General features: G+C 69.2%; 102 protein-coding genes, 1 tRNA gene and 1 pseudogene (2 of these 104 only partly in view). 60 read left to right on the top strand and 44 right to left on the bottom strand.

All coding sequences use genetic code 11. The features are described 5' to 3' along the window. The 3 genes in view from gyrB to H5398_RS13090 are tightly spaced (at most 50 nt apart) and all read left to right on the top strand, a layout consistent with a single transcriptional unit that may run on beyond the window. Nucleotides 1–1872, top strand: the 3' portion of a protein-coding gene (gene gyrB / locus H5398_RS13100) for a DNA topoisomerase (ATP-hydrolyzing) subunit B (RefSeq protein ID WP_182781881.1). It extends 126 nt beyond the left edge of the window; the window shows 1872 of its 1998 coding nt (coding positions 127–1998); the start codon falls outside the window, past its left edge; the stop codon is at nt 1870–1872. A 50-nt stretch (nt 1873–1922) separates the two neighbouring features. Continuing rightward, nucleotides 1923–4547: a DNA gyrase subunit A gene (gyrA, locus tag H5398_RS13095; RefSeq protein ID WP_182800302.1), complete on the top strand. Its 2625-nt coding sequence runs from the start codon at nt 1923–1925 to the stop codon at nt 4545–4547. Continuing rightward, nucleotides 4540–5400, top strand: coding sequence for a DUF3566 domain-containing protein (locus H5398_RS13090; RefSeq protein ID WP_182781133.1), 861 nt, complete (start codon nt 4540–4542; stop codon nt 5398–5400). Before gyrA ends, H5398_RS13090 begins: the two co-directional genes overlap by 8 nt. Nucleotides 5401–5428: 28 nt before the next feature. Here H5398_RS13090 and H5398_RS13085 read toward each other — a convergent pair whose 3' ends face one another. After that, nucleotides 5429–6250 carry a glycosyltransferase gene (locus H5398_RS13085; protein ID WP_370586125.1) on the bottom strand — a complete coding sequence of 274 codons (822 nt, stop codon included), beginning with the start codon at nt 6248–6250 and terminating at the stop codon, nt 5429–5431. Between the two features lie 352 nt (nt 6251–6602). On the opposite strand from H5398_RS13085, the gene H5398_RS13080 reads away from it, so the two are divergent. The 9 genes from H5398_RS13080 (at nt 6603) to H5398_RS13040 (ending at nt 14826) form a co-directional block, all read left to right on the top strand. After that, nucleotides 6603–8006 carry a ribulose-bisphosphate carboxylase gene (locus H5398_RS13080; RefSeq protein ID WP_182800301.1) on the top strand — a complete coding sequence of 468 codons (1404 nt, stop codon included), beginning with the start codon at nt 6603–6605 and terminating at the stop codon, nt 8004–8006. An 11-nt stretch (nt 8007–8017) separates the two neighbouring features. Next, on the top strand, nt 8018–9085 hold the full coding sequence (locus H5398_RS13075; RefSeq protein WP_182800300.1) for a class 1 fructose-1,6-bisphosphatase: 1068 nt from the start codon (nt 8018–8020) through the stop codon (nt 9083–9085). Nucleotides 9086–9097: 12 nt separating this feature from the next. Beyond that, nucleotides 9098–9988, top strand: coding sequence for a phosphoribulokinase (locus H5398_RS13070; protein ID WP_182800299.1), 891 nt, complete (start codon nt 9098–9100; stop codon nt 9986–9988). 58 nt (nt 9989–10046) lie between these two features. Further along, nucleotides 10047–10123, top strand: a tRNA-Ile gene (locus H5398_RS13065). Nucleotides 10124–10180: 57 nt separating this feature from the next. After that, nucleotides 10181–12055: a glycosyltransferase gene (locus tag H5398_RS13060; protein ID WP_182800298.1), complete on the top strand. Its 1875-nt coding sequence runs from the start codon at nt 10181–10183 to the stop codon at nt 12053–12055. After that, nucleotides 12030–13376 carry a glycosyltransferase gene (locus tag H5398_RS13055; protein ID WP_182800297.1) on the top strand — a complete coding sequence of 449 codons (1347 nt, stop codon included), beginning with the start codon at nt 12030–12032 and terminating at the stop codon, nt 13374–13376. The genes H5398_RS13060 and H5398_RS13055 overlap by 26 nt, the downstream gene beginning before the upstream one ends. Then, nucleotides 13373–13585 (top strand): solute carrier family 23 protein, encoded by a 213-nt coding sequence (locus H5398_RS13050; protein WP_220489434.1) that lies wholly within the window; start codon nt 13373–13375, stop codon nt 13583–13585. Before H5398_RS13055 ends, H5398_RS13050 begins: the two co-directional genes overlap by 4 nt. Nucleotides 13586–13621: 36 nt before the next feature. Next, entirely contained in the window at nt 13622–14437 is an 816-nt protein-coding gene (sul2, locus tag H5398_RS13045) for a sulfonamide-resistant dihydropteroate synthase Sul2 (RefSeq protein WP_001043260.1), read from the top strand. A gap of 86 nt (nt 14438–14523) precedes the next feature. Beyond that, complete coding sequence (locus tag H5398_RS13040) at nt 14524–14826, top strand: phosphoglucosamine mutase (protein ID WP_000251875.1); 303 nt, start codon at nt 14524–14526, stop codon at nt 14824–14826. Nucleotides 14827–15001: 175 nt separating this feature from the next. On the opposite strand, the pseudogene H5398_RS13030 reads toward H5398_RS13040, so the two are convergent. Next, nucleotides 15002–15169, bottom strand: a pseudogene (locus tag H5398_RS13030) (IS91 family transposase); the annotation flags it as partial. Nucleotides 15170–15202: 33 nt separating this feature from the next. On the opposite strand from H5398_RS13030, the gene H5398_RS13025 reads away from it, so the two are divergent. Beyond that, nucleotides 15203–15388, top strand: coding sequence for a hypothetical protein (locus H5398_RS13025; RefSeq protein ID WP_182800296.1), 186 nt, complete (start codon nt 15203–15205; stop codon nt 15386–15388). Nucleotides 15389–15627: 239 nt separating this feature from the next. Here the strand turns inward: H5398_RS13025 and H5398_RS13020 are convergent, their stop codons facing one another. The 4 genes from H5398_RS13020 to H5398_RS13005 all read right to left on the bottom strand — a co-directional run bounded on the left by H5398_RS13020 (nt 15628) and on the right by H5398_RS13005 (nt 18653). Next, the gene (locus tag H5398_RS13020) at nt 15628–15846 is read right to left on the bottom strand and encodes a DUF2892 domain-containing protein (RefSeq protein ID WP_182781159.1); all 219 of its coding nucleotides are present in this window, start codon (nt 15844–15846) and stop codon (nt 15628–15630) included. Between the two features lie 110 nt (nt 15847–15956). After that, nucleotides 15957–16844 carry an ABC transporter permease gene (locus tag H5398_RS13015; protein ID WP_182800295.1) on the bottom strand — a complete coding sequence of 296 codons (888 nt, stop codon included), beginning with the start codon at nt 16842–16844 and terminating at the stop codon, nt 15957–15959. After that, entirely contained in the window at nt 16816–17604 is a 789-nt protein-coding gene (locus tag H5398_RS13010) for an ABC transporter ATP-binding protein (protein ID WP_182781161.1), read from the bottom strand. The genes H5398_RS13015 and H5398_RS13010 overlap by 29 nt, the downstream gene beginning before the upstream one ends. Further along, nucleotides 17601–18653 (bottom strand): ABC transporter substrate-binding protein, encoded by a 1053-nt coding sequence (locus H5398_RS13005; RefSeq protein WP_182800294.1) that lies wholly within the window; start codon nt 18651–18653, stop codon nt 17601–17603. The genes H5398_RS13010 and H5398_RS13005 overlap by 4 nt, the downstream gene beginning before the upstream one ends. A 296-nt stretch (nt 18654–18949) precedes the next feature. Here H5398_RS13005 and H5398_RS13000 point away from each other — a divergent pair, with 296 nt between their 5' ends. From H5398_RS13000 to H5398_RS12975, 6 genes are all read left to right on the top strand, one after another. Next, nucleotides 18950–20554, top strand: a complete 1605-nt coding sequence (locus H5398_RS13000; RefSeq protein ID WP_370586124.1) for a peptide chain release factor 3 — start codon at nt 18950–18952, stop codon at nt 20552–20554. Between the two features lie 450 nt (nt 20555–21004). Beyond that, entirely contained in the window at nt 21005–21694 is a 690-nt protein-coding gene (locus tag H5398_RS12995) for a helix-turn-helix transcriptional regulator (protein ID WP_220489432.1), read from the top strand. Between the two features lie 10 nt (nt 21695–21704). Next, nucleotides 21705–22091, top strand: a complete 387-nt coding sequence (locus H5398_RS12990; RefSeq protein WP_010534680.1) for a VOC family protein — start codon at nt 21705–21707, stop codon at nt 22089–22091. Nucleotides 22092–22234: 143 nt separating this feature from the next. Further along, complete coding sequence (locus tag H5398_RS12985) at nt 22235–23221, top strand: IS481 family transposase (protein WP_087104232.1); 987 nt, start codon at nt 22235–22237, stop codon at nt 23219–23221. A gap of 419 nt (nt 23222–23640) precedes the next feature. Then, nucleotides 23641–24618: a DUF4349 domain-containing protein gene (locus H5398_RS12980; protein ID WP_182781166.1), complete on the top strand. Its 978-nt coding sequence runs from the start codon at nt 23641–23643 to the stop codon at nt 24616–24618. Between the two features lie 215 nt (nt 24619–24833). After that, nucleotides 24834–26063: an exonuclease domain-containing protein gene (locus H5398_RS12975; protein WP_182781167.1), complete on the top strand. Its 1230-nt coding sequence runs from the start codon at nt 24834–24836 to the stop codon at nt 26061–26063. Between the two features lie 58 nt (nt 26064–26121). On the opposite strand, the gene H5398_RS12970 is transcribed toward H5398_RS12975, so the two are convergent. Further along, on the bottom strand, nt 26122–26526 hold the full coding sequence (locus tag H5398_RS12970) for a DUF5997 family protein (protein WP_182800291.1): 405 nt from the start codon (nt 26524–26526) through the stop codon (nt 26122–26124). 35 nt (nt 26527–26561) lie between these two features. Here H5398_RS12970 and H5398_RS12965 point away from each other — a divergent pair, with 35 nt between their 5' ends. After that, the gene (locus H5398_RS12965) at nt 26562–27233 is read left to right on the top strand and encodes a LysR family transcriptional regulator substrate-binding protein (RefSeq protein WP_182800290.1); all 672 of its coding nucleotides are present in this window, start codon (nt 26562–26564) and stop codon (nt 27231–27233) included. Between the two features lie 20 nt (nt 27234–27253). Here H5398_RS12965 and H5398_RS12960 read toward each other — a convergent pair whose 3' ends face one another. Beyond that, nucleotides 27254–27496 carry a hypothetical protein gene (locus H5398_RS12960; protein ID WP_182800289.1) on the bottom strand — a complete coding sequence of 81 codons (243 nt, stop codon included), beginning with the start codon at nt 27494–27496 and terminating at the stop codon, nt 27254–27256. A 414-nt stretch (nt 27497–27910) separates the two neighbouring features. Between H5398_RS12960 and H5398_RS12955 the strand changes: the two genes are divergently transcribed. From H5398_RS12955 to H5398_RS12940, 4 genes are all read left to right on the top strand, one after another. Beyond that, complete coding sequence (locus tag H5398_RS12955; RefSeq protein ID WP_182781170.1) at nt 27911–29839, top strand: Hsp70 family protein; 1929 nt, start codon at nt 27911–27913, stop codon at nt 29837–29839. Next, entirely contained in the window at nt 29836–32253 is a 2418-nt protein-coding gene (locus H5398_RS17850) for a helix-turn-helix transcriptional regulator (protein WP_182800288.1), read from the top strand. Before H5398_RS12955 ends, H5398_RS17850 begins: the two co-directional genes overlap by 4 nt. 112 nt (nt 32254–32365) lie before the next feature. After that, the gene (locus H5398_RS12945; RefSeq protein ID WP_182800287.1) at nt 32366–33184 is read left to right on the top strand and encodes an IniB N-terminal domain-containing protein; all 819 of its coding nucleotides are present in this window, start codon (nt 32366–32368) and stop codon (nt 33182–33184) included. A gap of 11 nt (nt 33185–33195) precedes the next feature. Further along, on the top strand, nt 33196–33828 hold the full coding sequence (locus H5398_RS12940; protein ID WP_182781173.1) for a hypothetical protein: 633 nt from the start codon (nt 33196–33198) through the stop codon (nt 33826–33828). Here the strand turns inward: H5398_RS12940 and H5398_RS12935 are convergent. The 7 genes from H5398_RS12935 to H5398_RS12905 all read right to left on the bottom strand — a co-directional run bounded on the left by H5398_RS12935 (nt 33718) and on the right by H5398_RS12905 (nt 44523). Further along, a complete protein-coding gene (locus H5398_RS12935; RefSeq protein WP_182781174.1) occupies nt 33718–35280 on the bottom strand; it encodes a dynamin family protein in 1563 nt (520 codons plus the stop codon). The genes H5398_RS12940 and H5398_RS12935 overlap by 111 nt on opposite strands. Continuing rightward, nucleotides 35277–37148: a dynamin family protein gene (locus H5398_RS12930; protein ID WP_182800286.1), complete on the bottom strand. Its 1872-nt coding sequence runs from the start codon at nt 37146–37148 to the stop codon at nt 35277–35279. Before H5398_RS12930 ends, H5398_RS12935 begins: the two co-directional genes overlap by 4 nt. Before the next feature lie 121 nt (nt 37149–37269). After that, complete coding sequence (locus H5398_RS12925; protein WP_182800285.1) at nt 37270–38217, bottom strand: hypothetical protein; 948 nt, start codon at nt 38215–38217, stop codon at nt 37270–37272. A gap of 183 nt (nt 38218–38400) precedes the next feature. Continuing rightward, on the bottom strand, nt 38401–39543 hold the full coding sequence (locus tag H5398_RS12920) for a lycopene cyclase family protein (protein WP_182800284.1): 1143 nt from the start codon (nt 39541–39543) through the stop codon (nt 38401–38403). A gap of 125 nt (nt 39544–39668) precedes the next feature. Beyond that, nucleotides 39669–41552: a patatin-like phospholipase family protein gene (locus H5398_RS12915; protein ID WP_182800283.1), complete on the bottom strand. Its 1884-nt coding sequence runs from the start codon at nt 41550–41552 to the stop codon at nt 39669–39671. A gap of 2 nt (nt 41553–41554) precedes the next feature. Continuing rightward, on the bottom strand, nt 41555–42403 hold the full coding sequence (locus tag H5398_RS12910; protein ID WP_182781179.1) for a hypothetical protein: 849 nt from the start codon (nt 42401–42403) through the stop codon (nt 41555–41557). Next, on the bottom strand, nt 42403–44523 hold the full coding sequence (locus tag H5398_RS12905) for an AAA family ATPase (RefSeq protein ID WP_182800282.1): 2121 nt from the start codon (nt 44521–44523) through the stop codon (nt 42403–42405). Before H5398_RS12905 ends, H5398_RS12910 begins: the two co-directional genes overlap by 1 nt. Before the next feature lie 362 nt (nt 44524–44885). Here H5398_RS12905 and H5398_RS12900 point away from each other — a divergent pair, with 362 nt between their 5' ends. From H5398_RS12900 to H5398_RS12880, 5 genes are all read left to right on the top strand, one after another. Continuing rightward, a complete protein-coding gene (locus H5398_RS12900) occupies nt 44886–45542 on the top strand; it encodes an SDR family oxidoreductase (RefSeq protein WP_182800281.1) in 657 nt (218 codons plus the stop codon). 102 nt (nt 45543–45644) lie between these two features. Then, nucleotides 45645–46124, top strand: coding sequence for a hypothetical protein (locus tag H5398_RS12895; protein ID WP_182800280.1), 480 nt, complete (start codon nt 45645–45647; stop codon nt 46122–46124). A 116-nt stretch (nt 46125–46240) separates the two neighbouring features. Continuing rightward, nucleotides 46241–46672, top strand: coding sequence for a DUF309 domain-containing protein (locus H5398_RS12890; RefSeq protein ID WP_182800279.1), 432 nt, complete (start codon nt 46241–46243; stop codon nt 46670–46672). A 72-nt stretch (nt 46673–46744) separates the two neighbouring features. Beyond that, nucleotides 46745–48145: an FAD-binding oxidoreductase gene (locus H5398_RS12885; protein WP_370586123.1), complete on the top strand. Its 1401-nt coding sequence runs from the start codon at nt 46745–46747 to the stop codon at nt 48143–48145. Further along, entirely contained in the window at nt 48142–49425 is a 1284-nt protein-coding gene (locus H5398_RS12880; RefSeq protein WP_182800278.1) for a class I SAM-dependent methyltransferase, read from the top strand. Before H5398_RS12885 ends, H5398_RS12880 begins: the two co-directional genes overlap by 4 nt. A 48-nt stretch (nt 49426–49473) precedes the next feature. On the opposite strand, the gene H5398_RS12875 is transcribed toward H5398_RS12880, so the two are convergent. The 3 genes from H5398_RS12875 to H5398_RS12865 form a co-directional block, all read right to left on the bottom strand. Continuing rightward, a complete protein-coding gene (locus H5398_RS12875) occupies nt 49474–49935 on the bottom strand; it encodes a fibronectin type III domain-containing protein (protein WP_182800277.1) in 462 nt (153 codons plus the stop codon). A gap of 5 nt (nt 49936–49940) precedes the next feature. After that, on the bottom strand, nt 49941–50873 hold the full coding sequence (locus H5398_RS12870; RefSeq protein ID WP_182800276.1) for an N-acetylmuramoyl-L-alanine amidase: 933 nt from the start codon (nt 50871–50873) through the stop codon (nt 49941–49943). A 344-nt stretch (nt 50874–51217) separates the two neighbouring features. Then, the gene (locus H5398_RS12865; RefSeq protein ID WP_220489430.1) at nt 51218–52879 is read right to left on the bottom strand and encodes an NERD domain-containing protein; all 1662 of its coding nucleotides are present in this window, start codon (nt 52877–52879) and stop codon (nt 51218–51220) included. A gap of 93 nt (nt 52880–52972) precedes the next feature. Between H5398_RS12865 and H5398_RS12860 the strand changes: the two genes are divergently transcribed. Beyond that, nucleotides 52973–53881 carry a polysaccharide deacetylase family protein gene (locus tag H5398_RS12860; RefSeq protein ID WP_182800274.1) on the top strand — a complete coding sequence of 303 codons (909 nt, stop codon included), beginning with the start codon at nt 52973–52975 and terminating at the stop codon, nt 53879–53881. Between the two features lie 2 nt (nt 53882–53883). Here the strand turns inward: H5398_RS12860 and H5398_RS12855 are convergent, their stop codons facing one another. The 3 genes from H5398_RS12855 to H5398_RS12845 all read right to left on the bottom strand — a co-directional run bounded on the left by H5398_RS12855 (nt 53884) and on the right by H5398_RS12845 (nt 57886). Beyond that, the gene (locus tag H5398_RS12855; RefSeq protein ID WP_182800273.1) at nt 53884–55176 is read right to left on the bottom strand and encodes a Fic family protein; all 1293 of its coding nucleotides are present in this window, start codon (nt 55174–55176) and stop codon (nt 53884–53886) included. A 134-nt stretch (nt 55177–55310) separates the two neighbouring features. Continuing rightward, on the bottom strand, nt 55311–55925 hold the full coding sequence (locus H5398_RS12850) for a hypothetical protein (protein ID WP_182800272.1): 615 nt from the start codon (nt 55923–55925) through the stop codon (nt 55311–55313). Between the two features lie 404 nt (nt 55926–56329). Beyond that, on the bottom strand, nt 56330–57886 hold the full coding sequence (locus H5398_RS12845; RefSeq protein WP_182800271.1) for an endo-1,4-beta-xylanase: 1557 nt from the start codon (nt 57884–57886) through the stop codon (nt 56330–56332). Between the two features lie 356 nt (nt 57887–58242). On the opposite strand from H5398_RS12845, the gene H5398_RS12840 reads away from it, so the two are divergent. The 3 genes from H5398_RS12840 to H5398_RS12830 all read left to right on the top strand — a co-directional run bounded on the left by H5398_RS12840 (nt 58243) and on the right by H5398_RS12830 (nt 62274). Further along, complete coding sequence (locus H5398_RS12840) at nt 58243–59166, top strand: ankyrin repeat domain-containing protein (protein WP_182800270.1); 924 nt, start codon at nt 58243–58245, stop codon at nt 59164–59166. A 380-nt stretch (nt 59167–59546) separates the two neighbouring features. Further along, nucleotides 59547–60065 carry a thermonuclease family protein gene (locus H5398_RS12835; RefSeq protein WP_182800269.1) on the top strand — a complete coding sequence of 173 codons (519 nt, stop codon included), beginning with the start codon at nt 59547–59549 and terminating at the stop codon, nt 60063–60065. Between the two features lie 832 nt (nt 60066–60897). Continuing rightward, nucleotides 60898–62274 (top strand): hypothetical protein, encoded by a 1377-nt coding sequence (locus tag H5398_RS12830; RefSeq protein ID WP_182800268.1) that lies wholly within the window; start codon nt 60898–60900, stop codon nt 62272–62274. Between the two features lie 84 nt (nt 62275–62358). Here the strand turns inward: H5398_RS12830 and H5398_RS12825 are convergent, their stop codons facing one another. Both H5398_RS12825 and H5398_RS12820 read right to left on the bottom strand, forming a co-directional pair. After that, nucleotides 62359–62763, bottom strand: a complete 405-nt coding sequence (locus tag H5398_RS12825; RefSeq protein ID WP_182800267.1) for a hypothetical protein — start codon at nt 62761–62763, stop codon at nt 62359–62361. A gap of 418 nt (nt 62764–63181) precedes the next feature. Continuing rightward, complete coding sequence (locus tag H5398_RS12820) at nt 63182–65125, bottom strand: DUF262 domain-containing protein (protein WP_182800266.1); 1944 nt, start codon at nt 65123–65125, stop codon at nt 63182–63184. A 397-nt stretch (nt 65126–65522) separates the two neighbouring features. Here H5398_RS12820 and H5398_RS12815 point away from each other — a divergent pair, with 397 nt between their 5' ends. The 3 genes from H5398_RS12815 to H5398_RS12805 all read left to right on the top strand — a co-directional run bounded on the left by H5398_RS12815 (nt 65523) and on the right by H5398_RS12805 (nt 67275). After that, complete coding sequence (locus H5398_RS12815) at nt 65523–65849, top strand: helix-turn-helix transcriptional regulator (RefSeq protein ID WP_255443720.1); 327 nt, start codon at nt 65523–65525, stop codon at nt 65847–65849. Further along, nucleotides 65849–66664, top strand: coding sequence for an ImmA/IrrE family metallo-endopeptidase (locus H5398_RS12810; RefSeq protein ID WP_182800264.1), 816 nt, complete (start codon nt 65849–65851; stop codon nt 66662–66664). Before H5398_RS12815 ends, H5398_RS12810 begins: the two co-directional genes overlap by 1 nt. Before the next feature lie 86 nt (nt 66665–66750). Then, the gene (locus tag H5398_RS12805; protein WP_220489428.1) at nt 66751–67275 is read left to right on the top strand and encodes a hypothetical protein; all 525 of its coding nucleotides are present in this window, start codon (nt 66751–66753) and stop codon (nt 67273–67275) included. Between the two features lie 157 nt (nt 67276–67432). Here H5398_RS12805 and H5398_RS12800 read toward each other — a convergent pair whose 3' ends face one another. From H5398_RS12800 to H5398_RS12785, 4 genes are all read right to left on the bottom strand, one after another. Beyond that, nucleotides 67433–67663, bottom strand: coding sequence for a hypothetical protein (locus H5398_RS12800; protein WP_182800262.1), 231 nt, complete (start codon nt 67661–67663; stop codon nt 67433–67435). A 270-nt stretch (nt 67664–67933) separates the two neighbouring features. Beyond that, nucleotides 67934–68647, bottom strand: coding sequence for a hypothetical protein (locus tag H5398_RS12795; protein ID WP_182800261.1), 714 nt, complete (start codon nt 68645–68647; stop codon nt 67934–67936). A gap of 1 nt (nt 68648) precedes the next feature. Next, complete coding sequence (locus tag H5398_RS12790) at nt 68649–69002, bottom strand: PadR family transcriptional regulator (protein ID WP_182800260.1); 354 nt, start codon at nt 69000–69002, stop codon at nt 68649–68651. Between the two features lie 59 nt (nt 69003–69061). Continuing rightward, complete coding sequence (locus tag H5398_RS12785; protein ID WP_182800259.1) at nt 69062–69199, bottom strand: hypothetical protein; 138 nt, start codon at nt 69197–69199, stop codon at nt 69062–69064. A 405-nt stretch (nt 69200–69604) separates the two neighbouring features. On the opposite strand from H5398_RS12785, the gene H5398_RS12780 reads away from it, so the two are divergent. Next, entirely contained in the window at nt 69605–70456 is an 852-nt protein-coding gene (locus H5398_RS12780; protein ID WP_182800258.1) for a serine protein kinase RIO, read from the top strand. Nucleotides 70457–70630: 174 nt separating this feature from the next. Continuing rightward, complete coding sequence (locus tag H5398_RS12775; protein WP_182781214.1) at nt 70631–71137, top strand: helix-turn-helix domain-containing protein; 507 nt, start codon at nt 70631–70633, stop codon at nt 71135–71137. Nucleotides 71138–71173: 36 nt separating this feature from the next. Here H5398_RS12775 and tal read toward each other — a convergent pair whose 3' ends face one another. Beyond that, on the bottom strand, nt 71174–72247 hold the full coding sequence (gene tal / locus H5398_RS12770) for a transaldolase (protein WP_182800257.1): 1074 nt from the start codon (nt 72245–72247) through the stop codon (nt 71174–71176). Nucleotides 72248–72466: 219 nt separating this feature from the next. Between tal and H5398_RS12765 the strand changes: the two genes are divergently transcribed. Further along, the gene (locus H5398_RS12765) at nt 72467–73759 is read left to right on the top strand and encodes an ATP-binding protein (protein WP_182800256.1); all 1293 of its coding nucleotides are present in this window, start codon (nt 72467–72469) and stop codon (nt 73757–73759) included. Between the two features lie 78 nt (nt 73760–73837). Here H5398_RS12765 and H5398_RS12760 read toward each other — a convergent pair whose 3' ends face one another. Next, nucleotides 73838–79195, bottom strand: coding sequence for an AAA domain-containing protein (locus H5398_RS12760; protein ID WP_182800255.1), 5358 nt, complete (start codon nt 79193–79195; stop codon nt 73838–73840). 166 nt (nt 79196–79361) lie between these two features. On the opposite strand from H5398_RS12760, the gene H5398_RS12755 reads away from it, so the two are divergent. From H5398_RS12755 to H5398_RS12745, 3 genes are all read left to right on the top strand, one after another. After that, complete coding sequence (locus tag H5398_RS12755) at nt 79362–79628, top strand: type II toxin-antitoxin system Phd/YefM family antitoxin (RefSeq protein ID WP_182800254.1); 267 nt, start codon at nt 79362–79364, stop codon at nt 79626–79628. Continuing rightward, complete coding sequence (locus H5398_RS12750) at nt 79625–79900, top strand: type II toxin-antitoxin system RelE/ParE family toxin (protein WP_370586122.1); 276 nt, start codon at nt 79625–79627, stop codon at nt 79898–79900. Before H5398_RS12755 ends, H5398_RS12750 begins: the two co-directional genes overlap by 4 nt. A 101-nt stretch (nt 79901–80001) precedes the next feature. Then, the gene (locus tag H5398_RS12745) at nt 80002–80874 is read left to right on the top strand and encodes a DNA polymerase beta superfamily protein (protein ID WP_182800253.1); all 873 of its coding nucleotides are present in this window, start codon (nt 80002–80004) and stop codon (nt 80872–80874) included. 309 nt (nt 80875–81183) lie between these two features. On the opposite strand, the gene H5398_RS12740 is transcribed toward H5398_RS12745, so the two are convergent. The 5 genes from H5398_RS12740 to H5398_RS12720 all read right to left on the bottom strand — a co-directional run bounded on the left by H5398_RS12740 (nt 81184) and on the right by H5398_RS12720 (nt 88050). Continuing rightward, nucleotides 81184–83565 carry a DEAD/DEAH box helicase gene (locus tag H5398_RS12740; RefSeq protein WP_182800252.1) on the bottom strand — a complete coding sequence of 794 codons (2382 nt, stop codon included), beginning with the start codon at nt 83563–83565 and terminating at the stop codon, nt 81184–81186. Further along, nucleotides 83565–83990, bottom strand: a complete 426-nt coding sequence (locus tag H5398_RS12735) for a HepT-like ribonuclease domain-containing protein (RefSeq protein WP_182800251.1) — start codon at nt 83988–83990, stop codon at nt 83565–83567. The genes H5398_RS12740 and H5398_RS12735 overlap by 1 nt, the downstream gene beginning before the upstream one ends. Continuing rightward, the gene (locus tag H5398_RS12730; protein ID WP_182781222.1) at nt 83987–84457 is read right to left on the bottom strand and encodes a nucleotidyltransferase family protein; all 471 of its coding nucleotides are present in this window, start codon (nt 84455–84457) and stop codon (nt 83987–83989) included. Before H5398_RS12730 ends, H5398_RS12735 begins: the two co-directional genes overlap by 4 nt. 454 nt (nt 84458–84911) lie before the next feature. Continuing rightward, nucleotides 84912–85772: an NmrA family NAD(P)-binding protein gene (locus H5398_RS12725; protein WP_182800250.1), complete on the bottom strand. Its 861-nt coding sequence runs from the start codon at nt 85770–85772 to the stop codon at nt 84912–84914. Nucleotides 85773–85956: 184 nt separating this feature from the next. Next, the gene (locus H5398_RS12720; protein WP_182800249.1) at nt 85957–88050 is read right to left on the bottom strand and encodes a hypothetical protein; all 2094 of its coding nucleotides are present in this window, start codon (nt 88048–88050) and stop codon (nt 85957–85959) included. Between the two features lie 141 nt (nt 88051–88191). Between H5398_RS12720 and H5398_RS12715 the strand changes: the two genes are divergently transcribed. Then, on the top strand, nt 88192–88740 hold the full coding sequence (locus tag H5398_RS12715) for a DUF488 family protein (RefSeq protein ID WP_182781225.1): 549 nt from the start codon (nt 88192–88194) through the stop codon (nt 88738–88740). 331 nt (nt 88741–89071) lie between these two features. Here H5398_RS12715 and H5398_RS12710 read toward each other — a convergent pair whose 3' ends face one another. Further along, a complete protein-coding gene (locus tag H5398_RS12710; RefSeq protein WP_182800248.1) occupies nt 89072–90019 on the bottom strand; it encodes a LacI family DNA-binding transcriptional regulator in 948 nt (315 codons plus the stop codon). A 112-nt stretch (nt 90020–90131) separates the two neighbouring features. Between H5398_RS12710 and H5398_RS12705 the strand changes: the two genes are divergently transcribed. The 5 genes from H5398_RS12705 (at nt 90132) to H5398_RS12685 (ending at nt 95741) form a co-directional block, all read left to right on the top strand. Beyond that, entirely contained in the window at nt 90132–91724 is a 1593-nt protein-coding gene (locus H5398_RS12705) for an HAD family hydrolase (RefSeq protein WP_182800247.1), read from the top strand. Between the two features lie 19 nt (nt 91725–91743). Further along, nucleotides 91744–92703, top strand: coding sequence for a hypothetical protein (locus H5398_RS12700; RefSeq protein WP_220489426.1), 960 nt, complete (start codon nt 91744–91746; stop codon nt 92701–92703). After that, nucleotides 92700–94391 carry an ATP-binding cassette domain-containing protein gene (locus H5398_RS12695; protein WP_182800246.1) on the top strand — a complete coding sequence of 564 codons (1692 nt, stop codon included), beginning with the start codon at nt 92700–92702 and terminating at the stop codon, nt 94389–94391. Before H5398_RS12700 ends, H5398_RS12695 begins: the two co-directional genes overlap by 4 nt. A gap of 11 nt (nt 94392–94402) precedes the next feature. Next, the gene (locus tag H5398_RS12690) at nt 94403–95230 is read left to right on the top strand and encodes an energy-coupling factor transporter transmembrane protein EcfT (RefSeq protein ID WP_182800245.1); all 828 of its coding nucleotides are present in this window, start codon (nt 94403–94405) and stop codon (nt 95228–95230) included. A 124-nt stretch (nt 95231–95354) separates the two neighbouring features. Next, nucleotides 95355–95741 carry an HNH endonuclease gene (locus H5398_RS12685; protein ID WP_182800244.1) on the top strand — a complete coding sequence of 129 codons (387 nt, stop codon included), beginning with the start codon at nt 95355–95357 and terminating at the stop codon, nt 95739–95741. 31 nt (nt 95742–95772) lie between these two features. On the opposite strand, the gene H5398_RS12680 is transcribed toward H5398_RS12685, so the two are convergent. Then, the gene (locus H5398_RS12680) at nt 95773–95928 is read right to left on the bottom strand and encodes a hypothetical protein (protein WP_182781230.1); all 156 of its coding nucleotides are present in this window, start codon (nt 95926–95928) and stop codon (nt 95773–95775) included. 95 nt (nt 95929–96023) lie between these two features. Next, the gene (locus tag H5398_RS17845) at nt 96024–96806 is read right to left on the bottom strand and encodes an IclR family transcriptional regulator (RefSeq protein ID WP_182800243.1); all 783 of its coding nucleotides are present in this window, start codon (nt 96804–96806) and stop codon (nt 96024–96026) included. A gap of 413 nt (nt 96807–97219) precedes the next feature. On the opposite strand from H5398_RS17845, the gene H5398_RS12670 reads away from it, so the two are divergent. The 7 genes from H5398_RS12670 (at nt 97220) to H5398_RS12640 (ending at nt 103779) form a co-directional block, all read left to right on the top strand. Next, a complete protein-coding gene (locus H5398_RS12670; RefSeq protein WP_182781232.1) occupies nt 97220–98197 on the top strand; it encodes an ABC transporter permease in 978 nt (325 codons plus the stop codon). 49 nt (nt 98198–98246) lie between these two features. Continuing rightward, nucleotides 98247–99998, top strand: coding sequence for an ABC transporter substrate-binding protein (locus tag H5398_RS12665; RefSeq protein ID WP_182800242.1), 1752 nt, complete (start codon nt 98247–98249; stop codon nt 99996–99998). 67 nt (nt 99999–100065) lie between these two features. Continuing rightward, on the top strand, nt 100066–101079 hold the full coding sequence (locus H5398_RS12660) for an ABC transporter permease (protein ID WP_182800241.1): 1014 nt from the start codon (nt 100066–100068) through the stop codon (nt 101077–101079). Then, nucleotides 101079–102101: an ABC transporter ATP-binding protein gene (locus tag H5398_RS12655; protein ID WP_182800240.1), complete on the top strand. Its 1023-nt coding sequence runs from the start codon at nt 101079–101081 to the stop codon at nt 102099–102101. The genes H5398_RS12660 and H5398_RS12655 overlap by 1 nt, the downstream gene beginning before the upstream one ends. Before the next feature lie 9 nt (nt 102102–102110). Continuing rightward, the gene (locus H5398_RS12650; protein ID WP_182800239.1) at nt 102111–103091 is read left to right on the top strand and encodes an ABC transporter ATP-binding protein; all 981 of its coding nucleotides are present in this window, start codon (nt 102111–102113) and stop codon (nt 103089–103091) included. 47 nt (nt 103092–103138) lie between these two features. Next, on the top strand, nt 103139–103393 hold the full coding sequence (locus H5398_RS12645) for a type II toxin-antitoxin system VapB family antitoxin (protein ID WP_182800238.1): 255 nt from the start codon (nt 103139–103141) through the stop codon (nt 103391–103393). After that, a complete protein-coding gene (locus tag H5398_RS12640; RefSeq protein ID WP_182800237.1) occupies nt 103390–103779 on the top strand; it encodes a type II toxin-antitoxin system VapC family toxin in 390 nt (129 codons plus the stop codon). Before H5398_RS12645 ends, H5398_RS12640 begins: the two co-directional genes overlap by 4 nt. Nucleotides 103780–103851: 72 nt before the next feature. Here H5398_RS12640 and H5398_RS12635 read toward each other — a convergent pair whose 3' ends face one another. From H5398_RS12635 to H5398_RS12615, 5 genes are all read right to left on the bottom strand, one after another. Continuing rightward, a complete protein-coding gene (locus H5398_RS12635) occupies nt 103852–105612 on the bottom strand; it encodes a hypothetical protein (RefSeq protein WP_182800236.1) in 1761 nt (586 codons plus the stop codon). Continuing rightward, on the bottom strand, nt 105609–107276 hold the full coding sequence (locus H5398_RS12630; RefSeq protein WP_182800235.1) for a hypothetical protein: 1668 nt from the start codon (nt 107274–107276) through the stop codon (nt 105609–105611). The genes H5398_RS12635 and H5398_RS12630 overlap by 4 nt, the downstream gene beginning before the upstream one ends. Then, nucleotides 107276–107497, bottom strand: a complete 222-nt coding sequence (locus H5398_RS12625) for a hypothetical protein (protein WP_182781241.1) — start codon at nt 107495–107497, stop codon at nt 107276–107278. Before H5398_RS12625 ends, H5398_RS12630 begins: the two co-directional genes overlap by 1 nt. A gap of 23 nt (nt 107498–107520) precedes the next feature. Further along, on the bottom strand, nt 107521–108693 hold the full coding sequence (locus tag H5398_RS12620) for a serine/threonine-protein kinase (RefSeq protein WP_182800234.1): 1173 nt from the start codon (nt 108691–108693) through the stop codon (nt 107521–107523). A gap of 558 nt (nt 108694–109251) precedes the next feature. Next, nucleotides 109252–109653 carry a nuclear transport factor 2 family protein gene (locus H5398_RS12615; RefSeq protein WP_182800233.1) on the bottom strand — a complete coding sequence of 134 codons (402 nt, stop codon included), beginning with the start codon at nt 109651–109653 and terminating at the stop codon, nt 109252–109254. Nucleotides 109654–109741: 88 nt separating this feature from the next. Here H5398_RS12615 and H5398_RS12610 point away from each other — a divergent pair, with 88 nt between their 5' ends. Both H5398_RS12610 and H5398_RS12605 read left to right on the top strand, forming a co-directional pair. Then, entirely contained in the window at nt 109742–110110 is a 369-nt protein-coding gene (locus H5398_RS12610) for a helix-turn-helix domain-containing protein (protein ID WP_182781244.1), read from the top strand. Nucleotides 110111–110358: 248 nt separating this feature from the next. Further along, the gene (locus tag H5398_RS12605) at nt 110359–111078 is read left to right on the top strand and encodes a hemerythrin domain-containing protein (RefSeq protein ID WP_182800232.1); all 720 of its coding nucleotides are present in this window, start codon (nt 110359–110361) and stop codon (nt 111076–111078) included. 131 nt (nt 111079–111209) lie between these two features. On the opposite strand, the gene H5398_RS12600 is transcribed toward H5398_RS12605, so the two are convergent. Both H5398_RS12600 and H5398_RS12595 read right to left on the bottom strand, forming a co-directional pair. After that, the gene (locus H5398_RS12600) at nt 111210–111725 is read right to left on the bottom strand and encodes a DinB family protein (protein WP_182781247.1); all 516 of its coding nucleotides are present in this window, start codon (nt 111723–111725) and stop codon (nt 111210–111212) included. A 63-nt stretch (nt 111726–111788) separates the two neighbouring features. After that, nucleotides 111789–112295 carry a flavodoxin gene (locus H5398_RS12595; protein WP_182800231.1) on the bottom strand — a complete coding sequence of 169 codons (507 nt, stop codon included), beginning with the start codon at nt 112293–112295 and terminating at the stop codon, nt 111789–111791. 472 nt (nt 112296–112767) lie between these two features. Between H5398_RS12595 and H5398_RS12590 the strand changes: the two genes are divergently transcribed. The 3 genes in view from H5398_RS12590 to H5398_RS12580 are tightly spaced (at most 43 nt apart) and all read left to right on the top strand, a layout consistent with a single transcriptional unit that may run on beyond the window. Further along, nucleotides 112768–113547: an META domain-containing protein gene (locus H5398_RS12590; protein WP_182800230.1), complete on the top strand. Its 780-nt coding sequence runs from the start codon at nt 112768–112770 to the stop codon at nt 113545–113547. 43 nt (nt 113548–113590) lie between these two features. Further along, nucleotides 113591–115072 (top strand): M17 family metallopeptidase, encoded by a 1482-nt coding sequence (locus H5398_RS12585; RefSeq protein WP_182800229.1) that lies wholly within the window; start codon nt 113591–113593, stop codon nt 115070–115072. Between the two features lie 20 nt (nt 115073–115092). Next, nucleotides 115093–115343 carry the beginning of an AbgT family transporter gene (locus tag H5398_RS12580; RefSeq protein WP_182800228.1) on the top strand. Its footprint extends 1399 nt past the window's final position, so the window shows 251 of its 1650 coding nt (coding positions 1–251); its start codon is at nt 115093–115095; its stop codon lies off the right edge, out of view.

Raw genomic sequence — 115343 nt, 5'->3', positions numbered from 1 at the left:
GAGCGCGGGCTGCACCACCTTGTCTACGAGATTGTGGACAACTCTGTGGACGAGGCCCTCGCGGGCTACTGCGATTCCATCGACGTCGAGCTCCTGGACGACGGCGGGGTCCGGGTCAAGGACAACGGCCGCGGTATTCCCGTCAAGGAGCACCCGATCGAGAAGATCCCCACCGTCACGCTGGTGCTGACGGTGCTGCACGCCGGCGGCAAGTTCGGCGAGGGCGGCTACAAGGTCTCCGGCGGCCTTCACGGCGTGGGCTCCTCCGTCGTCAACGCGCTGTCGGACAAGCTGATCGTCGAGGTCACCCGAGACGGCTACCGCTGGCAGCAGACCTTCCACCTCGGCGTCCCGGTGACCGAGTTGGAGCGCCTGGAGGAGTCGGCCGAGACCGGCACCACCATCACGTTCTACGCCTCGAACGAGATCTTCGAGACCACCCGCTACAACTACGACACGCTCGCCACCCGCTTCCGCGAGATGGCCTTCCTCAACAAGGGCCTGCGCATCTCACTGATCGACCTGCGCGCGGACCGGCAGGTGGCCACCGGCGACGAGGGGGAGACCGACACCCCTTACGACGAATTCCAGTACGCCGACGGCCTCACCGACTACGTCAAGTACCTGTCCTCCGGCAAAGACGCCATCCACCCCACCGTGATCGCCGTCGAGGCGCACGCCCCGGACCAGGGCATGGGTGTGGAGATCGCGATGCAGTGGAACACGTCCTACACCAGCAGCGTCTACACGTTCGCCAACACCATCAACACGCACGAGGGCGGCACCCACGAGGAGGGCTTCCGTGCGGCGTTGACCAACACGGTCAACCGCTGGGGCGAATCCTGGGGGTTGATCAAGAAGCGCGAGGACCGCGTGGCCGGCGACGACATCCGCGAGGGCCTCACCGCCATCGTCTCGATCAAGGTGTCCGAGCCGCAGTTCGAGGGTCAGACCAAAACCAAGCTGGGCAACACCGAGGCCAAGTCGTTCGTGCAGCGCGTCCTCAACGACCGCCTGGGTGACTGGTTCGAGCGCAACCCGGCCGAGGGCAAGGACATCGTCCGCAAGTCGCAGTCCGCGGCCGCGGCCCGCATCGCCGCCCGCAAGGCGCGTGACATGGCCCGCTCCCGCAAGGGGCTGCTCGGCGGCTCGGGTCTGCCGGGCAAGCTGGTGGACTGCCAGTCCACGGACCCCAGCGAGTGCGAGCTGTTCATCGTCGAGGGCGACTCGGCCGGCGGTTCGGCCCGAGGCGGCCGCGACCCCCGCACCCAGGCCATCCTCCCCATCCGCGGCAAGATCCTCAACGTGGAGAAGGCCCGCATCGACCGCATCCTCGCCAACAAGGAGGTCGAGGCGATCATCAACGCCCTCGGCGCCGGCATGCAGGAGGACTTCAACCTGGACAAGCTGCGCTACCACAAGCTCGTCCTGATGGCGGACGCGGACGTCGACGGCGCCCACATCCGCACCCTGCTGCTCACGCTGCTGTTCCGGTTCATGCGGCCCCTCATCGAGGCCGGCCACGTGTACCTGGCCCAGCCGCCGCTGTTCAGGCTGCGGTGGACCAACGCCGCGCACGAACTGGCCTACGGCGACACCGAGCGCGACGGACTGCGGGAGAAGGGTCTGGCCGAGGGCAAGAAGCTGCCCCAGGTCAACCCCATCCAGCGCTACAAGGGCCTGGGTGAGATGAACGCAGATGATCTGTGGGACACCACGATGGATCCGGAGAAGCGGATCCTGCTGCAGGTCACCATCGAGGACGCGGCCATGGCGGATCAGATGTTCTCGATCCTGATGGGCGAGGACGTCGAGCAGCGCCGCACGTTCATCCAGCGCAACGCGCGCGACGTGCGCTTCCTCGATATCTGAGCAGCGCCACCCCCCCAGAGTTTGTGGATTTTCGGAAGGTTTGAGAACTGATGGCTGACGACGGCACCCTGACCCCCCCGGCATTCGGTCGGGTGGACCCCATCGACCTGCAGGTGGAGATCCAGCGCTCCTACCTGGACTACGCGATGAGCGTCATCGTCGGGCGCGCCCTGCCGGATGTGCGCGACGGGCTGAAGCCGGTCCACCGGCGCGTCCTGTACGCGATGTGGGACGGCGGCTACCGCCCGGACCGCGGCTGGAACAAGTGTTCCCGCGTGGTCGGCGAGGTCATGGGCCTGTATCACCCCCACGGTGACACGGCCATCTACGACACCCTCGTGCGCCTCGCGCAGCCGTGGGCGATGCGCCTGCCGCTGGTCACAGGGCAGGGCAACTTCGGCTCCCAGGGCAACGACAAGGCCGCGGCCATGCGGTACACCGAGTGCAAGCTGGCCAACCCCGCGGCCGAGATGGTGCGCGAGATCGAGCAGAACACCGTCGATTTCCGCCCCAACTACGACAACCGTGAGCAGGAGCCGGTGGTCCTGCCGGCCCGGTTCCCGAACCTGCTGGTCAACGGGTCCACCGGCATCGCCGTCGGCATGGCCACCAACATCCCCAGCCACAACCTGCGCGAGGTCAACGACGCCGTGCAGTGGGCGCTGGCGCACCCGCAGGCCACCCGCGAGGAACTCCTCGACGCGGCCATGCACCGCATTCAGGGCCCCGACTTCCCGGGCGGCGCCCTCATCGTCGGCCGCAGCGGGATCGAAGAGGCGTACCGCACCGGTCGCGGGTCGGTCACCATGCGCGCGGTGATCAACATGGAGGAGGACCCGAAGGGTCGCCAGCTGCTCGTCATCAACGAGCTGCCCTACATGTGCAACCCCGACGCGCTCGCCCAGCGGATCGCGGACCTGGTCAACGCCGGCAAGCTCACCGGCATCGCGGACATCCGCGACGACACCTCCGCCCGCACCGGCCAGCGCCTCGTCATCGTGCTCAAGCGCGACGCCCAGCCGCGCGTCGTGATGAACAACCTGTACAAGCACACGTCGCTGCAGGACACGTTCGGCTGCAACATGCTGGCCATCGTCGACGAGGTGCCCCGCACCCTGCGCCTGGACCAGTTCATCTCGCTGTGGATCAAGCACCAGCTCGAGGTCATCCGTCGCCGTACGCAGTACCAGCTCGACGACGCCGAGAAGCAGGCCCACATCTACCGCGGCCTGGTCAAGGCACTCGACGCCCTCGACGAGGTGATCGCGCTCATCCGTCGCTCCCCGAACACCGAGGAGGCCCGCGAGGGCCTCATGGACCTGCTGGACATCGACCAGCTGCAGGCCACCGCCATCCTGGACATGCAGCTGCGCCGTCTGGCCGCGCTCGAGCGGCAGAAGATCATCGACCACCTGCTGGTGCTGGAGGCGAAGATCCAGGACCTCAAGGACATCCTCGCCAACGAGGAGCGCCAGCGCGCCATCATCGCCACCGAGCTGCAGGAGATCGTGGACAAGTACGGCGACGATCGCCGCACCCGGATCGTCGCGGCGGACGGTGACTTCTCCGACGAGGACTTCATCCCCGACGAGGACGTGGTGGTCACCATCACCCACGGCGGCTACGCCAAGCGCACCCGCGCGGACCAGTACCGGGTGCAGAAGCGCGGCGGCAAGGGCGTGCGCGGGGCCACCCTCCGGGCCGACGACGAGGTGCAGCACCTCTTCATGACCACCAACCACCAGTGGTTGCTGTTCTTCACCAACTTCGGGCGCGTCTACCGCGCCAAGGCGTGGCAGCTGCCAGAGGCGGGCCGAGACGCGAAGGGCGGGCACGTGGCCGGCCTGCTCAGCTTCCTGCCCGAGGAGAAGATCGCGCAGGTGCTGGCCATCCGCGGCTACGAGGACGCCGAGTACCTGCTGCTGGCCACCAAGCACGGGCTGGTGAAGAAGACCGACCTCAAGACCTATGACTCGCCGCGGCAGGCCGGCGTGATCGCCATCAACTTCCGTGAGGAGACCGACGAGCTGATCGGCGCCTCCCTGGTGAGCGCCAGCGACGACGTGCTGCTGATCTCGCGCAAGGGTCAGGCGATCCGCTTCCAGGCCGACGATTCGCAGCTGCGGCCGATGGGCCGGGCCACCTCCGGCGTGACGGGCATGAAGTTCCGCTCCGGCGACGAGCTGCTGTCCATGGCGGTGCTCCGGGCAGATGACGACCTTGAGGGCCAGTTCGTGTTCACGGTGACCGACGGCGGGTTCGCGAAGCGCACCCCGGTGGACTCGTACCGGCAGCAGGGTCGCGGCGGGCTGGGCATCAAGGCGATGCGTCTCAACGAGGATCGCGGCTCGCTCGTGGGCGGCCTCATCGTGGGCGAGGCCGACGAGGTGCTGGCGATCAAGGTCTCCGGCCAGGTGACCCGCTCGGCGGTGGCCGATGTCCCTGTCAAGGGCAGAGACACCATGGGTGTGAAGTTCGTCGGCGTCAAGGGCGACGACTCGGTGGGGGCCATCGCGCTCTACCCCGAGTCCGAGGTTGAGCTGGAGGACGCCCCGGCAGACCAGGACGCGGAGTTGGACGAGGGTGCCGAGGACGCTGCAGAGAGTACGGTAGATGTCAGCACCGCCAGCCAGGCGGAGCAGGAGCCGAACAGCGAGGAGGGCGCCGATGAGTGAGAACTCGCCGCGCTGGCCATCCGCCTCCGGGGCCTCCGGCCTCGACTTCTCTCCGCACCGAGCGCCGTCGGACGCCCCGGCGCCCGTCAGTCCGGCGGTGCCGGTGATCAACGGTGACGGGCCGACGCATGCGTCCAGCGCCCCGTCGTCGGGCACGCCGGCGTCCCCGTCGTCCGGGCCGTCGTTCTCGCCCGCCCCCGTGAATGCCCCTTCGGAGCCGGCCTCGGCCGCCCCGCAGGCGGAGGCTGCAGACCAGACCCGCACCATTCCGGCAGTGGCCGGGCGTGCGGCCCGTGTCGCCCAGGAGTGGGCGGCGAAGGCGAAGGTCGCGGTGACGCCCAAGCCCGCGGCGGCCCCGGGCGAGGGGCCTGGTGTACCCGGTGGGTCCCCTGGCGCGGTGACCACCCCGTCGCGCGCCGCCACCTTCGTACCCGTGGCGAGCACTCTCCCCGCTGAGGCCGAGGCGCGGACCGCGCACCCGAGCCGTCGGACCCGGAAGGCGCGGCTGAGGCTGTCGCGGATCGACCCGTGGTCCGTGATGAAGACCACGTTCCTGTTCTCGATCGCCTTCGGCGTGATGATGGTGGTGGCCGCGTTCATGCTGTGGTCGGTGCTCGCAGGGTCCGGGGCCCTGGAGTCCGCCAACACGTTCATCAACACCCTCATCGGGGATCAGGACACGGCGTTCAACATTGGGGACTTCCTCAGCGCCTCGCGCGTGCTGGGGTTCGCGACGGTGGTGGCGGCGGTCGACGTCGTGATCATCACCGCGGTGGCCACGCTGTTCGCGTTCCTGTACAACCTTGCCGCCACGGTGATGGGCGGCCTGGAGATCACGCTCGCCGAGGACTGATCCCGCTCCCACCCCTGGCTCGTGATGGTCAGGGGGCGGGGATGCGGGCGATCAGCCGCTCGTAGACGGCGGTGCGGTCGAACTGCAGCGCGTGCCGGAGGGCACGGTCGGCCAGGTCGGCGCGCTCGGCGTCGGTCATCACCAGGACCGCGTGGTCGAGGGCCGCCGCGATGCCGTCGGGATCCTCCACGCCGATGAAGAGGGCGCAGTCGCCCACCGCCTCGCCGATCCCACCCGTGGTGGTGGTGATGACGGGCCCGCCTCCGGCGAGCATGCTCTCCACCAGCGCGATCCCGAACGTCTCGACGAACTCGGGGATGGGCTTGCTGGGCAGCACGAACGCCGCGCTCCCGGCCATCAGGTGGGACCTCTCGTCGTCGTCGACGTCGTTCAGGAACAGGATCCGGCCGGCCACCGGCGACCGGTCGGCCAGCTCGCGGAGCCGTGGCGCCTCCGGGCCGTTGCCGGCGATGACGAGACTGACCCGTTCGCTGGCGGCGCTGCGCCCGAAGCCCTCGATGAGATCGTCGACGCCCTTCGCCAGGCTGAGCCGCGAGAGGAACAGGACGTACCCCCCACGCGACAGGCCGCGGGCCACGAGCGCGTCGTCCGTGCCGTGCGGGTCCAGGTCTGTGAACTGGGCCGCGTTGATGGCCGGGTACGAGATCGCGACCTTGCGGCGACACTGCTCGGCAAAGTCGGTGCCGTGGTCGGCGTCCAGCAGGGCCGCCTCGCTGACGATCAGGTCGCGGGTGTACTCCGAGACCGCCACGCACAGGTCGTTGGCGAGATAGGTCGTGAGCAGGTGAGCGGCCGCGCCGTAGCGCCCGGACTCGATGCAGTTGCGCACCACGTTGGTGATGTCCGACGGCTCCTCACCAGCGCCTTTACGTGTTCACCCGAGCCCGCCATCATCCACCTCCCGCCGCTCGCTTCGCTGCCTTCGAGTCTACGGGCCGACACCGTCAGCGCGTGGCTCAACCCGCGGTGGCCGAGACGTCCGCCACGATCAGCGAAGTCCCGGTCGGACGGGCGCCGCAGTGCGAGCCGTCAGCAGGCGCCCCTGCGCATCTGTGCAGGTACGCAGGGCTGGCCCCGCACCAACGCACCGCCGTCGACGTACTACGCGATGTAGTGGCTTACCGTGAAGTACACCGCAGGCGGAAGCACCGAAGCTCGACCCGTTCCTTCGAGGAGTCACCGTGGACCAAACTGCCCGTTACGCCGATCTCAGCCTTCGCGAGGAAGACCTCATCGCGGGAGGACAGCACATCCTGTGCGCCTACACCATGAAGCCGAAGTCCGGCTCCTACCTCGAGGCAGCCGCGCATTTCGCCGCCGAGTCGTCGACGGGCACCAACGTCGAGGTGTCCACCACCGACGACTTCACCAAGGGCTTCGACGCCATCGTCTACCACGTCGACGAGGCCGCGGAGGAGATGCGGATCGCCTACCCGCTGGACCTGTTCGACCGCAACATCATCGACGGCCGGATGATGATGGTCTCGTTCCTCACCCTGACCATCGGCAACAACCAGGGCATGGGCGACATCGAGTACGCGAAGATGTACGACTTCTACGTGCCGCGCGCCGCGATCAACCTGTTCGACGGCCCGGCCATGGGCATCTCGGACCTCTGGCGGATCCTCGGCCGGCCGGTCACCGACGGCGGGTACATCGCCGGCACGATCATCAAGCCAAAGCTGGGCCTGCGCCCGGAACCGTTCGCGCGGGCCGCCTACGAGTTCTGGCTGGGCGGGGACTTCATCAAGAACGACGAGCCGCAGGGCAACCAGGTGTTCTCGCCCATGCGCACAACCATCCCGCTGGTCTACGACGCGATGAAGCGGGCGATGGACGAGACCGGCGAGGCGAAGCTGTTCAGCGCCAACATCACCGCCGACGACCACTCCGAGATGATCGCGCGCGGAGAGTTCATCCTCGAGGCCTTCGGCCCGGATGCCGACAAGGTGGCCTTCCTCGTCGACGGCTACGTCGGCGGCCCGAGCGCCGTGACGACGGCCCGCCGCTACTTCTCCAGGCAGTACCTCCACTACCACCGCGCAGGCCACGGGGCGGTCACCTCACCCAGCTCCAAGCGCGGCTACACCGCCTACGTGCTGGCCAAGATGGCCAGGCTGCAGGGCGCCTCGGGCATCCACGTCGGCACCATGGGCTACGGGAAGATGGAGGGCGCCCGCGACGACCGCGCCATCGCCTACATCTGCGAACGCGACGAGTACCAGGGCCCGGCCTACTTCCAGGAGTGGCACGGGATGCGCCCCACCACCCCGATCGTCTCCGGGGGCATGAACGCGCTGCGGCTGCCGGGCTTCTTCGCCAACCTCGGCCACGCCAACGTCATCAACACCGCGGGCGGCGGCGCCTACGGCCACCTCGACGGCGCCGCCGCGGGCGGAAGGTCGCTCCGGCAGGCGCACGAGTGCTGGGCGGCCGGCGCCGACCCCGTCGAGTGGGCCGTCGAGCATCGCGAGTTCGCGCGGGCCTTCGAGTCGTTCCCGGCCGACGCGGACCTCCTCTACCCCGGATGGCGCCAGGCTCTGGGCGTCGCCGGTGGACCCACCCCCTCCGTCGCCACCCCCTGAGGAAGACGGTCATGGCGCCGCGGACCTTGACCCAGTACCTCCTGGACCTCCACGACGAGCGCGACGATTCCCCGGCCCACGACTACGCCCACATTCTGAGCGCTGTGGCGGTGGCGGTGAAGCTCACCGCGGCCATGGTGAGCCGTGGCCGGTTGTCGCTCGGCGCGGTCGCTCACGAGGGCCAAGCGGATCACGCCCAGCTCCACCGGGGGCTGCGCCGGCTCGCCACCAGGATCCTGCTCGAGCAGGCCTCCGGCATTGAGCAGTTGGCCGCCGTATCGGTGGCCGGGGACCCGAGCATCCACCGGATCTCCGGCTCGCCCCGCGCCCGGTACCTCCTGGTCTTCGAGGCCCTGCACGGGTCGGTCAACCTGTGCGAGAACCAGACGGCGGGGCTGGCGTTTTCCATCCTGGAGCGCGCAGAGGTCGATGCGCCCTGCACCGAGGCCGATTTCCTGCAGCCGGGCTGCAGGCAGGTGGCAGCCGGGCTCGGGCTGTACGGTCCGAGCACGCGGCTGGTGCTGACGACGGGCCGGGGGGTGGACGGCTTCACCCTGGACCGCGACGTCGGCAACTTCGTGCTGACTGATCGGGGCATGACGATCCCGAGCCGGTCCGACAGCTTCGCCATCAACCCGTCGGAGGCCATGCACTGGCCGGCGTACACGAAGCGGTACGTCGACGAGTGCCTCCGGGGGGCCGACGGTCCGCGCGGGCGTGACTTCAAGATGCGGTGGAACGCGTCCGCCGTGATCGGGGCGTTCCGCATCCTCGTCCACGGCGGGATGTTCATGGCGCCCGACACCGGCCGTCGCGGCGCTCTCTGGGGGGTGCCGCTGATGCACAACGCGGCCCCGCTGGCGCTCCTGGCGGAGCAGGCGGGCGGCGCGGCCACCACCGGCGCCCAGCGGGTCCTCGACGTGGTCCCGACCTCCCTCACCCAGCGCCTGCCCGTCTACTTCGGCGCCGCCGACGAGGTGGCGCGCGTCGAGCGGTACTACCGCGAACACGAGCAGGGACTCGACGAAGGCTCGTCGTATCCGCTGTTCCACAGCCGCACCCTGTTCATCGAGCCTTAGGAGACGGAAGCCATGTCCGATCAGCATCCAGTCGTCGCCATCACCGGCTCCTCGGGGGCGGGCACCACCACCGTCACCGACACATTTGCGCAGATCTTCGCCCGGGAGTCCATCACGTCGTCGGTGATCCACGGCGACTCCTTCCACCGCTACGACCGGGCGGAGATGAAGGCGGTCTACGCCGCTGCCCTCGAGACCGGCGAGATCGCGCCCAGCCACTTCGGGCCGGAGGCGAACCTCTTCGTCGAGCTCGAGCAGCTCTTCGCTGAGTACGGCCGGACCGGGACCGGACGGGTGCGCCAGTACGTCCACGACGACGAGGAAGCGCGGATCTACGGGCGGCCACCAGGCACCTTCACCCCGTGGGAGGACCTCCCCGGCGGCACCGACCTCCTGTATTACGAGGGCCTGCATGGCGCGGTGCGCACCGACACCGTCGACGTCGCCCGGCACGTGGACCTGCGGATCGGGGTGGTGCCGATCATCAACCTCGAGTGGATCCAGAAGCTGCACCGGGACCGGAACACCCGCGGCTACTCGACGGAGGCGGTCACCGACACGATCCTCAACCGGATGCCCGACTACGTGCACTACATCTGCCCGCAGTTCTCCAACACGCACATCAACTTCCAGCGGGTGCCCGTGGTGGACACGTCCAACCCGTTCATCGCCGGCTGGATCCCGACGCTGGACGAGTCGATGGTGGTGATCCGCTTCGCGGACCCGCGTGGCATCGACTTCCCCTACCTGCTGTCGATGATCGACGGCTCATTCATGTCGCGGGCCAACAGCATCGTCGTGCCCGGCGGGAAGATGCACCTGGCCATGCAGCTGATCTTCACCCCGCTGATCTGGCGGCTGGTCGAGGCCAGTCGGAAGGCGAGGGCCCGCGCCATCAGCTGAGTCGGGGGTCTGTTTGCTGCCCCGGCGAGCGGTGCGCTAGAGTTACGCGTCGGTGAACGGGCCTATAGCTCAGACGGTTAGAGCGCTGCCCTGATAAGGCAGAGGTCACTGGTTCAAGTCCAGTTAGGCCCACCAACGGAGAAGCGTTCACCACGCTGGTCCCGAGGACGCGGCACCCGCTAGCGTGTGCGCATGAGTCCCCACGCGGGCAGCACCCTGGAAATCCTTGAGGCAGTCCGTCGCGCTCCCACGCTGCTCGCAGCGCTGGACCTCATGGATGCCCTCACCGCAGCCGCCCGCCTCGACGGGTCCGCAGCGGCCGAGCCCCTCCGGGATGCCATCGGGGCCGCTGGTGACGACCTCACCGCCATCGCCGCGGTGCACGCTGCCGCCGCAGGGGCAGCCACGGCCGCAGGCCTGCTGGTGCCGCTCCTCACCTCCCCATCGCCGCACCTGCGTGAGCACGCCGCCTGGGCCTTGTCCTGTGCGCCTCGGATACCCGAGGCCGTGCCCGCGCTCGAGGCCATGGCCGCCGTCGGCGGTTTCACCGGCACCCTCGCCGAGCTCACCCTCGAGGCGTGGGGCCTGACCCCCGATGACCCCGAGGATCTCGACGAACCGAGGCCCGTCGACGAGCGGCGCGGCCTCACCGTCGCCCAGCTCTACCTCCACGCCGACATCGACGGCACCCTCCTCCACGCCGGCCAGGGCGATACGGGCGGCATCGCCACGCTGCTCGTCCACCTCGGCGACGCGCTGCTCACCGAGGGAGCCGTCGATCGGGTGCTGACGTTGTCGCGGGGAAGTGCGGGCCGGGTGCAGATCCCCGCCGGCCTGGCCGGCCCCGGTCACCACTACCTGTCCGTGCCCCTACCGGGGCCGGTGCGGCATGCGCCCGACGCCTGGCCGCTGCGTGTCCCGGCCCGTCGCGGAATCCGGCGCCTCCTCCGATCGGCGGCCCGCGTCGACGTCCTGCATCTGAGGATGGCCGACGTCGGGTCGTGGGCAGCCGCCGAGGTCGCCCGCGAGCTCGGCATCCCGACCGTCCTCACCCTCGCGCCGGATCCCCACGCGCTGATCGCCGCCCGCGACGCGTCCGGGACCCTCGCCCGCGACACTTTCGGTGCCGCCGACCACGCCGAACACCTCGTGTTCCGCTTCCGGCTCCTGCGCAGCCTCGCCGCCCAGGCCGCGCACCTCGTCGTGTTCCCGCGCCCGGACCTGGCCCGTGACCTGCGCGACCTCCTTCACCTCGACCCGGACGACGCGCGCCGGGTCAGCACCGTGGCGGAGGGCATCGACATCGAGCCTCTCGAACGCGCCGCCCGCGAGGTGGCCGATGATCTGCGCGGCGACCCGGTCCCGGAGGCCACCGCGACCACGCTCGCAGCCCTCGACGCCCTCCTCGCCACCCTGCCACCCGAGCGCCGCGGCCTGCCGCTGGCGATCACCGTCGGGCGGCTGCACCGCGTCAAGGGCATGGCCACCCTGGTTCAGGCATGGGCGTCCGACCCGACCCTCGCGGGCCGGTGCAACCTCCTCGTCGTGGGCGGGGACCTGCAGACCCCCTCCGACGACGAGACCGAGCAACTGAGCCGGATCGACGCCGCGGTGCCACGTCCCGAGGGCCCGTCGCGAGGCCTCCTGCTCGCCGGACACCGGCCCAACGGCGTGGTCGCGGCGTGGCTCGCGGCGGTCAGGCTGGGCCGCCCCGGGCTCGCCGCGCCCGCCGGCGTCTACGTGTCGGCGAGCCTCAAGGAGGAGTTCGGCATCGCCATCCTTGAGGCGATGGCCTCAGGCCTCGTCGTGGTGGCGCCGCGCGACGGCGGCCCCGCCACCTACGTGGAGAACGGCGTCACCGGCCTGCTCGCCGACACCGGTTCGCCCGTCGCCCTCGGCGTGGCCCTGGCGTCCGCCCTCGACCTCGCCTCTGCGCCGGGCGCCGCCGAGCGCGCCGAGAAGGCCCGGGCCCTGGTCACCGACCAGTTCAGCATCCAGACGATGGCGTCCGCGCTCGCGGCGATCTACAGGGAGGTCACCCATGACACTGCTCGTCATCAGTCCTGATTACGCCTCGCACCTCTATCCGCTGGCCACCCTGGCGACGGCGTGGCAGGACGCCGGCGAGCGTGTCGTCGTCGCCACCGGGCCCGCCACCGACGCCATCGTGCGGAGGTTCGGGTTCGAGCGCGAGAACCTGCAGCTGGGTCGCGGCTCCAACCCGGGCGTGATCCGGGCCGAGGACCAGCCGCGCGGGGAGGACGATGCGCTGCGCGGCTTCTTCGACGCCACCCGCCGCGGCGCCGTCGAGACGCTCGCCTTCCAGGCGGCGGCCCGCGGTGACGACCTCCTGTGGGACCCGCTCACCGTCGCCAGAGAGGTGCAGCGCGTCGTGGACCGCGTGCGCCCCGACCAGGTGATCGTCGACCACCTGGCCTTCAGCGCGCGGCTGGCGCTCTCGAGCGCCGAAGTAAGGCACGGTGACGTCGTCCTCGGCCACCCCACGGCGCTGACCGTCGGCGACGAGGTGTACGGCTACCCGCCGGCCTGGCCGAGGGCCCTCCACCCCGACCCGACCGCGCTGGCCGAGCTCCGACGGCTGTGCGAGAGGGTCCGCGACCAGTTCACCGCCCAGTGGAACGAGGCCCTCGCCACCCTCGACCCGGGAGCCGTCGCCAGCGAGGACGCCTTCGCCGAGACCGGCGACGTGCTCCTCCTCAACTACCCCGGCGAGCTGCACCCGCCCGAGCGGACCGCCCTGCTGGGGCCGCACGCGTTCCTCGGCTCGGCCGTCCGCACCGAGGAACCCGACGCGGAGGTCGACGCCTGGCTCGCCTCCGATGACGCCCCGATCGCCTACGTCAGCCTCGGCAGTTTCCTGTCGGTGCGCGCCGATGTGCTGGCGCGGGTCGCGGAGGCGCTGCGCGGCCTCGACGTGCGGGTGGCCCTCGCGAACGGATCGACCCCCCGTGACGCGCTGGGCCCGATCCCGCCGTCCTGGCTGGTCCGCGAGGTGCTGCCCCAGGTGACGCTGCTCGCCCGCTCGGCGCTGGCGGTCTCGCACGGCGGCAACAACAGCGTCACCGAGGCCCTCACCGCGGGCGTCCCGCTGCTGCTGCTTCCGCTGTCGACGGACCAGTTCGCGGGTGCGGCGGCGCTGGAGCACGTGGGATTCGGTGAAGTGCTTGATCCCAACGGCGCCACCCCGGACGAGCTGCGCGCAGCGGCCGCCCGGCTGCTGTCGCTCGACCCGTCCGCCGCCGCCCGCCTGGCGGGGCTGGCCGACGACCTCATCGCCCGGCCCGGCGCGCTGCGGGCGCGGACGGTGCTGGCGGGGGACACCGAAGCCCGCGGCGCAGGAGCAACCGACACAGGAGGTCTCCGATGACCAGCACCACGGCCGTTCATCCCGTCGACGAGGTACCTCCGGTCCCGAAGCTGTTCACGCTCGGCCTACAGCATGTGCTGGTCATGTACGCCGGCGCGATCGCGGTGCCGCTGATCGTGGGCCGCGCGCTCCAGCTGTCCCCCTCCGAGGTGGCGTTCCTCATCTCCGCGGACCTGTTCGCGTCCCTTTCGACCCGAGCATCCGTATGAGACTCATGCTCGATTATTATTATTATAGAAGCCCCCATGAATAAATCGCTCATCATTTTCGGCATCGTCAACATAACCTCGGACAGTTTCTCCGATGGAGGCCGGTATCTGGCGCCAGACGCAGCCATTGCGCAGGCGCGTAAGCTGATGGCCGAGGGGGCAGATGTGATCGACCTCGGTCCGGCATCCAGCAATCCCGACGCCGCGCCTGTTTCGTCCGACACAGAAATCGCGCGTATCGCGCCGGTGCTGGACGCGCTCAAGGCAGATGGCATTCCCGTCTCGCTCGACAGTTATCAACCCGCGACGCAAGCCTATGCCTTGTCGCGTGGTGTGGCCTATCTCAATGATATTCGCGGTTTTCCAGACGCTGCGTTCTATCCGCAATTGGCGAAATCATCTGCCAAACTCGTCGTTATGCATTCGGTGCAAGACGGGCAGGCAGATCGGCGCGAGGCACCCGCTGGCGACATCATGGATCACATTGCGGCGTTCTTTGACGCGCGCATCGCGGCGCTGACGGGTGCCGGTATCAAACGCAACCGCCTTGTCCTTGATCCCGGCATGGGGTTTTTTCTGGGGGCTGCTCCCGAAACCTCGCTCTCGGTGCTGGCGCGGTTCGATGAATTGCGGCTGCGCTTCGATTTGCCGGTGCTTCTGTCTGTTTCGCGCAAATCCTTTCTGCGCGCGCTCACAGGCCGTGGTCCGGGGGATGTCGGGGCCGCGACACTCGCTGCAGAGCTTGCCGCCGCCGCAGGTGGAGCTGACTTCATCCGCACACACGAGCCGCGCCCCTTGCGCGACGGGCTGGCGGTATTGGCGGCGCTGAAAGAAACCGCAAGAATTCGTTAACTGCACATTCGGGATATTTCTCTATATTCGCGGTTCAGCAGGCATGTCCCCTTTGAGGGCGACCCGACGACAGGATAATCGACCTTATGGTGCGCAAATATTTCGGCACAGACGGTATTCGTGGCAAAGCCAACGAAGGCGCGATGACGGCGGAAACCGCCTTGCGCGTCGGCATGGCGGCTGGCCGTGTCTTTCGTCGCGGTGACCACCGCCATCGTGTCGTGATCGGCAAGGATACGCGCCTGTCGGGCTATATGCTTGAACCCGCGCTCACAGCCGGTTTCACCTCGATGGGCATGGACGTATTCCTTTTTGGCCCGCTGCCGACAACGTATAGGAAGAATAAACGCCCTTTTCACCCAAGTCCAACAGCTTTGGACCGCAGTTGACTCTTTCGACACCCCTGCGATGCAACCCAATCCGGCTGACGGGGAGCCAGCAACGCTGAAAATTTACCCTCCTCTTTCCCACTAGCGGCTCCTTTTCCGACAACCAGCACGGCGGATCCCTGCCGCGGCGCTGTGAACGCAGCATTTTGATTGGTATCGTTGGCCTTCAGGCTCGTCAGTCAAACAGACCCAGGAGCAGCTCAGCCGGTGGCGCCCGGCTTTCGGGTAACGCCCTGGTCCCGCTGGTTTCGGCTTTGTGCTTCAGGTGATCAAGGATCTGCTTGATCACTATAGGGTCTTCAATGCAGGCGATGACTTTCATGGCGCCGCCGCAGCCGCTGCACCCGGCGACCCCGGCTACAACGGGGGACGCTGGATGGTCCACGCCCTCAGGTTCCCGAACGGGTACGACGCGGTGATCGCGTCCTCTGACCTCGACGGCGACGGGGTGATCGACAGCGCGGCCGAGGTGGACATGGCGTTGATGGCCGGTGACGCCGTCGACGAGGGCGTCGTGAAGTACTTCGTCTGCCCCGTCATCAAGGTCCCCGCGAGTCGCTGAGCGGCATGGCCCGTCCCCTGCCGATCCCTGAGGAGATCGCCGCGCGGAGCGCCGGTGATCGTTCCCACCGCTCCCTGAGGAGATCGCCGCGCGGAGCGCCGGGGATCGTCTCGAAGGGTTGTGTCGCGACATGTTGCATCGACTGCTGGAAGGTGGGGGATACGACCCTTCGAGACGGCCGACGGTCGCTTCGCGACGTCGGCCTCCTCAGGGATCGATCGGGCGCCCGCGGGAGGGGATTATCGCAGGGAGGCGCGGACGTCGGCGCCCTTGAAGGGCTTGCCGAACAGCGGTGAGAGCAGGCACACGTCCGCCACGCCCACAGTCACGAACACCGCGCCCAGGATGCCGAGCACCCACGCCCACACCCCGCCGACGATGAACCCCGCGACCAGCAGCACGACACCGATGGCAGCGCGGGTGATGCGGCCTGCGGTTGAGGACAAGAACTCGATCATGTGAAGGCTCCTTCGTTCGGAATCTCCAGCATATACCCCCCCGGGTATCGCGGGTCGAGGCCCAACCACCGCCTGGGGGCAGCGCCGCTGCCACTGACCGCGGGGTGCGTTCAGGGGCGCGATTCCGACGGGGTGGCGAGGCCGCGGCGCCGTCGGATCCGCCGCGACATTGCTGTGAAGGCCGTGTCCGCGAGCATCCCGACGATCAGGATGACGATCATGTACGCCATCAGCCCGGTGGCGTCACCGAACTCCTGCGCCGACGACAGCCGGTTGCCCAGGGCGAGCGAGCCCGGGATGACCACGAGCAGCTCACCAGCCATCAGGGATCGCCACGCGAACGCCCAGCCCTGGCTGAGCCCCGCGACATACGACGGCAGCGCCGCCGGGATGATGATGTGCCGGTAGAGCGTCCAGCCGTGCGCGCCGAGCACGTCGCCGAGCTTGTGGTAGGCGGGCGGCACCTGGTCCACGCCGGTGAGGACGCCGTTGGCGATGCTGGGTGCCGCGCCAAGCACGACGACGAACATGATGGCCTGCTCGCCGAGGCCCAGCAGCAGGATCGCCAGCGGGAACCACACCACCGACGGCATCGTCTGCAGGCCGGTGACCAGCGACCCGATGGCCGAGCGCAGCAGCCGCGACCTCGCCGTCGCGAGTCCGATGGCGGTGCCGATGGCCAGCGCCAGCGCGAAGCCCAGCACCGCGCGGGTGAGGGTGCGGCCGAGCGCCTGCCAGAACTCCGGGTCGGCGGCCAGCCGCGCGAGTTCCCCGAGGACGACGAGGGGCCCGGGAAGGAGGTAGTCAGGCTTCCAGCCGGTCCACACCACCACCTGCCACACCGCGAGGAAGAACAGGGTGGCCAGCAGGATGGGGAGGGCGCGCCGCCAGCGGGGCAGCGCCTTCCGTTCGACGGTGGCGTCGGCCGCGGCGTCGTCGATGGGCTCGAGCGGGTCCGTGGCAGGGGAGTCAGATCTCGAAGTAGTCGGCCTCGTCATGGCGTGCCACCTCCTCGCGGAGTCGTTGGGTGAGGTCCGCGGCCAACGCGACGCACGCCGCGGACTCCATGGCCCGGGGCCGGGGGAGCTGGATGCGCTGTTCGTGGATGATCCGCCCCGGCCGCGACCCCATCAGGATGGTGCGGTCCGACAGCCGGACCGCCTCGCGCACGTTGTGCGTGACGAACACCACGCTGAAGCCGGCGTCGAGCCACACGTCCTCGATGAGGTCGTGCATCTGGTCGCGGGTCATGGCGTCGAGCGCACCGAGCGGCTCGTCCATCAGCACGACGGCGGCGTCCTGCGCCAGCACCCGCGCCAGCGCCACGCGCTGCCTCATTCCGCCGCTCATCTCGTGCGGGCGCTTGTCCAGGTGGCGACCCAGCCGGACCTTGCCCAGCAGCTGACGGGCGAGGGCGGCGCGTTCGCCCTTGTCAACGCCGCGCAGCTGGAGCGCGAGCTCGACGTTGCCGGCAGCGGTGAGCCACGGCAGCAGCGTGGACTCCTGGAACATCAGGGCCACCTTGCCGCCGGCGTCGATGGTGCCCGACGTGGGGGTCTCGAGCCCCGCGGCCAGCGTGAGCATCGTCGACTTCCCGCAACCTGAGCCGCCGACGAGGGCGACGAACTCGCCTGGTTCCACATCGAGGTCCAGGCCGCCGAGGGCGGTGACCCGCTGCTCGCCCTGCCCGAACGATTTGGTCACGCCCCTGAGCCGGAGGCCCCCGGCGGGCGCCGCGGGTGCCGTCGCGGCGCTCACGAGGCCACCTCGGCCAGGCCGCGGGCGTCCAGCGCCTCGTTCAGCACGGCCAGGTCCCACAGGCGGGCGAAGTCGTCGTTGGGCTTGTCCGGCAGCAGGCCCACGGCGTCGGCGTGGGCGGCGGCGGCCCTGAGGGTGTCGGCGAGCGGCTCGACGGTGAACTCGAGCGTCTCCCAGGAGGCGCGGAGAGTCCCGGGGTCCATCACCTGTCCGGTCAGGGCCGTGATCTGGGAGGCGGCGGCGTCGCGGGCGGCGACCGGGTCCTCGTCGATCAGTGCGAGGGCATCGAGGTGGGCGTCCAGGAAGGCGCGCAGCAGGTCCGGGCGCTCCTCGACGAACCGCGGGTTGGCGATCACGGTGGTGGAGGCGAAGAGCCCGTCGGGCCAGAGGTCCCGCTCGTCGACGAGCACCACGCCGCCGGCCTCGACGAGCCGGGTGGCGAAGGGCTCGGGCAGCCAGCCGCCGTCGATCCCACCGGCGGTGAAGGCCTGCACAGCTGCGGAATTGGGCTGGGGGAGCACACTCACGTCGCCCCCGCCGTCGTCGGTAGCCGTGAGGCCCTGGGTGCCGAGCCAGTGCCTGAGCGCGATGTCCTGGGTGTTGCCGAGCTGCGGGGTGGCCAGCCGCTTCCCGCGGAGGTCCTCCGGTGACTCGATGCCCGGCCGGACCACCAGCGACGCACCGCCGGAGGTGGAGCCGGCGATGACCCGCACGGCCTCGCCGCGCGACTGCAGGTAGGCCGTGACGGTGGGGTTGGGGCCCAGGTAGGCCACGTCGACAGAGCCGGCGAGCACCGCCTGGAGCGACTCAGGCCCGGCCCGGAACGACTGCGTTGATGCAGTGGCCCCGGCCTCCGCCAGCCGTGCGTCGAACAGGCCCGCGCCGTCGGCGATGAGGGCGGGCGCGTGGGTGACGTTGGCGAAGTATCCGATGGTGACGGTGTCGTCGGCGTAGTCGGTGGAGGCGCAGCCGGTCAGCAGCCCGCACGCGGTCACCAGGCCGACGGCGGCAGCCGTCCGCCGCGACAGCCGGGTGCTGCGGTGGGCCATGGGGTCTCCTGGTGAGCGGGATACAAGGAAGCTAAGCGCCCCCACAGGCGCAGTCAACGCGCCCGCCCTTGGTGAGACGGGCCCTGAGCGTGGGGGAGCACGGTCTTTCGCTGACTGCTGAACACGGGAATATCTGGCTGTGGCCCACGCTCGGGCGGTCCGCTCCGACGCCGCCGATGTCGGCCCCGCCGTCGGCGCCGGGTACCCTCGACCGAGATGTTTTCCACCCTGAGCGCCCCCGCGCGCGCCCGCCTGCCCCGCCTCGCCCCGCGAATGAGCCGCGGAGGTGCCCCGTGGTGAGCCCGGCGGAGGTGTCCGCGCAGGCGGCCCGCCGTCGCACGATCGCCGTCATCAGCCACCCGGACGCGGGCAAGTCCACGCTCACGGAGGCACTTCTCCTCCACGCCCGGGCGATCGGGCAGGCCGGCGCCGTGCACGGCAAGGCCGGCCGCCAGGGCACTGTGTCCGACTGGATGGATATGGAGAAGGACCGCGGCATCTCGATCAGCTCGTCGGCGCTGCAGTTCCCCTACCGCGACTGCATCATCAACCTGGTCGACACCCCCGGCCACGCCGACTTCTCCGAGGACACCTACCGCGTCCTCACCGCCGTCGACAGCGCGATTATGCTGCTCGACGCGGCGAAGGGCATGGAGACCCAGACCATGAAGCTCTTCGAGGTGTGCCGCTCGCGCCGCATCCCGATCATCACCGTGATCAACAAGTGGGACCGCCCCGGCCACGAGGCGCTCGCGCTCCTCGACGAGATCGAGAAGCGCACCGGCATGGTGCCCACGCCGTGGACCTGGCCGGTGGGTGTCGCGGGGGACTTCCACGGCGTGATCGAGCAGTGGAGCGACGAGTTCGTCCGATTCACGCGTACCCCCGGTGGGAGCACCAAGGCCATCGAGGAGCGGTTCAAAGCCGACGAGGTGGGGGAACGGGACAGGGCGGACTTCGACGCCGCCCGCGAGGAGCTGGACCTGCTCGCCGCCGACGGCTACGTCCACGACGAGGAGTTGTTCCTGGCGCAGGCCACCACCCCCGTGCTGTTCACGGCCGCCGTCTCCAACTTCGGCGTCGGGCACCTGCTCGACGTCGTGGCCGACATGGCGCCGTCGCCCACCGCCAGGCGCGACGTGGAGGGCCAGCCGCGCGCCGTCGAGGCGTCGTTCAGCGCCCAGGTGTTCAAGGTGCAGGCCGGCATGGACCGCGCCCACCGCGACAGGCTCGCGTTCGCGCGGGTGTGCTCTGGGGTGTTCTATCGCGGCGACGTGATCACGCACGCCGCGACGGGCAGGTCCTTCACGACGAAATACGTCAGCAGCGTCTTCGGGCGGGACCGGGAGACGATGGAGGAGGCGTTCCCGGGCGACATCATCGGCCTCGTCAACGCCGGCACCCTGCGGGCCGGGGACACCCTGTACGGCGAGGACCCCGTCGAGTACCCGCCCATCCCGTCGTTCGCGCCCGAGCATTTCCGGGTGGTGCGCGCCGCCGACCCGTCGAAGCACAAGCAGTTCCAGAAGGGGATCGAGCAGCTGGACCAGGAGGGCGTGGTGCAGGTGCTGGACTCGGAGTCGAGGTCGCGGCAGACGCCGATCCTGGCCGCGGTGGGACCGATGCAGTTCGAGGTGGCCAGCCACCGGATGGAGCACGAGTTCAACGCGCCGGTGCGCTTCGATCAGCTCCCCTACACGCTTGCGCTTCGCGCCAAGGCGGACGACCTCCGAGACATCAACTCGGTGACCGGAGTGGAGGGCGTGGAGCGTCGCCAGGATGGGGCGTCGCTCGCCCTGTTGACGGGGAAGTGGCAGGTGTCGACGTTCCGGCGCCTGCATCCGCATGTGGTTCTGGAGTCCATCAGCACGGACGTCGAGGACACCCTCCCGTCCGCCTAGCCGCCCATCGCTCCCTGAGGAGGGCCGCCCGAGGAGCGGCGTGGCCGTCTTTCGCTCCCTGAGGAGGCGCGCCGCCGAAGGCGCGGGTGCCATCTCGAAGGGTCGTGACTACCACCTTCACGCAGTTCTTGTGGTCGGGTGCGGTGAGGCGTGAGTCGATGCCCGGGCGGCCGTTGTCCATGCTCTGGAGGTCGTCGCGGCCGGGGTCTGTGGTCGGGTTGCTAGGTGTACTGCCCGGAGACGTTGATCGAGCCGCCACGGCCCTGGCGGTCGTGTAGCGACACCACAGTGGTCGTCAGACAAGTGACTGTTTCTGGGCCGGGGCTTCCCTAGGGTGGGTGCATGCCCGTCTGGCAGCCAGCTATCCCGCAAGGGTTGCGCCCCCATCTCCTTTCCTGGGTGGGGTACGACTTCACCAGTACCGACACCGTCCACCACGGGGTTCCCTCGATGGGCGTCACGGTGGTGCTGTCGCTCGCAGAGCCCATCGACTGTGGCTGGCTTCATGGCGACGCGCGGCATCTCTGTGACCTACTAGTCTCCGGCCTGCACACCACTCCGGCTCTGATCCAGTCGAGGGGACGCCAGCAGGGCCTCGAATTGTCGCTCCACCCGCTCTCGACCCGTCGGCTTCTCGGGCTGCCGGCCGGGGAACTGGCCGGCTCGATGGTTGATGTGAATGATCTCTCGTGGCCCAGGCACCTGCTCGACCAGCTGCGGCAGTCAACGTGGCCACGACGGTTCCACCTCTTGGCGGCATTCCTCACCAAGAGGCTGGAGCAGCATCCTCATGCACCGCGCGCAGACCTGGTCGAGGCACTCGCGCGGATCCATCGGACCCGAGGCACGATCCCCATCTCCGGCCTGGCTCAGGACGTTGGCCTGTCCAGACGGCGGCTCTCAAGCCTGTTCGACCTCGAGACCGGTCTCTCGCCCAAGCAGGTGGCGCGCATCGCTCGCTTCACCCACGCCAAAGACTTGGTCCAGCGTGGCGCCCAGCCCTCGGACGTCGCGGCGATGGCCGGCTACAGCGACCAACCGCACCTGTGCCGGGAATGGAAGTCGATGACTGGATGGACGCTGCGCCAGTCGAAGGGCGATTTCCCATTGCTTCAAGACACCGACATGCTTCCGGCGTGAGGCTAGAGCCATGACGACACCACAGCTGTTCCACTGCCTGCGCTATACAGACGCCGATCGAGGCATCGACTTTCTCCAAGCCATCGGCTTCACCACCGCCATGATCGTGCGGGATCCTGATGACGCGACCTTGGTGGCCCATGCGCAACTTGCCTGGCGCGACAACGGGGGCATCATGCTCGGCTCTGTTCGGGACGATGACCCGCATTACGGGCCGGGGATCTGCAACCTGGTGGTCGCCAGTGATGAGGACGTGGACAGCCTCTTCGCCGCAGCCCTGGCACACGGCGCGACCACCGTCACGGAGCCCAACGACGCCCCCCACGGAGGGCGCAACGCATGTGTCGCTGACTTCGATGGCCACTGGTGGAACCTCGACTCCTACCCGGGAGCCTGAGCCGGGGAACACCCCTCGACACCGTCATGTGCCACGGCTCACGAGTTCGTGCACATCTCAATGAGCCCTGACCCACACAATCTCGCCGCCCGCGGCGGCAACTGGCCTTCCTGGGCGGCGCATGCCCACAGGAAGGCCTTGTCATGTCCCACGCGAACGCCGCTCTCACCCCTCGCCACCGCCTGATCGTCGGCCGCTTGGTCGTCGATGACGGCTGGCCGATCAGCGAGGTCGCCGCCAGGTTCCAGGTCTCCTGGCCCACGGTGAAGCGCTGGGCCGACCGCTACCGCACCGGCGAGCCAATGCAGGACAGGTCATCCAGGCCGCATCACTCACCGAACAAGACCAACCAGCAGACTGCCAGGCGCTGCGTCCGTCTTCGCCTGCGACTACGGGAGGGGCCGGTGCAGTTGGCCAGCCGACTTGGGATAGCCCCGTCCACGGTCCACCGCATCCTTACAGACGTGCACTTGAACCGGCTGTCGCACGTCGACCGCGCCACGGGAGAACCGGTGCGCCGTTACGAGCACGATCACCCAGGGTCGATGCTGCACGTCGACGTGAAGAAGCTCGGCAACATTCCCGACGGCGGAGGATGGCGCTACGTCGGGCGGCGACAGGGCGACAAGAACCGGGCCGCTACACCCGACAAGCCGAAGAACAAGCACTACGACCCGTTGATGGGCAAGGCTTACGTCCATACCGTCATCGACGACCACTCCCGCGTCGCCTATGCCGAGATCCACGACGACGAAACCGCCCGCACTGCCACCGCCGTGCTGGTCCGAGCCGTCGAGTGGTTCAACGCCCGCGGCGTCACCGTCGAGCGGGTCCTGTCCGACAACGGCGGCGCGTACCGCTCACACCTGTGGCGCGACACCTGCGCCGAACTCGGTATCCGGCACAAGCGCACCCGGCCCTACAGGCCGCAGACCAACGGGAAAATCGAGCGCTTCCACCGCACCCTGGCCGACGGATGGGCTTACGCCCGCTGCTACACCTCCGAAGCCGAACGACGGGGCGAGCTGGACGACTGGCTGCACTACTACAACCATCACCGGCCGCACACGGCCTGCGGGAACCTCCCGCCCTTCTCGCGATTGATCAACGTCTCCGGGCAGTACAGCTAGGCCGCCCGGGCATCGCCCCCGTCTCCCCGCACTCGGTCCTCCTGTGGCGCTGTCTGTCCGGGTGTGGGCCGGCAGGGCGGCGTTGGGGCTGGGTCTGCTTGGGCGGGATGCCGGTTGGGTGATCGTCGGGTTGGGCACCGCTGGGCAGTGCCGCCCTGACGTCCCCCACCCTCGCTGGCAGGTCCGGGTTCTCGACCCGTCGAGACCGTCCCCACACCACTAAATGTCATGCTGAGGGTCGTACTCGACTCTGAGCATGACATTTAGAGGGCCGAGCTCGCCCCTCAGGTCCTCAGTTCCTCGGGCGGGGCGGTGATGTGCCCCGGTGTAGGCTCGATGCAGCGACGGCGAGGCCGGTGTCCACCGCAGAACGACGGCATCCGGCCCCTCGTCAGGCTCACGTCCTGCAAGGAGGCACGATGATGCTGAAGGTGTGGTTGAGGAGAGGTCTGGCGGCGTTCGCCGCGATCCTCATGGCAGTGTTGATCGCCGGCTGTTCCGGATCCGGGTCCAGCTCGGAGGAGATGCCCGGCGTCGAACCCGCACCCGCCGTCGGCGGCGACAGCGGGGCACTCCCTCAGAAGGACGGCGAGGAGGACACCTCTGGCGACGGCGACCGTCTCGTCATCCGGTCAAAGACGCTGCGTCTCGAGGTGGACAGCACCGCGGACGCCATCACCGAGGTCCGCGACCTGGCCCGCACCCACGAGGGCACCGTCTCGAACATGCAGGTGGCCACCGGCGACGACTGGCTGTACCACTACGACGAAAGGGGCACCCTCGTCGGCGACGGGGCAGCGCTGCGGGGCTGGATCACCGTGCGCGTGCCCACCGACTCCTACGAGGACTTCGTCGCCGCCGTCGCCGAACTCGGAGTGGTGAAGTATCAGTCCGAGGCCACCGACGACGTGACCCAGGAACACGTCGACCTGTCCGCCCGCCTCGAGAACATGCGCGCCCAGGAGGTGCGCCTGCGCGAGTTCTTCGAGGCGGCCGTGAAGGTTGAGGAGATGCTGGCCATCGAAACCGAGCTGGGACGGGTGCGCGGGGAGATCGAGTCCCTCGACGCCCAGGTCACCTACCTCGAGCGGCAGGCCGCGATGGCGACCGTCTCGGTGGAGCTGACTGAGCCCAGCGCCGTGGTGCGGCCCGACGGTGAGTCATGGGGCTTCGTCGAGGCCATCACCAGCGGCATTCGGGGAGCGGCACAGGTGGTGACGGTGGCGTTGACCGTGCTCATCGCGACGTCCCCGCTCTGGCTCCCCGCGCTGATCCTGTTCTTCCCCATCCGTGCGTGGGTGCGCCGCCGCCGCGCGCCTGCCGCGCCCCCGGTGCCGCCCTCAGCCCCGCCGGCCGGTTCCGATGCCGAAGGACCCTCCTCGCCTTCGGCCGAGTGAGCGGCAGCGGTCATCGCCGCGATGGCCTGCGGCAGGCGCTGGATGATGCCGTGACAACGCAGTCCCGGCCGCACGTTCGGTGGTCACAGCGTTCGCGACACTGCCATAGGACACCCGGAGGGCCGCCAGATCGTCACCTGCGATCAACCCACCCCGAGTGCGACGCTGTGCGACCCTGCCGATACGTTGAGTCGACCGTCGGAAGAGGGGGACCAATGGCCGGGTACACAGTCATCGATTTCGAGACCACGGGGCTCAGCCCAAGACACGGTGACCGGATTGTGGAGATCGGTGTCGTGAAGGTCAGTCATGAGGGCGAGGTCTACGACGCCTGGAGCACCCTTGTGAACCCGCAGCGAGATGTTGGCGCCTCGAGCATCCACGGGATCACGGCTCGCGACGTGGTCGGCGCACCCACGTTCGACGACGTGGCACCGTCCCTGCTCGATGCCCTGGATGGGCGCATCCTTGCGGCTCACAATGCTGGCTTCGACACCAGGTTTCTCTCTGCCGAACTGCGCCGTGCCGGCTACGAGGTAGAGGACCTCGCCGTCCCCGCCGTCTGCACGATGGCGTGGTCCTCCGCCTTCTACCGCGAGTCCAGCCGTCGGCTACGGGACTGTTGCGCCTGCGCAGGGGTGGACCTTGACGGTGCACATAGCGCCCTCGGTGACGCGTTTGCCACAGCACAGCTCCTGTCCAGGTACCTGGACTGTTGCCATCATCAGCCACTGTGGGAGGAGACCATCGCTGCTGCCAGGCAGTTCAGGTGGCCCAGCCACGGTTCCGGCACAACCGGTGTGCCCTTCAGATCACGGACCGACAACGCCCCCGCGCGTCCCGATGGCTGGCTGGAGCGGATAGTCGCCCGCATGCCACGGTCGGCAGACGCTCAGGTGGACTCATACCTGGCGGTTCTTGAAATGGCGATGCTCGACGGGTACCTGTCGCTCCACGAGCAGGATCAGCTGGTCGAGATCGCTGGGGCAGCCTCGCTCACAAGGCCGCAAGTCCTGGCGCTGCACGCGGAGTACCTGCACGCGATGGCCGTAGTGGCGCTGCAGGACGGTGTCGTGACACCGCAAGAGCGCGCTGACCTGGATCGTGCCGCGTCGTGCCTTGGGCTGGCCCCCCATGACGTCGAAGGAGCCCTCGAGAGTGCGGCGGAGGAGGGTGGGACCGCGGGACTGGTGATCACTGGGCTGACGCTGCAGCCAGGCGACCGGGTGACGTTCACTGGTGAGATGTCAGCGGACCGATCCGTCTGGGAGGCGCGCGTCCGACAGGCAGGTTTGCATCCCGCAGGACTGGCCAAGTCGACGAAGGTGCTTGTAGCAGGGGATCCTGACTCGTTGAGCGGCAAGGCCTCGAAGGCGCGTGCATACGGCGTTCCGATCGTCGACGAGACGGCCTTTGACACGATGATGCGCGACCTGGAGAGCTGACGGCTCCAGGGCAGATCCTGTCGCCCCGCACCGGAGCGGGCCGCGCCGCGACCCGGTGTCAGCGCCAGCGGCCCCGCTGTTTCGGTGCAGTCGATCGCGGCTTCCTGGCTGGTGCGGGCTGAGGCTCGCCGGCCTGGGCCTTCAGCACCTTCTTGTGTGTCTCCCGTTCCTCGACCAGCCAGCCGGGCGGATCGGCGATCAGTTCGCCGATCTCGTCGGAGGTCATCGCATCGCTGACGCCCGCGCGGGCCAGCCCGGAACGCGAGATGCCCAGCTTCTGGGCCACCACGTCGCGCGGGAACGGTCCGTTGCGGCGGAGCTCGACGAGCCAGGCCGGCGGGTCCTCGCGGAGGGCGTCCAGGTCGTCCCGGGTGATCGGAGTGTTCTGGAACTCCTCAGGCGCGGCCGGCAGGTAGATGCCGAGCTTGGCGGCCGCGGTGGCCGGCTTCATGGTTTGGCTCATGCCCGCAGCCTATCCGGGTGGGGTACCCTGCGCCCGTGACCACTCCCCGCGACCCCGGCCCCGCAGCACTGCGCGTGGGCAACGTGGCGGGGGTCACCGTCACCAAGTGGCGCCGGATCTGGGAAGAGCGGTTCCCGCGGACACCGCTCAGCGTGGTCGAGGTGGCCGAGGCGGACCAGCGACGCGCACTGCTGGGCGACACCGTCGACATGTGCTTCGTCAGGCAACCGATCGACGGCGAAGGCCTGCACGTCATCCCCCTGTACGACGAGCTGCCGGTGGTGTGGATGTCGAAGGACCACGAGCTGTCGCTGCTCGACGAGGTGACGGCGACGGATCTGGTCGACGTGCGGGTGATCGCCGACGCTGAGCCCGCCAGCGTCGAGCTGGCCACCTACTCGGCGGCCGTGTTGCACGTGCCGATGTCGATCGCCCGGTCACACAGCCGCCGTGACCTGGTCTACCGGCCCCTCGTCGACGCCCCATCCACGACGGTGGCCCTGGCCTGGCGCACCGACAGCGGCAACGAGTGGATCGACGAGTTCATCGGCATCGTCCGCGGCCGGACCCCGAACAGCTCGCGCAGCGCCAAGGAGCGCGGTGACGAGCAGAAACCTGCCGAGAAGGTGGCGCAGCCGCGGAAGAGCGGGGTCGCGGGCAGAGCGGGACGCCCGACGGGGAGGGGCGGCAGGCCCCGCCGTCGCTGACCTCGACCGGCACCAGGGGGTCAGCGGCGACGCGGCGGCGGGGTCTCCCCGTTGGCGACCTCGTCGATCCAGTCGATCGCCTCGTCGGTCAGATAGAACCCGTCCGCGCCGCTGTCACCGGCCCGCCACGCGTCGGAGTCGCTGTCGCCGCCGGCCCGCGTGATCTCGGCCACGAGGGCGGCTGGCACCACGTCGCCGTTGTTGGCGATCAGGTAATCGCGCGTCTCGCGCCGCAGCTTGGGCCACCACTCTTCGATATTCATGTCCACATTGTCGACCAGAGCTTTGGATCGAGGGGCCAGCGCCCCGAACTGGGCGCGTCGGCACCTCGGGCGAGACGGTCGCGGTGTCCAGGCATGAACGCCGGGGTCGCGGGGTCAGAGCCGTTGCCCCATGCAACAAAGGGCAAGCCCTGGGGAGGGACCTGAAGCCGCGCTGTGAGCGGCCACAATCCTGCTGGCAGAGAGACCCTTGTAGTGAACACCCTAGCCAAAGCCCAGTTGTGACCGCGGTGGCGCGGCGCCGGAGGGCGGGTCTGAGGGAGCCGCGCGCTTCTCTGAACGAAAGTTGATCTTCAAGGTGACCTCCCCCTCTGGTAATCTCGGAGTTGGGTTCCTGCCTTGGCCGGCACCCCAACATTGGAGTTCGCGTTTCATTACCCGGGGGGGACCACGCTCATGGCTGAGTCGTACTATCTGGGGATTGACGTGGGCACAGCCCGCGTCTCCGCCGCAACGGCGCGGCCAACCCATGACGGCAGCGTGGTTGTCTCTCATGTGCCCCTGGGGCACCGCAACGACAACGCACCAGCCGTGGTGTTCGTCACTTCACATGGTGGCCTCCTCTTCGGCGACACCGCCGAACGCCGCGGCCTCGCCGAGCCCGAACACCTCGTGCGCGAGTTCACCCGCAACGTCGGAGACGACGTGCCCCTGTCGGTGGGCGGTCACAGCGTAGATGCCCCCCATCTACTGGCCCAGACCGTGGCCTCCGTCGTCTCCGCCGCCACCGAGTCCGAGGGCGCGGACCCCGCCGGCGTGACCGTCACCTACCCGTCTTCCTGGGGCCCCCACCGCACCGGACTGATCCGCTCGGCCCTCACTGACGTAGGGCTGCCGGATGTGGCTCTGATGTCCGAGGCGGAGGCGGCGGCCCGCAATTACGAGGCCACGCACCCACTGGAGCCGGGCAGGTCCGTCGTGGTCTACGACCTTGGCGGCACCACCTTCCACACCGCCGTCACCCGGAAGGGGAGGGACGGCTCGCTCTCGCTCGTGGGCCAGCTTCCCGGCCTGGACAACGTGGGAGGTGCGGACTTCGACGACCTCGTGTTCCGCCACGTCCTCCGCGGCGCCGGCGCCGAGGGAATGGACCTGAGCAGCCCCGACACCCGCGATGCGCTGATCCAGTTGAGGCGCGAGTGCGTGGACGCGAAGGAGGCCCTCTCGTTCGACACTGAGGTCACCATCCCCGTGCTGCTGCCCCAGGTCTCCACGAAGATCCGCCTGACCCGCTCCGAGTTCGAGGCCATGATCGACGGGCACATCGACCGCACCGTCGGCGCGCTGGACGACGCCGTCGAGGGCGCGGGCGTCGACATCGCAGACGTGGACGCGATCGTGCTGGTGGGTGGATCCTCACGCATCCCCCGGGTGGCGCAGCGGCTCTCCGAGCTGTTCGACCGTCCCATCGTCGTGGACCAGGACCCGAAGTCCTCCACCGCGATGGGCGCCGCCAGGGGGTCGCTGTTCAGCCATGTCGCCTTGGCCCACCCGTCCACCGCGCTCGCCGTCCGAAGCGACGGCGAAGTGGCCCTCATCGCAGACGACGAGGAGGACTCGGCCGTTGTGGCCATCCACGAGGCCACCACTCCAGAGGCCGTCCCGAGGGTCAGATGGTGGTCCGGCCTGGCGCTGGCGGCCGTGGCGGTCACCGGCATCGTCATGATCGGCGGCACCCTCCTCAGTGAGCTCACGTCCGGCGACGAGGGATCCTCCCCGAGGGCCGCGGCCTTCCAGGCCCCGGCAACGCTGGGCCCCAGCGGAAGTTCCGGCGCCCCCGAGACGTCCACGGCCACAGTGGCGGGGCAGACCCCTGCACCTGACGCAGGCAATCAGCAGCAGCAGCAGCAACAGCAGCCGGCGGCCCAGCAGAACCCGCTCATCCAGCGCGAGACCGAGACGGTGGAGAAGCTCATCACCACCGAGACGCGCACCACCGTCACTGCGACGGCGTCGCCGGGCGCACCCACCATTCAGCGGACCACGCCCGCCATGCCGACCCCGCCGAGGACGACGACCACCCCCACCACTCAGGCGCCTGCTCCCACCACCCAGGCACCTGCTCCCACCACCCAGGCTCCCGCGCCCACCACCCAGGCTCCCGCGCCCACAACGCAAGCACCGGATCCCACCACACCGGCCCCGGATCCCACCACACCGGCCCCGGATCCCACCACACCGGCCCCGGATCCCACCACGCCGGCCCCGGATCCCACCACGCCGGCACCGGATCCCGTCCCGCTCACGGCAGACCCCACTCCCGCGTCTGCGTCGGCGACGACGACGACACTCTCGGCCTCGCCTGACCCAGTCACAGCGCTGTGATCCAGACGGGGGGTCCGGGCGAGCCCATCGGTGTGCTGACGCACTTCACGGGCGCCCAGCATGCCTGGCGTGAGACCGCAGCCCTGGCCAGCCCGTCGGGGCCGGTACGTGCCTTCGTGGTGGGGCCCGCCGGCTCCGGCAAGTCCACCCTGCTCAGCCAACTCCAGGATCTCCTCACGCTCCGAGGGGTGCCCAGCACCCAGCTCGACACCACCACAGACATCTCCACACTCCCGCCCACCGACGTGCTGCTCGTCGACGACCTCCACCTCGTCGACGATGAGCGCACCCAGTTGCTCCTGGCCAGGTGCGCCACCCGGGACGCTTCCATCGTGGTGGCCAGCAGGCCATGGCGACACTCCAGCCTCGCCACCGACATCGCCCGGCATCTGGAGCGCAGCGCGCCACCTGTCGTGCTCGGTCTGGTGACGCTGGCCGATGTGACCGCCTACCTGGGACACCGCGGGCAGTCCGTCGAGCAGGCGTGCCTGGACCACCTCCTCACCCTCACAGGAGGCGTAGGGTGGCTGGTATCGAAGGCGCTCGCCATTCATGAGTCGTCCGCACCGTGCAGAGACCCGCAGCATCAGGACCTGGTCCGGGGCCTGGAGGCACGCATCCTGCACCGCCTGGACACCGCGGAGGAGCCGCTTCGACGGTGGGTCGAGTTGAGTTGTGTAGGCGGCGCAGGTGACGGTTTCTTCAGCGACGACGTCTCGGCAGATGATCGCATCGCCGAGGCGTACGCCGAGGGCCTGCTGCTGCGCAACGGCAGCCCGGTCCCGGTGGTGCGCTCGGCCGTGCGGGGCGCCCTCCCTGCGTATCGGGTCCTGGCTCTGGGTGCCGCCGGCCCTGACGCCGACGGCGTGCCGGGTCCGGACCTGGTGCTGCGTCGGGCACTTGCCGCCTGGCACGCGGGCGCACTGGACCAGGCCTCCTCGCTCCTGGACGCTCTGCTGGCGGAGGACCCGGTCCCGGCTGGGGGCGCGGATGTCGCGGCCGCGGTGTGGGCGGCCAGGGGACTGATGGCCACCGGCAGCAGCGTCTACTCCGCCCTTCCTCCGGACAGCCCGTCGGCGCTGGTGAGGGCAGCCATCGCCCACGTCGGCGCCGGTTTCGCGGAGCAGCTGAGGCCCGCTCCGGAGACGACGGCCGAGCCCGGCCAGCCGGAACCCCGCCGTTCCGCTCCGTGCACGCTGGACATCGCACTCCAGCTTCTCGACGAAGGGCTGCGCGCTTCGCTCCTGCCCACCCCGCCGTCGTTCACCGTCACCCGCCTGGTGCGGGCCTCCGAGCTGTACACCTCGTCGCACGCCACCGATCCGCTCCCGGAGTTGCCGGCCGTGATTGCGGCGTCAGTGGCGCTCGGGGCGGGCGAACTGTCCACTGCCCAGCATGTCATCGACGCGGCGGTCGCCGGCGGCCAAGGTGGCCGCTGGGCCCGGCGACGGTTGCTCCTCTGGCAGGCCTTCGTGGCACTCCAGGGTGAGCGTCCGTCAGAGGCACGGGCCTCGCTCGAGGAGGCGACGGCGCTGCCCACCCCGGTCTCGGCCAGGGATGAGTTGATGCGGCAGACCATCCTGGTGACCCTCGCGAGGCGCTACCAGGACCTCGCTGCTCTCGAGGCCGCCTGGGCGCAGGCCCACGAGGGCATCCGCCACATCGACGTGGACCTCTACACGCTGCTCCCGTTGAGCGCTCTGGTGTCCGCCGCGGCGCGCGTGGGGGACGCCACCACCCTGTCGGCTCATTTCGCGCAGGGCCTGGCGCTGCTCGAGCGTCTCGGATCGCCGCCGCTGTGGTCGCTGCACCTCAGGTGGGCAGGAGTCCAGCAGGGCATCCTGCTGGACAAGCCCGAGCTGCTCGGGCCGCACGCGAAGGCGCTGGTGGTTGCGTCCACGAGCCTGAAGGTGGCAGACGTGATGGCCCATGCCGGTGGGATCTGGGTGTCCGTGCTGTCCGGCAACGTGGAGCCCGACAGCGTGGAGGAGGCGGCCAAGGCGCTCTCCACCATCGGGCTGGCCTGGGACGGGGCCCGTCTCGCGGCACACGGTGCCGGGCGCGCCACGGACCGCCGGGTCTCAGCCCGGCTGCTCACCGTGGCCCGCCTGCTTCACCCGACGGCAGAGGAGGCTCGGCGGTCCGAGCCGGCCTCCCAGACCCCCAAGGATGCGCCGAGCGCGGCCGAAGGATCGCTGCTCAGCGACCGCGAGCTGGACGTGGCACTCCTGGTCATGCAGGGCAAGACCTATGCCGAGATCGGACAGACCATCTTCATTTCGCCACGCACCGTCGAGCACCATGTCTCGCACATCAAGCGACGTCTCTCGGTCACCAGCCGCTCAGATCTGATTGCCAAACTGCGCGTCGTGATCGACCCGTCGCGGCACCAGGTCGGATCGGAGCACCGATGACCACGCACCCCCTAATGACCTACTCCGGGAGTGGGGGAAAGCCCCGATGCCTTCCCGTCATCCCACCCCGTAGTTTGAAAGCCAGCGCCACCCGACCCTTGAGGAGACAGCCATGACAACCCCTTTGGTGACCATCGCTGACGCGCTGATTGAGTTCATCCTCAGTCTGCTGCGAGACCCGAACGCAGCTGCGGAATTTGCCGCAGCACCCGAAGAGACCCTGGAAAGGAGTGGTCTCGGCGACATCTGCGGAGAGGATGTCAGATCGGTGGTCCCCGTCATCGTGGACCACCCTGACGTCACGCCCCGGCCGCATCCCCCCCAGCCCCCCGTCGTCATCGTCAACCCGCGCCCGCCCACAGTGGTGGAGGAGATCACGCGGGTGGCCAACAACTTCCACGTCGACAACCGCTCCACCATCGTGGACCAGTCCGTCAACCAGAGCATCTGGGCGGAGGGGGATGTACTCCAGGTCTTCGATCAGGAGACCGTCCTGGCAGTGGGCGACGCATCGATGGCAGCCGGCAATGACGCCACGGTTGATTCCTCGGAGACCGACACCACCGTCGGTGATGTCTCCATCGGCAACACCGAGACCAACGTCGAGATCGATGAGTCGTTCAACGATGAGTCGCTGACAGCGGACGTGACCCTCAACCAGTCGGCGGAGAACTCGTTCAACGAGGCTCCCGTCAACGTCGAGGTGGTCACGGAGGTCGACGATTCGTTCCAGAACACCGAGACCACCGTCGTCGAGACCGAGATCACGACCACCTCGGTCGAGGCTCCTGCACCTGCGGCCATGGCGGCCCCCGAGCCCGAGCCCATGGCGGCCGCCGTCATGGAGGAGCAGTACGAGGAGCCCGCCGAGGACTACTCGGCGGCTGACGAAGATGACTACGCCGACCCGGAGTTCGAGGACGGTCTCTAGAATTGAGTCGCATGACCGACGAACGCCCCACGGCCCGCCCGTTCCCCACCGGAACGGGCGGGCCAACGGCTGATTCGGGGCGCAAACGCCCCGAGCGCCCAGCCTTGGACAACCCCAACGCGGCCCCCGTGATCGTCAAGCAACCTCCACCCTTCTCGATCCGGGTGACCCAGCTGTTGTGGGTGTTGGGTCTCGTGGCCGGCTCCGTCGCGGTGGTCTACTACTTCGTGGTGCGAGAAGACCAGCTTCCGCTGATCATCGAGGCAGTCCGCGGAGTCGACGGCTCCCGCCAGGACAGCACCTACGCTACGGCGGCGGACATCATCTACTGGTCGGCCTTCTGGGGCCTGGTCGCGCTGCTCCTCATCCAGATCACGCTGCTGGTGTCCTTCATGAACCGCAAGGACGGGGCCAGATGGTGGATGTTCTTCACCGTGCTCGGCCAGGCAGCGCTGTACCTGGTGGCCAACGAGCTCGTCGCCGAGGGGGAGCACGGAGAAATCCTTCGCCAGATGTTCGCCGTGCAGGGCGGGCTAGTGCTGCTCGCCATCCTGGTGAGTACCTTCCCCGGGGCCCTGCGCTGGACTGCCCGCAAGCACGACGTCCGCAAGGGCGTCATCGCCTCCCCGGGAAGCGAGGTCTGAGGCCACCGCCTCCAGGCTCCGGATCACCACCCGACATACTTCCACGCCTGCCCGGTCGGTGAGGGGGGACTGCGTCCTGGCCCGCCACCGGTCGAGCTCCTGCTTGAGCCGTTCGGACAGGGCCGGCGCCTCAGTGTCCTCGGGCACTCCGAGCCGCGCCGGCGTGGTGGTGCCGTTGGCTCCCACGATGCGCCCCGCCTCAGCCGCCTCGTCCGCGGACAGAGGAAGGCCCGAGACCCGGGCCTCGGACAACAGAGACAGCTCGCGCAGCCCGTGTGCGGTGGCCTGGATTCGCTCGATCCCGCCGAGGATGGGTGAGGCGCCGTCGCGCGGGTTCTCGCGCAGGAGTTGGGCCAGGCCGTCGAGGACGGCTCGCACCTTCAACGCCTCGGCGCGGGCGCCGAAGTGCAGGCTGATGAAGCTGCCGAGCTCATTGAGTCCGCTGTATTCCACGAGCCGTTCGGTGAGCTCGGCGGAGTTGGATGCCCCCGCCCGGATCATGGAGATGGCCAGCCGCACCCCGAAGATCCCGAAGCGGGAAAGGAGGCGGCGTCTGACCGCCTCGTTGGGGGAGGCGACCTGTTCAGGGCGCACAAACCGGTCCGCCGACACCAGGAGCTTCTCCCGCTCCCCACGCTCAAGATCGGCCAACGCCCGGAAAGCGGCGAACTCGTCCTCCCGCAGAGTGCGAGCACCCTCGGCAACCAGACCAGCGACGGGCAGCACCCCCAGGGCCAGCGAGGCCAGATCGCCGTGCTGTTCGTAGCGGCGGGCTACCTTGCGGGCCGAGAGGAGGGAATCGATCCGCCCCGAGCCGATCTCGTCGGCCCGCGACAGCACGGACACGGCGTTGACGGTCTTCGAGGCGCCGGCAGCAGTGTCCCGGAAGGCCTCGAGGAACTTGAGATCCGACGGGTGGAGGTGGCGTAGCAGGTAGACGATCGCGTCCGCCGACGATGGCGCATTGTCCGGCGTGAGGAAGGCCGCGGACCGTGCCGAGACGTCGCGGGACAGGGACTCGATCCCTGGGGTGTCGATGAGGATCAGTGAGCGCAGCACCCGTGACGGCCAGCCCACATCGATGCGCTCCACCTCGTCCGGGCGAAGTTCCCCCAGGTCCAGGACCAGCTTGCCGTGGGCGCGGGCTATCGGCAGCCTGCGGGGCTCGCCGGAGCGCGGATGGAGGGTGATCGACGGGGTGTCCGAGTACCGGTACCAGGTGACTACCCGGGTGCACTCGCCAGCATCGGTGGGCGCGATCTGCTCGCCCAAGATGGCGTTGAGCAGCGTGGACTTGCCGGCCTTGACGATACCCGCCACCGCCATCCGGAGGGGCTCGGCCAGTCGCGTGCTCAACCCGTCGATGGTCTCGACTGCAGCCGGGTCGCCCTCGTAGAGTCGACGTGCCGCCGCGAGGAGTGCGACGGAATCCTCGTTGGCACCTGCGCTCACCGGCCGAGCACCTCTTTGACTCGCGCCTGCGGCAGCTCCGGAAGCTGTGCGCGCACCTTGTCGAGCTGGCGCAGGTGGTTCTGAAGCTCGAGCACCCGCTTGTCGCGCTTCTCCGAGTAGATGCCGGCCGACTGCTTGGCGGACATCACGGCCTCCGTGAGCGAGCGGTGAAGCTGATCCGCGATGGCACCGAAGTGGTCGCGCGCGGTGCGCTGGACGATCCGCAGCCGGTCCTTCAGCTGCTTGCTCACCTGGAACGTCACCTCGTCGATGTACCGTCGAACGATGCCCTTTGCCTCGAACCGGCGGCGAAGGAGGCGGGAGTTCATGTCCTCGCGGTAGGCCCTTCGGCCGACCAGGACGCCGGCGAGCAGCGACAACGGATTGATCAGTGTCATTCCGATCAGGCCGGTGGCAAGACCCACCATGAGCACGCCACCGTACGAGCCGCGCACCCCGATGTAGATCTTCTCCACGGCCCCGAGCTGGCCGGTGTGATAGTCCGGGATCTCGTCCACCGCATCGAGCACGCCGTCGGTGGCGCCGACGGCGATGACCGGCAGCGAAGTCTCGTCCTGGATGAACAGATCCGCAATCTCCTCGGTGAGGGCCTTGCCCCGCTCGTCGGTCCAGACGAAGGTCTCGGAGACGGCGGCGGCGACGCGCTGGTCGATCCACTCCGCGATCTGCTCCCAGATCGGCCCGGGATCACCCTGATCAATGGCATCCTCCGCCTCGCGCTGCACCCGGCGGAGCCGGTCGCGTAGATCGTGCTCCATGTCAGAGATGAGGTCCGCCACGCCGTCGCCGAGGGCCACCTGCCAGCGCGACGAGCGGCCACGGAACTCGTCGGCGCGCGCTTTCGCCTCCTCCAGCTGAAGGATCAGCTGCGGGGTGTCCTCCGGATTGAGGAGGGCAGTGAGCTCGGTGCGGGCGGCCATCGTCATCTGGTCCACCACGAACACCAGATCGTGCACCGCGCTGCGCGTATTGATGACCTCCGCGCGCCGCAGCACGTCAAGGCGCAGGTGGGAGACCAGTTCCGGGAAGCCGGACTCGGTGTTGAGCTCCCGGTCCTGCTCCGAGGCGGCGAGCAGCCGCAGGTCGCTCGAGACAGCGAAGAGGGGGAGCTCGCCGATGCCTTCCAGATGTCCCTTGTCGATGCCTTCGATGGTGCGCCAATCCGGATACAGGTCCGTCTTCGCCAGCACCGCCGCCACGTTGGGCGAGATGCGCATCGCGTGCTTCAGGAGCTGCACCTCGGGCTCGGTGTACTCCTGTGACGCGTCCGAGACCATCAGCACCGCGTGGGCCGAGGACAGCGCGGACAGCGTCGTCAGTGCGGAGGAGGAGTCCAGGCTGCCGATCCCGGGGGAGTCCACGAGGCGCAGACCGCCCCTCAGGATCTCCCGCGGCAGCACCACCTCGGCAGAGACGAGGTGGCGTTCGTTGCCGGGATTGCCGAGCTCCGAGACGTACTGCGCCAGCTCCTCGAAGCGGATCGGTTGCCGCTGGATCTCCGACTTGCCGCCGTGGGTCTCCGAGCGAGTCAGGATGGTTGCGGCGGGCGCTTCCCCGTAGCCCACGGCAGTGGGGACGCTGGTGGCCACGTCGTCGTCGATGGGGCAGACAGGAGCGTTGACAAGGGCGTTGATCAGTTTGCTCTTGCCCTGCTTGAACTCGCCCACGATGACCACGCGCACCTCGGGGTCGCGGAGGCGGGCGTGGGTCTGCACGAGACGCTCGGAAAGATCGGTGCGGCCGCCGTTGGCAGCCATCGCGCCCATCGTCTCCACCAGCCCGATCAGCGACTTCTGGTTGGGGAGCACCAGTGCACCCTCAACTTCGCCCCGAGCCTGATCACTCATTCGGGTTCCTTCCCGCGATCGGTCATTGGTTTCTTCATCGTAGGCCATCACGGTTCAGACGCCAGTTACCCGGCCACCGTGACGGTGGCCGGGCAACCGGCGTGAGAAGGCGTGTCGAGGATCAGAGCTCGAACTCGACCTCGCCGCCGGTGGTGGCAGCGGCGGGGCTGAAGATGTTGCCCTCGTTCTCCCACTCGAACGAGTTGAGTTCGGTGACCTCGCTGGTGAACGAGTCCTCGATCTCGACATCAAGGTCGACGTTGGTGGACTCGTCGTTGAAGGAGTCTTCGATCTCCAGCTCCCAGTCGTAGTCGTTGTCCACCGAGTTGTCCTGGAACGAGTCGGAGATGGTGGTGGTGGTCCACGTGTTGCCCGTCCAGATGTCGCCGAACTCCATGTTCACGGAGGAGTTGTCGACGTCGATGTCATCGCCGGCCGCCATCGAGTTGTCCCCGAAGGCCACGTTGGCCGTCTGGCTGAAGTCCTGGCTCACGTCACCGCCGTGACCGGTGTTGATGACCTGGTTGACCGACTGGTCAAGGTTCAGCGAGCGGTTGTCCAGCTCGAGGTCCGCGCCGCCGCCGTGCCCGAAGCCACCCTTGCCGCCGAGGCCACCGAGGTTCAGGTCGCCGACGTTGGTCTGGTACTGGCGCACGCCCACCGTGGTGGAGTGGTCATTGAGGGTCTGCTGGTTGAACGAGCTCGTGATGTTGAACGAGTCCACCGCCTTCTCCGAGTTGTCGTTGTAGGAGTCCTCGGTCTCGTGCTCGGTGTTGTAGGAGTCCTCGATCTCGGTCTCGGTCTCGGTGTTGAAGGACTCGTCGGCGTCGACGGAGTTGTCAACTGAGTTGTCGGAGTTGTCGGAGTTGTCGGAGTTGTCCGAGTTGTCCGAGTTGTCCGAGTTGTCGGTCGTCGAGGAGTCGCTGGTGGAGTTGTCGGTCGTCGAGGCGTCGACATCGACGTCGGCGTCGACATCGACGTTGGTGGAGCTGTCGTTGGTGGAGTTGTCGTTGAAGGACTCGTCGACGTCGACATCGAAGCCGGGTGTGTTGTTGTTCTGGTGGGACATGACCCTTACCTTTCTCTGGCCGCCGATCTGGCGTGTTGAGGTAATTCTTCATCCGGCGGCGGGTCCGGGCATCGGGGGTGACCCCGCAAACACCATGGGGGTTGACGGGGATTCCCGCGGTGGATGGCCTACTGGCTAGGGGATCGGGGTCCGGAGTCGGAGACCCATCGCCCGCTCGGCCGCTCAGCCGACTCTGCGTCGTCGCCCGGGTCCCAGCGTTGCGGCGATGAGTTGCCGCCGACCCGACATCGGCATCCGGGCGAACATCCCCCACATGGCGGCGGCAAGCCCGGGGGCGGTGGAGTCCCGCGACATGAAGTCGCGCTGGGCCTGGCCCGGGAGACGCCCGAAGGCGTCGAACAGCGCAAGTGTCCCGGCCACATCCAGGCGGAGCAGGGCACGCAGGCCCATCTCGCGGAATACGTCCGCGGGCGTGTGGGGGTCCGGCGTCATGGGTCGCCCGCCCGCCAGGTCGCGGGCCAGTGCATCGGCTCTCAGCAGCGAATGGGCCACCGAATACCCGGTCACCAGGTTCCCGCCGCGCCCGGCGGTGCCGACCGCCGTCGTCCCAGGGGCCGCGGGCCAGCCCCGTCCGCGCATGGGGATGCGCACCACCTCCCTGCTCAGCGGATGATCGACGGCGGACTCCGCCACCCCCCGCGACACCAACCGCGTCCGGAGCCTTGCCCGGAGCACTGGGATGGGCAGGCCGGGTGCGGCGGCGAGGCAGGTCTCCTCGAGCAGCACCTCGCCGCCCCCGAGGGGGATGGCGTAGAGGAAGGTGGGGGTGCCGTGAGGGAGGGGATCCTCGGACCAGTCGGTGCGCCAGTCCATCAGCAGCGCCGCCGCCCCCTGCAGCGCCGGCGCAGCGGCTTCGGTAGGCAGCACGATCCCGAACGCCGTCTGAGCCGGCGAGGGGTCCCTGGGAATGATCCCCTCGGGCCTCGCGCCGCGCGCGTCGACGACGACGCGGGCCTCGGCTCTGAGGCCCGCGACCCCGTCGTCGGTCAGCCGCCCGCGGCGCAGCTCCACCCCGTCGAGAGGGAAGGCGGCCTGGAGGGCGGTGTTGTCGAGGACGAGATAGTCGCGGGGGAGTGGGTAGGCGCCGTGGGCTCGCAGCTCGGGGTGGGGGACGCGGGAGCGGACCACTGATTCGGGCAGCGCGCCCAGCTCGTCGCCCCAGATGCCGTAGGTGGGGCCCCAGACCGCTCCGGGGCGGGGATCGACTGCGAGGACGCGCATCCCGCGGGCCGCGCACCGCGACGCGAGTGAGCGCCCGGCGGGCCCGAGCCCGACCACAACGACGTCGTAGGAGGTGGCGGTCACGGTCCTATCGTTCCATGTGGCGGAAGGGCTCCGCGGCTCCTGTTCCTCCAGAACGATGCCCGGGAGCCCAGGGGCCTCGAGACCCGATCTGGAGGAACATCAACCGTGGGCAGGGCGGGCGCCGGTCAGTCCTGGAGGTCGAGGCCGGCGGCCGTGCCGTCGTCGGGCACCAGACGCAGGCGCGGGGCGGGCTTGGGGGCCGGGGGGATTGTTCCTCCGCCCCAGGATCCGGCCAGGCCGATCAGCCCATCTGCGCGCTCGTTCAACGCTTCGCGCTTGGCTCCGGAGAGCGGGTACGAGGGAAGTGGAGCGTCGGCGCCGGGGCCGGCCAGGTCAGGGTAGGGGATGCCGCCGGAGGTCGTGTCCACATAGCTGGCGCGGAAGCCCTGCAGCCATCCGGCGAGACCGGAGGTCGCGGTGCGGAACCGGAGCCAGCGGTGGTTGTTCCAGCCCCACGTGGGTACGATGCCCGGCTGAGGCCCGGCGAACGCGTCGACGAGTTTGACCGCCCCCAGCCTCCCGCGTTCGGCGAGGTCCGTGACCACCTTGGGTGGCATGGACAGGTTCATGCCGCCCTCGGCATGGTCGTGGTGCACGGTGACGATCCGGTCGCGGTATCCGGGCATCACCATCTGGGCGCCGTCGACCCACTCGCGGGCGGTGTGCACCATGAGCAGCCCGAACGACGCCCAGGCGCCGAGCCCCTTCGTCGGCAGGGGGAACCACGGGCGCTGGAGGCCCGCCTGGTTGGTGGTGGGCAGGTAGCTGTTCTCGGACTGGTCCTGGGACTTCGCCCGCCCGGGCGGGAACGGCCCGAGGTTGAACGCGAACGTGGGGTGCTTGGGCAGCGGGGAGTCGAAGAAGTGCACCGGCAGGTTGGCGCAGAGTCCGCCGTCGGTGAACCACACGCTGGAGAAGCTCGGCCCTCCGGTGGCCGACGCCTGGCCGACCGCACCCTCCGGGCCCTGGTTCTCGGGCCGGGTGTAGTCCACGGCATACAGCCGGACCGCGGAGATGAGGACCGGGAAACTGAGCGACATCCGCGTGGCGACGATCACCGGAAGGTCGTCGCCGGCCGGCCAGGGATGGAGCATGCGCCCCTGGTCGCTGCGCGACTGGGTGGGAGCCCCGCCGTCGCCGGGCGGCGGGTGGGCCACCATCCAGTCGACGACGTCGGCGGGGAAGAGGCCGCGCATCTCGTCGGGGTCGAAGTAGAACTCTCGGGTGCTCCACGGCATCGCCATCGGCTGGTGGCGGGTGAGGTTGGTGGTCATCACCCGCAGCGTCACGCCGGCGCTGCGGAGGTCGCCGAACGTCAGGGGCGGGGCCCCGGGGGCCCGCCCGGCCAGCGTCTGGATCTTCTCGTAGAGCCAGGGGGTGAGCGGCTTGGCGCCGCCGGCGCCGTAGCCCTCCATGCCGGTGCACATGCCGAAGCCGTCCTCGACGACGCGGCCGAACGTTCGCAGCGCGCCCATCAGGACCCCGACAGCCGCCCCGAGCACCAGCAGCAGCAGACCCCCGACGACGCCCGCCACGGACGCGATCCCCTCGCCGAGCGCGCTCACCACGATCAGGACAAGCCCGACCAGCGCCCCCGCGAGCGCCTCCTTCCAGAAGCTGCGCAGCAGGCCGCCCACTAGGGCGCCGATCTTCCCGCTCTCCTTCCCGGCCACCGAGAACATCAGGCGGAACAGCGGGGCCGCGGTCCTCGTCGGCTGGAAGAACGACGCCAGCTTCGACTGGCCGTCCGGTGCGAGGGCGGCCAGCTCGTCGGGCATCTCGTCGAGCCCCTCGAATCCGCCGGAGTGACGGCCCAGCTCGGCTGCCGCAGCGGCAGCCGCCGCGATGGCCCCGGCGGAGGCGCCCCCGACGGAGCTCAGCGTGTAGGTCTTCGCCAGCTCCGAGACCGCGCGGGGATAGATCACGCCGCTGGTGATGCCGCCCTTCATGACGATGTCGCAGTGCAGCGACGGCGAGGCGTAGGGGCTGGTGGATGCTGCTGTGGTCATGGTCACTCCTGGGGTCCGAAGAGTTTCGCGTGGTATCTCGCCACCACCTGGCGGCACATGGCGCTGTAGGGGGCGTGGTCGGCGACGAAGCGGCTGACCTCGCCCAGCCGTCGCTCCAGTTGGGTCAGCAGGTCCGGGTCGTCCGGGTGCCGGACGACGTTGTTCTGCGCCTCGACGACCGACTCCAGGTGGGCGATGAGGTCCAGCAGGCGGTCCCGCCGCGCGGCGCGGAGGCCCCGACGCTGGAGGGCGCAGACCGTGATGGTGGTGGCCCCCTTGGCGCTGCCGCGCTTGGGCTTCACCCATCCGTCGTCGACGGTGCCGGTGCCCCACACGAACTCGAGGTGCTTCTCCGGGAAGTCGAGGTAGGGGTGCAGCAGGAGTCTCTTCTCGCCCTTCTCCCCGCCCGGGGAGGTGCCGCGGGGCGATCCGGGGGCGAGCGGGAACGCGTTGGCCTTGCCCGCGGTCTTAGCCTCCTCCTCGTTGGGGAGGTCCTGCCTGCGGGGGCTGTTGCAGTCGGTGCACGACGGCAGGAGGTTGGTCCATTCGCTGGCCAGCCAGTAGTAGCCCGGCGGCACGCGCTTCCCGTCGATGGTCACCTCGCCCTTGGGGCGGTAATGCTCGATGGCAACGGGCTGGGTGGCGGCGTAGAAGGTCTCGCAGTAGGCGCACTTGCCGCCGAACGCCTCCTCCAGCGCGGTGCGGATGTCGGGGTTCTTGTAGGCCTTGTAGCCGTCGTACTTGGCCGCGCCGTCCCACGCGGCATAGAAGTCCAGGGCCGCCTGACGCTCCTTCAGCGTCTTCTCGCCCGCCAGGCTGGGCGGTTCCTTGGGCCGCGGCACCCGTCGCATCACGAGCTCCCCGGCAGGTACTTGCCCCACAGCTCGGACAGCTTGGCGGTCATCTCCTTGCTGCTGGGGGCGACGGCGTCGCCGGTCTCGCGGCGCTGCGCGATGTAGTCGGCGGCCGAGGTGAGCAGTAGCCGCTCGCGCTCGGTGGTGCCGAACTGCTCCAGCTCGTCGAGGCGGGCGCGGACCCGCTCCAGGCGGTCGGTCTGCTCCTTGCTGGGCTTCTTGAGCCCCATGAGGCGGTAGTAGTTCTCCCACAGCTCGGTGACCTCCGGGTCGTCGGTGGAGCCCAGGCCGAAGTGCTCGGAGGTGAGCAACTGGTCGATGCGCATCCCGGTCACCGGAGGCAGGTCCGACAGCGACACGACGTCGCCCTCGCTGTTGCGGCGCATCACGACCACCTCGCCGTCGACGATCCCGCGCAGGCACAGCGGGTCGTGGGTGGTGACGATGAACTGGATGCGCGGCATCAGGTTGCGCATGGCGGTGACGATCCGCAACCGCCAGCGCGGGTGCAGGTGGGCGCCGATCTCGTCGATCAGCACGATCCCCTCCGCCAGCGCCGACTGCGTCCACAGCCGCATGGTGGAGCGCAGGATGTCGCAGGCCATCACCACCATCGACTGGTAGCCGTCGCTCAGCGTGACGATGTCGGAGCGGGTGCGGCCCTGCTTGAGGAGCACCTGGTCGTCGTCGCGGAGAAGCTCGGCGTCCTGGTCCAGGGCGAGCATCTCATGGATGCCGCGGGCCACGTCGTCGAAGGTGTCGTCGTCGAGGGAGAGCAGCCAGGAGGTGGGGTCGGTGAGGGGGGCGACGGGGTCGAAGAGATTGTCGACGCGCACCACCCTGTTGTCGTCCTGCGGCGACGGGGTGCGTGGCAGCAGGCGGGTGGCGCCGTAGCCGAGCATCAGCGCGGCCACCGGCTCCGGGCCGGAGAACTCGTGCTCGCCCTTGGCCCACTCGAGCCGGAGAGGTTCCTGCCGCCCGGAGAGGTAGACCTCGACGAGGCCCTTGCGGGCGCCGTCGCGGAGGAACTTACGGGCGTCGATGCCGAGTGCCCGGCGCTGCTCGCCGCCCATCATGGTGAGCGCGATGGCGTGCAGGACTGAGCTCTTGCCGCAGCCGTTCTCGCCGAGGAGGACCGTCCAGGGGCCGCGCTCGCTGGTGGATTTCGCGAGGTCGATCTCAAGCTCGCGGATGGGGCGGAAGTTGCGGATGACCACGCGCTCGATCCACTGGGTGGCCTGGAAGTAGTTGCCGCGCTGGGCGCCCACCATGTTCGAGGTGAGGTCGTAGGCGGGGGCTCCGGGCTCCGCGCCGGACATGGGCGGGAGGTCGGGGCCCGAGGGTCGAAGCTGCGCGGTGGGGAGCGGGGGAGGGCTCCCCACAGTGAGGTGATCCACCAGTTCCCACCGCGGTGGCCCGCCGGACAGTTGCCTGCGCAGGGTGGGGAAGGCGTTGTCGGAGGAGGCGGTCGCAAGGACGACTAGGCGTGCCTCGCTTTTCTCATCACCCCCTGACCAGACGACTTGCTCCCCGCCATCCAGGTCGTCGACGGCGGCGAGACGGGCCTTGACGAGAAAGTCGCGGTTGAGGGCGAGGATGTCGCAGGTGACCCGGCCGCGGTCGGTGAGGGCGCTGATGGTGCCGTCGGCCTGGTAGCGGAGGTGCTCGTCGGGGTCGTCGACGAGGGGGTCGAGGAGGAGGGGCTGCTCGGCGGGGAGGCCGTCGCGGCCGGTGGCGCGCGGCCCCGCGACTGGGAACCGCGTGCCGCGGGAGCGGACGCAGTCCGCGCAGGCGGGGTAGAGGTTGTCCCACTCGTAGGTCAGCCACCAGTAGGCCTGGAGTGAGACGTCGCCGTCGGTGCCGACGGCCCCCCAGGTTGGGCGGTGATGCGTGACGACGGCGGCGTCGGAGCCTTGCATCTCCAGGCCGCGCTCGCAGTAGGCGCAGGTGCCGTTCGTCATGCCGAGCAACGAATTCAGGATCTCCGGGTCGTGGAGGAGCGGGTCCGGCTCGGGTCCGCGGGACCTCTTCTGCCGCCAGGCGTGCGCGGTTTCCTCCGTGAGCCGGTCCTTGGCCTCGGCCAGGACCGCCGGCTCGGTGGGTCGTCGATGCCACATGGCGTACCCCCTTGTTGCCGCGATTATTGCCCGGTTCGGCCCGGCTGGGAAGGGGTCGAACGGCGAGGGTTCACGCGTCATGGGGTGAGGGCCCGGTGGGTGTCGGATTCCGGACGACAGACCGTCCAGGATCCTTACACTCTGAGCGCCCGCGGCCCGACCCCGTCGCCCCCTGCCCCCCGGGACGGGGACGGGAGTTGAGCAAATGGCACGGGTCGCGAAGTGGTGCGCGCTCAGCTCCCGCGGGGAGGTGTCCGCGACCCTTGCCATTTGCTCAAACGCACACCCCGCCGCGCAGGGTCCGCGGCGGGCGGGGTCGTGGTTCAATCGGCATACCTCGTCGCGACCCCCAAGGAGTGCTCATGGCCCGATCCCTGAACGGCCGTGTCGTCGCGGTCGTCGGCTCCACGGGCGTCCTCGGCGCTGAGATCGCCCGGGTGCTCGCCTCGCGTGGCGCCACCGTCGTCCGGGCGGGCCGCCGCGGCGACGTCGACGTGCGCGTGGATCTGCAGGACGCCGGCTCGGGTGACGCCCTCGTCGCCTACGCCCGCGACCGCCACGGCCGCCTCGACGGTGTGGTGATCGCCGCGGGAGTCGTCACGTTCGGTCCGCTGGCTGACACCGACGACGAGGTGATCGAGGAGCTGTTCCTCACCAACGCGATCGGGCCGCTGTGGCTGGCCCGTCGCGTGATCCCGGCACTCGTCGAGACCCGCGGGTTCCTGGTGCACCTCAGCGGGGTGGTGGCGTCGCAGCCAGTGGCGGGCATGGCCGCCTACTCCGCGTCGAAGGCGGCCGTCGCCGCGGGGCTCGCGGCATTGGGCCGGGAGGTCCGACGGTCCGGGGTACTGGTGTGCGACGCCCAGCCGCCGCACACCGAGACGGGGCTGGCCACCCGCCCGCTCGCCGGGCAGGCGCCGGCCATGCCGCGCGGGCTGGACCCCGCCGTCGTCGCGGAGCGTGTGGTGGAGGCCGTCGAGCGCGACGAGGCGAGGGTGCTCGCCGCGGACTTCGCCTGACCGGCTGGTGCGCCATCCCCCCGCGCGGATCCGACGCTTGCCGCATCCTCAGGCGACCTGTTGGCTCACACTGGGACCAACTGCTACCCGGAGGGCGCGCCCATGGACCTGTCAGCGTTCTACTCGTTGTTGGCCGGCACCTCGTTCACCCTGGTGGGCCTGTGGTGGGTCGTCGTCCAGAGCCGCCCTGCCTGGAGGGCCGACGCCGACCGTCGCCGCCTCGCCGCCGGCACCTACATCTCGTTCCTGCTCCCCGGACTGATGGCCACCCTCGCGCAGATCAGCCCCGACACCCCGCTGCTGTGGCGCATCAGCTTCGGCAGCTGCGCGCTGGTGGGCCTGTGGTCCACCGTCGGGCTGCTCCGCCGTGAGCGTTCAGCCACGGTGGTGGGCACGTTTCGGCGGTTCCGGTGGGTTGCCATCGTGCTCTACCTGGCCATCCTCGTGCTCGGCGTGGCGCCCGAACTGGCGCGAGCCGCCGGGTTCACCCCGCTGATCGTCGGGGGCGTGCTGCTGGTCCTTCTGGTGGTGCTCGCCCACGGCCTGACGTGGGATTTCCTGATGGAGCCAGAACCCGATTAGCCGTCCGCGGACGTGGCGGAGGGCACATCGACCCCGCAACGGAGGTCGTGACCTCCTCGTAGCATGGTCCCCATGAGAAGTGGGATGGCTGCGGGACGCTCCGGGGGAACAAGGCGATGATCCGCGACCGCGACGACGCCGGTCGGCCCCGCCAGGCCCGCCCTCGTGACGCGCTCGGCCGGCCCCTGCCCTATGGGGCCGCGGGTGTTGAGCCGGTGTCCGAGGAGCCCTTGCCTCCGTTGGAGTCGGTGGAGCTGGCCAGGAGCCTGGTCGCGGAGGGTCGGCCGTTCGCTGCACACGAGGTTCTCGAGGCCCGCTGGAAGGCCGGCCCGGACGAAGAGCGTGATCTCTGGCAGGGACTCGCCCAGATCTGCGTCGGCCTGACCCACACCGCCCGCGGAAACAACGTCGGTGGTGCCCGGCTCCTTGAGCGCGGTTCCTCCCGGGTGGATGCCTACCGCACCCGCGGGGGGCCGTCCTACGGCTTGGACCTCGGCGAGGTCGTGGCCTGCGCCTTGCGGCAGGCAGCCGAGAGCACTGAGGACTGAGCCGCTCGAGGAAGGTCCGCCACTTCAGCGTGGGCGACCAGCTGGGGACCGATCGGGGTTAGGTTGGGCCCTGTGACAGCGTCACGCGCCCGGGCAGAGCACGAGCAGGCCATGCGGCGGCTCCGATCGTCGCACGAGGCGATCCCCGCCGGAGCCCCGGTGCGCCTTGCCAAGTCCACCTCGAACCTCTTCCGGCCCCGGGCCGCCACCACCTCGCGGGGGCTCGACGTCTCCGGATTGACGGGGGTGCTGGGTGTCGACCCAGTGGCGCGCACGGCAGAGGTCCAGGGAATGTGCACCTACGAGGATCTGGTCGACGCGACCCTGGCGCATGGGCTCATCCCGCTCGTCGTCCCGCAGCTGCGCACGATCACCCTCGGAGGCGCGGTCAGTGGGCTCGGGATCGAATCCACCAGCTTCCGTAGCGGGCTGCCGCACGAGTCGGTGCTCGAGATGGACATCTTCACCGGCGCCGGCGAGGTGGTCACCACCCGTCCCGGCGAGGATCTCTTCGACGCGTTCCCGAACTCGTACGGCTCGCTCGGCTACGCCACCCGCCTGCTCATTGAACTGGAGGAGGTGCCGGGCTATGTCGCCCTCCGCCACGTCCGCTTCAGCGTCGCGGCGGAGTTGGCGGCCACCGTCGAGGACATCGTCGCCACTGGCGCCCACGACGGCACCCGGGTGGACGCCATCGACGGCGTGGCGTTCGAGCCGGGGGAGTACTACCTGACGCTCGCCACCTGGACCGACCGGCCAGCGGGGCCCCTCAGCGACTACACCGGGCAGGACGCCTACTACCTGTCCCTCCGCGCCCGGGCGACGGACCAGCTGAGCATGTACGACTACCTGTGGCGCTGGGACACCGACTGGTTTTGGTGCTCGGCCGCCTTCGGCCTGCAGCGGCCGTTGGTCCGCCGGCTGTGGCCGCGCCGGTGGCGCCGTTCGGACGTTTACCACCGGCTGGTCGGGCTTGACCAGCGCCTCCGCCTCACCGACCGGCTCGACGCCCTGGCCCGCCGCCCGCGGATGGAGCGGGTGATCCAGGACGTCGAGGTGCCCGTGGATCGGCTTGCCGAGTTCCTCGCCTGGTTCGACGGCGCCGTCGGCATGCGTCCGGTGTGGCTCTGTCCGCTGCGGCTGAGGGCCTCTGCGTCGGAGGCCGGCGGGGCTGCCGGGAGCGCGCGCCCCTGGCAAACCTATCCGCTGGAGCGCCACACCACCTACGTCAACGTCGGCTTCTGGGGCGGGGTGCGCGTCGGCCCCGACGCCGGCCAGCGCCCGCGCAACCGGGCGATCGAGCATGAGGTGCACGCCCTGGGTGGCCACAAGTCGCTGTACTCCGAGGCCTTCTACGACGCGGACACCTTCGACCGCCTCTACGGCGGCCCCAACCTCACGGCCGTGAAGGCCCGCTACGACCCCGACAACCGGCTGACCAGCCTCTACGACAAGGCGGTGCGGAGACGATGACCCCCACTCAGAACCCCAGAACGCCGATCGCGGACGCCATCGCCTCGCTGGTACGCGACGGCATGCCGGTGCGCTTCACGGCCTACGACGGCAGCTCAGCCGGGTCCCCTGACGCGGCGATCGAGCTGGAGCTGCGCAACCAACGCGGCCTGGCCTACCTGCTGACGGCTCCCGGCGAGCTGGGCATGGTGAGGGCGTACCTGACCGGTGACCTGGTGCTGCGGGGCGTCCATCCCGGCAACCCCTACGAGCTGCTCAAGGTGATGCAGGACCATCTGCAGTTCCGGATCCCCAGCGCTGCCGAGGTGCTCACTCTGGTGCGCGGGCTTGGGCTGGCCTCCCTCAGGCCGCCGCCCCCACCGTCGGTGGAGAACCCGCCGCCGTGGCGCCGCGCCGTCAAGGGCCTGCGCCACTCGAAGTCGCGCGACGCCGCCGCGATCTCACATCACTACGACGTTTCCAACGCCTTCTACGAGTACATCCTGGGTCCGTCGATGACCTACACCTGCGCGGTGTACCCCACCGACGACGCCACCCTCGAGGAGGCTCAAGCCGAGAAGCACGACCTGATCTGCCGCAAGCTCGGGCTCCGGGCGGGCATGCGGCTGCTCGACGTGGGCTGCGGCTGGGGAGGCATGGTCCGCCACGCGGCCCAGCACTACGGCGTCAAGGCCCTCGGCGTGACCCTGTCCCGGGAGCAGGCGTCCTGGGCCGCCCAGGCCATCGACCGCGACGGACTCGGTGACCTTGCCGAAGTCCGCCACTCGGACTACCGCGACGTCGCGGAGGACGGCTTCGACGCGGTGAGCTCGATCGGGCTGACCGAACACATCGGGGTGCGGAACTATCCCGCCTACTTCGCCTTCCTCCGCGACCGCCTCCGCCCCGAGGGTCGGCTGCTCAACCACTGCATCACCGTCGGGCACAACCGGCACGCCGACATGGGCCCGTTCCTGGACCGCTACGTCTTCCCCGACGGGGAGATGAGCGGCTCCGGCACCATCATCAAGGACGCGCAGGACGCCGGCCTGGAGGTGATGCACGAGGAGAACTTCCGCCACCACTACGCACGGACCCTCACCGCGTGGAGCCGCAACCTGGTCGACAACTGGGATCTCTGCGTGGCCGCGGCGGGCGAACCGACGGCGCGGACCTGGGGGCTGTACATGGCGGGGTCGCGGCTCAACTTCGAGCGCAACAACGTCCAGCTGCACCAGGTGCTGGCGGTCAGGACAGCCGACGACGGCTCGAACGGGTTCCCCCTGCGCCCTACCTGGTGATCGTCAGATGGGGCGACGACGGCGTGGCGGGGTGACCGGTCCGGCGGGTCACTTCCTCGGAGTGGTGGTGGAGGCGATGCTGGAGTACTGCGAAACTCCGGCCGCGTTGGAGGCACGAACCCGATACTGGTAGGTCGTCCTGCCCGCCAGCCGGGTGTCGGTGAATGACGTGACCGTGCCGACAGAGGCGATCTGCGCGAAGTTCGTGCAGGTAGCGCCCTTGCAGCGCTCGATGAGATAGCCGTCTTCGTCGCTTGCTTTGTCCGCCCAGGTCAGCGCGATCTGGCTCTTCGAGATCGCGATGGCGGCCAGGTTGGATGGGGCGGCGGGAACCGTCGTCGCCGTGGGTGCCGACAATTGTGCGACGGCCTCACGGATCGTCGGGAGCTGGGGGTGGAGGTTGTCGCCGGGGCAGGCAGTGGCCGCCGACGGCCAGTCCTGGTGCGTCGTGATCGTGGGCATGGTCGCCTCGAGTTGGGTGACCGGGTTGACGTACTCGACGGTACCCATGGGGGTCAGCGAGTGCCGATCGGCAAGATCGGCCAGCAGCGACTCCAGCCCGCGACACTGCCGGCGGGCACCGTCGTGTCGCCGGTGCATCCTCCCGACGCATTGAAGCAGCCCATGAGCGCCACCCCGATGTTGCCGCTGTTGTAGGTCCCGACGTGGGCGCCGGTCACGATGTTGCCGGTGCCCGCCTGGTGTGCGAAGTCGGAGCCGTCGCCGCCACCGTCCAGGCAGGAAACGGTGCTTCCGGCGCTTCGTCCCTCGTAGACGATGCCGTTCCGGTCGACGAGGTACTGGTAGCCGATGTCGGACCATCCGTTGGATTTCACGTGGTAGGTGAGGATTGCCCGCATGGTCGCCGAATAGTCCTGCGTCGAGGTGTTCGAGGTCGCGGTGTGGTGGACCGTCACGACCTGCGCCGGAAAGAACTCGCGGACATCGCCCTGCTCCCACCCGGTGATCGACTCGTCGGCGCCCCAGTCTGCCCGCGAGCGACAGGCGGTGACGGCATGTGCCTCGCTCGCCGCCTGAGCGGGGGCGGCTTCGACCGGGCCGTCGGTGGTGTTGATGGCCGCCGCGCGCCAGTTGTGGGCGCCCTTGGGGAGGTTGCGAACCTGGTAGGCGGTGGCGTGATCGACCGCGATCAGGGACCCGGTGAACTGGCCCTCCGCCTGGGCGCCGTCCAGATCGAGCGACTGCCAGGCCGTCCAGCGGCCGTCCACCAGGAACCGGACCTCACCGAACGGGGAGGCGCCCTGACCAACGAGGCTGCCGTTGGGTGAGTCGAGGTCTGCGACCAGACCGAAGTAGTCGATCGCGTGGTCTGGAGTGACCGGAGCGGAGCCGAACGCTCGTGTGTCGTTGAGCGTCCGGTGGTGACCGGCCGCGGTGGCGAGCGGCGGATCGACGACCAACCCCACCGTCATGGCGGTGCTGGCCACCACGACAGCCAACACACGAGCGACGAACCTACGAGCAACTGACATCTGGTCCCCCAAGTCAACCCGCAGCACAGTCGCGCTGCCGAGCGACAGCGCATCGGGCCAGCCTGGAGTGAGGGCGGGAGGGCAGGAACGACTCGGGTGGTCAGTGCGGCGGATGTGAGCCCTAGGCGGGGGTCTCAGGACTCCTCCGGGGGAGGAGGCCCCTTTTAGGGTGGTGTCTCGGGGTCGGTCTACCCTCCGGGATCCGACACCGAAAATGGGGTCCGGAGCGGCCTGCTCCCAACGAGGCGCACATCACAGCCAGCGAGGCCCCTGACGAGGTGTCGAAGTCCCCTTCACCGCTAGCCGCGGAGGGCGCGCACCACGTCGTCGCCCGCGTGCGCGATCGCGTCCAGATCGCCGACCACGATCAGGCGGTCGGTGGCCCGCGACAACCCCACGTACAGCCGCTCCCTGAACCGCTCCCTGGTGCCGTCCTCGTTGATGCACAGCACCACGGCGCGACGCTCCAGCCCCTTGAACCCCAGCACGTGTCCGTAGAAGGGAAGGTCCTCGTCCCAGAACGAGTCCCAGTACGTCTTCTGCTGCGGGTCCTCGTCCTGCCGCGACACCTGCTCGGGGTGCCGTCGGCCGGTGGTCAGCAGAGCGATGTGCCCGGGCGCCCAGCCCTCGTCGTAGAGGAGGTCCATCTGGTCGTCCGCGACACCCAGGGCCTCGTCGGGGCTTGCCTGGACGTGCACCACCTCCGAGCCCTCGCCTCCCTGGAGGCGCATGCGCAGCGGGGCGAGCGGCTTGAACACCTCCGCGATCTGGCGGGTGTTGCGCAGGTTGTGGTCCAGCACCAGCGGCACGAGCGGCACCGGCGGGCGGCCGAAGCGCTGGAAGAGGCGCTGGTTCTCGTCGGAGTAGAGGAACAGGCCGCCGTCCTCCTCGTCGCGCAGCGCCGTCACCAGCGGCTTCCACCACGATTCGGCGAAGTCCTGGGCCTCGTCGACGACGAACGAGTCGAAGCGCGCCTTGGGCGGCAGCTCGGCCGCTTTCTCGGCCATGAGCAGGGGGAGGCGGTGCTCCCAGAAGTCGGGGTCGTCGCGGTCGCCGGAGGCGATGCCCCACTGGTTGGCCAACGCCTCGAAGGTGCCGACGAACGCCGGCCGCTGCTTGTACGGCCAGGTGGCCACCTCGCGGCTGAAGTGGCTGGCCAGGCCCAGCGAGTAGCACACCAGCGCCACCCTCTCCTGGTGGCCGTTGCGCCCGGCGGTGAGCTGCCGCGCCTGCGTGAGCGCCAGGACGGTCTTCCCGCTGCCGGCGCCGCCGCGGATCTCCACCCGCCGGAGCAGTCGGGTCACGCGCAGCACGAGGGCCTGGTCCTCGGTGAGGCGGTCGGCGCGGGCCTGGCGCTCGTCCGCGTCGTCGATCACGGAGGCGACGGCGCTGGTGCCGCGGGCGGTGAGGATGTCGACGATGGTGGCGCAGTCGTCCTCGGAGGGGGGTCGACGGTGGGTCTCGAAACCGGCCGGGACGTGGGCGAGGCGCTCGGCGAGGCGGGGAAGGTCGCGGCGGTCGTGGAGCATCCAGCGTGGGCAGTCGGGGAGGTGGAGGTCCGCGGGGAGTTCGGTGAAGGGGGTGACGACGGCGTGCAGGAAGCGGGCCTTCGGGTGGGAGCTGTCTGCCCAGCGGCGGTCGGACTCCACGTAGTCGCGGATGGCGTACTTGGTGTCGCGGGCCTGCCCGACGGGTTCGACGGGGCGGCTCACGCCGTCGTGGGTCATGGTCCAGGCGCCGTCGGTGCAGGCGATGCCGGAGCCCTTGACCTCCACGACGACCACGCCCACGCCGGGCAAGGCCACCACGAGGTCCGCCTCATGGTCCTTGTGGACGTCGGTGAGGCGGAGGTTGGCGATGAGGGTGTCTGAGGGGTTGAGAGTGTCGCGGAGACGCTCCCAGACGACGCGCTCGGACTCGGTGGTGAACCGCGGGTCGGAGGGAACCAGCCGTGGGGTCATGGGGGACACGCTAGCCCGCGGGTCGCGCATCGGTGGCCCCGGCAGCCCGACTTCCGCGGTTGGGGGCAGCGTGCCGCCGTGACACAATCTCGCATGCGGATTGCGCGACGAGGGGTACTGGGGCTCGGCCTGGCGGGACTGGCCGGCTGCGCTGCGGCGCCGTCGCTGTCGGAGTCGCCGCGGGCGGTGGAGTCCGTCCCGCCGTCGGGTTCCCCGTCATCGACACGAACGACCGCGTCGCCCAGCCCTGAGTCCTCATCGCCTAGCCCCTCGCCGTCGGGGCCAGCGCGGCTGCCCACCCGCGACGACATCGTCGCCCGCTTCGACGGCCGCACCCCCACCCAGTGGGGGTTGGAGGTCGACGGAGTGGTGCTGCGCAGTGAGGCTCAGCCCGCCGTCGTCACGCTCGATGCCTGCGGTGGGCGTAACGGCTCGGGCTACGACGAGGCGCTGATCGAGGTGCTCCGACGGCTGGCGGTGCCCGCCACGCTGTTTCTCAACCTGCGGTGGATCGACGCGAACCCGGGCATTGCGCGCGAGCTGGCCGACGATCCGCTGTTCGAGCTCGCCAACCACGGCACCGCACACAAGCCGCTCTCGGTGAGCGGGGCGGAGGCCTACGGGATTCCCGGGACGGCGTCGGTGGGGGATGTGTTCGACGAGGTGATGGGCGGGCACGCCCGGCTGGCTGAGCTGACGGGCGCTCGTCCGTTGTGGTTCCGTTCGGGGACGGCCCACGTCGACGACGTGGCGGTGGAGATCGTCGCCGAACTGGGCCAGCGGGTGGTCAACTTCGACGTCAACGCTGACGCCGGCGCCACCTTCACCCCCGCGCAGGTGAGGCAGTCGATGGGCGCCGCCGGGGCGGGTTCGATCTGCATCGGTCACTTCAACCGGCCGGGATCCGGCACAGCCGACGGCTTGGCCGAGGCGCTGCCGCGCCTGCTCGACGGCGGGCTCACCTTCGCCCGGCTACGCGACGTCCTCCCGGCCATCGGCTGACGTCACCCGTGTGGCAGTGCGGGGACCCCTCTGCTCGGCGGTGAGATGCGGGTGTCGAACTGGGTGCTGGCCAGCCCACGCTCGGAGATCGTGACCAGATCCAGGATCTCCCCGGCGATGTATGCCTGGGCGCCGCGTTCGATCGACCTCGCGGTGAGGATTCCTGCCTGCGTCAGCTCGTCCAGAGCCGAGTTGGCCGCCGGGTAGGAGACGCCGAGGGTGCGGGCAAGCGTCGTCGCGGTGATGACCGGTGCCTCCGGCAGCGAGGCCAGCAAACGGGCGACGGCGGAGTCCGCGCGCGGAGCTGAGCGCAGGCCAATGGCGATGCGATGGGCAGTCAGCCGATCGGTCCACGACTGACGCAGCTCGTCGATCCTGCCCACCAGCACCTTGGACTGTTCCACTGCGACGGAGGCGGCGCCGACGAACGTCCGCAGCCATTCGTTGGCTGCGGCACTGGCTTCCGCGCTGCCCGCGGGGGCGTCGTGGCGGAAGCTCGTCAGGCCGTCGATGTAGTGGTCGCTGAGCGTGGCAAGGACGAGGCTGATGGGCAGCAGTGCCCGGCTCGTGAGCCCGCGGCGCGCGAGGACGGTGTGGATCAGCGCCCGACCGACACGGCCGTTCCCGTCGGTGAAGGGATGGATCGTCTCGAACTGGGCGTGGATCACCCCGGCCTGGATGAGGGGGGAGTGCGCGGCGCCGTTGAGGTAGTCCACGAGGTCCGCCATCAAGGTCGGCACGCGCTCGGGCGCCGGGGGAACGAAGAGCGCTCCGATCGGGGTCCAACTCGACGTGCCAATCCAGTTCTGGACAGTGCGTAGGCCGTGGTGACGCGGTTCATCGGGTAGGAGTGCGCGCTGGAGTTCGACGATGTCGTCAACGGTGAGGGTGTCGGCGTCCGCGAGGGCGGTGGTGGCCGCGCGGACCACGGTCATGTTGTTGGCGACCAGTGTGGCCTGCTCACTGATGCCCCGGACCGTCTCCGATTGACCCAGTTCCGCGAGGGCCACTTGCTGCGCGGAGGGGGCGATGCCCTCAATCCGGGAGCTGGCGATCGCCTCTGACCGCAGGAGGAACCTCGCGATCCCGGCCAGTCCCTCGGCGCTGGGTGCGTTGAGTGCGCGGATGCTCCGTTCTACCCCGGCTACGGTTCGGGACAGCTCGCCGGAGAGGGCCAGGCCCACTCCATCGAGCAGGTCCGGCACGTACCGTCGGTAGGCGCCGGACCGCTGTGCGGACTTGGGGACCCCGGAGCCGACGCTCGACTCCCAGCGCGCCTCCTCCCACCCGGCCATCGCTGTTTCCTTTCATAGAGTGGCAGTAGATTAAAGGATAGTTGTCTAACCTTTAATGCACAGGCGGTCCATGCAAGGGAAGATCTCTTCGGGACCAGCCCGCCCACTCCGCATACCCTCTGAGGGGGCCGCGATCACTGGCGGAAGTCGTAGGTGATGCTGATCTCCGGGTCGATGCCCGTGATGATCCCGGAGTAGAACGCAAGGGCCTGCTCTCGCAGGATCTCCTCGTTGTTCTCGATGTACTCCGCCTGCGCGTCCTCGCTGAGGATGCTGTTGATCATCTCCACGGGGTCGTTCTCGGGCGTGATGAAGCTGAGCGCGCCGTTGTTCTCCGCCACCAGCTTGAAGTCCTCGTTGCTGTGGCCGATGAAGATGTACTCAGGGATTGAGATCCGGTACTTCTTCTCGCCGATGGGGTCGATCCGGACGTCGCGGCCGTCGATGCCCAGCTTGGCGTTGAAGGAGTACTGCACGAACGACGCCCTGTTGCTCCCCGGCACGTCCACGCCCAGGAAGGTCATCCGCTCGGTCTTCTCGGAGATCCCCTGGATGCCCAGGCTGAGGAGCACCACCTGCTCCTCGCGGGTGATGGACTGAATGACGCGCGTGTCCGTCGATTCGGACTCGCTGCCCAGCGCGAACAGCTTGGGCGTGAGTTGGCCCGCGACGAAGGCCACGACAACCACCGCCACAACGACCACTACCGCCACTATCGGAATGACCAGTTTCTTCGCCAACGCTGCCATGGAGTCCCCCGTCTTGGTATCCCGTGCGCCCGGCGGTCCGGGTGCCGGCCAGTTCATGAGCTGATCCGCGACGCCTGCGTCGGGTGAGTCGGTGGCACCGGCCTGTGGTGGCGCCTGGGCTCAACTGATCTGACTCGTCGGAGTCTATCGACGAGGTCGGACACGGACTGGCGGACCCACTGACCGGCGCACGCCGGGGGACATGGCTGGCCAAGGCGAACGGGATGTGACCGGCACACTCTTCTCGCTGTGGAGCTTTCCCTGTGCATATGCACGCGGTCAGCCCCACAGCGAGAAGTGTGCGGTGTCTCCGGGCAAGCCCCGCTATCTGCGACGTGGCCGCCGCCGGTCGCGCAACGAGAAGCGCCCGCGGCGATGGCCGCGGGCGCTTCAGGGGAGTGGGACTACTTCAGTTCGAGTCCGGCCTCAGCGGCGAGGAGTGCCTCTTCTGCCGCGTTGAGCTCAGCTTGGGTTTCCCCGGTGTGAGCCGTCGCGGTGGCCCGCCCGATCTCGCTCTTGAAGGCGCCGATGCTCTTGCCGGTGTAGTGCTTGCCGCGGACGTCGAGTGCCCTTGCCTCGTCGATCGCCTCGAACAGTCCCGAAACGTCGGTGATGGGCTTGTCCAGGCCCAGCAACCCCTCAGGATCTGCGACAGCCGGCGCGGAGAGCTTCTGGGAGAAGTCGCCGTTGAACAGCTGCGGGTTGTGGTTGCGCCGCCAGTTCAGGGCGTCGGTAAGGCCCCAGAAGGTGACGCGATCCAGATCCTGCGAGTACTTCTTGTAGACCGCGAAGTACTCGGCGAAGCGCTGCGCCTGGATGGCTTCCAGCTCCGTGCGCTTGCCGATCTTGCCCACCCAGTAGGTGGCGCCTGGCTTGGAGATGAGGTCCTTGGCCTCCGGGTCGTCGAGATCGTAGTAGGGGCCGTTGGTGCCCTGCGGCTCGGCGTCCCACGCCTCCCACACCTGCAGATCCAGCTCGCTCACGCTGGCCGTGAAGCCCGCCTCGGTGATCAGCTGCAGAGAGCGTTCCACGGATGCGTGGTCCGAGCAGGCGCCGGGCTGCCATTCCGCGGCGTCCTCGTCGACCAGCTTGGGCAGGCGAGTCAGGTCGGCGCAGGCGAAGGCCGGGGTCTGGTTGATGTAGTTGTGCGACTGCAGGCCGATGCCCTCGATCAGCTGACGCTCGTCTTCGCGGTACTCGGCGGCGTAGCGCTCGTTCAGCTCCGTCGCCATCGCCAGGATGGCCTTGGCCTTGCCCTCGGACTGGAAGACGTTGAAGTCGTTGTACTCCAGCTTGGCCTCGGGGCCGTACTTGCGGGCGAAGACGAAGGCGTCGTAGATGAAGTCGCCGGGGCGCTCGCCCGCCTCCTCATCCATGTCCATGGTGTAGGCGTTGTACCAACCGGAGTAGCTGTAGTCCTTCGGGTTGCCGCGCAGGAAGTCCTCCCAGTTCTGGGTGGCGGGGTCGAAGGTGTCCAGGCCGTCGACGAAGGCCTCGTTCACCACGTCCCAGGAGACGATCCGATCCTTGAAGTGGGTGAGCACCTCCTTGATATAGCGCTCCATGTTGGCCTTGGCCTGCGCGCGTGGGTCCTCAGACTCGAGGCCGTAGATCTTGGACGGCGACTGGCTGTGCCACACCAGCACGTGGCCGTGGACGTCGATGCCACGCTCGCGGCTCTCGTCGACGAAGTAGTCGGCGGGGCCGAAGTTGAACGTCCACTCACCCGTGGCCGTGTTGATGTTCGCGTTCGGCAGCAGCTGGTCGGGCTTCATGATGTTCTCGGCGGTCATGATGTTGTAGTGCCGCTCGACCTGCGCCCAGTTGGGCGAGCCGTCCTCGTACGTCTGCTGACCGGAGTAGATGTTGCCAACCTTGAAGTAGTCGGAGTAGACGTCCTTCAGCGGTGGGATCAGGCCGTCGTCGGGGCTGCTGTGGGCAGGCGCCGCCAGCCCGGACATGGCAAGAGCAAGGGCTACGCCGAGCCCTGCGGTTCTGAGGGTCCGTGTCGAAAAACGGTTGGTGGACAAAGGGTGGTCCTCTCTGAAATGGCCCGTCGGTGGAGCCAGGCGTCCGGATGCCATGGCTGCACTTGTGGGTTGACTAGGCCTGCGCTGGCCGGTAGTCATGGTGCTAATTAGTTTTCGTTCAGTACCAAACTAATACGACCCTAGGAGGAGGGTGTCCCGTCCGTCAAGGGCTTTCGCAGAAAATGGCCGATCGTTGACCCCAGGTTCCGCCTCGACGATCGAGATTCGGTCTCGGTGAGTGATCCATCCGGGCGGCGCGCGACAGCCGTCGCGGCTACCGTCGGGGCATGACATGGGGCGAGACGCTGCGCGACCAGCTGGACTTCTACTGGGCGGTTCACCTCTGGCCGCGACTCGTCGGGCTCACCGACGACGAGTACTGGTGGGAGCCGGCCGACGGCGCCTGGACGCTGCGCTCCGACGCTGACGGCGCCCTGCAGCCGGAGTCCTTGCCTGTTGAGCCACCGGTGCCGCCGGTGACCACCATTGCGTGGCGGATCGCGCACGTGGGCCGCGACGTGCTGGGCAAGCGCGCCCGCGCCTTCTTCGGCGACCCGTCGCTCCCCGTCGGCACCCTTCCCACCGACGACGCCATCATGTTCGACCCGCGCTGGTGGCCCGAGCCACTGCCTGCCACGGCGGATGAGGCCCTGGCGTTCCTGGAGCAGGCCTACGGCCTCTGGCGCGACGGCGTGGCGGCCCTCGACGACGACACCCTCCTGCGACCGCTCGGGCCGAAGGGCGAGCACCATGCCGACCAGTCGATGGCGGCGTTGTTGATGCACATCAACCGCGAGGTGATCGCCCACGGCGCGGAGATCTGCCTGCTGCGCGACCTCTACCGCGCCCAGCGTGACGGCCTGGATCCGCTGGTGGCGGGGGCGAGGCGGGGGGATGCTGACGAGGTGTCGCGGCTGCTCGACGGCGGGGCGGCGGTGCCCGTCTCGTTGCTGGCGGAGACGGCTGGACTCAGACGCTGGGACGTGGTGCGGGCGCTGGTGGAGCATGGCGCCGCCGTCGATGTGGGTAACCCGAGCGCACTGCACTACGCGGCCGCGGCCGGGGAGCGGGCAATCGTCGAGCTTCTGCTGGACCATGGGGCCGACAGGGAGTTGGCCGATGCCCAGTTCGGCATGACGCCCGCGGTGTGGGCCGACCACTTCGGCCACGGCGACGTGTCCGCCCACCTCCGTGGAAGACCGCTGCGCTAGGGCGTCGACGGCACGGCCATCGGCTCGCGAGCAGCATCTCTGGATCTACCGGTGCACACGTGGCGGGTGAACTACTGTCGGTGCCATGAGGGCCCGCCCAGCGGCTAACCGCGGGCGGGGGCTCTCAACGGGGGTGGAGAGAGATGAGAAGCGCGCGCGTGTCGTGCTTGGCAGTCGTGGTGGCGTTGTTGGCGTTCGGTCTGGGCGGCTGCATTCCAGACTCGCGTCCTGCGGGTGATGAGGCCGGCGCGGAGGGAGTCGGCGCTTCGGCTCGTCCCCCATCGGCCGCAGGTGGCTCGGAGCGCATCGCTCCCTCGCCATCGCAGTCGGCAGTTCCGTCGGCCACCGAGCCCGTCATCAGCGAACCCACGCAGATTCCGGTGACGTTCTCAGCCGTCATCGACGGCGACACCGTCGAGACAAGCCTGGGCACCGTCCGCCTCATCGGCATTGACTCCCCTGAGCGGGGCGAGTGCGGCCACGACGAGGCATCGATGGCGATCGGACGTGTCGTGTCCGTGGGCGAGGTGGTGACCCTCGAACTGCCGGAGGGGCAGAATGACCGCGACTCGTACGGGCGCCTCCTCCGCTACGTCATCACCGAGAGCGGAGTCGACCTGGGCCAGCTGCAGGTGGAGGCCGGCAATGCGATCGCTCGCTACGACTCGACGGACGGCTATCCCGCGCACCCCCGCCAGGCCGACTACCGTGCCGCGCAGATAGCCTCCGCAGGTCCGGATGGCTCGGTGGTCACCGTCGTCTGCCGCGAGGAGCCTCAGGAGAGCGTTGCGCCACTCGCGGCGCCGGTGGCGACGGAGGAACCGTGGTGGGAGCAGTACGGGTCGTGCAGCAAGCTGAAGAAGAACACCGTCGGCCATCCGAAGGGACCGTTCCGATAGGTTGGCTTCGACCCACCTGCGAGTGAAGACCGCCATGGATGGCGAAGGAGCCGCACCGCCGGCACTTACGCTAGTGCGGCGCTGGGTTTCGTCCTCCCAAACGACTCCGGTCGCGCCAGCGCCTTCGGCAAGACTGAGTAGCAGTTCGGACAGGGTTGACTTGCCACTCCCGTTGTGTCCGTAGACGACGGCCTTGCACCCCAACGGAAGGTCGTCAGGCCAGAAGCCCTTATCCAGGGACCGCCAGGGGTCCTTGAGGTCGAGTCGACGCAGCATGACTAGAGCCTACTGTGCGGCCCAGCCTACCTCGCGAGGCAGGACCATCGCAGCCAGCCAGACCCCACCTGCGGAGCATCATCGTCCTGAGCATCCGCTTCTGGCGGTGCAGCAAGGTCCCTGGTTCGACCCGAGCACTCCGCACTCGCTGGGGCCGCACCCTCACCCGCCAGCATCGCCTCCAATTCACCGCGATATTCACTGACTTGTTCAAAGGAAAGTGCCGAACGGTTGCCCCGCGAATGCGCGCTCAAGCCGCCGTCGTCGGCGCACGGCAACATGTTGGGCCGCTGAGCTAGGAAGCGAACCCACCGAAGCTTTGAAGTCAGTGAGGACGCGTGGACCGGGGGGCTGGGCGACCTCGGGGCGCAGTGTGCGCAGTTGTTCCGGAGCCGATGCCACAGTCGCTATGCGGGAGTGCGATCGGCACGAGTTCAGCAGTACGGAAATCACGTCACACGCGCTGCCGCGGCGCCCCGCCGCTGCCGGTAGCGTTCGGGGCAGAGCCCGCAAGGTGTGACAGCAGCCGCCGTCACAGGGGCAATGAGGAGCGGACATGGGTAGCGGCGTCGAACTGATCAGCGACGGCGAGGGTCTGGCTGTGGTTGGCGGTGCCGACGATGTCGAGCGGTTCCTCCTCGACCAGGGGCTTGACCGAGTGAAGCCAAAGGTCCTAGACGTGCGCCGGCTCGGGTCGGTTCTCGGTGGGGGAGGTGCTGCGATCCAGATCGGCTCCGAGTTCGCGGCCAACTCCGGCCGCTGGGTCAAGCTCACCGCCGAGTCGGCTGAGGCAATCAAGCACTTCGGTTTGATGCCCACCAAGACGCCCGGCGTCAGCCATGCCATGATCGGCAAGCCCGGCGACATCCAGCAGTGGCTCCAGATCTCGAAGGCCCCCGGCGTGCTCCTCAGTGGGCCGTTCGCCCTGTCGGCACTGTCCACGATGATGCAGCAGCAGGCGATGCAGCAGCAGATGGACCGGATTGTCGACTACCTGCAGGAGATCGACGAGAAGGTCGACGACATCCTCAGGGGCCAGAAGGACGCCGTTCTGGCAGACATGATCGGCGTGGATCTGATCATCGAGGAAGCGTTCACCGTCCGCGAGCAGGTGGGGAGGGTCTCGGAGGTGACCTGGTCGAAGGTGCAGGCCACGTCGATGACGATCGCACGGACGCAGGCATACGCGCTCCGTCAGCTTGATGCCATCGCTGGGAAGCTCGAGAACGCCGACGACCTGGGTGACCTCGCCAAGCAGACCAAGGCCGCCGAGCCGCGGGTCCGGGAGTGGTTGACGGTGCTCGCGCGCACCTTCCAACTCCAGGATGCGGCCTCAGTGCTGGAGCTCGATCGAGTGCTCGATGTCTCACCTGAGGACCTCGACAGCCACCGCCTGGGACTCGCTGCCGCGAGACGCAACCGCCTCGACCTCATCGCCCGCAGCACAGCCCGGGTCCTGACCCAGATGAGGGAGACCATCAGCAAGGCCAACTCGGAGGTGCTGTTTCACCCCTTCGACTCACCCGCCGCGGTCAGATCCAGCAACCAGCTGGCCACCGGCGTCATCACGTTCCGGGAGGCGCTCGGCATCGAGTCGGGACACAACGCGTCAGACGCGAAGAGGTGGAAGCACGCAGCCGGAGAGGTCATCCAGAAGGCGGCGGCCACCGGCGCTGAAGGCGCTGCGGCCGCGAAGCGGTTCGGCGGCCAAGGGGTCAGCCGCGCCACCGAGGTGTTCCGAGCGGTGGACATCGACGGCGACGGCGTCCCGGACCAGCCCCGGGCCGCGGCCGCGGCGCAGCAGGCCGGGGCGGCGATCAAGGGGGCAGCGAGCTCGGTCGGGGGTGCGCTGGGTGGGCTGTTCAAGAAGAAGGCGGAGAACCCGCCCGTCACAGGGGAGCGCACTGAGGACGATCCCCACGAGGGAAGCTGACCGGAGGCCAGGCCGGGCCGAGTGCGCCTCCCCGCCGTGATCGGCGAACCCCCAGCGATGCTGGAGATCATCGGGGCCTGCCGCTCAGCGGTACTGGCGCTTCTGGGCAGCGACGATGCCCACGACGACATCTTGCGGAAGTTGGACGACCTCCAGGCTGACGCCCAGGTAGGCGATTGCGGCTCCGTGCCACGAAGACCCTTGAAGATGCTTGATGGCGGCCGGATCGCTGACGCATAGGATCAGCCTCTCCGGGGCGGGGCTGAGGGACTGGGCGACACAGTGCAGCTTCACGGCGTCGGTGACCAACTTGCTCTTCTGGGCCACCTTGGCCGGCCCCTGGTGAGCCCAGCACTCGACCAGGGTGGTGAGCTGTTCATCGGCTCCATCCACCTCCACCCGTGCCCCCGAGGGATGGCGCAGCTGACGCGGGCGCAGTTGCACTCCGAGCGACTCGGAGAGGAGTCGCAGCATGACGGTTTCGGCCATCCGCTGCTCCAGGGAGGCGCCCGGCAAGCCGGGGCCAGGCTCCACCGTGTCGTCACTCGAGTCTGCGGGTGAAGTGATCCTCATCGCGTGGTCGGCTGCCAGAGTGGAAGGCCCCGACAGGAGTCCGTTCACGATCTTGCCGTCGGGTCCCACAGTCCGCCGCAGCGTGCCTTCTCTGGCCAGTTGGCGGCAAATCATATTCACAGCCTGTCGTGGTGCGACACCCCATCTCCGTGAGAGTTGGTCGTCGTCCAATGGCTGCAACGAGGTGCTGATCGCGTTGAGGACTCTGTCGCGGTTCGTCGTCATGTGGGTCGGCCAACGTGCTCGGCCACTGCTGCCCACCTGCCCATGTCCGCAGCGTACCGACTGTCGCCGTGACACCACGGACCGATGGAGATCACCGCCCCAGGGCAACTCAGGGAGAAGCAGATGACTCCTCGCCGCTCGACCGCTCCACGAACTCGCGCAGGGCCGCAATCGAGGTGAAGACCCGGTAGCCCAACGCGGCCAAGGCGTCCTCGTCGAAGTCGTCTTCGTCGAGTTCGAGGACCACCTTCTCGCCCAGCCCCTCTTGCAGCCCGTGTGGCCACACAGCCTCCGCGATGGACAGCACCCTCCCCGTGTCGGGGTGCGCGATCTCAAGGTCGCGCTCCGGTTCCGCGTAGCCCTGGGTCGTAAGCCACTCGACCAGAGCGTCGATCTCCTGGTTGCGGGTATCGGCGGCGTCATCGTCGCCGACGACCACCGGGTAGTTACCCTCTACCGGTCCGGGGCCGACTAGAGCAGGGTCGAGCCGCCCCGAACGCAATCTCTGCAGAAGGGAGTTCGCGGCTGTGGAGAGCAACTCGCGGCGGGCAGCAAGGAAATCGGGGTAGTTGTCGATCTGCCACAGGTGATCCTCCATCGGCACCCACTGGCTGGCCAGGGCACCTGGAACACGGGACTCGATCTCGGGCATGTAGATCGCGGGATCGGCATCACTCACCTGCAGATTCGTGTCCTGAGTGATCAGGCAGAAGTTCGCGATGGCGTTGACTTGGCCGCGCGGGTAGCCGGCTGCGTAAAGCTTGGCCTTGGGGAAGATGTGGTGAACCTGAAGACCGTTGAGCCTCCCCAGCAGCGCGTTCGAGATGGGGACGCCGGTGCCGAAGTCGCGGGCCTTCATGACACGGGTCAGCATGTAGAGCGTCGGGTAGAACCGAGCACCCATGCTGGTGCCGGCGAAGTCCTCGGGGCGCACGGCTAGGTCGCCGCGCGACAGCTCCAGTAGGCGGAGCAAGCCCTCGACCCCCGCCACGTCGACCGCCTCCAGGTCCTGCGTGAGGTAGGTCTCGGTCGAGGACGCGTAGCGGCCCCACATGCCCGTGTGGATGTACCAGTAGAGGAGCCGCGCCTGCTCGGACGCGTCCGGCAGGCGACCGCCGTTCCTGTGCATGTGCCGCGCGAGCACGACCAGCGGGAACGGGAACAGCACCCGTGCGTGGTCAAGCCCGAGGTGTCCGGCGATGACGTTCAGCCACTGATTCACGTAGGTGAAGGCCAGCCCCAGCCCCGTCTGCACTTCGCGTACGGGACGGTCGGCAAGAGCGGTGAACCGCGCCTTCCCTGTCACGATCCCGTTGACGACACGAAGCAGCCAGTCCAGGCTGAAGTCATAGCCGCGCTCCCGCCAGTACCTCAGGTGCTCGTTCATCTGGTGCCGTGCCTCGGGCCAACTGGCGCAGATCTTGGCCAGCGCGAGGTCGCCTTTGGAGAGCTTGGTCCCGCCCGAGTTCACCCGGTTGAAGATGTCCACGACGACGTCGATGGTCTTGTCGGCCCCGGTCACCTCCTCGACGTGCATGTCGCGGTCACCGATGCCTGTGACCTGCGCTAGGCGTTTCACGTACTCGCCTTTGCGGGCTTCGGGCGTATCGAGGGTCAACACCTGCTGGAAGTACTTGCCTTGGTCAGCAAAGAGGTCGGGCACCGAGACCCATTCAGCGGAGTTGTGCATCTTCTGTCGCGCGTAGAACTCGAACGTCTCGTCGACGACGTTGAAGTAGAGGCCAAGGAAGGTCGAGTCGTTGCCCTCGAAGAAGCGGGGCGCGCGTCCGCGGATCACGCCATACAGCGTTGTCGCGCGCTGTTGACCGTCCAGGAGAAGCTTGATGGTGCCGTCCCTGTCGGTCGGCTCGCCCCGCGCCGCTGTCGTCTCAGCCGCCGTCGACCACGTCATGAAGCTTCCCACCGGGTACCCGCGGTACAGCGAGGTGAAGAGTCCGCGGACCTGGTCCCGGTTCCAGACGTATCCCCGCTGGAACTCCGGGAGGGCGATCCCGCCGTCATCGATGTGATCCAGAATGGTGCTTACCCTCACCGCGTCCCCCGTAGCAGTCGACCTCCTCTCACCCTAGCCCGGCCAGCTGGTCCTCCTGCGGGCTTCGGGCTGAGTAGTCTCGCGGCATGGCCGAGCCGCATCACACAGTCACACCCGAGCAGTTGGCAGTCGAACTCGGTGCCAGCGTCAAGACCGTCCAGGCATGGCTGCGGGCCAGGGCTGGCAGTCAGTCCCCTACGACCGCCGGCACCTCACGCCTGAGCAGGCGGCTGAGCTGCGCGAGTGGTTCAAGCGGTAGGTAGCCCCACCCAGTGGCTGTCTGGCGCAGGTCAGCCTCGGTTGCGCCCGGCGAGAGTCGGAGAGCCTGGAGCTGGTCTGGGAACCGGCCTTGAGCTAGGATTGAATCAATTTCCAAGAAATGATTCAGGAGCTGGTAATGGAGGACATGACGGCGACGATCCGAGGCGCTCTTGCCGCCGCCGGACTGTCCCAGCGCGCGCTGGCGGACGAGACCGGCATCTCGCAGCCCACCCTGAACCGCATCCTCACTGGCGCTCGCCAGCCGAAGATGACCGAGATCCTGCTGATCGCCGACGCCACCGGCTGCACGGTCGCCCAACTCACCAGATCGGCGGTGGCTGACCGCGTGCAGTGCGCGGCCCGCGCCACCAACGGCGCAGACATGGATTCGATGCGGCAGCGGCTCCTGCACTTCATGGAACTCGACGCCTACCTCGACGACCAGGCCATTGCGGCGCAGTGATGGCCTCCGACATCGAACATCAGGCAGCTGAGGCGGCCGGGGAGTTCCGTCGTGCGCACCGTCTCGGAATCCAGCCTCTGGGCGACCTTGTTGCCCTGATCGAGCAGACCACCGAACTCGATGTTGCCGTCCTTGACGTCGGACCCGACGAACACGGCCTGACCATGCGCGACCCCGCCAGAGACCGGGTGTTCATCGGCGTCGCCCGAACCCGAAACCCGATGCGGCAACGCTCTACTCTGGCGCACGAGCTCGGGCACGTAGCTTTCCAGGACTGGAATGTCCCCCCGGGTGGTCGGCCCTTGGAAGAGAAGCGTGCGGACGCCTTCGCCCGTCACCTCCTCATCCCAACCGAAGCCATCGGGGAGTTCTTGGGCGACCGGGAAGTCACCACTGAGGCAGACCTCTCGGATGTGGTTCAGCGGTTCCTGGTGTCGCCAGCCATCGCAGCGATTGCCCTACGGCAGGCGGGTTACATCACCGCCGAGATGTGCGAGGCGTGGATGAACGTCTACACCCCAGTCCTCGCAACCCGCTTCGGATGGGGCGACTACTACGCCTCCCTGCAGGACGACTCGGATCGCGTGCGGGCGCCTCAGCGGCTGGTTGCCCGGGCGATCAATGGCTATGCAGAAGGGGTCGTGACAGCCCGGCAGATCGCTGCACTGCGCGGTCTGCCCGTCGAGTCGGTGGTTTGGGAACTCGCCGAGGCCGGGATCGCTCCCGTCGAACATGACCCGGCGGGGATCGCCGCCTCGGACCTGCCGGACGTCGAGGTAGACCTCAGCGGCTTGGACGATGCGGACTCGGTGTAGTGACGCGGCCGATCATTGACGCTGGCCCTGGCATCAACTTCTTCTCTGTCAACAAGGAACGGCTCCTCATCGCAACTCTCGGTCCCTTGAGCGCCCCAGAGGCGGTGCGTGACGAGGTGCTGCGGAAGTCGCGCACCGACAGCCGGTTCAAAGCTGCGGGCCAGGTGTGGAGGAAGCTGGAGCCGCGCTACATGGAGGTGCTCTCCGACGACGTCACAGATGAGCTGGCCACCGCCGTGAACCGCATCTCTGGGATGCCCGTTGAGCGGCGAATCCGTCGAAGCGAAGACCTGGGTGAGGTGATGGTCATCGCCCATGCGGTGGTGATGGCCGAGGGCGGCAATGATGTGTACGTTCTGATCGGCGACGGCGGGGGTCGGAAGTTGGCTGGCAGCGAAGCGCGTCGCCTGGATCGGCTTCGCCGCGCCGGCCGTAAGGTGGGCGCCATCTGGCTGGTCGGAACTGTCACAGTGCTCGAGAAGGCTGCAGGGAGCGAGTATCTCCCAGACCGTGGCGCGATGCGTGACCTCTATCAGCGGCTCCGCGGCCTCGATGACGGCCTGCCGCCGCTGGATCAGACCCGGCTCATGGTTCTCCCCTGCTGGCCGTAGCCCTACCGATCCAGTTCGAGACGTCGCTGACCAGGAAACGCTCTAGCATTCGCTCGTGGAGATCTCTGATTGGCTCGGGCTCGGGACGCTAGTAGTGGCTGTTGTTGGTGTTGTGTCGGGGCTGATCGAACTGCGTCAGGGGAATCGCCGGCAACAGCTAGAGCTGGGGAACCTGTACATCCAGCGGTAATGGAGCGTCGACGACGACCTCCTGCGCCTCCCAAAGGGCACCGAAGAGCACAGACATGCGCGACACCGGTACCTCCAGCTCTGTGAGGACGAGTTCGAGGCGGCTCGTCTTGAATGGCTCGACAAGAAGCAGTGGGACAGTTGGCATTTCTGGCTGGCCCAGGACCGAAAACGCGCTCTTCTTGTCGACGACCTCCATGAGTGTGCCTCCAATGACAACCCGTTTGAGCATGTCAGCGCTTGCGTTGGAGCGGGGGCGGAGCATGGCTGGCGGCAGTGTCCTGCAAACAGCCAAGCGTCCTGAGGATCCTCGAGAAGGCGAATCGGTCACCGATCATGCTTGGCTCCGGTGTCCACTGCACGATCCACGGTGTAGGGAGTCCGACGCAGGGACTTAGTCGCTGGGTGTCTCGTGACCTCTTCCGTCCTGCCCGCGGAACTCCTCGGCCCCGCCCAGGGGAACAGCGGGTCAGAAGACCAACCGGAACAGGGCGTCGATCCCGAGGACCAGGAGCGTCAGGATCGGGAACATCAACGCTGCCAGCCACTGGGTCCGGCGGGGCGGGGAGTCGGGGGAGCGCGGGTCGGCCACTGGGTCCGGCGTTGAGAGGTCGCGCCACGTGGAGATCACGCTGGCCACCAGCAGGCCGATCCCAACAGCGAGCGCGAGGCGCCAGTCCAGCTCCGCCACGACGTCGGTGAGGAAGAGCATCGCTAGCACGAGAAGCGCCATGAGTGCCGCGCCCAGAAGGCCCACCACGGAGTACCTGGCCTTGGCGAGCCACGGGAGTACGCGCCGGGGGAGGGCCATGACGGTGCTGGTCAGTCCGAGGACGACGGCGAGCGCCACCATGTCGCCGAGCGTGACGGCGAACTGCGTGCCGGCCGCCCAGTCGTCGACGGCGCGTGGAACCATCAGGAGCCCGAGCAGACCCATGAGCGCACCCACCACGAACGACGATCCGAGCCGAGACCCTGCGGCGGGCTCGGGAACCAGCGTTGTCGCGTAGCCCGTCGCGTCACCGAATGCCACTTCGGCGGACTCGCCGGATTCAGCGCAGTGAGCGTCGACGGTGGCCAGCGCGTCGCCGATCTGCTCGCCCGACGCGTCCTGCATCCGCATGGCCATGATGAAGTCCTCGCGCCAGCGCTTGTCGACGTGAGGGGTGGTGATCTCGGTCATGTCAGGCCTTCCTGGAGTCGACGAGGGAGTCGGTGAGACGTCGGGTCGTGTCGGTGAAGTGGGCCCAGCGGGCGGCCTCATCAGCAGCCGCGGCCCGGCCGATGGGCGTAAGGCTGTAGTACTTGCGCCCGGGCCCGCCGTCGCCGGGCCGCCACTCGATCTCGACCCACCCGGCATCCTCGAATCGGCCGAGCAGCGGGTACAGCGTGCCGCCCTTGACCGTCCCGAGGCCGGCGGCGGCGAGGCGAGCGGCGATCTCGTAGCCATAGGTGGGACCGTCGGTGAGGATCCGCAGCACGCACACACCTAGGACGCCGCGCAGCCACTCGCTCGGCCATGCGATGTCAGATTCCATACCTAGATCGTACGCCTGACTAGTTAGCCGGTCAACCTACTGCGAGCAGCTGGGGCGGCTCAGGCCGGGGAGACGATGTGGGCGATCAGGAAGCACAGCCAGAACGCGACCGTCACGCCACCCGCGACCAGCCCGACCCACACCGACCAGTGCCGGTCCCCACGCTTGAGGGCGTACACGCCGAGGGCGAGCGCCACCAGCGAGAGAGGTCGACGCCAAGGGCAGCAGCTGCGAATTGGACGCCGTCACCTCGCCCTCATCACCCGACGGTGCGGTCCGGCTCAACAGGAGCGGCCAGGCCAGCGCTACGAGCGAGACCAGGCCGAACCCGAGGGACGACCATGCCGGGAGCGGGTGGCGTGGAGTGGGCTACTTCCATGCTATTCCCGCGGGTGTGCGTCCGCTCGCTCTAGCCCTCAGGCGATTGCCTTGTTACCCTGAGCGGAGTGCGCGGATCGCGCCAGGAATCCAGGAAGCCTCGTGAAGGGAGGAGAGAGATGACACCCAAAGCTGTTGTGCATGCCTTCTCAACCCCCCACACACTTGAGGCCCCCGCCGCCTGACATTTCCCGCCGGGTGCCTCCTCCTCAGGAGAACCACCCTTGCCAAACCTTCTGTCGTCGTTCAGTTGGAGCGACGCCCCCACCACCGCCTACCTCGACAACCTCGCAGACAACCAACGTTGGTCCACCTGGGACTCCATCGAGCGGCTCTGCCGCGGACCCGAGCCCTGGCCTGACTGGCTGGTGACCGCCGCGGCCGCCGTCGACACCGACCTCGGCCTGCTCAAGTCCGGCAAGGAGGCGGACGTCTCCCTGCTCGAACGCGCCGTGCCCGACGACCCGGCGCGCTCCGTCGTCATGGCCGCCAAGCGCTACCGGTCCACCGACCGTCGGCTCTTCCACCGCGACACCGGCTACACGGAGGGCCGCCGCATCCGCAACAGCCGCGACACCCGTGCCGTCGCGCGGAAGTCGTCCTACGGCCGCACCGTCGAGGCGGGCCTCTGGGCGCGCGCCGAGTGGAACGCGCTCGTCACCCTCCACACGGCCGGCGTCCCCGTGCCGTACCCCGTGCAGATCGACGGCACGGAGATCCTCATGGAGTTCATCTCCGACGGTGACGCCGCGGCCCCGCGCCTCCACCAGGTTCGGCCGTCGAAACCGCAGGTCGAGCAGCTCTTCGAGCAACTCCGAGACGCCATGCAGACCATGGCCCGCCTCGGCCTCGTCCACGGCGACCTCAGCCCCTACAACACGCTGGTCACCGGGATCGACGACGAGCCGCGCCTGATCATCATCGACGTGCCGCAGCTGGTGGACCTGGCGTCCAACCCGTACGCCTTCGACTTCCTCCACCGCGACTGCACCAACATGGCCACCTGGTTCAGCCGCGCGGGGCTGGCGGTCGACGGCGACGACCTCCTCGGGGAGGTGTTGGCGCACGCCTGGTGAGCGGCGGCGAACCGGTCGCTCTCATGGTTGGTCTACCCACCTCGAGAGCGACCGGTTCTGTCATACCTACTGCAACACCAATGTTGCAGTAGGTGTTACAGCTGACCCAGTGCCCAGGTGGCTCGTGGGGTCGCGATCCTTTTCGAATATTGCGAATTGGGCTAGCATGGGGTCATGACCGAGTCAACGACGCGCGGCACGACCGTTCTGCCTCCACAAGACCTCGAGCCCATGCTCGACCTCTCACGATTTCTGGATAAGGTCACCGAACCCGCCGCCCTTCTGGGCCCCGACGGCCAGACCGTCGCGCTGCCGCTCGAGGCCTATCGGGTCCTGGTTGACGTCGTACACGCCATGCGCGAAGGCAAAGCGATCACCGTCGCCCCGATCGATCAACTCCTCACCACGCAGCAGGCGGCCGACTTCCTCGGCATCAGCCGTCCCACGCTGGTCAAGCTCCTGGAATCCGACGAGATTCCGCACGAGTCGCCGGGCGCAGGGAGGCACCGTCGAGTCCGGTTGCGCGACGTGCTCGACTACCAGGAGCGCAAGCGGTCTCGGCGCCGACTCGCCCTCGATGAGCTCACCCAGGACGCCGTCGGAGCTGGCCTGTACGAGGCTGAGCAGGCTGATTACGCCGACGCTTCGAGGCGGGCGCGCCAGGGGCGAGGCGAAGGCTGATCCCTGACGCGCGACGATCGCTCCCCGGGGGACTCGTCAGGCGAGGGCGCGCCTCACCGTCTCCTGGAGTTCCTTCCAGCTGACGATGAACTTCTCCACGCCCTCGTCCTCGAGGACTTGGAACGCGTCGTCGAGGTCGACGCCCGCGTCCGTGATCTCCTTCAGCACCGCGCGACCCTGGTCCGCGGTGCCCTCCATGGGGCTGCCGACCTCGCCGTGGTCGGCGAACGCGTTGAGCGTCTTCTCGGGCATGGTGTTGACGATGTTGCTCGCCACCAGCTCGGAGACGTAGAGCGTGTCGGGGTAGGAGGGGTCCTTGGTGCCGGTCGACGCCCAGAGGGGGCGCTGAGGGTTGGCGCCCTTGGCCTTGAGCGCGGCGAAGCGCTCCGAGCCGAACACCTCGTCGAAGGCGCCCAGCGCCACCTGCGCGTTGGCGATGGCGGCCCTGCCCTTGAGGTCCTCGCGGCCCAGCTTGGTGAGGCGGGCGTCGATCTCGGCGTCCACGCGCGAGATGAAGAACGACGCGACGGAGTGGATGGTGCCGAGGTCGCGGCTGGCGGCGTCGGCGGTCTCCAACCCGGTGAGGTAGGCGTCCATCACCTCGCGGTAGCGGGCCTCGTTGAAGATGAGGGTGACGTTGACCGAGATGCCGCGGCCGATGACCTCTGCGATCGCCGGGATGCCGGCCTTGGTGGCGGGGATCTTCACAAGAAGGTTCTCCCGGCCCACCACGTCGTAGAGCTTCTGGGCCTCCGCGACGGTGGCGTCGGTGTCGTGCGCGAGCTCGGGTGAAACCTCGATCGAGACGCGGCCGTCGAAGCCGCCGGTGCGGTCGTAGATGGGCTTGAGGAGGTCCGCAGCGTCGCGGACGTCGGTGGTGGTGGCGAGCTGGATGGCCTCGTCGACGTCGGTGAGGCCCTGGAGCTGCTCGGCGTAGGAGTCGCCGTCGCTGAGGGCGGAGGCGAAGATCGTCGGGTTGGTGGTCACGCCCACCACGGACTTGGTCTCGATCAGTTCGGCGAGGTTGCCGGAGGTGAGGCGGTCGCGGGAGAGGTCGTCGAGCCAGATGGAGACGCCGGCGTCGCTGAGGGCCTTGAGGCGGTCGGTCATGGAAATCCTCCTATGGAGTGGGGGTCTCTTTCGAGCCTAGGCGGACGGGTGTCACAGACGGTGGGGTTGCTTCTTGTTGCCTGCTTGGGCGTTCTGACTGCCATGGGGCAGAACCGTGACCATGGAGTGCAGGAGTGATAGCGAGATATGTGCAGGAATGATGGCCGAACGAATGCAAGAGTGATACTTCAACGTGTGCAGGACTGATACCGTTGCCTCATGGAGTACCGAGAACGCTTGGCTGACAGCCTGGTTCGTCGAGCGCTAGGCAACTTCGGTGCCGTGATCCTCCAGGGTCCCCGCGCCGTGGGCAAGACGACCACCGGCCTCCAGTTGTCGGCAAGCTCGGTGCGTCTGGACTCCTCGCCGAACGCAGCGAGGCTGGCGGAAGTCTCGCCGGGTACGGTGCTGACTGGCCCAACTCCTCGCCTGGTCGATGAGTGGCAGCTGGCGCCGACGCTGTGGAACGCAGTCCGCCACGAGGTGGACCATCGGGGAATCGCCGGACAGTTCATCCTCACCGGCTCGGCAACGCCCGCCGACGATCTCACCCGGCACAGCGGTGCTGGGCGCTTCCAGCGGGTCACCCTGCGACCGATGTCGCTCGACGAGAGCGGCGACAGCATCCGGGCGGTGAGCTTCCACGACCTGTTCACCCATGCCGACGCCGATCACGCGACTGGGATCGCCGGTCTGGGGGGTCCAAGCGTCGAAGAGTACGCCGCGCTGATCGTGCGGGGCGGCTGGCCCGCGCTGGTGATCGAGCCGAGCCGATCCCCCACCGAGTATCTCGCCGGCTATCTGGACGACGTGGCGCGCGCGGATCTGCGGTTTGCCGGGCTGAGCGCCGACCCCATTCGGGTGGGCGCCCTGCTGAGGGCTCTGGCCCGGAACACCGCCACCGAGGTGTCGGCCACCAAACTGAGCGGGGAGGCGGAGATCCCCGCCCCCGGGACCGCCAACGCCGAGGTGTCCGCGCAGACTGTGCGCAGGTACATCGACGCGCTGACCCGGGTGTTCGTCGTCGAGGAGCAGCCGGCTTGGGCGCCGCACCTGCGCTCGAAGGTCCGGTTGCGAGTGCAACCCAAGTGGCACTTCGTCGACCCATCGCTGGCAACCGCCGCTCTGCGCGCCGGGCAGGGCGCCCTTCTCGGTGACCTTGAGGCGTTCGGGCTGCTCTTCGAGTCGCTCGCTGTCCGTGATCTCCGGATCTACGCCCAGATGCTGGGCGGCGCGGTCTACCACTACCGCGACAGCTCGGGGCTCGAGGTGGATGCCGTCGTCGAACTCGGAGATGGCAGATGGAGCGCATTCGAGGTCAAGCTCGGGGGGGCAAGCAGTATCGACGACGCCGCGGCCAGCCTGAAGCAGCTGAGCGCCAAGGTGTCCGAGCAGCGCGCGCGGGACCTGGCCACCCTGAACGTGCTGACCGCGGGGGCCGAGAGCTTCACCCGGCCCGATGGCGTCAACGTCATCGCGCTGGGCCACCTCCACGCGGGCCGCCCCCTGTGACCGTCGCTCCGGTGGTGGGTAGAGCAATCCTCAGAGCGACCGGATCACGGGGGTGCCGCAGACCATCGCCGCCAAGGGTCAGATCCGGGGACCACGCAGCAGGGTGAGCACTGGGACGAGCACGGTGCGAGCGGCCTGGGTGAGGGAGACGCGGTCGTGGAGGCGCAGGGTCTCGCGGAGGAGCTGCTCGTCGTCGGCGGACGGATTGTCGTCACGGATCCGGCGCATCACCTCCAGCAGCTCGCGGGGCGGCACCTCGTCGAGCGTCCGCGGCCCCAGTTCGCGGAGCCGGAACTCCTGCTGCTCGGGCGCGCGATAGGTGCGGGAGTAGACCCCGGCGGTGCCCAATGGGTTGTCCGCCACCAGCTCGCCCCGTCGGACGGCGCGGGTGACCGCGGAGTCGAGCACCTGGGCGATCGCCTTCCCGACCCGCGACCCTCCGGCCGCCCGCACGTACGCGGTGCGGAGCCGGTTGCCCCGCACCGGGCCCTCCACGGCAACAATCCGCAACAGCCCGTCGAGGATGTCCGCGGCGGTGCCCTCGCCTACCGGCCTCGTGGACCCGTCGAACGCCGTGTACGGGTCCAGCCCGGCCGGCCGACGGAAGATCGAGTCAACGGAGCCGCCCAGCTGAGCCAACGGATCCCACTCGACACCCAATGCCGAACGTCTCGCCGGGGCAGGCGCAGGGGCAGCGGATGTGGCGCCACGCCGTGCGCGATCGAGGGCCAGGTGCAGGTTGGCCGCGAGGTCGGGATACAGGGTGGTGTCCACCGACTCCTCGGAGTCACGGCGGGGAGCCTCCTCGGTCTCGGCGGGAGGGTCCACGTCCGCCTCGACATCGACCTCCCCGACGATCTCCTCATCCACGTCCGCGTCAGCGTCGTCCACCACCCCGTCATCGGGGTCCGCTGCCTCGACGGGGTGGTCAACGAACTCCTCGACGCCTTCCTCCCGAAGGACCTCCAGCTCGAACTCCTGCGCCGAGTCCGCGCCCTCGATTTCCACGCCGTCGTCAACCCAGCCGGACGGGCGGATGTCCATCGCGTCGAGCTGCTTCCACAGCGGGGCCAGCGCGCCGGCCGGGTCGACGTAGAAGCTGGACTCCCGCACGCGGAAGAACCGCCACCCGCACCGCTCCAGCTCCCGCTGCCGGGCCAGGTCGCGCTCGTACGCCTCGGGCCCGTGCCAGGTGTCGCCGTCGCACTCCACCGCCAGCCGCGCCCGGGCCCCGACCACCACCAGGTCCAGCCGGTATCCCAGCGCCTCCATCTGCGGCACCACCGTGTAGCCGCGGTCCACGATCCGGTTGTGGATCCGCTGCTCGAAGAGCGAATCGAACGGCTCCACCCGCTCGTCCTCCGGCACCACCGACGAGGCGGCCTCGGATCCCGCTGCGGAGCGGCCCGCCACGCCGTAGGCGTAGTCGAGCAGCTGGAAGCGCAGGTCCTCGCTGTTGGGCAGCTCGTTCAGCGAGATGGAATGGAAGAGCCGCACCTGGTCCTTCGCCCGGCTCACCGCGACATTGAACCGCTGCACATACATCTCGCGGGTCAGCGCGCCCAGCCGACGCCCCGGCTCGGTGGCCGACACCATGGACAGGAACACCACGTCGCGCTCCGAGCCCTGGAAGTCCGGCGCCGTGCCCACCCGGAGACTCCGTCGGGCCCACTCCTCGGCGGGGATCTCGGCCAGCAGCAGCGACTCGATGTACTTGGCCTGCCGATCACCCACCAGCGAGATGACGGCCAGGGACGCGTTCTCGAAGGCCGGGTCGTCGAGGCAGGCCTTGAGGTCGTCGACGAGGGCCCGGGCCTCGGCGCGGTTGACCTTGCCCGTGGTGCCCTCCTCGACGCCGTCGGGCACATGGGTCACGACGAAGGGCGCCAGCCGGTCGGAGCCGAACTGCCGCACGGGGATGAGTCGGATGCCGTTGGGCTCGTAGGCGATGCGGTTGGAGAAGCCGATGATCTCGGGCACGCAGCGCCGGTGCTCCACGAGGGTCAGTTGGCCGCCGTAGCGCATGGCCGCCTCGTCGAACAGCGAGCGCTGCGGGTCCTGCCAGGTGTCCTTGTACCGGTCGTCGTGCAGGTACTGCGCGGCGAGGTCTCTCAGCTGCTGCTGGTCCACGCCGACGGCGGCGGGGGAGACCTGCCTGTCGTCGCCGATGACGACGATCTTCGGGGCCAGATACTGGAGGAACGTGGCCTCCAGGCCGGCCTGCGAGGCCTCGTCGACCACCACCACGTCGAACATGTTCTCCTGCATGCGGAACTGCTCCGCCACCCGGTAGAGCGGCATGATCCACACCGGGACGGCCGGGCGGCAGCGCTCCATGGCGCGCCGGATCTCGGCGCGCTGCTGGGCGGCGTACTTGCCGGTGCCCTTGCCGAGGCGGCTGACCTGCTGGGAGTAGCTGCGCAGGTCGGCACGGCGGCCTGGCGTGAGGCGCTCACTGCCGACGGCGTGGCCCCAGGCGCGCTGGGCGGCGATGTTCTCCGCCACCGAGCGCAGCCGCTGGTCTGCCACCGAGATCTGCGCCTGGATGCTGTTGGCGTCCACCTGGTCCTGCGCCAGCACCCACGCGCCGACGGCGCCCCAGCCGAACGCGGCTTCGAGGTGGGCGAGGCGGGAGCCCCAGGCGTCGTCGTCGGGGCTTGTCAGGATGGCTTCCGCGAGCGCGGGGGCGGTGGCGCGGACCTGGTGGGTGAGGGTGTCGCGGCGGGCGATGGCCTCGGCCACCTGCTCAAGCCGCACCAGCCGGGCCAGGGCACGGGCGTAGCCCTCGTGGTCCCGGGCGTCGACGGCGTTGCTCAGCCGGTGGACCGGCTCGGCGGCGTCGGACCAGCCCGCGACGGCGGAGATCTCCTCGCCCAGGGAGTTCAGCGGCTCGCGGGCGGCCGCCACCGCGTCGGCGGCGTCGATCGCGGCGATGGAGCGGGCGAGGCGCTCGACGGCGGCGCCGTCGCCCCACGCAGGCGGCACGATGCCGCGCGTGCGGAGGAACTCGTCCTCGGCGCGGATCCGGTCGCCGAGCTCCACCACCCGCAGCAGGTAGCTCAGCTGGATCCGGTGCCACTCCACGCGCTCGCGCGGGGTGTCCTCCTCAGGGATGTCCACCGACGCCGGCCACGCGCGGTCCAGCTCGTTCAGCAGCCCCGACGCGTCGCGGTGGGCCATCAGCACCCTGAGGGCCTGGGCCGTCGTCGGGGGCAGGCCGTCCACCCGGGCCTGCTCCAGCAGTTCCCGGCACTCCTTGACCACCCCGGGGGCGAAGGCGCCGATCTTGACCGTCCCGTCGGCCCGGGTCTTCAGCGCGCCGCCGTTCCCGAGGTGGCGCTCCAGGGCGGTGGCCATGGCGTGCATGCGGTCCATGTCGCCGGGGAGCTCGACGCGGACCCCGGCCGGCAGCTGCTCGAGGACCGCGTCGACCCGCCCCACGCCGTTGGCCAGCTCGGAGGCGCGGGCCCGCCAGATGTCGCCGGTGCCGCCGCGCACGGCGGCGAGGGCGTCGTCGACCCACTGGAGCGGGAGCCGCGTGAGGTCCGCCGCTGTGTTGACGAACTCGGTGAGGCGCTCCCTGAGGGCGGCGCGCTGCTCGACGGGGAGGGCGCTCAGTGCGGCCATGCTCTCGTGCCCGGGGCTGTCGGCGAGGGGTGCCGCCGCGGTTGTGGCCTCTGATTCCGAGCGCACGTGGGCGGCGAAGGCCTCCGCGCTGAGGACCGAGCCGCTCGGGATCCGGCGACGGCTGCTCTCGACGGCGTCCTCGCCGAGCGAGGTGTCGCGGAGCAGGGCCAGCCACTCGAGAGCCTCGTCGTCGGACAGCGGGGAGGCGGAATCGGGGGTGAAGCCGACGAAGTCGGCGATCCACCCGTGCTGCCCGGCCTCAGCCTGGTAGCGCTGTGCGATCGCCGCCAGCGTGCCGGAGTAGGCGCCGTGGCCGAGCTCGGCCACCTCGTGTGACCGGGCGTCGACGAGGTCGCGGCTGAGCGCACGCCGTCGCTTGTCCAGCTGGGCCGCCTGCTCGGCCAGCTCCTGGATTCGGTGGGCGGACGCCTCCTCGTCGTGATCGCCGGCCCGGCGGGAGATGTGGTCGACGGCGGTGCGGAGGTCGGCCAGGTCGTCGCGGCTGGCCCCGATCACCGACACGGCCAGCGGCTTGATCTGCGCGGGCAGCTTGGTGCGGACCTCGCGGAGGGCGCGGTCGGTGTGAGCCGTGACGAGCACCCGCTGGCCCTGGGCCAGCAGGTGCGTGAGGAGGGCGGCGGCCGTGTGTGTCTTGCCGGTGCCGGGAGGTCCCTGCACCAGGGTCTGGGCGTGGCGGTCGACGCGCTCGAGGATGCGCCGCTGCACGTCGTTGAGCGGCAGCGGCGCGACGATCTCGTCGTCGAAGGTGAGGATGGCGCCGGGCGTGGACACCTCGGTGACCGGGGGGAGGCGGTCGGGGTCGATCAGCGGAAGGAGACCGGCCGGCACCTCGCCGGCGGCTTCGATCTGGGCGGCGATCTCCTGGAACGCCTGCACCAAACCGGTGCGGTTGCGTGGGCGCAGCACCAGCGCGGGGGCCCAAGCCACCGTCGGATAGGGGTGCGCGGCGGGCAGTGTCGCGGTGTCGTCCCAGCGGCCCTCGGCGTGCAGCTGCAGCGCGACGGTGCGGCCCAGCGGCTCGATGTCGTGCGCGTCGAGCGGGTTGCCGGTGAAATCGTGGCCGCGGGTCTCGAGCTGCCCGACCAGCGACTGATCCGGGATCAGGCTGGGATCGAGCATGTCCAGCTCGACGTGCACGCCCACCGACCCCTCGTCGAGGAAGAAGTCCAGGCGGCCGTTCGACTCCTCCAGCTTGGGGATCACCGGCACGGTGAACAGGTGACGCCGCATCCGCTCATGCCCCTCGGGCGCCCAGGCGAGGAGCCCGACGCCGAGGAGGAGCTCGAGCTCCTCGCTCTTCTGGGTGGTCTGGACGTAGAGCTTGAACAGCTCGGCGTAGGCGTCGCGGACGGGCCGCTCGCGGAGGGTTACCTCGGCCCAGCCGTCCCAGGCGGCCGCCCACTCCTCGAAGGCCGTCGCCACCTCTGGGTGGTCCTCGGCGCGCTGCGGAGACCCGTTGGGCGCCGGGCACCATTCCGCGAGCTGGGGGCGCTGCGTGGCGTCGAGGGCGTCGCCGGTGATCCACCCGGTGAGCGCCGTCGGGATGCGAGGCGGGTCGGTGGGGATGAGACGGTCGATGCTGATCAGTGGACCCTCGTCCCACGCCTGTCCGGTGTCGGTGCCCCAGCGGACGGCCGCCGCGACGGGGAGGTCGCCGAGCCAGTGCACGGCGCCGTCGCGACGGTAGGCGTCGATGTCGCTGACGGGCGCCTGCCGGAGTTGTTGGGCCTTCGCGAGGAACGTGAAGAGGCGGACGGCCTTGTCGACGTAGTGGGGTGAATCAGACACAGGAAACGACTTCGCTCTCGTCGGGACCTGGCGAGCTTAGCCGCTCGGTGCGCTCACAAGGCATCGGACGGGGGCCCGGTGTGCAGGAGTGACAATAGAGGTCGTGTGCGGGAGTGAAGCCGACGACGTACTTGACTCCCGACAATTAAGCGCCACAATTGTGACCATGACAGCTGAGTCCTTGCGTGAGGTCCGCGACCACTTCAGCGAGGTGGTGGACCGCGTCGAGCGCCATCACGAACGGGTCACTGTCACGCGCAATGGCCGTCCTGTCGCGGTGCTGATCAGCCCGGCGGATCTGGCCGAACTGGAGGAGACCCTCGACGTGCTGTCGAATCCTGACGCGCTGGCCGACATCCGGGAGGCCGATGCCGCCTATGCCAGGGGCGATGTCGTGCGTGGGCCCGACGCGATCCGGAACCTTCGCCGGTGAGCCGTGAGGTGAGCTACGAACTGGTCCTCACCCCGCCCGCTGTCCGTGCCATCCAATCAGAACTGCCCCAGGCTGTCGCCGCGGCGGTGATCGAGTTCATGACCGGACCGCTGGTGGAGAACCCGCGGCGTGTGGGAAAGATGCTCCGGCGCGAGTTGGAGGGCATCTGGTCCTCCCGGCGAGGCGCCTACCGGGTCCTATACCGCATCAATGATCAGGTCGATGAAGTGGTGGTGCTGCGCATCGACCATCGTCGAGACGTGTATCGCTGAGTCGGCTCCGGCAACGGCTGGCCGTGCAGTGCGCACCGGTGCCGGCTGGGTGGTCGGCTCCATACAGCCTGCAAGCAGCGCTGTGCCGTAGGTTCTGGGGCATGAAGCCCGCCGTCGAGATTCTTGGAGACCGGTCCCTGCCACCCGGATTCAGCCACCCGCATGCGTCTGAAGAGGCGCGGGCGATCGCGGAGGCCGGCATGATCCTGCGCGTTCAGGTGGGTTCGGGGGTGCACGGCACCTCGATCAGCGGCCAGGACGACCGCGACGAAATGGGCATCTGCCTGGAGCCCGCGCGATTCGTCACCGGTATTGCCCGGGTCCCGAGCGGCATCGACGGCGCCGGCGAGGTGGACTTCGAGCAGTACCAGCGGCACACCGTCTGGGACCAGCCCGGCGGGTTGGCCAACCGTTCCGGCGCAGGCGACCTGGACGTGGTGATCTACGCGGCACGAAAGTGGTCCCGGCTGGCGCTGGCCGGCAATCCCACCGTGCTGCTCGCCCTGTTCGTCCCCGACGAGGAGGTGGTCTTCCGCAACCGCGTGGGGGCGGAGCTGGTCGACAACGCGCACCGCTTCGTGTCGAAGCTGGCCGCGGCGCGGTTCCTCGGATACCTGCAGTCGCAGCGCGCCGCTATGACCGGCGAGGTTGGGGCGCACACCAACCGGCCCGAGCTGGTCGCGGTGCATGGGTACGACACGAAGTACGCCATGCACGCCCTCCGCTTGGGTGTTCAGGGCGTGGAGCTGTTGACCACCGGTCGGATCACGCTCCCGGTGCCCGCTGCCGATGGCGACTACCTGCGCCAGGTCCGTCGCGGCGAGGTTGGGCTGGGGGAGGTGATCGACCGCATCGACGAGGCTGCGGCACGACTGGCTGTCCTCCGGGATTCGACGGCACTGCCGGCCGAGCCGGACCGACGGTGGGTGGATGACTGGCTGCACCGTTCCTACACGTGGTACTGGGCCGGGTGACGGCGGGCCGACACCGACAACGGCTCGTCGGCCGGGTGTACAGCCCGCCTTTATCGAAGTCAGATATAGATGCATAAAGAGGATAAACAGGGCGACGCAGACGGGGGCCTCCGGTGCACGAATCTCCTGTCGCGACGGCGGTCGACGTCGCCACGGTGCACGGCCTGGCAGCCCGGCGGCGTGTCGTGCCCGATCATCAGCGGTGGGCGCTCGCCCGCTGCGGGCGGAGGCGGAGTCGGGCAAGCCGCTGTCAGGCCCCTGCGACGCTTCCCCCGTGAGGCTGGTCGCTAAGCTCGCCACCCGCCCCCCTCACCGCTGGCCACACTCGGTGAAGCCCAGCTGCTGGTACGCCGACCGGCGCCTGGCGTACTGCGCTCTGAGGACGGGGACCTCAGGGTCCACGTAGTCGTGAACCACCACTTCCTTCTTTCCTTCGTGCCGACGCAGCGCCCGCCCGACGGCTTGGATGACAAGGCCGGGAAAGGAAATCGGTCCCGCGAGGAATACGGTGTCGATGATGGGTGCGTCGAATCCTTCACGCCCGTACGGGACCGTCGTCATGACGAGGAGTGGGTCTCCGGTCGACGTGTCGGCGATCCTGGCCCTGATCGCCGCCAGGGCCTTGGCCCCGGTGCCGCCTCGCATGATCAGCGCTTCTGTGTCCGGTAGCAGCGCGGCCAACTCAGTCAGGTGGTCGCGACGGCGCGACAGAACCAGGCACTTGCGGCCGTCAGTAAGTGCAGCGCTGATGTCGGCGGCAATTTGGCGGTTGCGTTCGGGGTCTTCCGCCAGCACCCCGCCCAACTGGCCGATCGCCCCCGGCACGCTCATGTCGAGCCCCGAGGGGCTGCTGTACGAAGTCTGGTGGACGTGCAGCACACGATGGGGACCGTCGTAGGGGGTGACGAGGGTCGCCTCGCTGGGAAGGGTGTCGCGAATCGTGTGCCGGATTGGACCGAGCTGCCAGGTGGTGACCTGCTCCAGGCCGTCCTTGCGTTCAGGCGTCGCGGTGAGCCCCAGCCACCAGGCGGACTCAATCTGGGAGACCACCTTCTCGAACGACCCGGCAGCAAGGTGGTGGCACTCGTCGACGATGACCTGGCCATAGGGTGCGGTGAGCTCGCGAATCTCGTCGGGGCCGTGTCGGGCCAGCGTCTGCAGAAGCATGATGTCGACCTGTCCTCGTGTCTTGACGCGGCCGCCCCCCAACTGACCGGACTTGATCCCGAGTAGGACACGGATCTGTTCGCGCCACTGCGAAGCGAGCGCCGTCTTGTTGATCAGGACGAGTGTGGTGACCGCTCGTTCGGCGATGATGGCGCAGGCCATCACGGTCTTGCCCGAGCCGGTTGGCGCATGCAGGATGCCGTCCTCGTGGGCCAGCATCGAGTCCACGGCTGCCGTCTGTCGGTCGTCGAGGTCACCGAGAAAGGACACGTCGAGCTCCGTGCCCTGGCAGCGCTGATCTTCGCTGACCAGGTTGCTTGCGGCCTGCGAGATCAGGTCCGCTGCATGGTGGCGAAGCCCGCGCGGGAGGATCAGATCACCGTTGATGGCCACGTCGAAGCCCTGGATGAACCGGGGGATGCTCCAGGTGGAGCGGCGCGCGCGCTGCGCCTCGTAGAAGGCCGGGTTGTGGATCGTGGCACTGTGTCGAAGTGCGGCCGCCAGCTCAGGAGTCAGGTCCTCATCGCGAATCGTGAGTGTCGCCCCGAGTTTCGCCCGCACCAGTGGAGGGACGCGGGGGTGGATCGCGGTCGCCGGAGAAACCTCCAGCCGCGTCACATCGGGTCCTACAACCACCCGGTCCTTACGGCCCGATGCCGCCACTTGCCGTGGAGTCATCCTGTCCAGGTGCGAGAGGTACTCCCACTGATCGGTCCACGGCTCCCACGTGGCCATGTCCACGAACAGGGTTGTGCCGCGCTCTGCCCGACGGTTGCCATTCAGGGGGGCGGCGATGAGGTTTCCGACCCCTGACGAGCCTGTCGGCACGGTGTCCTGGTTCGGGAACAGGCGGTCATAGCTGGCCAGTGGCATGGATCCGCGCAGCGCCATCGCCCTGTGGATGCACGCGGTACCCATCGCCCGCGCGTCAGCTGCCGGCGTGGGAGCGGTGAAGAAGGTCCAGACGTGCGCGCCCCTGCCGGATTGGGAGATCTCCAGCGCACAGGGAACGCCCAGTGAGCTGGCGGCCTTCGTGTAGGCGTGCGCGTCCAGCATCGCCTGTGGACCGTCGAAGTCGGCGGCGAGCCACCAGCAGGTCGCATCAGGCAGCAGGGGATAGAGCCCGATGAACAGGTCGTCGTCGGACCGAAGGTGCGCCACCAGGGCTTCGACGGTCAGCGGAAGCGGGCGTCGGTCCCACAACGAGCCCTTGCCAAACGCGTCGCGCACCACTGGCGACCAGCCCTTCGTACCCTTCCGTGGGTTCTCCCAGTACCGCGCGTAGACGTCGCGACGTGCGGCGAACAGCCGGGCGAACAACGCCAGTTTGGCCTCAGGCTGTGACGAGTTGGTCACCAGGCCTGGATCGGAATGCGCGAATGTCGGTTGCTGCGCCGGTGGCTCCACGCCATCGGTGACATTGAAGCGGTTCCTCAACCGCTGGTTCTCAACGCGGAGGAGGGCGATTTGACGCTCCAACTCCTCGCGCCGCCGCTGTGGATCCGGCTGCTGATCGGCGTACATCAGACCAGGTCGTCTTCGTCAGATACTCCGGTGATCGCGTTGACGTTGGACCGCGAAACGGCATGCTCGGACGCCTGTTCCTCAGTGCGTTGGCCATCGATGGCGGCGGTATTGAGGGCTCGACGGATCCGGTGCATGATCGACGGAACGTCGTGCGTCAGCGTCGCGCGGATGATGGTCGGGTCCACCAACAGGTATCCATGCGCGATCCGGTTCCGCATGCCCCACATGAGCGACCATGCATCTCCGAACAGTGTCTGGCGTATCGCCGGATTGAGCGCGGCGAGGGCCTCGATCCCTGCAGAGAGGCGCATGCAGACGGCGTCGATGACCAGCTGATCATCGAGCTCCTCTGCAGCATGGCTCTGCATGATCTCGAAGTGGGCCAGAGCGTCTCTCAGGGTCTCAGAAGTGCCTCTGCTCACAGCGCCACCGCCTCAGCGAGGATCCGATCCCGAAGATCGGGGCGCAGCACGGTGTCGGGCACCAGATCCACCGTGCAGCCGAGCACTTGGCTCACGTCCCGCTCGAGGGCGGCAAGCTGCATCAAGCTGAGAGGACGATCCATGGTGAACAGCAGATCGATGTCGGACCCCTCGTGATCATCTCCGGTGGCGACGGATCCGAAGACGCGGACGTCGCGGCCACCAGCAGCGGCCACCAGGCGCTTGACTTCGCCTGCGTTCTTGCGCAGCCTCCGACTCAACGGCGACGTGCCGTGGAAGCGGAGCAGGCGGGACACCTCAGGCTGGCTTCGCCCGATCTCGGCCGCGATCTGCGCTTGGGTCTTACCGGCTGCCGAGGCCTGCCGCACGGCGCGAACCAACTCGCCGCGGCCCTGGGCGATGAGCTGGTCCGCGTGGCGCGCTGCCTCCGCGAGAGTGCTGGACATGACTCGAGTATAACAAATGCTATAGACCCCAGTCCGGTTCCGCGAGTCGGTCTCGCGCGTCAGTCCAGACAAAGTGTGGATAGCCAGGCAACAGGGCGGAGCAGTCCGGGGGCATCCGGTGCACGAATGTCCGGTTGCGCCGGCGGTCGAGGTCGCCACGGTGTGCGACGCGGCGGTCCGACGGCGTGTCGTGCCAGATCGTCAGGCGGTGGTGGGTCGGCCAGCTCCCAGTGTCATGCGCGGGTGGGAGCCCGAGCACGGTCAGGATCGCCCGAGCGACGCCGACGGAGCCCTCGCAGACTCGATCTACTGCAACATCTATTCAGTATGTGGCAGTGCTCCGACGGCACTGCCGCTACGGCCGTGGAGGGCTGCACTGGCGTCCCGCTGCCGCGGTTGGGGAGGGGGCTCAGTGTCCCCAGGTCGCCACGCCTGCGCCTGCGCCACGGCTGGCTCAGCTCGTCGCCCGCGCCCAGGAACGGACCGCGTCGGCGATCGGCGTCGTGGGCCGCCCGATGAGCCGCGACAGGTCCCCGCTCGTGACCAGGAGGGTGTTGTCGGCGGTGTTGCTGTCCAGCGTGGTGATGAACCCGATCGTGCCGTCATCGAGCCCGGCGTCACGCAGCACACTCACGTGCTCGTCGGTGGAGACCTCCCGGAGGGAGACCGGCCGGCCGAGGACATCGGCGAAAGTGTCAGCGAGGTCCCGCATAGTCCAGGCGGTGTCGCCGCCGAGCTCGTAGACGGCGTTGTCATGTCCGTCGCCGATGAGTGCGACGGCAGCGGCCTCGGCGTAGTCGGCGCGCGCGGCGCTCGAAACCCGCCCGTCCTTCGCGCTGGAGACGACGACGCCGGTCTGGCGGGCCTGATCGAAGGCGGGCTGGTAGTTGTCGTGGTACCAGCCGTTGCGCAGGAAGGTGTAGGTGAGGCCGCTGTCCTTGATGGCGTCCTCGGTGGCCGCATGCTCGGGGGCGACGAGAAGGCTGGTGGTGTCGGCGCCGACCACGCTCGTGTACATGATCCGGGCAGCCCCAGCGGCCTTCGCAGCCGCGACCACGTTGCCGTGCTGGGCGATCCGCTGGCCCACCTCGCTGCCGGAGATCAGCAGCACGGTGTCGCCCTCGGTGATGACGCCGTCGGCAGGGTTGTTGTAGTCGAGGACTGCGGTGCGGACGCCCTGGGTTCGGAGCGCCTCAAGCCGATCCAGGGCTCGCCCGGTGGCGACGATGTCGTCGGCCTGGACTCCGCGCTTGAGTAGGTTCTGGACCACCAGGTTTCCGAGCTGGCCGGTGGCGGCGGTGATGACGATGGACATGGTGCTTCTCCTCATGGTGGCGCAGGATGACGTCCCCAGGATAGCCGATCATTGAACTTTCAAGTTCATCCGGGGTGTCGTGCGCTGAATGGAAGGTCTGGTCGCGTCGGCGCCACCAGATCCGCCACTGGCGTGATGGCGGGGGCGCCGTCGAGGTCGATGGGCGTCCGTCGCCTGAGGGAGGCTACGGCCGGACGTCGTCGTGCAGACGCACGCTGGAGAACTCGACCGTCCCGTCGGCGCACTTCCAGTAGTGCAGGCGACGGGCGCTGGGCGTGTTGCTCTGCAGCGACACCCGCCAGCACGTCTCCCCACCGTTGCGCGTGACGGGTGCGTCGTCGCCGCCCTTCCCGCTGCGCAGCTGGTGCAGCTCGCGCGAGGCAAGCTCCGCGTCGCGCCCGGTGAGCACCTGCACCAGCACCTCCACCACCTTCGTCCGCGACACCCCGTGCACCGCGCCCAACGTGTCGAAGAACCCGGGCCCGTAGCGCCACGCTGCCAGTGGGTAGCGTTCCTTCTCCCCGACGGGGACGGTGTAGGCCCAGTGCTGCCGGATCTCGAAGTCCAGCTGCCCATCCTCCGTCGAGAACAGCACCTCGTCCGGAACCGACGGCCGCGCGCGCGACTTCTTCCTCCGCACCTCCTCGCGCAGCTGCCTGCGCAGCTCCCTGGCCTCATCCTGCTCCCTGGCCAGATCCGCCCGGGTCCGTCGCAGCTCCTCCACGAGCTGCAGCTGATCCCGCAGCAGCCCTTCCACGACGTCGGGAGTCGCCTCGGGCGCGCCCACCGCGGGGGGCGCCTCCGCATCCACGGCGGACGGGGCCTCGGCCTCCAGGGCCTCTGTCTCCTGGGCCGCCGGCTGCTCGCTGATCTGCTCGGCGACGAGCCACGGCGGCCCGCCGTCGAGGATGCTCGGGGCAGTCGCGGCCTCCTCTGGCGCAGCCGCGTCGAGCATCGAGAGCAACCACTCGCCCGAACCCTGGTCGCGCTCTCCGAACCACACCGGCACCACGTCGCCCTCTGAGAGCAGCAGCCGGAGATCCTTGCCGTCCTCAGTTAGAAGGTCGGCCGCAATGGTGCGGGTGAAGCCGGGGTAGAGCTCGACTGTGCATCCCTCGGCATCCACCGCCGCGACCCTTGCCAGCACCGTATCGCCAGGCTCGTAGGAGGCGACGGCGTCCTCGGCGCGGCGTCGCATCCCGCGGACGTCCAGGCGCCGGCTCTCCGGGTCGAGCTCCCCGCGCACGGGCATCCCCCTGCGGAAGAGCCGCTCGGCCGCGACACCGGGCTCCACCAGCTCCGGCCAGATCACGCACGGCAGCCCTCCGCCCACGTTCACCAGCGCACGACCTCCCGCCACCCCGGAGACCGTCCCGCTCACCTGCACGGCGGCCCGCTCGACGGCGGCGTCGGCGACGAACCCGCCGGCCGACGACATGCTCATGGCGTCCGAGACGAGCTCGCGCGTGATCCTGACGCGGTCCGTCCTCCCGTAGGCGAACCGCAGCGGGGACTCGTACGGATCCGTCTCCCAGCCGTGACCGATCGGGTAGACGCGCGAGGCGCCGCCGTAGACCTGGCACATCGGCGGAACAGCCTCGCTGAACGCCCAGCTTGCCTCGGGCGTCTCGATCTCCGCCACGTCGGCTATCCCGCGGAGAGTCGAGCGGAGCGACTCGACGTCGGCGTAAGCCTCGACGGTGCCCGTTGCCCGCGAGACCACTACCACCGGCCGCTGCCTGGTGGAGCTGCGGAGGAACACCCCGAGGGCGGCGGCCTCGTCGCGGGTGCGCACCGTCGGGGGCAGCGACGGGGTACCCGGGATCCCGTGGCTCCGCGGCGCCGTCGGGGGAGTGGGCGGAGCGGCCGGAGTGGGCGGCGGTTCCAGGGCGCTCCGGAGGGCATCGCGCAGGAGGCCCCTGAGATCCTTGATCTCGCGCGTGCCGCGTGCAAGGAACAGCGGGATCGAATGTGGGTCGGTCTCCCAGTCGGTCCCCGGCGGGTACACCCGGCATGCGCCTCCGTACACCGACGCCTCCTTGCCCACCACGTCGGAGAACGCATAGGTCACGCGGTCATGGGTGAGCGTGACGACGTCGGCGCGCCCGTCGGCGAGGAAGTCTCCGGGATTCACGTACGGGTTCTGCCTGCCATGCGCCACCGTCAGCACGACGACGGGCCGGGTGCGCGCCTCCGAGCGGAGGTAAGCCACCAGCCTGTGCACGTCCAGCCCGTCGCTGACCACCTGCGGCGTTGCCCCCGGTAGTTCGAGTGCCATGTTTCCCCCGTCCACGTGCCCCACCTGATCATGGCGGACAGACCAGACACGTCGCCGATGGTGCACGAATCGCCGGCGAAGTGGGGCGTCGCGGCACGGCTACGTGTCTCGGTGGGAGTGCAACGGCGTAGCGTGCGAGGCATGGAGATCTGGACCATCGGCCACTGGACCTGCCCGGTGGAGGAGTTCCTGCAGCCCCTGCAGGAACACGGGATCGGGCTCTTGGTCGACGTGCGCGCCCACCCCGGTTCCCGCCGGACTCCGCAGTTCGGCAGCGACGCGATGGCCCAGTGGCTGCCGGAGGCCGGCATCGGTTACCTCCACCTCGCCGAGCTGGGCGGGCGTCGTCGCAAGCAGGGGGTGGACCCGGCGGTCAACGCGGGATGGAAGAACACGAGCTTCAGGAACTACGCGGACTACACGCTGACCGAGGGATACGAGGCGGGAATCGCCCGGTTGTCGGCACTGGCCCGCGACACCCGGACTGCGGTGATGTGCGGGGAACCCATGCCGTGGAGGTGTCACCGGCTGCTGATCTCGAACACGTTGACCGCCAGGGGCTGGACCGTGTGGCACCTGATGGGCGAGGCGGCCCCGCGTCGACACCAGCTCGGCCAGTGGGGCGCCGTGCCGGTGGTCGACGAGCTGTCTCGGGTGACCTACCCCGACGACCGGCACGGCTTTGCCTGACGGCGGAACGCGCCTGCCTCATCGCGGCTCGCCTGCGCTCCAGGACAGGTGCCACGCAGAAAGGCTGGCGAGGTCGCAGGCGTGGGGACGCAACGCAGGCGTGGGGACGCAACGCAGGCGTGGGGACGCAACGCAGGCGTGGGGACGCAACGCAGGCGTGGGGACGCGCCTGCCTTATCGCGGCTCGCCTGCGCTCCAGGACAGGTGTCGCGCAGTAAGGCTGGCGAGGTCGCAGGCGAGGGGACGCAACGCAGGTGTGGGGACGTAGCGCAGGTGTGGGGACGTAGCGCAGGCGTCGCGCGTGCGAGCGGGGAACTCGACACCGCGCGGGTCAGGCGGGGGCCGACGACGCCCTCACCACCAGGTGCGGCGCGTGCGTCTCGCGCACCACCTCCCCGCCCTGCAGGATCTCAAGCGCCCGTCGGCCCATCTCGAGCCTCGGCTGGGCGATCGAACTCAGCTGGGGTCTGACGAGGCGCGCGAGGTCCGTGTCGTCGTAGCCCACCACGGCCAGCTCCGTCGGCACCGAGACCCCCGCGTCGTGGGCCGCCGCCAACAGCTGAACGGCCCCGCGGTCGTTCGACGCGAACACCGCGTCCACGCCCCGCAGCGCATCGGCGTCCAGCCCTGCCGGGGAGAGCACCGTTGCGGGCAGGCTTCGCTCCTCGACCACTCGCAGGTAGGCGTCCCGCCGCGCCAGCGCCGACGTCGACCCCGACATCTGCAGGAACGCCACCCGGGAGCGGCCACCGTCGACGAGGTGCGTGACGGCGAGCCGGCCCCCGAGCTCGTCGTCGTTGCTGATCCCGCTTACGGACTCCGGCAGCATCGCGGGACGGCCGACGACCACCACCGGCATCACCCGCGCCGCCTCGGCCAGCGCGCCGGGCGGGGTGTGCGCGGAGACGATCACCACCCCGTCGACCCCCAGCTGCACGAGCCGTCCCAGCTGCGCTGCCATCCGCTCCGAGTCCCCGCGACCGTGGCTGATCACCACCCCCAACCCCTGCTCGGCGGCCGCGTCCTCGACGCCGATCACCACGTCGGTGTGGTAGGCGTTGCCGAGGTCGGCCAGGAGCACGCCGACGAGATTGGTGCTGCCCTGCACCAGGGACCGGGCCCAGAGGTTGGACCGGTAGCCCAGTTCGTCGGCCACCCGGAGGATCCGCTCCCGGGTGGCCGGCCCCACTCCAGGGTCGTTGCGGAGCGCAACCGACACCAGGGACTTCGACACCCCGGCCGCGCGGGCCACGTCGACGATGGTGATGCGGGTCTTCATCCCCCTTGCCTACCACGTTTCTGGATCGCTCCAGCACTGTTCACCGACACGACACCTTCCCGTTACCCGGGCCCTCTAGGGTCGAACCGGAACGTTCCAGAAGTGAGGTGTCATGGGTCTGAACCGCCGTCCCGACGGGCTGCTGCTCGATTTCGGAGGGGTCATCGTCGAAACGCGCAAGCGCCCGACGGGTCCGAGGGAGGTGGCCATCCACCTGCACCGGATGCTGGCCCGTGGAGGGCACGAGCTGGACCCGGCGGCCCTTGAGCGCACCTTCCTCGCCGGCCAGCAGGCCCTCAAGCACTGGAAGCACGCGTCCTCCCGGCGTCCCGCCCCGCGGGAGATGTCGCACCGGGAGGTGGTGGGGGAGTTCCTCCTGGCAGACCTCCCCGACGGCGCCCGCGAGCTGGTGATCGCGGAGGCCTCCGAGCTGCTCGCGATGGTGTCGGTCACCATGTCGGACCACATCGTGCGGCCCGGCATTCCGGAGCTGCTCGCCTTCTGCCGCGCCGAGGGCATCGGGGTGGGGGTGGTCTCCAACGCGCACGCTGGCCTCAGCCACCGCCGGATCCTGGCGGAGCGCGGCCTCGCGGACCTCGTCGACGTGCAGGTCTACTCCGACGAGGTGGGCGTCCGCAAGCCCAACCCGCGGATGATCGAGATCGCCGCCGACGCCCTCGGCCTGGACCCGCGACGCACCTGGTACGTGGGCGACACCATGGACCGCGACGTCGCGGCCGGGCGCCGCGCAGGGGTGGGCGCGGTGCTGCTCACCCGGTCCAAGCACACCGACCATCCCCCCTTCGACATCGCGGAGCGCCCAGACGTCATCCTCGACGACCCCCGCGGCCTCCTCGACGCGCTGCGCGCCGCCTCCCGCGGACCCGCTCTTGCCTCCGTCGCCCCCCGGGAGGAGGGCCGGCCGGCGCTCCTCATCGATCACGGCGGGGTCATCTCCTCGACCGTCCCCACCCCGGCCGCCGTCGAGGACCTCGCCCGCGACATCGCCCGCCGCCTCGGCCGCATCCACGACGACGCCCCCACCGCGGAGGCCCTCCTGCGGGCCATGGCCGGCGCGCGGGAGCAGCACCGCAGCGCCAAGCGAGAGCTCGCCGCCCGGTACCGGGCCGGCCGGATCGACGACCTGCCCGAGCAGACCGCCCAACAGTTCTGGGCCCGCGTCGACGCGCTCCTCGGCGGCCGCCACACCTCCTGGCTGCTCGCCGAGGCCGACGACCTCATGGCCCGCTACGCGCAGGCCAAGACGGTGCGCTCGCTTCGCCCCGGGGTCGCGGAGCTGTTCCGTGCCTGCCGCGCGGCCGGCATGACGGTGGTGGTGGTGTCCAACACCGTCTCGGGGCGCACCGTGCGCGCCGAATGCGCCCGCCACGGCCTGGCCGACCTCGTCGCGGCCTACGTGTGCTCCGACGAGATCGGCGTCCGCAAGCCGTCGCCGGCCATCTTCCGCGAAGCACTGGCCATCGCCCAGGCCGACCCGCACCGCACCTGGTTTCTCGGCGACAAGCCCCTCAACGACGCCGAGGGCGCCCGCGCCGTCGGCATCGCCCACCGCGTCCTCGTCCGGGGTGGATCCACCGCCGACGAGGACCTGGACCGTGCCCTGACCGACGGGTCGGCGACTCGCGTCGTCGACTCCCCAGCCCACCTCATCGACCTGATCGACCGGATCGCACCCGCGATCTGACCCCGAAAGGACCACCACGATGTCCCACTCACCCGACGAGCGCGCCGGCCGGCTGCGCACCACCGGCGGCCTCCCGCAGCTGCAGACGCCCCAGAAGCTGATGATCTTCGTGCTGTCCATGGCCCTGTTCGGCCTGGCCAACATCATCCTCGAGATCATCCCCGACGTGACCATCGGCCCCGTCGACGTCTCCGTGTCCTACTTCGTCTTCGTGCCGCTGGCGATGGTGGCGCTCTTCTCCCCGCTGTGGGCCGCGCTCGGCGCCCCGCTCGGCGAGATCGTCTTCGTCGACCTCCTCATGGGCGACTTCTCCGGCCTCTCGGAGATCGAGGGCTACTTCCAGATGTTCCTCGCCCTCTACATCGCCGGCTCCCTGATCCGTAACCCGCGCAGCCGGCCGCAGATCTGGGTGGGCGCCATCCTCGTGGTGGTCATCGACAAGTTCCTCTCCGCCGTCGTCGACCTCACCAAGGTGTGGGTGGGCCTCGAGGACGCCGAGTTCGTCGAGGGCCTGCCCGAGTCAATGCTGCTCATCGAGTCGCTCGGGTTCGGCGTCGACATCCTCATCTCCGGCATCCTCTTCGGCGCCATCCCCGCGATGTGGCTCATCCCGGCGCTGCACGGCAAGATCGAGCCGCTCATGGGCGTGCGCCCACGGGTGCCAGGCGAGCCCATCCCCGGCGAGGCGCCGCGGACCGGCTGGTTCGTGGTCGTCGCCGTGGCCATGGCCATCGGTTCGGCATTCTTCGCCTTCCTCGAGTCCTGGGACATTGAGGTGGGCGTCTTCGAGGCCGAGTTCCTGGACCAGTACGGCACCAGCTTCCTGTGGGTGGGCGTGGGGGCGATCGTGCTCACCACCGTCGTCGCGGTCCTGGCCTACCGGCTGGGCACCCGCGGCGACACCCGCCCCGAGGTGGACGCCGACGAGGCGGTCCGGCTGGCCGAGGCCGATCTGCGCAAGGAGAAGGTCGACGCGTGAGCGACCCGATCATCAGAGTGTCGGACCTCAGCTTCCGCTACCCGGGAGCTGAGGCCGACACCCTGCGCAACGTCAACCTCACGATCGAGCGCGGCGACTTCGTGGCGATCGTGGGCGGCAACGGCTCGGGCAAGACCACCCTGTGTAAAACCTTCAACGGGCTCGTCCCCCACTATTGGTCCGGTGACTTCGCCGGGGAGGTCGTCGTCGACGGCGTCGACACGTTCACCTCGTCGGTCGCCGAGCTGTCGTCCAAGGTGGGCTACGTCTACCAGGACTTCCTCAACCAGCTGGTGCGCCCCACGGTCCGCGACGAGATCTCGTTCGGGCCGATCAACTTCGGCCACGACGACCATGCCGAGCGCACCGCCGAGGTGATGGACCAGCTGGACCTCGCGCCGCTGGAGAAGCGATTCACCTGGGCGCTCAGCGGCGGGCAGGCGCACGCCACTGCGCTGGCCGCGGTGCTCGCGCTGCGCCCGGACGTCGTGGTGGTCGACGAGCCGGTGGCCGAGCTCGACCCCGCCCGCGCGCACGAGATCTACCGGCAGCTGCGGCGCCTCAACGAGGAACTCGGGCTGACCGTCATCACTATCGAGCACCACGCCGAGTTCGTCGCGCAGTACGCGAAGTCCGTGGTGCTCATGGCCGACGGCGCCCCGGTCTGGCATCTGGGGATCGACGAGGCGGTGAACCGCACCGGCGAGCTGCAGCGCCACGGCATCCCGGCGCCGCAGGTGGTGCAGGTGTGTTCCGCCGTCGGCGCCGACCGCGCCCCGCGCGACGTGGCGGGAGCGGCCAATCTGTTGCGCGAGCGTGGCCTGGTGCCCGGTCCTGTCGTGGCCGAGCCGCGGCATCGGCCGCAGGAGCGCGTCGTGGCCCGCACTGTCGACCTCCATCACGGCTACCGCACGGTTGCCGGAGACATCCAGCCGGTCCTCACCGGGCTCGATCTGGAGCTGTTCGCCGGCGACAGGGTGGCGCTCGTCGGCGGCAACGGGTCCGGCAAGACCACCCTGCTCAAGCACCTCGCCGGCCTGTCGGTCCCCCGCTCGGGCGAGGTGGAGATCGACGGCGTCAACACGCGCAGCCGCACCCCCGGCAGGCTGGCGGAGATCGCCGCCTACCTCTATCAGCACCCGCAGCAGATGTTCCTCAAGGACTCGATCCGCGCCGACGTCGCGCTGTTTCCGTCGGGTCGCGCCGTCGCGGGCTGGGAGGGCCTCGTCGACGACGTGCTCAGGCGGGTGCGGCTGGACGAGTTCGCGGACCGGGACGGTCGCGGGCTGTCGGGCGGGCAGCAGCGCCGGGCCACGCTCGCCATCGGGCTGGCGATGCGCCCGAAGCTGCTCCTGCTCGACGAACCCACCTCGTCGCTGGACGTGTCGAGCCGGGAGGACGTCACCGGGATGCTGGCCGACCTGGGCCAGGTGATCGAGTGCACCGTCGTGGCCACCCACGACATGCATCTCGTGGCCGAATGGGCCAACCGGGTGATCGTCCTGGAGGCCGGGAGGGTGGCAGCCGACGTCGACCCCCGCGCCCTGTTCACCCACCCCGAGCTGATGCGGCGCGCCAGGTTGGTGCCCCCGCAGGTCGTCGCGCTGGGCGCCGAGCTGGGCATGGACCCGCTGCCGCTCAGCGTGGACGAGCTCGTCGCCGCCCTCCGCATCCCCGAACTCGTCTAGGAGCACCACCCATGGCCCGCAAGCAGCGCGACGTCCTGTCCGTCGAGTGGATCAAGCTGGAGCTGATCCGCACCGCCTACGCTACTCGCGGCGGCCTGTTCACGCGGATGGATCCGCGGGTGGTGATCGTCTGGTACCTCGTCCTGGCGTTCGTCCCCTGGTTCACGCACAACGTGACGGTGCTGGCCGGGTTGTTCCTGCTCGGCGTGGTCAGCGTGATCCTCGCCCGCGTGGGGCCGCTCGTCCTGGGGCTGTTCGTCATCGGGCTGGGCTTCGAGATCGTCTATCTGGTGGTGGCGTCGCTGCTGTTCGGCGGCAACGTCGAGACGCTCATCGCGCTGGCGGTGCTCAACCTCAAGCTCGGGGCGGTGTCGATGGCGTCGATGGCGGCGTTCGTGTCGCTGGATCCGGAGAAGCTCTCCGACGCGCTGCTCGCCTTCCGTGCCCCGCACCTGGTCACGTTCGGGGTCAGCTACGGCTACCGGATGCTGCCGATCATGGTGGAGGAGTTCACCACGGTCTTCGACGGCTACCGGCTGCGGATGGCCGCGCCGGCGCGGGCCGGGCTGCTGGGATGGCGCAACGTGTATCACTGGGGCCGGATGGCGATCCTCAGCTTCTACCCGATCTTCCTCAACACGGCGCAGAACGTGCGCACCACCGTCGAGGCGCTGGAGACGCGGGGGTTCACCTACGCGCAGGCCGACCCCCGTGGCCGGAGCCTGCGGTTGGCGTACCTGCGGGTGACGCCGTTGGATGTCGCGGTGCTGGGGGCGACGGCGCTGGCCGTGATCGCGTGCTTCTGGGCGGGCGCGGTGTGGCCTGTCTACCGCGGCTGAGCGCCGTCGGGCGGCACGAATGGCGGGGTCAACCGTGTCTCGATGCCCGTGAGGGCGTCGAGCCCGGAGTTCGACGGCGTGTCGTGCAGGGTGGGGGCGGTCGGGTCGGGCGTAGCCTGCGGGCATGGCGGGGCGAGCGACGACGATGAGGGTGCGGTCGGCGCGACGGCGGAAGCGCCGGCTGAGCGGAAAGGTCCAGGACCTCACCGCGGAGCAGTGGGCCGGATTGTGTGACGCGTGGCGCGGGTGTGCCTACTGTGGCGCCGTCGACGTGCCGCTGCAGAAGGACTGCGTGCTGCCCATCTCCCGTGGGGGCCGCTACACGGTCGACAACGTGGTGCCCGCCTGCCGGAGCTGCAACACCAGCAAGTGCAACACCGAGGTGACCGGCTGGATGCGGCGCAAGAAGCTCGACGAGGAGTCGTTCCTCGTGCGCCAGTGGGAGATCGTCGCGGTCCTCACCGACCCCCCTGCCGACTTGTCGCGGAGCGGCCCGGCGCCCGTTGGCTAGGTCGGGCCTTGACCGCCGGCCATGTCGGGTGTCACCCGACGCTCTCCTGCTGCGAGACCTCCACGGTGCCCTGGTCGGGTCCGGGCGCGGCGTCGGGGTTGCCGAACAGCAGGGCAAAGACCAGGAAGACTGCGATGACGGCAGCGGCGGCCTGGGCGTTGACGGCGGCGAATGGGGAGGCGTTCATGATGTTCCTTCGTTGTGCGGGCATGGCGGGGCCAGGCCGGGTTGTGGGTGGGCTTGCCGCCCCGGCGGGAGCCGGGGCGCGTGAGGGGCGGGCGATCAGTCGGGGGTGTCGACGATCGCCTCGGTGAGTTGGTGCGCCACGAGGGTGACTTGCCTTGCCAGGTCCTCGATGGTCGATGGGTTGATGCGCTGGACGGGGCCGCCTATGCCGATGCAACCGACCGGCGGTCCGTCCCGGCCTTCGAACACCGGCGCCGAGATCCCGCACCCCCCGGTGTGGTTCTCCTCGCTGTCGACGGCGTAGCCGAGAGAGCGGACCGTCTCCAGGTGGTCGCGAAGCAGGCCGGGATCGGTGATGGTGTGACCGGTGCGGGCAGGTAGCTCGACAGGCAGCGGGGCCAGTTCCCAGGCGAGCAGGCACTTGCCGACCGACGTGGAGTGGAGGGGCAGCAACCGGCCCTTCTCCAGCACGACACGCAGCGACTGGGCCGTCTCGATGGCGTCCACGACAAGGGCCTCTCCATCCGCGGCCACCGCCCCGTGTGCGCATTCCCCGGTCAGGCCGACGAGTTCCTGCAGGAACGGCGAGGCAAGCTGGCGAAAACGCCGCTGGGCGCTGGTGAGGCCGAACCGTGAGCGAAGCGCCGGCCCGAGCCGGTAGCCCCGGCGGGAACGTGCGGGCGCGACGGCGAACCCCTCCTTGGCGAGCGTCTGCAGGATGCGCGAGGCAGTGCTCTTGTGGACCCCCAGCTCGTAGGAGACCTGCTGAACGGAGAGGCCACGGTGTTGCAGGGCGGGGTCACTCTCCAACTCGATGAGAAGGCGGATGACGCGGAGGCCACGCTCAAGACTGCTGCGTTCGACGCCCTGCTGACTCACGTCCACCCCTCCCTCCGGGCCCGTTGTTCCGATGACTCGAGGCTAGACATCGCGCAGAGACTGCACAACCGGCACTCATGGATAGGTTGCGTAACGTGCAACATGTACCGTCCTGGACCGGAGAATTCTCAGAGCGTTGCGTTCAATGCAACTTGACGCATCCAGGTCACTCACAGGACTTGGAGTCTGGTTGTTCCGGGAGCCCTGGCGAAACCTGACCACGACCGCGCCAGCGAGCGGAGTCGCCACCAGATCCGCCTCTTCGCGTGGGCCCGACCCGCCTCCCCGCGACATTGGGTGACCGCGCAATCAAATCGTTACCTCCGCGTCCCCACACGAAACATCACGTCCACTAATGTGTCGGACGGCCCGTAGTACTCGGGGCCGCGTCACGGGTGGAAGCAGGGATCCGGATGGCAGAGATCACCGCCGTCGAAGCGCGTGACGGCGCCGTCGCGATCGCGGGCCGCACGCCGTGGCAGATCACGCGCTCGCGCCTCGCCCGCGACAAAGTCACCATCGCGGCCCTCTGCTCCACCGTCTTCTTCATTCTCCTCGCCGTCACCGCACCGCTGATGACCCAGCTCGGCTGGCTCGATCCGTACTCCTCCAACACGGACCTGGTGGGCGGCCTCGGCTCTCTACCCCTCGGACCGCTCGGGGGAGTGTCCTGGGACCACCCGATGGGCGTGGAGCCGGGCACCGGCCGCGACCTCCTCTCCCGCGTGCTCGCCGGCCTCACCGTCTCCCTCGTCGTGGCCACCAGCGCGGTCGCGGTCTCCGTGGTTCTGGGCACCGTCATCGGAATTGTCTCCGGCACCGCCGGCGGGCGCGTGGACTGGCTGTTCTCCCGCGTGATCGACTTCGTGCTCAGCTTCCCGCAGACGCTGATGCTGATCGCCCTGTCCACCATCGCGATCGACGTCATCCAGCGCTCACTCGGCACAGACCGGACCCCGGCGTCGATGCTGTTCATGATCGCGGTGATGGGCTTCTTCGGCTGGCCCTACTTCGCCCGGATCATCCGCGGGCAGGTGCTGTCACTGAAGGAACGCGAATTCGTCGAGGCCGCACGGTCGCTGGGAGCCGGGCGCGTCCGGATCTACTTCACCGAACTGCTTCCCCACCTGTGGGCGCCGATCCTGGTCTACACCACGCTGATCATGCCCCAGAACATCGCCACCGAGGCGGCACTGGGCTTCCTCGGGGTCGGCATCCAGGCGCCCACCCCGTCGTTCGGCTCGATCCTCAACGATTCGGTGCACTACGCCACCTCGGATCCGGCGTACTTCATCTTCCCGGGCGTCACCCTCTTCCTGGTGGTGCTCTCGTTCAACCTCCTCGGCGACGGCCTGCGCGACGCGCTGGATCCCAAGGCGGACCGCCAGTGACGGCCACACCCAGAACTTCCACCACATCCACCTATGAAGGAGAGCGCCAATGAGGCGTAGCAAGATCGCCGCGAGCGTCGCGGCACTGATGGCCTTGGGCCTGATCACGTCCTGCGGGTCGACACCCGAGGCAACCAGCAGCGGGTCGACGGCGGCCTCCGAGTCCGCCGCCGCCGACACTCCCACCGCCGGAGGGACCCTCAACCTGCTGATCGGCACCGCGACGGAGCACTGGGACCCGCAGCGCACCTACGTGGGCGTGGCCATCGAGTTCGGCAACCGAACGTTCAGCCGCACCCTGACCACCTGGTCGCCGGTGACCTCGAACACCGAGCAGGCCACGCTCGTCGCCGATGCCGCCACCGACACCGGCACGGTGAGCGAGGACGGCAAGACCTGGACGTTCACCCTCAAGGACGGCATCAAGTGGGAGGACGGCCAGGACGTCACCTGCGAGGACTACAAGTACGGCATCTCCCGCACCTTCGCCGTCGACGTGATCACCGGCGGCCCCAACTACGCCATCCAGTTCCTCGACATCCCGAAGAACGACGACGGCTCCTCCCAGTACGTCGGCCCCTACACCGGCACCGGCCAGGAGCTCTACGACCAGGCGGTCAGCTGTGACGGCAACACCATCACCTTCAAGCTGAGCCAGCCCGTGATGGACTTCAACTCCACGGTCACCATGACCGCCTTCGGCGCCTTCCGCGAGGACAAGGATCAGGGCGACAAGTCCAACTTCCAGATCTTCTCCAACGGCCCCTACAAGCTGGACGGCACCTGGTCCCCCAACAGCGGCGGCACCTTCGTCCGCAACGACGAGTGGGACCCGGCCACCGACGAGGTCCGCAAGGCCTACCCCGACTCCATCGTGTGGGACGAGTCCCTCACCCAGGAGACCGTCTACGAGCGCCTGATCGCCAACCAGGGTGACGACCAGAACGCCATCACCTTCGACCAGGCACCGGTCACGGCGCTGGCCAACGTGTCCACCGGCGCCGAGGGCCGCACCGACATCGTCGCCTCGCCCTACACCCGGTACCTGGTGCCGAACTACAAGTCCGATGTGATGAGCAACGACAAGGCCCGCGAGGCGCTGGCCCTGGCCACGGACCGCTCCGCCTACGTGACCGCCGTCGGCGGCGACCAGGTTGCCAAGCCGATCAACTCCCTGATCAACCCGGCCCTCGAGGCGTTCCCGGACACCCCGCTGCTCGCCGGCGAGACCGGTGACCCGGAGGCAGCCAAGGCAGCCCTCGAGGAGTCTGGCCTGACCCTGCCCGTGGCCATCAACGTGGCCTACCGGAAGAACGACACGATGGACAAGGTCTTCTCCGGCCTCAAGACGGGCTGGGACGCTGCCGGCTTCGAGACCAACCTGATCGGCATCCCGGCCGAGCAGTACTACGGCACCCTGCAGTCCCCGGACTCGGCCCCCAAGTACGACGCGTACTGGGCCGGTTGGGGCGCGGACTACCCGTCGGCCTCCACGGTGATCCCGCAGCTGCTCGACGGCAGCACGCAGATCAGCGCCGGCGGCCCCGGCCAGGACTACGGCTACTTCAACAACGACGAGTTCAACGCCGGAATCGACGAGGCCTACCAGATCGCCGATCAGGCCGAGCGCGAGGCGGCCTGGGGCCAGCTCGACGCGGCCGCCGTGACCGAGCACTTCTCGGTCATCCCGCTGATCGTGGACCAGTTCGTGTTCGTCCGCGGTAGCAATGTGCAGGGCGCCTACGTCAATGGCACCTTCACGGGCTACTACGACGTGGCGACCATCTCGGTCAAGAACTGACATAGAGCAGGAGGTGGGGGTGCGTCCACGGGCGCACCCCCACCCACGCGGAACACTAGGAGCTGGCATGTTCTACTACATCCTCAGGCGGCTGATCGCCGTCGTGGCGATGCTCTTCGTGATCACCGCGACCACCTTCGTCCTGTTCTACGCCTCACCGATCGACCCAGCCCAGTACACCTGCGGTAAGAACTGCACCCCCACCATCCTCGAGGGCAACCGCAAGGCCCTCGGCTACGACCAGCCGGTCACCGTCCAGTACGGCAAGTTCGTCGCCGGCCTGTTCGTCGGCCGCGACTTCCCGGACAACGCGGAGCTCCGCGAGTCCAACCCGGAGCAGGTCGTCCACTGTGGCGCCCCGTGCCTGGGGTACTCGCCCAGCCAGCACCGCACCATCAACGAGATGGTCGGCGAGGCCTGGCCGGTCTCACTGTCCATCGCCGTCGGGGCCTTCTCGCTCTGGATGTTCATCGGCGTCGGCGGCGGCATCCTCGCCGCGCTCAACAAGGGCCGATGGCCCGACCGCACCATCGTCGGCGCCGCCCTCGTCGGGTTCTCGCTGCCCACCTTCTTCGTCGGCCTGATCCTGCTGACCTTCCCCGCCATCAAGTGGGGCTGGGTGCCCATCCCCAACTACGTGCCGTTCTTCGAGAACCCCCTCGCCTGGGCGCACAATCTGATCCTGCCGTGGATCACGTTGGCGTTCTTCTTCGCCGCCAGCTACGTCCGGCTGACCCGCGCCTACATGATCGAGACGCTCAGCGAGGACTACATCCGCACCGCGCACGCCAAGGGCGTGACCAGGGGCCGGGTCGTGTTCAGGCACGGCCTCCGCGCCGCCACCACCCCCATCGTCACGGCGGCCGGCCTGGACCTCGGCGGCCTCCTCGGCGGCGCCATCATCACCGAGAGCGTCTTCTCCATGCACGGACTCGGCTTCCTCGCTGTGCGCTCCGTCACCAACATGGACCTGCCCACCATCGTGGCGATGGTGATGATCGTCGCTTCCTTCATCGTCATCGCGAATATGGTGGTCGACATCGCCTACGGATTCATCGACCCGAGAGTGAAGGTGGGCTGATGAGCGAACCGTTCCTTCGAGTCACCGATCTCAGGGTCAGCTTCCCCACGGACGACGGCGTGGTCAAGGCCGTCGACGGCCTCACCTTCACCCTCCACAAGGGCACCACGCTGGGCATCGTCGGCGAATCGGGCTCCGGCAAGTCCGTGACGTCGCTGGCGATCATGGGTCTCCACCGCGGCTCACGTGCCCAGGTCAGCGGCGAAATCCTGCTCGACGGGCAGGACCTGCTCACGATCTCCGACGAGGAGCTCCGCCGCCTCCGCGGACGCAAGCTCGCCATGATCTTCCAGGACCCGCTCTCGGCGATGCACCCCTACTACACCGTCGGACAGCAGCTCACCGAAGCCATCCAGGTGCACGAGAACGTCTCGAAGAAGGCCGCCCGCACCACCGTCATCGAGATGCTCGCCCGCGTCGGCATCCCGAATCCCGACAAGCGCGTGGACCAGCACCCCCACGAATTCTCCGGCGGCATGCGGCAGCGGGCCATGATCGCCATGGCGCTGATCAACAACCCCGAGCTGCTGATCGCCGACGAGCCCACCACCGCCCTCGACGTGACGGTCCAGGCCCAGATCCTGGACCTCATGCGCGGCCTCCAGCAGGAGTTCGGCTCGGCCATCATCATGATCACCCACGACCTGGGCGTGGTGGCCGAGATCGCCGACGACGTCATGGTGATGTACGGCGGCAAGGGCGTGGAGTACGCGGAGGTCGACGACGCCTTCCACCAACCCGACCACCCCTACACGTGGGGGCTGCTGACCTCCATGCCCCGCCTGGACCGGCTCAAAGCCGAGCGGCTGATGCCGATCGACGGCAACCCGCCGTCGCTGATCAACATCCCGCCCGGCTGCGCCTTCCATCCGCGCTGCACCTTCCGCGAGTACGCGGGTGTGGCGTGCGACGAGGTGGTGCCCGAGCTGCTCGAGTCCTACCCCAAGCACGATTCGCGGTGCCACATCCCCGTGGCGAGGCGCGCGGAGCTGTTCGCCGAGCAGATCCTCCCGAGGCTGTAGGAGAGTCCGATGAGCCTGTTGAACGTCACCGATCTGAAGAAGCACTTCCCCACCCACACCCAGAAGCTCATCCGCACGCCCGGCGCCCCCGTCAAGGCAGTCGACGGGCTCAGCCTCACGCTGGACTCCGGCGAGACGCTCGGCGTGGTGGGGGAGTCCGGCTGCGGCAAGTCGACGGCGGGGCGCACCATCCTCCGGCTGCTCGAGCCGACGGCGGGGACCATCGAATTCGAGGGCCGCGACGTCACCAGGGTCAAGGGCGAGGAACTGCGTCGGCTGCGTCGCGAGGTGCAGATGGTCTTCCAGGACCCGTACGGCTCGCTCAACCCTCGGCACCCGATCGGCGCGATTGTCGCGGCGCCGTTCCAGATCCAGGGCATCAAGCCGCCCGGCGGGGTGAAGCGCACGGTCCAACAGCTGATGGAGCGCGTGGGGCTGAACCCCGAGCACTACAACCGCTACCCGCACGAGTTCTCCGGGGGCCAGCGCCAGCGCATCGGCGTGGCCCGGGCGATCGCGCTCAAGCCCAAGCTGATCGTGTGCGACGAGCCGGTCTCGGCGCTTGACGTGTCCATCCAGGCGCAGGTGATCAACCTGTTGGAGGACCTGCAGGCGGAGCGGAACCTGGCCTACCTCTTCATCGCCCACGACCTGTCCGTGGTGCGCCACATCTCCGACCGGGTGCTGGTGATGTACCTGGGGAAGATGATGGAGGTGGCGGATCGCGACACCCTCTACGAGCGGCCGATGCACCCGTACACGCAGGCGCTTCTCTCCGCCGTTCCGGTTCCGGAGCCGCGGCGAGGTCGGGACCGGATCCTGCTCACAGGCGACCTGCCCAGCCCGCAGAACCCGCCGTCGGGCTGCGTGTTCCGGACCCGGTGTCCGATCGCAACCGAGCGGTGCGCCGCCGAGGCGCCGGTCCAGGCCGAGGTCGAGCCCGGCCACCTGGTGGCGTGCCACTATCCGGCGGTCCGGGTGGTGATCTAGCCCACGTCTTCCTGACGTGGTCGATTTCTTCCTTCTATGATGGAAGCATGGCGCTGAACATCAAGGATCCGCTCACAGACGACCTCGCCAGGCGGCTGGCGGCGGAGACGGGTGAGAGCATCACCGTCGCCGTGCGCGTGGCGATGGAGGAACGGCTCGAACGCTTGGAGCGGGAGCGGCGGCGGCACGGGCGCCGACCCCACCTCGGCCGCTACATCCAGCGGGCGCGCGCTCGCCGACTACTCGATTCCCGTCCAGTCGAGGAGATCCTCGGCTACGACGAGAATGGCCTGCCGCAATGATCGTCGACACCTCTGCCCTGATGGCGATCATCCTCGGTGAGCCGGACGCGGAGCAGGTCCTCGCGCTGATGGCCGACGCCAGAGACCTGGCGGTGTCCGCGGCGTCCCTCGTCGAAGCGGCCATCGTCGCGGAGGCGAAGGGCGGGCCGGAGGCGGCGGATGACCTGCAGGCACTGCTCGCGGATCTCGAATGCGCGGTCCTGCCGTTCGACGAGGAGCAGGCCATCGTCGCCGCCGAGGCCTGGCGCCGGTTCGGCAAGGGGCGTCACCCCGCCGGGCTGAACCTCGGTGACTGCTACGCGTATGCGGCGGCGAAGGTGTCGGGGTGGCCGCTGTTGTTCAAGGGCGAGGACTTCGCGCAGACGGACATCGCCGCAGCCGGGTGACCTCACCATCACGCTGCCCCAGCGTGGGGCAGTGGAGAGGATGGGTCGTCGCTTCGCCTCCAGGGCAAGGGCCTACAGCGCCAGCGTCAGGATCAGGGCCACGATCAGCGCCACGGCCATGATCGCGACCACGCCCAGCACGAGCCACACGAGCCCCCGGCCGAGGCGGTCGGCCGCCTCCGCGTCGTCACCACCGCGCGGGTCACCCACAGAGAAGCGGAGGATGGCTGCGTCGGTGGCGTCGTCGACGACGGCCCGTCCCGTTCGGTGCCCGGCGTTGGCCGTCGCCATCGCCTCGGCGATCCCCCACCGCATTCCCCGAGCGTCCTCCGGCTTCATGGCAGGAGTCAGGTGCCGGGAGCAGTCCCGCAGAAACGCCGGGGCCGCCCGGCTGCCCACGACGACCTGCGGGAACCTCGCCAGCAGGGAGGCTAGATCATCCTCGGCACCAGAACCCGGGCGCGCCATCTCGACGGCCATCGGCGCCAGTAGGTCAGGATCGTGCTCGACCATCTCCGCGAGGTACTCCACCCCCAACTGCCCGGCATGCCGGTTGCTGAGAAGCCTGCGGATGCGTCGGGTGTCGCGTTGCAGCGCCTTCGCCTGCTCGGCCGCGGTCAGCACCACCAGGCCGGGCGCGGACTCGGCCGTGAGCCCGAGGCCGTCCAGCCATGGCCGCGCCTCCCGGAGCCCCGCCACGTCCCAGCCTGTGGTGACATCCTCGGCGAGCAACAGCAGCGCGTCGGTCTCCAGCAAGCCAGGCGGCAGCATCGGGGCCTGACCCTTCCTGGCCCGCCTCCGCTCGATCCGCACCAGCTGGCCCCAGACTCCGGGCAGCTCCAGTGAGTCGACCGCCCCCCGCGACACCACCGTCGACGGGTGGCTCAGCAGCCGCTCGAGCTGATCCACGTCACCCGACAGCAGCCGCCTGGACAGGTCTCCGTCGGCCCACCGTCGTGCCTGAGGTCCGACGATGGGCCCATGGAGCAGCTGCAGCGCCTCACTCAACGACAGTGGCCGCTGCCCTTCGAGCTCCTCCAGCCACTCGGCCCAGCTCCCCGCCCGCGACCTCCGGCCGGGATACCGCCGCTCCGCCGCCTCGCCGAGCGCCCAGGCCAACCCTGTGGGGAGTGGCTCCACGTCCGGCCGGGCCCCGTCGTCGTGAGGTGCGCGCGCCGAGAAGCCGCGGAAAATGTCGCGGTGCCGCTCCCGCAGGGCCTCCGGCCACTCGCCCGAGATCACGGTCTCGCCGGCCTCGATGCGCGAGGCGGCCAGCGAGGTGGACCAGGTGTATCCCTGCGCCACGCCCTCGGGCAGGATCCGGCACAGCCACCCCAGCAGCTGATCCACCTGCCCCTGGCTCCCCGGCAGCAGAAGCACCCGGCGCGACGGGTCCAGCGCCAGCATGCCTGCCAGGGCCCGTTCCACCTCCTGGCCCGGCGCCTTCAGGGTGGTGCGCGGGCGGACCGTCGGGCCGGGCAGGAGCCAACCGTCGCGCCGCACCACCGGCAGCGATCCGGGCAGGCAGTCCATCAGGGTGCCGCCGTCGGACAGGGCGGCGAGCTGGACGGTTCCGGCGGGACCGTAGTGACCCCCCGACCCCTGGACGACGACGACCCATGAGCCCACCCGCGGCGAGTAGCGGTAGGTGGTCACCGCGATCCCCGGCGCGTCAGGGGAGCCGGCGACGGCGAGCTGCGGGTACAGCGGTTCGAGCGCCGCGAACTCGGCCGCGACCTGGGGCGGGAGGGACGGGGAGCTGCGCTCCGGGTCCGGGCGGAAGCCGCCTCCGCGGTCCGAGCGGGTGGAGACGAGCCAGGCCTGGGTCGTCATCCGGGCTCCTGGAACAGCACCGTCATCAGATGCAGCAGCCCGGCGTTGGACGGGATCATCGCATCAGGGTCGCCGACCTGGCGGACCCGGCCGTCCGGCGTGACGAACTCGCGCGTGCAGGTCAGGACGAAGCGGATCGCCGCGGTGCCGTTGAGCGTCGAGACCAGGTTCCTGCCGAAGTCGGCGCCGAGCAGGGCGGAGGCGAGGACGGCGGTGACGACGTCGCGGGCCTGGAGGACGGACCCGTCGGCGCCGGCGAACCAGTACCGCTCGGAGGTCTCGACGGCGACCTCCAGCCCGCCGACGCGCAGCGGCGCGAAGGCGTCCGTGGCCACCAGCCCCCAGAAGTTCGACGGATCCCCGAAGTGGCCCAGGACGGCCAGCGCAACCTCGTTGGCCACCCTGGCGCGCTCATAGCGGTCGCTGTCCTTGAGCACTCCACCCAGCAGTTGGCGCGCGGAGGCCGTCATGAACTCCGGGTCGTAGTGGTTCACCGCCGCCAGAACCGCATCCGCGGCAGCGCCCTTGAACTCCCTGGCCGACTCGGGCCGACGGAAGGCCCACGCCCAGCGCCTCAGCGCGTCCGGTTCACCGGGGGCTACGGGCTGCCGGGCGAGAGCACTGTGGATCGCGTCGGACTTGGACACCGCGATGGACAGCTTCGCGTGGCCCATGGCCGTGAGCTCGCCGTCGCTCATCAACAGCACCGAGTGCAGCAACTCGTGGGCCTGCTGGCGGGTGGACATGAACACGTGCCCGGGCTGGCTGCCCCGGACCCGCGAGGACGCCAACCGCTCGGCTTCGCTCAGCTGGTGATACACCGACGAGAGCGACAGCGAGTCGAGGACGCCGAGGAAGTGATGCGAGTAGTTGAGCTGAGCTCGCTCGCTGCGGCCCAGCTTCACCCCGCCGTCGCCGAGGTCGGTCAACCTGTCGATGATCTCGCCGGGGAGATCCACCAGAGCGGTGGTGACCTGCCGCCCGCCATGCGTGCTGCGGAACAGGTACGGGGCCCTCGTGCTGCCCCAGATGCGGGCCCGGTACTCGATGCTGGCGGGATCCGGATTCTCCAGCAGCAGCGCCTGCCGCAGGACGTGCTCCAGCTTGTCCGGGGCCGCGACATCGTCGCTCACCGCGCCCAGGTAGGCGGTGAGCCGTTGCCGTGCGGTCTCGCGGTAGTCGGCCGTCGGTTCGATGCTCCCGGTGGTGAACCGCTGCCCCATCTCCGGGGTCAGCACGCGCCGCACCTGACGCTCCTGCCCGGGCGCGATCTCGGGTGCCCCCAGGTGCGACGGCGGCAGCACCTCCTGCCACAGCCCGCGCGCGAGCTGAGACTTGCCCCCGCCGGTGGATCCCAGGATCTGCACGACGGTGGGGTCATCGGTGGCGTCGGGGCGGGGCTGGTCGCGGGTGGTGGTCCCGATGATGGCCTTGATGAGGCGCATGACGATGTTGGGGGGCGGCGCCTGGGCCGCCGTGACCCGGCGCATGTGGCCGTAGCGGCAGATCTCCCACCGGTCGGTGACAGCGTCGCGGGGGAGCATCGTGCCGAGCACGATGTCGCGGTGGCGCAGCCGGTACGAGCCGCCGTCGGGCCTGCTGCTGACCTCCAGCACCAGCCAGTCGCCCTCCTCGGCGCTGCACAGCAGACATGCGCGCCCCATCAGCTCACCGACCCCCACAGCCAGAAGACGAGCAGCAGGACCAGGAAGGTGGCGACCGCGCTGACGACGGTCACCATCGTGGAGATCCGCTGCAGCTGCCGGTCCACGTCGTCGAGGTAGGTCGACAGGCGCACCGTCACCGGATCCGAGCGCCGACCCGTCCGCCCGGTGAGCGCGCCGAGCTCATCGCGGGTGAGCTCGAAGGGGGTGACCAGTCCCATGACGAATGCGGTCAGCCGCTCTATCACTTCCCCAGCACCGCCAGAACCCCCATCATCGCCAGCAGGATCGCGGCGCCCACCCCGATGGCCACCCCGATGAGGAGCGCGCGCGTGACCCGCTCCTTCACCGTGGCGGTCACCGCCGCCCTGACCACCTCGTCGTAGGCGGCCTGGGGCCGGTGGACGCTGGAGCGGAGGGCCCGCTTGGACTGCTCCGCCACGACGAGGTGGGCCGCCGGGATGCCGGTCGGGGCGCGGACGGCTTCCACGCGCGCCGGGTCGATCCGGGTGTCGCCGCGCACCGCGGGGGTGGTGGCGCCGCCGTCGACGATCGTGATCTCCTCCTGCGCGGCCCTCGCCGTCGAGATCGCCGCCGCCATGTCGTCGGCGGTGTCGAAGCGGTCCTCGCGCTGGGGCTGCAGCGCCTTCAACACCACGCCGTCGAGGAGCTCCAGGCCGGGATCGTCCGCCCGCAGGCTCGGTGGGACGACGGCGGGGCGCGCCCCGGTGGACGCCTCGAGCGCCCCGAACGGGAGCGACCCGGTGAGCATCTTGTACATCAGGCAGCCCACGGAGTAGATGTCCGAGCGTGCATCCAACGGCTGGCCCAGGAGTTGCTCCGGCGAGGCGTACTGCGGGCTGCCCGGCTGGAGGCCGGTGAGGGTGACCGGTGCATCGGAGGAGGACTTGGCGATGCCGAGGTCGATGATGGTGACCCGGCCGTCGCCGTCGATCATCACATTGCTGGGTTTGATGTCGCGGTGGAGGATCACCTGCGGGTCCGCGTGCATCGCTTGCAGGCCGGCCAGCACCTGGAGGGTGATGTCCACCACCGCCTCCGCGGTGAATCGTCGGGTGACCTTCAGCTTCTCCTGGAGCGTCTCGCCCCGGACGTGGTCCATGACGATGTAGGGGTGGTCCTCGTGGGGCCCGGCCCACGGCGCGGGGCCGGTTCCGGCGTCGCGGACCCGCACGACGTTGGGATGTTCGATGCGCGAGAGGAGGGCCCGCTCCCTATGGAGCCTGGCCCTGAAGGCGCCGTCGACGCTCATGGCGCCGGTGGGGAACTTCACCGCGACCATGTCGCCCTGCTGGCGGTCCGCGCCCGTGTACACGTGGGCCATGCCGCCCCGCTTGGGCACCTCGTCGGTCAGCTCGTAGCGGTCCGCGACGACGAAGCCGGCGTGCTCCGTCATGTCGGCCCCCTGGGTGGTCTGGAAGTGCGGTCTCCGCCTCGATGGTACCGCCGTGGGCCAGCGCCCCTCGCAGGAACACCGGGCCGCGACGGGTGTCCGACCCGGGGCGCGATGGAGCGCGGCCGGTGCCCGCTGCGCGGGAGGCGCCTGCGTTAGCTCTGGCCGCCTGAGCTACAGCGCGGGCGGCTGAACGCGACACAGGCGCCTCCGGGGCGCCAGCACTGTAGTACAGGCGTCGGGACGGAGGGCAGGCGTCGGGACGGAGCGCAGGCGTCGGGACGGAGCGCAGGCGTCGGGACGGAGCGCAGGCGTCGGCCAACGACGACGACTCGATTCGCGACGGCCTGCAGCGGTGGTCGTCCCACCAGTTCGCCCTCTCCGACGGAGACGAGCTCACGTTCGACCCCGCGGCCCTCGACCGCACGCCGGTGGAGTACCGGACCTGGTTCCAGGTTGCGGTGCACGAGATCGGCTGAACCCGGACGGCGCCCACCGCTGCGACGACCGGTGCTTGGATCGCGTGGTCGCGGATATCGGTCAATCGCAGCGGGGTGAAGCTCAGCGGCGCCCCCAGAACGCGTCCTCGTTGGCACCGTCTTCGGAGAACAGATGCACAGCGATGATCTGTCCGTCCCGGATGGTCAGGAGGTCCACCCCGGCCATGTCCATCGACGTGTCGGCGCGTGTCCCGCTGAAGCGGACCGGAACCGCAACAAGTTCGCCGTTCGCCATCGCGGGCCCGGTCACGACAAGCTGGAAACTGCCGGCGCTCACGTCCATCATCCCGCCCAGCAGGGACCCCACACCGTCGATGCCGGTGTGGTCGCCTGAGAACTGGTTCGCCCCCGGCTGGTGCCACACCACCTGCGGGCTCATCAGGCCCATCGCCGTGGGCACGTCACCTCTTCCCAGTGCCTCGAAGTAGGCGGCGGCGACGGCGGCTGGAGCATTGTTGTTCATCGGATGATCCTTGTCTCGGGGGGTGCGTGAGATCAAGGTAACGATTGGTAACCTGTTACCTCAACGTAACCGTCAGGAGTGGATGACGATGGACCAGCCGCCTCAGTGGAATGTGATGGTCGCAACGTGCCCGTCGCGCACCTCGTTGGCGCGCATCGCGAACAAATGGACCGCGATGACCGTGATCGCCCTCAGCGACGGTCGCCTGCGTTTCGGGGAGATTCGGCGGGCCGTGGACGGAATCAGCGGGAAGGTCCTGGCCGACACGCTGCGAGACCTTGAGCGCGACGGGATCGTCTCCAGAACCGCCTACGATCAGATGCCCCCGCGAGTCGAATACGAGCTCACCACTCTCGGGCAAACCCTGCGGGACCCCCTCGCCGCTCTGGGCCTGTGGGCCGAGACGCACATCGCGGAGGTTGAAGCAGCCAGAGACGCTTACGACCAGAAGGCTTGAGCCCTTCCACCCGAATCGGCGGAAACGGTTTCGGTGGTCGTCCGCCTCCCAGTTCGGGACCCGACTCCGCGACATCCACGGACCCAGGTCGAGGACTGACGAACAGGCTCTTTTGTAGCCCGGCGCACCCTCCGCCCGATCAACCGTCGCGCGTGCGGGGGCCGCGATCGGAGCAGCCGTTGCCCGCCCGCGCCGTTGTTCGCACAATGGCCCGAGGGCGCCGTCGCCCCAGGGACGAAGGGGGAACAATGACCGACTTCTACAGAGCAGCCCCGGGCGAGACATCCCCGCCGATTCCCGACGGGCCACAGCTATGCAACGGGACCGCCGACATGCGCGTGGTGCACAACGCGTTTCTGTACGGGTACACCGACGCCCCGGCGCTGATCCGCTCCACCACCGCGTGGGACTCGCGACGCTCCGAGTTCGTGGGTCACTACATCGCGGAGATCGACGCTACCCTGCACACGCACCACGAGTCCGAGGACGAGCTCCTGTGGGACCGCCTCGAGCAACGCGCGCCGGGCTGTGCGCTGCACGTGGGGCAGATGCGGGCTCATCACGCGGAGGTGTCGCGGCTTCTCGCGAAGGCGGCGCCGCTGCTCACCGCCTGGCGGGCGAGCGCCGACCCGAAGTACGGAGCGGAACTCGCCGACGCCTACGAGGAACTGCTGAGCGTGCTCAAGGTCCACCTCCGCCGCGAGGTCGTCGAGGTGGTGCCCGTGGCCGAGAAGGTGATCACGGCCGAGGAGTGGAAGCACCTCGGCGACCACTCGATGGACGCCATCCCGAAGTCGCGGCTCCTTGTCCAGTTGGGCATGATGCTGGCTGCCTCGCCTGGGGAGTCGCGGCAGATGTTCGACGAGCTGCCGATGCCGATCAGGTTCATGTATCGCCTCGTCGGTAGGCGCCAGTTCGAGCGCCAGTTCCGCGAGCTCTTCCCTGGCCGCCCCGTCCCGCAGACCTGACACATCCCGCGTCCGCGGACCCGGGAGCAGGCGATCGGCTGAATGTCACGCTGAGTGCCGTACTCGATACTCAGCCTGACATTGAGCTGTTGCTCGTCACCGCCCTCGCGCCGAGCGAGAAGGCGACCCGCTCAGCCGACGGTGGGGCGGGGCATGCCGCAGACGTAGGCGGCCTGCGCGATGTGCTGGGCCGCGTCGTCGATGATGCTCACCAACCGCACCCCGCGGGTCACAGGGGGGTTCCAGCGGTGGTCGACGACGGCGTCGAGGGCGGGCTCGTCCAGGGTGCGGAGGTAGTCACTCAGAGCGTCGATCGTGGCCGTCGCGTACTCGACCAGCAGCTGCGGATCCACCACGACGACGGCGCGCGCCTTCTCTGCGGTGTGCCCGTATCCGACGCCGTCGCCCACGGCATCCAGGGCGAAGCGCTCCCGGAAGCCGTCGCGGGTCCAGAGTTCGTCGAGGCCAGTGAGATGGGCCAGCTGGACGTCGATCTCGCGTCCGGTGTGCCAGAGCAACCAGGCCACGGAGTTGGGGTGGCCGGCGGGGTGGGCGTTGAGGACCTCGTCGGTGAGGCGTGGGGCGAGTGCCTCAAGGGCGTCCAAAGGGCGCGAGGCGGCGTCGAGGAGGATGTCGAGGGCGTTCATGGAGGCCAGTCTGCCCCTCCTGACCGAACAGCGTGGAAACAGGGCCGCCTGGGGAGCAGTGCCTTAAACGGTGGGGGACAGGGCTGCGCGCAGGGACGCGCCCCACCGTCGCGCACGGTCGAGTTCGCCGTCCTTCAGCGGGCCGTACTTGCCCTGCACGATGAACCCCTCCGGCTTGGCCACGCTCCGGTAGCCCTTCCCCTCGAGCTCCTTCGCGATGGTGGGCGCGCCCTTGCCGAAGGGTCCGCGGACCTCGGTGTCGAAGGAGGCGAAAGCGGCGGTGCCGACTGGCAGCGCGTCCAGCCACGCGCGGATCGGGGGGCCGCTCAGGTCGGGAGCGGGGGCGCCCGGCTCCGGGTGCTCGGCGATGTCGTGCCGCGACCGCTCCGAGGAGAGATGGAACGCGAACACCGGCCCGCCGGCCACGATCAGATCCGCCCCCGTCAGCTCGTCGGCCCCGGCATCCTTGGTGGGCAGTGCGACGGCGCCCTCCCCGATCCCCTCCGCCACGGCTCGCGCCACAGCGGCGGTGTTTCCCCACAGTGATTCGTAGACAACAACACCCTTCATCGCCCGTCCTTCTAGATGCGGCCTAGCCTACGCGCGACTGACCGGCGCCGCAGCCGCCGTCGGGGTGTGCACGAAACGCCGTCTGGGGCGGGGGCCGGCGTCGCATGCGACACCGGCGTGCCACCGAGACGGCGTGTCGTGCCCGGAATGGACCGGGTGGGTGGGCTTGGGGCGGAGGTCGGGCTGCGTTGGTGGGTGCGAGGTCTGTGTCCCGCCGTCGGGGTGTGCACGAAACGCCGTCTGAGGCGGGGTTCGGCGTCGCATGCGACACCGGCGTGCCACCGAGACGGCGTGTCGTGCCCGGATCGAGACGGGCTGCTTGAGGCACGTCAGATCGCCCGCTACGGGCGGAAGGAGACGGAGACAGGTCCGTCCGTGGCTCCCCGACTCCGCGCGGACTACCCAGTTCGGGTGATGCCCAGAGCCGGATCGGGGGAAACGATGGCTGGGCCGACCACGAAGGAGAACATCAATGGCGAAGGCACTCTGGACGACGGCGGTGGTGGCGATGTCGCTGCTGCTCGCCTCGTGCGCATCCGCGACCCCTGCCGCCCCACCCTCGTCGGGGGACCTCGTGGGCGTCACCTGGCTGCTGGAGGATCTCGCCGGCGAGGCCCCCGTGGACGGTTCCCCGGTCACGGTCCACTTCGCGGACGACGGCGCCCTCTTCGGCTCGGGCGGCTGCAACCGATTCTCGGGCACCTACGAGATCGACGGAGGCACCCTCACCGTCGGGGACGCGCTCCCCTCCACCATGATGGCCTGCGCGGACGACGTGATGGCCCTCGAGAGCTCCTTCTTCACGGCCCTCACCGATGCCCGCGGATTCGCCGTCGACGGGGAGACCCTCACCCTCAACGACGAGGGCGGCGAGGCGCTCGGCACCTTCGCCGCGCAGTCGCAGGAGCTGGCGGACACCACGTGGGCCATCACCTCCTACAACGACGGCTCGGCGGCGGTCAGCCCGCTGGCCGACACGGAGACCGAGCTCACCTTCGCCGACGACGGCACGCTGTCCGGCACGGGCGGCTGCAACCGCCTCCTCGGCTCGTACACCGCAGGCGACGGCGAGATCTCGTTCGGCACCATCGCCACCACCCAGATGGCCTGCATGACGCCCGAGGGCCTCATGGATCAGGAGGCTGCCATCGTGGCCGCCCTGGAGAGTGCCGCCACCTACAGCATCGAGGGCGACATGCTCGAGATGCGCACCGCCGACGACGCCATCGCCGTCCAGTTGACCCGCGCCTGACGGCGCACCCACACCACACCATCGCCAGACGCAAGGACACTCCATGACCCACGCAGCCCCGTACCCCCCGTTCTCCCTCCCCACCCGTGAGCTGGCGGTCACCGTCGGCGAGTTGCCCGACGGCATCGACGCGGCCGCTCACATCGTCTTCTCCGGCGAGCAGCCCCCGGCGGCCAGCGGCATCTCGGCCGAGCGCGCCGCCTCGCTGGGCTTCGACGCCGCCGTCGGCAAGACCCTGGTCCTCGTCGGCCCCGACGGCCCGCTCACCGTGTTGGTCGGCGGCGGCGACCGCAGCACCGCGGACGCCACCGTTCTGCGAGACGTGGTGTCCCACTTCGCCCGCGCCGTCCCCGGCCAGGACCGGCTCGCCGTCGTTCTTCCGCAGACCTCCACGAGCGTGTCGGACACGGTGGTGGCGGCCATCGAGGGCGCCGCCCTGGCGCGCTACGTCTATCGCATCGGTGAGGACGGCCCGGACGCGAAGCTCAGCGCGTTGGCGCTGGTCTGCGACGAGGGGGCGGTCGCGGAGGCCGAGGCCGCCGTCCTCCGCGGTTTGCTGCTGGTCAAGGCCACCAAGCTGGCCCGCGACCTCGCCGGCACCCCCGGCGGCATGCTGACCGCCACCAAGCTCGGAGAGATCGCCCTCGAGATGGGCCCCGACGCCGGCCTCGAGGTGCAGGTCTTCGGCGAGGAGGAACTCGTCGAGCTCGGCTGCGGCGGCCTGCTGGGGATCAACCTCGGCAGCGTCGAGCCGCCGGCCATGATCAAGCTCGTCTACCGCCCCGAGGGTGAGCCCACCGGCAAGCTGGCACTCGTCGGCAAGGGCATCATGTACGACGCGGGTGGCCTGGCCCTCAAGCCCGGGGACGAGGTGCACGCCGTGATGAAGAACGACATGGCCGGCGCCGGTGCCATCCTCGCCGCCATGACGGTGCTGAAGGACCTCGGCTGCCAGGCTCAGGTGACCGGCTACCTGATGTGCACCGACAACATGCCGTCGGGCTCCGCGCTGCGGCTGGGCGACATCGTGGTCATGCGCGGCGGCAAGACGGTCGAGGTGATCAACACCGACGCCGAGGGCCGCATGGTCATGGGCGACGCCCTGGTGCTCGCCACCGAGGAGCCGGTGGACGCCATCGTCGACATCGCCACCCTCACCGGCGCGGCGCTGCGCACCCTCGGCACCGACATCGCGGCCGTGCTGGGCAACAACGAAGCTCTGATGAACCAGGTGAAGGCCTCCGCCGAGCGGGTCGACGAGCCGGTGTGGGAGCTGCCGCTGGCCAACCGCTACCGGCCCGAGCTGGACTCGACGCTCGCCGACCTGCGCAACATGGGCGGCGCGAACGCGGGCACCATCACGGCGGCCCTGTTCCTGCAGGAGTTCGTCGCGGGTAAGCCGTGGGTGCACATCGACATCGCCGGCACCGCGCAGTCCTGGACCGCCAGCAAGTGGCGCAACAAGGGCACCACGGGCTTCGGCACGCGCCTGCTGATCGACCTGGCCCTGAACTTCAAGGCCTGACGGAAGGAATGGGGGGCGCCATGACCGCGAAGCCAGTGGAAGACGTGGAGGCGGCACCCGGGGGGCTCCTCGGTGCGGTGGAACGCATCGGCAACAAGGTGCCGCACCCGGTGCTCATGTTCGGGTACCTGATCCTGCTCGTCATCGTGTTGTCGTGGGGGTTGAGCCTCGCGGGCGTCAGCGTCACCGAGCAGGTGGCCGTGCCCATCGCCGAGGGCGCCCCGGAGTACGACTACTACGAGGACACCACCCAGCCTGGGCTCGCGCCCGG

Origin of the sequence: Tessaracoccus sp. MC1679 (genome assembly GCF_014164775.1) — a bacterium.
GTDB lineage: Bacteria > Actinomycetota > Actinomycetes > Propionibacteriales > Propionibacteriaceae > Arachnia.
Note: the sequence above shows the minus strand (reverse complement) of the source record. Positions and strands in the feature narration are given on the sequence as shown.

Coding starts and splice junctions, on each gene's coding strand:
- H5398_RS12960 (WP_182800289.1), bottom strand. CDS start 27,496: ATGAATATCGAAGAGTGGTGGCCCAAGCTGCGGCGCGAGACGCGCGAT.
- H5398_RS12900 (WP_182800281.1), top strand. CDS start 44,886: ATGGCCCGATCCCTGAACGGCCGTGTCGTCGCGGTCGTCGGCTCCACG.
- H5398_RS12925 (WP_182800285.1), bottom strand. CDS start 38,217: ATGTCCCACCAGAACAACAACACACCCGGCTTCGATGTCGACGTCGAC.
- H5398_RS13050 (WP_220489434.1), top strand. CDS start 13,373: ATGACCAGCACCACGGCCGTTCATCCCGTCGACGAGGTACCTCCGGTC.
- H5398_RS12915 (WP_182800283.1), bottom strand. CDS start 41,552: ATGACCACAGCAGCATCCACCAGCCCCTACGCCTCGCCGTCGCTGCAC.
- H5398_RS12640 (WP_182800237.1), top strand. CDS start 103,390: ATGATCGTCGACACCTCTGCCCTGATGGCGATCATCCTCGGTGAGCCG.
- H5398_RS12980 (WP_182781166.1), top strand. CDS start 23,641: ATGATGCTGAAGGTGTGGTTGAGGAGAGGTCTGGCGGCGTTCGCCGCG.
- H5398_RS13025 (WP_182800296.1), top strand. CDS start 15,203: ATGGTCCACGCCCTCAGGTTCCCGAACGGGTACGACGCGGTGATCGCG.
- H5398_RS12930 (WP_182800286.1), bottom strand. CDS start 37,148: ATGAGTGATCAGGCTCGGGGCGAAGTTGAGGGTGCACTGGTGCTCCCC.
- H5398_RS12725 (WP_182800250.1), bottom strand. CDS start 85,772: ATGTCCATCGTCATCACCGCCGCCACCGGCCAGCTCGGAAACCTGGTG.
- H5398_RS12715 (WP_182781225.1), top strand. CDS start 88,192: ATGGAGATCTGGACCATCGGCCACTGGACCTGCCCGGTGGAGGAGTTC.
- H5398_RS12895 (WP_182800280.1), top strand. CDS start 45,645: ATGGACCTGTCAGCGTTCTACTCGTTGTTGGCCGGCACCTCGTTCACC.
- H5398_RS13070 (WP_182800299.1), top strand. CDS start 9,098: ATGTCCGATCAGCATCCAGTCGTCGCCATCACCGGCTCCTCGGGGGCG.
- H5398_RS12855 (WP_182800273.1), bottom strand. CDS start 55,176: ATGGCCGGGTGGGAGGAGGCGCGCTGGGAGTCGAGCGTCGGCTCCGGG.
- H5398_RS12800 (WP_182800262.1), bottom strand. CDS start 67,663: ATGGAGGTCGTCGACAAGAAGAGCGCGTTTTCGGTCCTGGGCCAGCCA.
- H5398_RS12620 (WP_182800234.1), bottom strand. CDS start 108,693: ATGACGGAGCACGCCGGCTTCGTCGTCGCGGACCGCTACGAGCTGACC.
- H5398_RS12890 (WP_182800279.1), top strand. CDS start 46,241: ATGATCCGCGACCGCGACGACGCCGGTCGGCCCCGCCAGGCCCGCCCT.
- H5398_RS12625 (WP_182781241.1), bottom strand. CDS start 107,497: ATGGGACTGGTCACCCCCTTCGAGCTCACCCGCGATGAGCTCGGCGCG.
- H5398_RS13020 (WP_182781159.1), bottom strand. CDS start 15,846: ATGATCGAGTTCTTGTCCTCAACCGCAGGCCGCATCACCCGCGCTGCC.
- H5398_RS12970 (WP_182800291.1), bottom strand. CDS start 26,526: ATGAGCCAAACCATGAAGCCGGCCACCGCGGCCGCCAAGCTCGGCATC.
- H5398_RS12630 (WP_182800235.1), bottom strand. CDS start 107,276: ATGGGGCGCGCATGTCTGCTGTGCAGCGCCGAGGAGGGCGACTGGCTG.
- gyrA (WP_182800302.1), top strand. CDS start 1,923: ATGGCTGACGACGGCACCCTGACCCCCCCGGCATTCGGTCGGGTGGAC.
- H5398_RS12955 (WP_182781170.1), top strand. CDS start 27,911: ATGGCTGAGTCGTACTATCTGGGGATTGACGTGGGCACAGCCCGCGTC.
- H5398_RS12710 (WP_182800248.1), bottom strand. CDS start 90,019: ATGAAGACCCGCATCACCATCGTCGACGTGGCCCGCGCGGCCGGGGTG.
- H5398_RS12700 (WP_220489426.1), top strand. CDS start 91,744: ATGTCCCACTCACCCGACGAGCGCGCCGGCCGGCTGCGCACCACCGGC.
- H5398_RS12765 (WP_182800256.1), top strand. CDS start 72,467: ATGGAGTACCGAGAACGCTTGGCTGACAGCCTGGTTCGTCGAGCGCTA.
- H5398_RS12685 (WP_182800244.1), top strand. CDS start 95,355: ATGGCGGGGCGAGCGACGACGATGAGGGTGCGGTCGGCGCGACGGCGG.
- H5398_RS12650 (WP_182800239.1), top strand. CDS start 102,111: ATGAGCCTGTTGAACGTCACCGATCTGAAGAAGCACTTCCCCACCCAC.
- H5398_RS13040 (WP_000251875.1), top strand. CDS start 14,524: ATGGTGCGCAAATATTTCGGCACAGACGGTATTCGTGGCAAAGCCAAC.
- H5398_RS12975 (WP_182781167.1), top strand. CDS start 24,834: ATGGCCGGGTACACAGTCATCGATTTCGAGACCACGGGGCTCAGCCCA.
- H5398_RS13055 (WP_182800297.1), top strand. CDS start 12,030: ATGACACTGCTCGTCATCAGTCCTGATTACGCCTCGCACCTCTATCCG.
- H5398_RS12660 (WP_182800241.1), top strand. CDS start 100,066: ATGTTCTACTACATCCTCAGGCGGCTGATCGCCGTCGTGGCGATGCTC.
- H5398_RS12945 (WP_182800287.1), top strand. CDS start 32,366: ATGACAACCCCTTTGGTGACCATCGCTGACGCGCTGATTGAGTTCATC.
- H5398_RS12830 (WP_182800268.1), top strand. CDS start 60,898: ATGGGTAGCGGCGTCGAACTGATCAGCGACGGCGAGGGTCTGGCTGTG.
- H5398_RS12600 (WP_182781247.1), bottom strand. CDS start 111,725: ATGAACGCCCTCGACATCCTCCTCGACGCCGCCTCGCGCCCTTTGGAC.
- H5398_RS12720 (WP_182800249.1), bottom strand. CDS start 88,050: ATGGCACTCGAACTACCGGGGGCAACGCCGCAGGTGGTCAGCGACGGG.
- H5398_RS12590 (WP_182800230.1), top strand. CDS start 112,768: ATGGCGAAGGCACTCTGGACGACGGCGGTGGTGGCGATGTCGCTGCTG.
- H5398_RS12690 (WP_182800245.1), top strand. CDS start 94,403: ATGGCCCGCAAGCAGCGCGACGTCCTGTCCGTCGAGTGGATCAAGCTG.
- H5398_RS12615 (WP_182800233.1), bottom strand. CDS start 109,653: ATGAACAACAATGCTCCAGCCGCCGTCGCCGCCGCCTACTTCGAGGCA.
- H5398_RS12860 (WP_182800274.1), top strand. CDS start 52,973: ATGCGGATTGCGCGACGAGGGGTACTGGGGCTCGGCCTGGCGGGACTG.
- H5398_RS12995 (WP_220489432.1), top strand. CDS start 21,005: ATGGGCGTCACGGTGGTGCTGTCGCTCGCAGAGCCCATCGACTGTGGC.
- H5398_RS12680 (WP_182781230.1), bottom strand. CDS start 95,928: ATGAACGCCTCCCCATTCGCCGCCGTCAACGCCCAGGCCGCCGCTGCC.
- H5398_RS12880 (WP_182800278.1), top strand. CDS start 48,142: ATGACCCCCACTCAGAACCCCAGAACGCCGATCGCGGACGCCATCGCC.
- H5398_RS12595 (WP_182800231.1), bottom strand. CDS start 112,295: ATGAAGGGTGTTGTTGTCTACGAATCACTGTGGGGAAACACCGCCGCT.
- H5398_RS12815 (WP_255443720.1), top strand. CDS start 65,523: ATGGAGGACATGACGGCGACGATCCGAGGCGCTCTTGCCGCCGCCGGA.
- H5398_RS12985 (WP_087104232.1), top strand. CDS start 22,235: ATGTCCCACGCGAACGCCGCTCTCACCCCTCGCCACCGCCTGATCGTC.
- H5398_RS12705 (WP_182800247.1), top strand. CDS start 90,132: ATGGGTCTGAACCGCCGTCCCGACGGGCTGCTGCTCGATTTCGGAGGG.
- H5398_RS13090 (WP_182781133.1), top strand. CDS start 4,540: ATGAGTGAGAACTCGCCGCGCTGGCCATCCGCCTCCGGGGCCTCCGGC.
- H5398_RS12795 (WP_182800261.1), bottom strand. CDS start 68,647: ATGACCGAGATCACCACCCCTCACGTCGACAAGCGCTGGCGCGAGGAC.
- H5398_RS12740 (WP_182800252.1), bottom strand. CDS start 83,565: ATGTACGCCGATCAGCAGCCGGATCCACAGCGGCGGCGCGAGGAGTTG.
- H5398_RS12905 (WP_182800282.1), bottom strand. CDS start 44,523: ATGTGGCATCGACGACCCACCGAGCCGGCGGTCCTGGCCGAGGCCAAG.
- H5398_RS12940 (WP_182781173.1), top strand. CDS start 33,196: ATGACCGACGAACGCCCCACGGCCCGCCCGTTCCCCACCGGAACGGGC.
- H5398_RS13005 (WP_182800294.1), bottom strand. CDS start 18,653: ATGGCCCACCGCAGCACCCGGCTGTCGCGGCGGACGGCTGCCGCCGTC.
- H5398_RS12605 (WP_182800232.1), top strand. CDS start 110,359: ATGACCGACTTCTACAGAGCAGCCCCGGGCGAGACATCCCCGCCGATT.
- H5398_RS12840 (WP_182800270.1), top strand. CDS start 58,243: ATGACATGGGGCGAGACGCTGCGCGACCAGCTGGACTTCTACTGGGCG.
- H5398_RS13015 (WP_182800295.1), bottom strand. CDS start 16,844: ATGACGAGGCCGACTACTTCGAGATCTGACTCCCCTGCCACGGACCCG.
- H5398_RS12990 (WP_010534680.1), top strand. CDS start 21,705: ATGACGACACCACAGCTGTTCCACTGCCTGCGCTATACAGACGCCGAT.
- H5398_RS12910 (WP_182781179.1), bottom strand. CDS start 42,403: ATGCGACGGGTGCCGCGGCCCAAGGAACCGCCCAGCCTGGCGGGCGAG.
- H5398_RS12850 (WP_182800272.1), bottom strand. CDS start 55,925: ATGGCAGCGTTGGCGAAGAAACTGGTCATTCCGATAGTGGCGGTAGTG.
- H5398_RS12655 (WP_182800240.1), top strand. CDS start 101,079: ATGAGCGAACCGTTCCTTCGAGTCACCGATCTCAGGGTCAGCTTCCCC.
- H5398_RS13075 (WP_182800300.1), top strand. CDS start 8,018: ATGGCGCCGCGGACCTTGACCCAGTACCTCCTGGACCTCCACGACGAG.
- H5398_RS12635 (WP_182800236.1), bottom strand. CDS start 105,612: ATGACGACCCAGGCCTGGCTCGTCTCCACCCGCTCGGACCGCGGAGGC.
- H5398_RS12825 (WP_182800267.1), bottom strand. CDS start 62,763: ATGGCCGAAACCGTCATGCTGCGACTCCTCTCCGAGTCGCTCGGAGTG.
- H5398_RS12665 (WP_182800242.1), top strand. CDS start 98,247: ATGAGGCGTAGCAAGATCGCCGCGAGCGTCGCGGCACTGATGGCCTTG.
- H5398_RS12845 (WP_182800271.1), bottom strand. CDS start 57,886: ATGTCCGGGCTGGCGGCGCCTGCCCACAGCAGCCCCGACGACGGCCTG.
- H5398_RS12645 (WP_182800238.1), top strand. CDS start 103,139: ATGGCGCTGAACATCAAGGATCCGCTCACAGACGACCTCGCCAGGCGG.
- H5398_RS13060 (WP_182800298.1), top strand. CDS start 10,181: ATGAGTCCCCACGCGGGCAGCACCCTGGAAATCCTTGAGGCAGTCCGT.
- H5398_RS12790 (WP_182800260.1), bottom strand. CDS start 69,002: ATGGAATCTGACATCGCATGGCCGAGCGAGTGGCTGCGCGGCGTCCTA.
- tal (WP_182800257.1), bottom strand. CDS start 72,247: ATGACCGACCGCCTCAAGGCCCTCAGCGACGCCGGCGTCTCCATCTGG.
- H5398_RS12730 (WP_182781222.1), bottom strand. CDS start 84,457: ATGTCCAGCACTCTCGCGGAGGCAGCGCGCCACGCGGACCAGCTCATC.
- H5398_RS12865 (WP_220489430.1), bottom strand. CDS start 52,879: ATGACCCCACGGCTGGTTCCCTCCGACCCGCGGTTCACCACCGAGTCC.
- H5398_RS12670 (WP_182781232.1), top strand. CDS start 97,220: ATGGCAGAGATCACCGCCGTCGAAGCGCGTGACGGCGCCGTCGCGATC.
- H5398_RS12810 (WP_182800264.1), top strand. CDS start 65,849: ATGGCCTCCGACATCGAACATCAGGCAGCTGAGGCGGCCGGGGAGTTC.
- H5398_RS12585 (WP_182800229.1), top strand. CDS start 113,591: ATGACCCACGCAGCCCCGTACCCCCCGTTCTCCCTCCCCACCCGTGAG.
- H5398_RS12775 (WP_182781214.1), top strand. CDS start 70,631: ATGACCGAGTCAACGACGCGCGGCACGACCGTTCTGCCTCCACAAGAC.
- H5398_RS12755 (WP_182800254.1), top strand. CDS start 79,362: ATGACAGCTGAGTCCTTGCGTGAGGTCCGCGACCACTTCAGCGAGGTG.
- H5398_RS12745 (WP_182800253.1), top strand. CDS start 80,002: ATGAAGCCCGCCGTCGAGATTCTTGGAGACCGGTCCCTGCCACCCGGA.
- H5398_RS12610 (WP_182781244.1), top strand. CDS start 109,742: ATGGACCAGCCGCCTCAGTGGAATGTGATGGTCGCAACGTGCCCGTCG.
- H5398_RS12875 (WP_182800277.1), bottom strand. CDS start 49,935: ATGGGTACCGTCGAGTACGTCAACCCGGTCACCCAACTCGAGGCGACC.
- sul2 (WP_001043260.1), top strand. CDS start 13,622: ATGAATAAATCGCTCATCATTTTCGGCATCGTCAACATAACCTCGGAC.